The 113,187-nt window shown below is 72.7% G+C and carries 104 protein-coding genes, 1 pseudogene and 1 riboswitch; of the genes and pseudogenes, 70 read left to right on the top strand and 35 right to left on the bottom strand.

Annotated features, from left to right (window positions below; all coding sequences use genetic code 11):
- Positions 1-64 precede the first annotated feature (64 nt).
- The 3 genes and pseudogenes from ABT296_RS26830 to ABT296_RS26820 all read right to left on the bottom strand — a co-directional run bounded on the left by ABT296_RS26830 (position 65) and on the right by ABT296_RS26820 (position 3,312).
- Positions 65-1,819: pseudogene (locus tag ABT296_RS26830) on the bottom strand (DEAD/DEAH box helicase).
- 87 nt (positions 1,820-1,906) lie between these two features.
- Entirely contained in the window at positions 1,907-2,110 is a 204-nt protein-coding gene (locus ABT296_RS26825) for a cold-shock protein (protein ID WP_007502648.1), read from the bottom strand.
- A 272-nt stretch (positions 2,111-2,382) separates the two neighbouring features.
- The gene (locus ABT296_RS26820; protein ID WP_351931202.1) at positions 2,383-3,312 is read right to left on the bottom strand and encodes a hypothetical protein; all 930 of its coding nucleotides are present in this window, start codon (positions 3,310-3,312) and stop codon (positions 2,383-2,385) included.
- Positions 3,313-3,389: 77 nt separating this feature from the next.
- Between ABT296_RS26820 and ABT296_RS26815 the strand changes: the two genes are divergently transcribed.
- Positions 3,390-4,466, top strand: coding sequence for a helix-turn-helix domain-containing protein (locus tag ABT296_RS26815; protein ID WP_351931201.1), 1,077 nt, complete (start codon positions 3,390-3,392; stop codon positions 4,464-4,466).
- A gap of 75 nt (positions 4,467-4,541) precedes the next feature.
- Complete coding sequence (locus tag ABT296_RS26810; RefSeq protein ID WP_351931200.1) at positions 4,542-5,738, top strand: NAD(P)/FAD-dependent oxidoreductase; 1,197 nt, start codon at positions 4,542-4,544, stop codon at positions 5,736-5,738.
- Positions 5,739-5,814: 76 nt separating this feature from the next.
- Here the strand turns inward: ABT296_RS26810 and ABT296_RS38755 are convergent, their stop codons facing one another.
- Complete coding sequence (locus ABT296_RS38755; protein WP_466330927.1) at positions 5,815-5,892, bottom strand: hypothetical protein; 78 nt, start codon at positions 5,890-5,892, stop codon at positions 5,815-5,817.
- 39 nt (positions 5,893-5,931) lie between these two features.
- The gene (locus ABT296_RS26805; protein WP_351931199.1) at positions 5,932-8,250 is read right to left on the bottom strand and encodes an FdhF/YdeP family oxidoreductase; all 2,319 of its coding nucleotides are present in this window, start codon (positions 8,248-8,250) and stop codon (positions 5,932-5,934) included.
- Positions 8,251-8,424: 174 nt separating this feature from the next.
- Between ABT296_RS26805 and ABT296_RS26800 the strand changes: the two genes are divergently transcribed.
- A complete protein-coding gene (locus ABT296_RS26800) occupies positions 8,425-8,889 on the top strand; it encodes a GreA/GreB family elongation factor (protein ID WP_351931198.1) in 465 nt (154 codons plus the stop codon).
- A gap of 59 nt (positions 8,890-8,948) precedes the next feature.
- On the opposite strand, the gene ABT296_RS26795 is transcribed toward ABT296_RS26800, so the two are convergent.
- Together ABT296_RS26795 and ABT296_RS26790 are read right to left on the bottom strand one after the other, a co-directional pair.
- Positions 8,949-9,125 (bottom strand): hypothetical protein, encoded by a 177-nt coding sequence (locus tag ABT296_RS26795; protein ID WP_351931197.1) that lies wholly within the window; start codon positions 9,123-9,125, stop codon positions 8,949-8,951.
- A gap of 47 nt (positions 9,126-9,172) precedes the next feature.
- Entirely contained in the window at positions 9,173-11,692 is a 2,520-nt protein-coding gene (locus ABT296_RS26790) for an ATP-dependent Clp protease ATP-binding subunit (protein ID WP_351931209.1), read from the bottom strand.
- 876 nt (positions 11,693-12,568) lie between these two features.
- On the opposite strand from ABT296_RS26790, the gene ABT296_RS26785 reads away from it, so the two are divergent.
- The 9 genes from ABT296_RS26785 to ABT296_RS26745 all read left to right on the top strand — a co-directional run bounded on the left by ABT296_RS26785 (position 12,569) and on the right by ABT296_RS26745 (position 20,490).
- On the top strand, positions 12,569-13,777 hold the full coding sequence (locus ABT296_RS26785) for a glycoside hydrolase family 64 protein (protein WP_351931196.1): 1,209 nt from the start codon (positions 12,569-12,571) through the stop codon (positions 13,775-13,777).
- A 126-nt stretch (positions 13,778-13,903) separates the two neighbouring features.
- Positions 13,904-15,079, top strand: coding sequence for a DNA alkylation repair protein (locus ABT296_RS26780; RefSeq protein WP_351931195.1), 1,176 nt, complete (start codon positions 13,904-13,906; stop codon positions 15,077-15,079).
- Between the two features lie 171 nt (positions 15,080-15,250).
- Entirely contained in the window at positions 15,251-15,466 is a 216-nt protein-coding gene (locus ABT296_RS26775; protein WP_351931194.1) for a hypothetical protein, read from the top strand.
- A gap of 92 nt (positions 15,467-15,558) precedes the next feature.
- Positions 15,559-15,744, top strand: a riboswitch (cobalamin riboswitch).
- A gap of 30 nt (positions 15,745-15,774) precedes the next feature.
- Positions 15,775-16,488, top strand: a complete 714-nt coding sequence (locus tag ABT296_RS26770; RefSeq protein ID WP_351931193.1) for an energy-coupling factor ABC transporter permease — start codon at positions 15,775-15,777, stop codon at positions 16,486-16,488.
- The gene (locus ABT296_RS26765) at positions 16,485-16,859 is read left to right on the top strand and encodes an energy-coupling factor ABC transporter substrate-binding protein (protein ID WP_351931192.1); all 375 of its coding nucleotides are present in this window, start codon (positions 16,485-16,487) and stop codon (positions 16,857-16,859) included. The genes ABT296_RS26770 and ABT296_RS26765 overlap by 4 nt, the downstream gene beginning before the upstream one ends.
- Positions 16,860-16,865: 6 nt before the next feature.
- On the top strand, positions 16,866-17,615 hold the full coding sequence (gene cbiQ, locus ABT296_RS26760; RefSeq protein ID WP_351931191.1) for a cobalt ECF transporter T component CbiQ: 750 nt from the start codon (positions 16,866-16,868) through the stop codon (positions 17,613-17,615).
- The gene (locus ABT296_RS26755) at positions 17,612-18,484 is read left to right on the top strand and encodes an ATP-binding cassette domain-containing protein (RefSeq protein ID WP_351931190.1); all 873 of its coding nucleotides are present in this window, start codon (positions 17,612-17,614) and stop codon (positions 18,482-18,484) included. Before cbiQ ends, ABT296_RS26755 begins: the two co-directional genes overlap by 4 nt.
- A gap of 86 nt (positions 18,485-18,570) precedes the next feature.
- Positions 18,571-20,070, top strand: coding sequence for an APC family permease (locus tag ABT296_RS26750; protein ID WP_351931189.1), 1,500 nt, complete (start codon positions 18,571-18,573; stop codon positions 20,068-20,070).
- Between the two features lie 3 nt (positions 20,071-20,073).
- Entirely contained in the window at positions 20,074-20,490 is a 417-nt protein-coding gene (locus ABT296_RS26745; protein ID WP_351931188.1) for a universal stress protein, read from the top strand.
- 23 nt (positions 20,491-20,513) lie between these two features.
- Here the strand turns inward: ABT296_RS26745 and ABT296_RS26740 are convergent, their stop codons facing one another.
- Entirely contained in the window at positions 20,514-21,158 is a 645-nt protein-coding gene (locus ABT296_RS26740) for a dihydrofolate reductase family protein (protein WP_351931187.1), read from the bottom strand.
- Between the two features lie 161 nt (positions 21,159-21,319).
- Positions 21,320-22,345, bottom strand: coding sequence for an aldo/keto reductase (locus tag ABT296_RS26735; RefSeq protein WP_351931186.1), 1,026 nt, complete (start codon positions 22,343-22,345; stop codon positions 21,320-21,322).
- A 181-nt stretch (positions 22,346-22,526) separates the two neighbouring features.
- On the opposite strand from ABT296_RS26735, the gene ABT296_RS26730 reads away from it, so the two are divergent.
- Complete coding sequence (locus ABT296_RS26730; protein WP_351931185.1) at positions 22,527-23,108, top strand: TetR/AcrR family transcriptional regulator; 582 nt, start codon at positions 22,527-22,529, stop codon at positions 23,106-23,108.
- Between the two features lie 45 nt (positions 23,109-23,153).
- Here the strand turns inward: ABT296_RS26730 and ABT296_RS26725 are convergent, their stop codons facing one another.
- On the bottom strand, positions 23,154-23,771 hold the full coding sequence (locus ABT296_RS26725) for a TetR/AcrR family transcriptional regulator (RefSeq protein ID WP_351931184.1): 618 nt from the start codon (positions 23,769-23,771) through the stop codon (positions 23,154-23,156).
- 139 nt (positions 23,772-23,910) lie between these two features.
- Here ABT296_RS26725 and ABT296_RS26720 point away from each other — a divergent pair, with 139 nt between their 5' ends.
- Positions 23,911-25,386, top strand: coding sequence for an APC family permease (locus tag ABT296_RS26720; RefSeq protein WP_351931183.1), 1,476 nt, complete (start codon positions 23,911-23,913; stop codon positions 25,384-25,386).
- Positions 25,383-26,954, top strand: a complete 1,572-nt coding sequence (locus ABT296_RS26715; RefSeq protein ID WP_351931182.1) for an amidohydrolase — start codon at positions 25,383-25,385, stop codon at positions 26,952-26,954. Before ABT296_RS26720 ends, ABT296_RS26715 begins: the two co-directional genes overlap by 4 nt.
- Before the next feature lie 116 nt (positions 26,955-27,070).
- Here the strand turns inward: ABT296_RS26715 and lysA are convergent, their stop codons facing one another.
- From lysA to ABT296_RS26695, 4 genes are all read right to left on the bottom strand, one after another.
- The gene (lysA, locus tag ABT296_RS26710) at positions 27,071-28,408 is read right to left on the bottom strand and encodes a diaminopimelate decarboxylase (RefSeq protein WP_351931181.1); all 1,338 of its coding nucleotides are present in this window, start codon (positions 28,406-28,408) and stop codon (positions 27,071-27,073) included.
- Positions 28,405-28,788, bottom strand: coding sequence for an SAV_915 family protein (locus ABT296_RS26705; protein ID WP_351931180.1), 384 nt, complete (start codon positions 28,786-28,788; stop codon positions 28,405-28,407). Before ABT296_RS26705 ends, lysA begins: the two co-directional genes overlap by 4 nt.
- A gap of 174 nt (positions 28,789-28,962) precedes the next feature.
- Entirely contained in the window at positions 28,963-29,319 is a 357-nt protein-coding gene (locus tag ABT296_RS26700) for a hypothetical protein (protein WP_351931179.1), read from the bottom strand.
- On the bottom strand, positions 29,316-29,672 hold the full coding sequence (locus ABT296_RS26695; RefSeq protein WP_351931178.1) for a hypothetical protein: 357 nt from the start codon (positions 29,670-29,672) through the stop codon (positions 29,316-29,318). Before ABT296_RS26695 ends, ABT296_RS26700 begins: the two co-directional genes overlap by 4 nt.
- 184 nt (positions 29,673-29,856) lie before the next feature.
- Here ABT296_RS26695 and ABT296_RS26690 point away from each other — a divergent pair, with 184 nt between their 5' ends.
- From ABT296_RS26690 to ABT296_RS26665, 6 genes are all read left to right on the top strand, one after another.
- Positions 29,857-30,957 carry a hypothetical protein gene (locus tag ABT296_RS26690; protein ID WP_351931177.1) on the top strand — a complete coding sequence of 367 codons (1,101 nt, stop codon included), beginning with the start codon at positions 29,857-29,859 and terminating at the stop codon, positions 30,955-30,957.
- A 161-nt stretch (positions 30,958-31,118) separates the two neighbouring features.
- On the top strand, positions 31,119-31,853 hold the full coding sequence (locus ABT296_RS26685) for a D-Ala-D-Ala carboxypeptidase family metallohydrolase (protein ID WP_351931176.1): 735 nt from the start codon (positions 31,119-31,121) through the stop codon (positions 31,851-31,853).
- Between the two features lie 37 nt (positions 31,854-31,890).
- Entirely contained in the window at positions 31,891-32,412 is a 522-nt protein-coding gene (locus ABT296_RS26680; protein WP_502977332.1) for an SMI1/KNR4 family protein, read from the top strand.
- 91 nt (positions 32,413-32,503) lie between these two features.
- Positions 32,504-33,700 (top strand): MFS transporter, encoded by a 1,197-nt coding sequence (locus tag ABT296_RS26675; protein ID WP_351931175.1) that lies wholly within the window; start codon positions 32,504-32,506, stop codon positions 33,698-33,700.
- 91 nt (positions 33,701-33,791) lie between these two features.
- Entirely contained in the window at positions 33,792-34,373 is a 582-nt protein-coding gene (locus ABT296_RS26670; protein WP_351931174.1) for a sugar O-acetyltransferase, read from the top strand.
- A gap of 12 nt (positions 34,374-34,385) precedes the next feature.
- Entirely contained in the window at positions 34,386-34,961 is a 576-nt protein-coding gene (locus ABT296_RS26665; RefSeq protein WP_351931173.1) for a TetR/AcrR family transcriptional regulator, read from the top strand.
- On the opposite strand, the gene ABT296_RS26660 is transcribed toward ABT296_RS26665, so the two are convergent.
- Together ABT296_RS26660 and ABT296_RS26655 are read right to left on the bottom strand one after the other, a co-directional pair.
- The gene (locus tag ABT296_RS26660; RefSeq protein ID WP_351931172.1) at positions 34,945-36,615 is read right to left on the bottom strand and encodes an alpha/beta hydrolase; all 1,671 of its coding nucleotides are present in this window, start codon (positions 36,613-36,615) and stop codon (positions 34,945-34,947) included. The two genes, ABT296_RS26665 and ABT296_RS26660, sit on opposite strands and share 17 nt — an antisense overlap.
- Before the next feature lie 45 nt (positions 36,616-36,660).
- Positions 36,661-37,200, bottom strand: coding sequence for a DUF2269 family protein (locus ABT296_RS26655; RefSeq protein ID WP_351931171.1), 540 nt, complete (start codon positions 37,198-37,200; stop codon positions 36,661-36,663).
- 394 nt (positions 37,201-37,594) lie between these two features.
- Between ABT296_RS26655 and ABT296_RS26650 the strand changes: the two genes are divergently transcribed.
- A complete protein-coding gene (locus ABT296_RS26650; protein ID WP_351931170.1) occupies positions 37,595-38,251 on the top strand; it encodes an NADPH-dependent F420 reductase in 657 nt (218 codons plus the stop codon).
- Positions 38,252-38,296: 45 nt separating this feature from the next.
- Here ABT296_RS26650 and ABT296_RS26645 read toward each other — a convergent pair whose 3' ends face one another.
- Positions 38,297-39,148, bottom strand: a complete 852-nt coding sequence (locus ABT296_RS26645) for a hypothetical protein (RefSeq protein ID WP_351931169.1) — start codon at positions 39,146-39,148, stop codon at positions 38,297-38,299.
- Positions 39,149-39,439: 291 nt separating this feature from the next.
- On the opposite strand from ABT296_RS26645, the gene ABT296_RS26640 reads away from it, so the two are divergent.
- From ABT296_RS26640 to ABT296_RS26615, 6 genes are read left to right on the top strand one after another with little or no spacing between them, the layout of a single operon-like run.
- Entirely contained in the window at positions 39,440-40,228 is a 789-nt protein-coding gene (locus tag ABT296_RS26640; RefSeq protein WP_351931168.1) for a GntR family transcriptional regulator, read from the top strand.
- A gap of 39 nt (positions 40,229-40,267) precedes the next feature.
- Complete coding sequence (locus ABT296_RS26635) at positions 40,268-40,495, top strand: 4Fe-4S dicluster domain-containing protein (RefSeq protein WP_016437651.1); 228 nt, start codon at positions 40,268-40,270, stop codon at positions 40,493-40,495.
- A 14-nt stretch (positions 40,496-40,509) separates the two neighbouring features.
- Complete coding sequence (locus tag ABT296_RS26630) at positions 40,510-41,847, top strand: ABC transporter substrate-binding protein (RefSeq protein ID WP_351931167.1); 1,338 nt, start codon at positions 40,510-40,512, stop codon at positions 41,845-41,847.
- Positions 41,844-42,728 carry an ABC transporter permease gene (locus ABT296_RS26625; RefSeq protein ID WP_351931166.1) on the top strand — a complete coding sequence of 295 codons (885 nt, stop codon included), beginning with the start codon at positions 41,844-41,846 and terminating at the stop codon, positions 42,726-42,728. Before ABT296_RS26630 ends, ABT296_RS26625 begins: the two co-directional genes overlap by 4 nt.
- Positions 42,712-43,467: an ABC transporter ATP-binding protein gene (locus ABT296_RS26620; protein WP_351931165.1), complete on the top strand. Its 756-nt coding sequence runs from the start codon at positions 42,712-42,714 to the stop codon at positions 43,465-43,467. Before ABT296_RS26625 ends, ABT296_RS26620 begins: the two co-directional genes overlap by 17 nt.
- A gap of 11 nt (positions 43,468-43,478) precedes the next feature.
- Positions 43,479-46,247, top strand: a complete 2,769-nt coding sequence (locus tag ABT296_RS26615; protein WP_502977330.1) for a fumarate reductase/succinate dehydrogenase flavoprotein subunit — start codon at positions 43,479-43,481, stop codon at positions 46,245-46,247.
- An 83-nt stretch (positions 46,248-46,330) separates the two neighbouring features.
- Here ABT296_RS26615 and ABT296_RS26610 read toward each other — a convergent pair whose 3' ends face one another.
- The gene (locus ABT296_RS26610; protein ID WP_351931164.1) at positions 46,331-47,620 is read right to left on the bottom strand and encodes a sulfite oxidase; all 1,290 of its coding nucleotides are present in this window, start codon (positions 47,618-47,620) and stop codon (positions 46,331-46,333) included.
- Positions 47,621-48,180: 560 nt separating this feature from the next.
- Between ABT296_RS26610 and ABT296_RS26605 the strand changes: the two genes are divergently transcribed.
- From ABT296_RS26605 to ABT296_RS26570, 8 genes are all read left to right on the top strand, one after another.
- A complete protein-coding gene (locus tag ABT296_RS26605) occupies positions 48,181-48,744 on the top strand; it encodes a winged helix-turn-helix domain-containing protein (RefSeq protein WP_351931163.1) in 564 nt (187 codons plus the stop codon).
- Positions 48,745-48,765: 21 nt separating this feature from the next.
- A complete protein-coding gene (locus ABT296_RS26600; protein WP_351931162.1) occupies positions 48,766-49,917 on the top strand; it encodes an acyl-CoA dehydrogenase family protein in 1,152 nt (383 codons plus the stop codon).
- A 36-nt stretch (positions 49,918-49,953) separates the two neighbouring features.
- Positions 49,954-50,736, top strand: a complete 783-nt coding sequence (locus ABT296_RS26595; RefSeq protein WP_351931161.1) for a sulfite exporter TauE/SafE family protein — start codon at positions 49,954-49,956, stop codon at positions 50,734-50,736.
- Between the two features lie 380 nt (positions 50,737-51,116).
- Complete coding sequence (locus ABT296_RS26590; protein ID WP_351931160.1) at positions 51,117-52,190, top strand: ABC transporter substrate-binding protein; 1,074 nt, start codon at positions 51,117-51,119, stop codon at positions 52,188-52,190.
- 5 nt (positions 52,191-52,195) lie between these two features.
- Positions 52,196-53,044 carry an ABC transporter ATP-binding protein gene (locus ABT296_RS26585; protein ID WP_351931159.1) on the top strand — a complete coding sequence of 283 codons (849 nt, stop codon included), beginning with the start codon at positions 52,196-52,198 and terminating at the stop codon, positions 53,042-53,044.
- Entirely contained in the window at positions 53,041-53,943 is a 903-nt protein-coding gene (locus tag ABT296_RS26580) for an ABC transporter permease (protein WP_502977329.1), read from the top strand. Before ABT296_RS26585 ends, ABT296_RS26580 begins: the two co-directional genes overlap by 4 nt.
- 46 nt (positions 53,944-53,989) lie before the next feature.
- Positions 53,990-55,333 carry an LLM class flavin-dependent oxidoreductase gene (locus tag ABT296_RS26575; protein WP_351931158.1) on the top strand — a complete coding sequence of 448 codons (1,344 nt, stop codon included), beginning with the start codon at positions 53,990-53,992 and terminating at the stop codon, positions 55,331-55,333.
- Between the two features lie 80 nt (positions 55,334-55,413).
- Entirely contained in the window at positions 55,414-56,313 is a 900-nt protein-coding gene (locus ABT296_RS26570; protein ID WP_351931157.1) for a TauD/TfdA dioxygenase family protein, read from the top strand.
- Positions 56,314-56,362: 49 nt separating this feature from the next.
- On the opposite strand, the gene ABT296_RS26565 is transcribed toward ABT296_RS26570, so the two are convergent.
- Entirely contained in the window at positions 56,363-58,273 is a 1,911-nt protein-coding gene (locus ABT296_RS26565) for a DUF1996 domain-containing protein (protein WP_351931156.1), read from the bottom strand.
- A gap of 351 nt (positions 58,274-58,624) precedes the next feature.
- Here ABT296_RS26565 and ABT296_RS26560 point away from each other — a divergent pair, with 351 nt between their 5' ends.
- The 3 genes from ABT296_RS26560 (at position 58,625) to ABT296_RS26550 (ending at position 62,231) form a co-directional block, all read left to right on the top strand.
- On the top strand, positions 58,625-59,830 hold the full coding sequence (locus tag ABT296_RS26560) for an MFS transporter (protein ID WP_351931155.1): 1,206 nt from the start codon (positions 58,625-58,627) through the stop codon (positions 59,828-59,830).
- 55 nt (positions 59,831-59,885) lie between these two features.
- Complete coding sequence (locus tag ABT296_RS26555) at positions 59,886-60,710, top strand: aldo/keto reductase (protein WP_351931154.1); 825 nt, start codon at positions 59,886-59,888, stop codon at positions 60,708-60,710.
- A gap of 75 nt (positions 60,711-60,785) precedes the next feature.
- The gene (locus ABT296_RS26550; RefSeq protein WP_351931153.1) at positions 60,786-62,231 is read left to right on the top strand and encodes a glyceraldehyde-3-phosphate dehydrogenase; all 1,446 of its coding nucleotides are present in this window, start codon (positions 60,786-60,788) and stop codon (positions 62,229-62,231) included.
- 71 nt (positions 62,232-62,302) lie between these two features.
- Here ABT296_RS26550 and ABT296_RS26545 read toward each other — a convergent pair whose 3' ends face one another.
- Positions 62,303-62,755, bottom strand: a complete 453-nt coding sequence (locus ABT296_RS26545; protein WP_351931152.1) for a flavodoxin family protein — start codon at positions 62,753-62,755, stop codon at positions 62,303-62,305.
- Between the two features lie 403 nt (positions 62,756-63,158).
- On the opposite strand from ABT296_RS26545, the gene ABT296_RS26540 reads away from it, so the two are divergent.
- Both ABT296_RS26540 and ABT296_RS26535 read left to right on the top strand, forming a co-directional pair.
- Positions 63,159-64,262, top strand: coding sequence for an acyltransferase family protein (locus ABT296_RS26540; protein WP_351931205.1), 1,104 nt, complete (start codon positions 63,159-63,161; stop codon positions 64,260-64,262).
- A gap of 178 nt (positions 64,263-64,440) precedes the next feature.
- Positions 64,441-65,097 carry a lipoprotein gene (locus tag ABT296_RS26535; RefSeq protein ID WP_351931151.1) on the top strand — a complete coding sequence of 219 codons (657 nt, stop codon included), beginning with the start codon at positions 64,441-64,443 and terminating at the stop codon, positions 65,095-65,097.
- 72 nt (positions 65,098-65,169) lie between these two features.
- Here ABT296_RS26535 and ABT296_RS26530 read toward each other — a convergent pair whose 3' ends face one another.
- Genes ABT296_RS26530 through ABT296_RS26515 form a run of 4 tightly spaced genes read right to left on the bottom strand, consistent with a single transcriptional unit; the run spans position 65,170 to position 69,737 of the window.
- Positions 65,170-66,525 carry a GH1 family beta-glucosidase gene (locus tag ABT296_RS26530; protein ID WP_351931150.1) on the bottom strand — a complete coding sequence of 452 codons (1,356 nt, stop codon included), beginning with the start codon at positions 66,523-66,525 and terminating at the stop codon, positions 65,170-65,172.
- A 29-nt stretch (positions 66,526-66,554) separates the two neighbouring features.
- Positions 66,555-67,394 (bottom strand): carbohydrate ABC transporter permease, encoded by an 840-nt coding sequence (locus tag ABT296_RS26525; RefSeq protein WP_351931204.1) that lies wholly within the window; start codon positions 67,392-67,394, stop codon positions 66,555-66,557.
- Between the two features lie 13 nt (positions 67,395-67,407).
- Positions 67,408-68,406 (bottom strand): carbohydrate ABC transporter permease, encoded by a 999-nt coding sequence (locus ABT296_RS26520; protein WP_351931149.1) that lies wholly within the window; start codon positions 68,404-68,406, stop codon positions 67,408-67,410.
- A gap of 14 nt (positions 68,407-68,420) precedes the next feature.
- Complete coding sequence (locus tag ABT296_RS26515; protein ID WP_351931148.1) at positions 68,421-69,737, bottom strand: ABC transporter substrate-binding protein; 1,317 nt, start codon at positions 69,735-69,737, stop codon at positions 68,421-68,423.
- A 185-nt stretch (positions 69,738-69,922) separates the two neighbouring features.
- On the opposite strand from ABT296_RS26515, the gene ABT296_RS26510 reads away from it, so the two are divergent.
- A complete protein-coding gene (locus tag ABT296_RS26510; RefSeq protein WP_351931147.1) occupies positions 69,923-71,227 on the top strand; it encodes an ROK family protein in 1,305 nt (434 codons plus the stop codon).
- Positions 71,228-71,269: 42 nt separating this feature from the next.
- Here ABT296_RS26510 and ABT296_RS26505 read toward each other — a convergent pair whose 3' ends face one another.
- Entirely contained in the window at positions 71,270-73,462 is a 2,193-nt protein-coding gene (locus tag ABT296_RS26505; protein WP_351931146.1) for a pectate lyase-like domain-containing protein, read from the bottom strand.
- A 363-nt stretch (positions 73,463-73,825) separates the two neighbouring features.
- Here ABT296_RS26505 and ABT296_RS26500 point away from each other — a divergent pair, with 363 nt between their 5' ends.
- The 9 genes from ABT296_RS26500 (at position 73,826) to ABT296_RS26460 (ending at position 84,058) form a co-directional block, all read left to right on the top strand.
- Entirely contained in the window at positions 73,826-74,353 is a 528-nt protein-coding gene (locus ABT296_RS26500) for a hypothetical protein (RefSeq protein WP_351931145.1), read from the top strand.
- Between the two features lie 385 nt (positions 74,354-74,738).
- A complete protein-coding gene (locus ABT296_RS26495) occupies positions 74,739-76,853 on the top strand; it encodes a hypothetical protein (protein WP_351931144.1) in 2,115 nt (704 codons plus the stop codon).
- 85 nt (positions 76,854-76,938) lie between these two features.
- Complete coding sequence (gene pelF / locus ABT296_RS26490) at positions 76,939-78,441, top strand: GT4 family glycosyltransferase PelF (protein ID WP_351931143.1); 1,503 nt, start codon at positions 76,939-76,941, stop codon at positions 78,439-78,441.
- A complete protein-coding gene (locus ABT296_RS26485; RefSeq protein WP_351931142.1) occupies positions 78,438-79,796 on the top strand; it encodes a hypothetical protein in 1,359 nt (452 codons plus the stop codon). Before pelF ends, ABT296_RS26485 begins: the two co-directional genes overlap by 4 nt.
- 44 nt (positions 79,797-79,840) lie before the next feature.
- Complete coding sequence (locus ABT296_RS26480) at positions 79,841-80,842, top strand: GDP-mannose 4,6-dehydratase (protein WP_351931141.1); 1,002 nt, start codon at positions 79,841-79,843, stop codon at positions 80,840-80,842.
- A 31-nt stretch (positions 80,843-80,873) separates the two neighbouring features.
- Positions 80,874-81,587 (top strand): nucleotidyltransferase family protein, encoded by a 714-nt coding sequence (locus ABT296_RS26475; protein ID WP_351931140.1) that lies wholly within the window; start codon positions 80,874-80,876, stop codon positions 81,585-81,587.
- A 7-nt stretch (positions 81,588-81,594) separates the two neighbouring features.
- A complete protein-coding gene (locus ABT296_RS26470) occupies positions 81,595-82,488 on the top strand; it encodes an NAD-dependent epimerase/dehydratase family protein (RefSeq protein ID WP_351931139.1) in 894 nt (297 codons plus the stop codon).
- Positions 82,485-83,147 (top strand): spherulation-specific family 4 protein, encoded by a 663-nt coding sequence (locus tag ABT296_RS26465; protein ID WP_351931138.1) that lies wholly within the window; start codon positions 82,485-82,487, stop codon positions 83,145-83,147. Before ABT296_RS26470 ends, ABT296_RS26465 begins: the two co-directional genes overlap by 4 nt.
- Complete coding sequence (locus ABT296_RS26460) at positions 83,144-84,058, top strand: endo alpha-1,4 polygalactosaminidase (RefSeq protein ID WP_351931137.1); 915 nt, start codon at positions 83,144-83,146, stop codon at positions 84,056-84,058. The genes ABT296_RS26465 and ABT296_RS26460 overlap by 4 nt, the downstream gene beginning before the upstream one ends.
- A gap of 12 nt (positions 84,059-84,070) precedes the next feature.
- Here ABT296_RS26460 and ABT296_RS26455 read toward each other — a convergent pair whose 3' ends face one another.
- Positions 84,071-84,787 (bottom strand): GntR family transcriptional regulator, encoded by a 717-nt coding sequence (locus ABT296_RS26455; RefSeq protein WP_351931203.1) that lies wholly within the window; start codon positions 84,785-84,787, stop codon positions 84,071-84,073.
- A 168-nt stretch (positions 84,788-84,955) separates the two neighbouring features.
- Here ABT296_RS26455 and ABT296_RS26450 point away from each other — a divergent pair, with 168 nt between their 5' ends.
- The 6 genes from ABT296_RS26450 (at position 84,956) to ABT296_RS26425 (ending at position 91,240) form a co-directional block, all read left to right on the top strand.
- Positions 84,956-85,963 carry a BMP family protein gene (locus ABT296_RS26450; protein WP_351931136.1) on the top strand — a complete coding sequence of 336 codons (1,008 nt, stop codon included), beginning with the start codon at positions 84,956-84,958 and terminating at the stop codon, positions 85,961-85,963.
- Entirely contained in the window at positions 85,960-87,540 is a 1,581-nt protein-coding gene (locus ABT296_RS26445) for an ABC transporter ATP-binding protein (protein ID WP_351931135.1), read from the top strand. Before ABT296_RS26450 ends, ABT296_RS26445 begins: the two co-directional genes overlap by 4 nt.
- Before the next feature lie 52 nt (positions 87,541-87,592).
- On the top strand, positions 87,593-88,666 hold the full coding sequence (locus tag ABT296_RS26440; RefSeq protein ID WP_351931134.1) for an ABC transporter permease: 1,074 nt from the start codon (positions 87,593-87,595) through the stop codon (positions 88,664-88,666).
- Complete coding sequence (locus tag ABT296_RS26435) at positions 88,663-89,586, top strand: ABC transporter permease (RefSeq protein ID WP_351931133.1); 924 nt, start codon at positions 88,663-88,665, stop codon at positions 89,584-89,586. The genes ABT296_RS26440 and ABT296_RS26435 overlap by 4 nt, the downstream gene beginning before the upstream one ends.
- Positions 89,587-89,627: 41 nt before the next feature.
- Positions 89,628-90,623: an ornithine cyclodeaminase family protein gene (locus ABT296_RS26430; protein ID WP_351931132.1), complete on the top strand. Its 996-nt coding sequence runs from the start codon at positions 89,628-89,630 to the stop codon at positions 90,621-90,623.
- Between the two features lie 113 nt (positions 90,624-90,736).
- The gene (locus tag ABT296_RS26425) at positions 90,737-91,240 is read left to right on the top strand and encodes a molybdenum cofactor biosysynthesis protein (RefSeq protein WP_351931131.1); all 504 of its coding nucleotides are present in this window, start codon (positions 90,737-90,739) and stop codon (positions 91,238-91,240) included.
- A gap of 43 nt (positions 91,241-91,283) precedes the next feature.
- Here ABT296_RS26425 and ABT296_RS26420 read toward each other — a convergent pair whose 3' ends face one another.
- The 7 genes from ABT296_RS26420 to ABT296_RS26390 all read right to left on the bottom strand — a co-directional run bounded on the left by ABT296_RS26420 (position 91,284) and on the right by ABT296_RS26390 (position 96,905).
- Positions 91,284-92,666 (bottom strand): glycoside hydrolase family 10 protein, encoded by a 1,383-nt coding sequence (locus tag ABT296_RS26420; RefSeq protein ID WP_351931130.1) that lies wholly within the window; start codon positions 92,664-92,666, stop codon positions 91,284-91,286.
- Between the two features lie 215 nt (positions 92,667-92,881).
- Entirely contained in the window at positions 92,882-93,526 is a 645-nt protein-coding gene (locus ABT296_RS26415; RefSeq protein ID WP_351931129.1) for an SRPBCC family protein, read from the bottom strand.
- Positions 93,519-93,905 carry an ArsR/SmtB family transcription factor gene (locus tag ABT296_RS26410; protein ID WP_351931128.1) on the bottom strand — a complete coding sequence of 129 codons (387 nt, stop codon included), beginning with the start codon at positions 93,903-93,905 and terminating at the stop codon, positions 93,519-93,521. The genes ABT296_RS26415 and ABT296_RS26410 overlap by 8 nt, the downstream gene beginning before the upstream one ends.
- Before the next feature lie 53 nt (positions 93,906-93,958).
- On the bottom strand, positions 93,959-94,474 hold the full coding sequence (locus ABT296_RS26405) for a class I SAM-dependent methyltransferase (RefSeq protein WP_351931127.1): 516 nt from the start codon (positions 94,472-94,474) through the stop codon (positions 93,959-93,961).
- A gap of 11 nt (positions 94,475-94,485) precedes the next feature.
- Positions 94,486-95,271 (bottom strand): alpha/beta fold hydrolase, encoded by a 786-nt coding sequence (locus ABT296_RS26400; protein ID WP_351931126.1) that lies wholly within the window; start codon positions 95,269-95,271, stop codon positions 94,486-94,488.
- An 82-nt stretch (positions 95,272-95,353) separates the two neighbouring features.
- Complete coding sequence (locus tag ABT296_RS26395; RefSeq protein WP_351931125.1) at positions 95,354-96,499, bottom strand: RNA polymerase sigma factor; 1,146 nt, start codon at positions 96,497-96,499, stop codon at positions 95,354-95,356.
- A complete protein-coding gene (locus ABT296_RS26390; RefSeq protein WP_351931124.1) occupies positions 96,492-96,905 on the bottom strand; it encodes a YciI family protein in 414 nt (137 codons plus the stop codon). Before ABT296_RS26390 ends, ABT296_RS26395 begins: the two co-directional genes overlap by 8 nt.
- Before the next feature lie 195 nt (positions 96,906-97,100).
- Here ABT296_RS26390 and ABT296_RS26385 point away from each other — a divergent pair, with 195 nt between their 5' ends.
- The 9 genes from ABT296_RS26385 (at position 97,101) to ABT296_RS26345 (ending at position 105,150) form a co-directional block, all read left to right on the top strand.
- The gene (locus ABT296_RS26385; RefSeq protein ID WP_351931123.1) at positions 97,101-97,766 is read left to right on the top strand and encodes a TetR/AcrR family transcriptional regulator; all 666 of its coding nucleotides are present in this window, start codon (positions 97,101-97,103) and stop codon (positions 97,764-97,766) included.
- An 8-nt stretch (positions 97,767-97,774) separates the two neighbouring features.
- Positions 97,775-98,554: an SDR family NAD(P)-dependent oxidoreductase gene (locus ABT296_RS26380; protein WP_351931122.1), complete on the top strand. Its 780-nt coding sequence runs from the start codon at positions 97,775-97,777 to the stop codon at positions 98,552-98,554.
- 40 nt (positions 98,555-98,594) lie between these two features.
- The gene (locus ABT296_RS26375) at positions 98,595-99,635 is read left to right on the top strand and encodes an NAD(P)-dependent alcohol dehydrogenase (protein ID WP_351931121.1); all 1,041 of its coding nucleotides are present in this window, start codon (positions 98,595-98,597) and stop codon (positions 99,633-99,635) included.
- 193 nt (positions 99,636-99,828) lie between these two features.
- Positions 99,829-101,328 carry an ATP-binding protein gene (locus ABT296_RS26370; protein ID WP_351931120.1) on the top strand — a complete coding sequence of 500 codons (1,500 nt, stop codon included), beginning with the start codon at positions 99,829-99,831 and terminating at the stop codon, positions 101,326-101,328.
- On the top strand, positions 101,325-101,747 hold the full coding sequence (locus ABT296_RS26365) for a roadblock/LC7 domain-containing protein (RefSeq protein ID WP_351931119.1): 423 nt from the start codon (positions 101,325-101,327) through the stop codon (positions 101,745-101,747). Before ABT296_RS26370 ends, ABT296_RS26365 begins: the two co-directional genes overlap by 4 nt.
- Complete coding sequence (locus ABT296_RS26360) at positions 101,744-102,106, top strand: DUF742 domain-containing protein (RefSeq protein WP_351931118.1); 363 nt, start codon at positions 101,744-101,746, stop codon at positions 102,104-102,106. The genes ABT296_RS26365 and ABT296_RS26360 overlap by 4 nt, the downstream gene beginning before the upstream one ends.
- Positions 102,078-102,686, top strand: coding sequence for a GTP-binding protein (locus ABT296_RS26355; protein WP_351931117.1), 609 nt, complete (start codon positions 102,078-102,080; stop codon positions 102,684-102,686). Before ABT296_RS26360 ends, ABT296_RS26355 begins: the two co-directional genes overlap by 29 nt.
- Complete coding sequence (locus ABT296_RS26350; RefSeq protein WP_351931116.1) at positions 102,683-103,918, top strand: cytochrome P450 family protein; 1,236 nt, start codon at positions 102,683-102,685, stop codon at positions 103,916-103,918. The genes ABT296_RS26355 and ABT296_RS26350 overlap by 4 nt, the downstream gene beginning before the upstream one ends.
- Positions 103,915-105,150 (top strand): cytochrome P450 family protein, encoded by a 1,236-nt coding sequence (locus ABT296_RS26345; RefSeq protein WP_351931115.1) that lies wholly within the window; start codon positions 103,915-103,917, stop codon positions 105,148-105,150. The genes ABT296_RS26350 and ABT296_RS26345 overlap by 4 nt, the downstream gene beginning before the upstream one ends.
- Before the next feature lie 126 nt (positions 105,151-105,276).
- On the opposite strand, the gene ABT296_RS26340 is transcribed toward ABT296_RS26345, so the two are convergent.
- Complete coding sequence (locus ABT296_RS26340; RefSeq protein WP_502977325.1) at positions 105,277-106,812, bottom strand: helix-turn-helix domain-containing protein; 1,536 nt, start codon at positions 106,810-106,812, stop codon at positions 105,277-105,279.
- A gap of 147 nt (positions 106,813-106,959) precedes the next feature.
- Between ABT296_RS26340 and ABT296_RS26335 the strand changes: the two genes are divergently transcribed.
- From ABT296_RS26335 to ABT296_RS26325, 3 genes are all read left to right on the top strand, one after another.
- Positions 106,960-107,580: an L-threonylcarbamoyladenylate synthase gene (locus ABT296_RS26335; RefSeq protein WP_351931113.1), complete on the top strand. Its 621-nt coding sequence runs from the start codon at positions 106,960-106,962 to the stop codon at positions 107,578-107,580.
- 109 nt (positions 107,581-107,689) lie between these two features.
- Complete coding sequence (locus ABT296_RS26330) at positions 107,690-108,451, top strand: dienelactone hydrolase family protein (protein WP_351931112.1); 762 nt, start codon at positions 107,690-107,692, stop codon at positions 108,449-108,451.
- Between the two features lie 91 nt (positions 108,452-108,542).
- Entirely contained in the window at positions 108,543-109,322 is a 780-nt protein-coding gene (locus ABT296_RS26325; RefSeq protein ID WP_351931111.1) for an SDR family NAD(P)-dependent oxidoreductase, read from the top strand.
- A gap of 16 nt (positions 109,323-109,338) precedes the next feature.
- Here ABT296_RS26325 and ABT296_RS26320 read toward each other — a convergent pair whose 3' ends face one another.
- On the bottom strand, positions 109,339-111,732 hold the full coding sequence (locus ABT296_RS26320; protein WP_351931110.1) for an ATP-binding cassette domain-containing protein: 2,394 nt from the start codon (positions 111,730-111,732) through the stop codon (positions 109,339-109,341).
- Positions 111,733-112,143: 411 nt separating this feature from the next.
- Here ABT296_RS26320 and ABT296_RS26315 point away from each other — a divergent pair, with 411 nt between their 5' ends.
- On the top strand, positions 112,144-113,124 hold the full coding sequence (locus tag ABT296_RS26315; protein ID WP_351931109.1) for an alpha/beta hydrolase: 981 nt from the start codon (positions 112,144-112,146) through the stop codon (positions 113,122-113,124).
- Positions 113,125-113,187: the final 63 nt, after the last annotated feature.

Genomic DNA, 113,187 nt, shown 5'->3' with positions numbered 1-113,187 from the left:
CACGGCGGTTCTCCGCCGTGGCCACGCCTCTCTTCGTTATCGCTCTCCAGCGCTGCGAGCCGTCTCAGCGGTCCGCGGAGCGGGTCCCCGTGCCGGCCGAGCCACGCCTGGGGCGGCCGGACCCCGACCGCCGGGCGGCACCGCGGCCGGCGGCCGCCGACGCGCCACCGGAGTCCTTCGCCGGGGCCGCGGCACGGCGGTCCGAGCCCCGGTTCCCCGCCTTGGTGGCGGCAGCCGAGGCGGCCCTGCCCGTGCCGGCCGACGCCGACCGGCCCGCGGCACCGGCCGCGCCCCTGCCGGTGCCACCCGACGCGGTCGCCTTGCCGGCCGCACCCTGCGCCGTCCGGCCGCCCCAACCCCCCCCGCCGCCGGCCCGCCCGCCCCCGCCCCCGGCCCCGGCCTACGCCGCCTGGCCGCCCCCGCCCGTGCGGGGCCGACGGCCGCCACCGGGGCGGCCGCCGCCCTCGGTACCCGTGCCGGTGCGGCGCGCGGTGCGCGTCGCCGGCGGGGTCTCGGGCTGGGGAACCTCGATGGTGACGGCGACGCCGGAGGGCTCCCGGGCGCCGGTGATGGTGGCGAGTTCCGTGTCGCCGGACGTCAGCCGCGCCGTGCGCGGGCGGATGCCCGCGTCCGACATCAGCCTGGTGACCTCGCGCTTCTGCTCGGGCAGCACCAGGGTGACGACGCTGCCGGAGCCGCCGGCCCGCGCCGTGCGGCCGCCGCGGTGCAGATAGTCCTTGTGGTCGGCCGGAGGGTCGACGTTCACGACGAGGTCGAGGTCGTCGATGTGTATGCCGCGGGCCGCGACGTTCGTCGCCACCAGGGCGGTGACCTGGCCGTTCTTGAACTGGTCCAGGGTGCGGTTGCGCTGCGGCTGGGAGCGGCCGCCGTGCAGGGCGGCGGCGCGTACGCCGACGGCCAGCAGCCGCTTGGCGAGGCGGTCCGCGGACCGCTTGGTGTCGAGGAAGAGGATGACCCGCCCGTCACGGGCCGCGATACGCGTGGTGACGGCCTTCTTGTCGGTCTCGTCCATGACGTGGAAGACGTGGTGCTCCATCGTGGTCACCGCGCCGGCCGACGGGTCCACGGAGTGCACCACGGGGTCGGTCAGGAACTGCTGCACCAGGCGGTCGATGTTGCGGTCCAGGGTGGCCGAGAAGAGCAGGCGCTGCCCGTCGGGCCGTACCTGGCGGATCAGCTTGGTGATCTGCGGCAGGAAGCCCATGTCGGTCATCTGGTCGGCTTCGTCCAGCACGGTGATGCGGACGTCGTCGAGGACGCAGTCACCGCGTTCGACGAGGTCGTTGAGGCGGCCGGGGCTCGCCACCACGACCTCCACGCCGCGGCGGAGCGTGGCGGCCTGCTTGGTGATCGACAGCCCGCCCACGACGGTGGCCATGCGGAGGTTCACAGCGGTCGCGTACGGGGTGAGGGAGTCCGTCACCTGCTGCGCGAGTTCGCGGGTCGGCACCAGCACCAGGGCCAGCGGGGCCTTGGGCTCGGCGCGCAGCCCGGCGGTGCGGGCCAGGAGCGCGAGGCCGAACGCGAGGGTCTTGCCGGACCCGGTACGGCCCCGTCCGAGCACGTCACGGCCGGCCAGCGAGTTCGGCAGGGTGGCGGCCTGGATGGGGAAGGGAGTCGTCACGCCCTCGGCGGCGAGCGTCTTCAGCAGCCCCGCCGGCATGTCCAGACCGGCGAAGTCCTCGACGGCGGGAAGTGCGGGTGTCGTGCTTTCCGGCAACCGGAATTCCCTCGGCGCCGACGCGGACGGCGAGGGCGCGGAGGCCCGCCGGTTCGGCTTCTGGGGTCTGCGGGGCATGCGAATTTCTGCCTTCCTCAAAAACAGCACAAACCGGGGTCCGCGCCGAAACGGTGCGGACCCCGGTGAGCGAAATGCGTCCGGCGATCAGGCGGGAACGATGTTCTCCGCCTGCGGGCCCTTCTGGCCCTGCGTGACGTCGAACGAGACGCGCTGGCCTTCCTGGAGCTCACGGAAGCCCTGGGTGGCGATGTTCGAGTAGTGGGCGAAGACGTCAGGGCCGCCGCCGTCCTGCTCGATGAAGCCGAAACCCTTTTCAGAGTTGAACCACTTCACGGTTCCCTGTGCCATGTCTTTCTCCTTCTGTAGGCAGAGGCCCCATCCGGAGATGCCGGTAAAACTAATAATGCGCCCGAGGAGAAGCATTCCCGTCAGGCGCACATAGGTTCATGGGTACCACAACTGCAACACCGAAACCGTAGCACAGTCAGGCCGGGGAGGCGCGCCGAGCCGACACGCGCTTCACTCCGCGTCGTCACTGAGCGTCACCCGGGCGGCCGCTCCCCCGGGGCGGTGACCTGGCCTCGCAACCGGCACGGCTCCCGCCGCCCCCGTCGGCCCGCTCACAGCCAGCCCCGCTCCTTCGCGCGCAGGGCCGCCTGGAAGCGGGTGTTCGCTTGGAGGCGGCCCATCAGCTCGGCGACATGTCCGCGGAACTTCCGTACCGACACGCCGATCGCGCGGGCCGCCGCGTCGTCGGTGTCGTACCGGGTCAGCGCGTCCAGCACCCTTCGCTCCATGGACGACAGCCGGGTGTCGTCCAGGTCCTGGGCACGGTCCCACATCCCCTCGAACACGTCCGCCAGCACGGCGACGACACCGGGCTGCCGGATCTGGAGCGCGCCCGCCCACGGATCGTCGGGGTCGGCCTGCACGAACGCGACGGTGTTGTTGATCACGGCCAGGTGCCGGACGGGCTCGGCGGTGACCCGGTGCAGATCGCCCAGGGCGTGCCAGGAGCGGGCGTACGTCCGCTGTTCCGGGTCCTCCAGCGCGTGCAGGGAGAACAGGGTCCGGCTGCGCAGGCCGGCGGCCAGCAGGCGTTTGAAGGGGGACGGGTCGTAGGCGTCGTCGGGCTCGTTGGCGCGCGGCTTGAGGTGGACGAACCCACCGGGCTCCTGCACCAGCAGGGTGTGCATGCGCAGGGTCACGGTCTCGCCGTCCGGGATGTGTTCCACCATGCGCACGCTGCGGCCGCTGCGGTGCTCCTCGACCAGTTCGGCGAGGACGTCCCAGGCGCCGCCGACCTCGGTCAGCCGTTGCTGCGCCTCGGCCATGCGCCGCCGTACCAGCAGGTTGACGGCGGCGACCGGGGGGATCGCGGTGAGTTCGCCGTCGACCAGGCCCAGTGAGCGCAGTTCGGTCATCACCCGCGTGGCGTCCGGCAGCGCGAGTTCGGCAGCCGCGCGGCCGGGGTCGGCGTGGGCGTTGCGCAACAGGTGCCGGTACAGAAGTTCTTGATGGGACGTCAGTCCCAGTTCGCCGAGGCTCATGGCCGCTGCCCTGCATACCCTGTTCGGGCCGGGCCGCCCGAGGGGTGGTGGCCGCCCGGGGAACGGAGGGGGAGGCCGTGATCGGGACCGTGTTCCGCAGTCAGGACGTGCCCGCGCAGGACCGGTTCGACTGCTGGCGGGAGTTGGTCGCCCGGACCCGGGTGTGCGAGGCGACGAGCGCCCATGTCGCCGATTTCCGGGCGGAGTTGCACCGTATGGAGCTGGGCGAGGTGACGGTGTGGAAGACCTCGATACCGCCGTCGCGTTTCCTGCGCACCCCGCGGGCGGCGACGAGCGGGTCCGACCCCGAGCTGTACCACGTCACCCTCATGCTGAACGGGGGCCTGGCCGTGAGTCACGAGGGGGGCCGGGCCGTCATCGGCCCGCACGCGCTGACGGCCATCGACAGCGTGCGTTCCTACGACGTGCGGGCCTACCGGGCCGGACCGCAGCACGGCTTCGTCGAGGGCGTGGCCGTGGACCTGCCGAGGCGGATGCTGCCGCTGCCGGCCGACCGGGTCCGTGAGGTGCTCGGGCGCGGTCTGCCGGGACGGGAGGGCACGGGCGCGCTGCTCGCGGGGTTCCTGCTCGGTCTGGAGGCGCAGGCCGCTGCCCTGACGCCGGCCGAGGCGCCCCGGCTGGGCACGGTCGTGCTGGATCTGGTGTCGGCCTGGTTCGCGCAGCTCCTCGACGCCGAGGACCGCCTGCCGGAGCGGACCCGGCAGCAGGCGCTGACCGAGCAGGTCCGGGCCTTCGTCCAACGCAACCTGCACGAGCCTGAGTTGACTCCGTCGGCGATCGCGCGGGAGCACCACGTCTCGCTGAGTCACCTGCACCGCGTCTTCACCGGTCCGGACGGTGAGACGGTCGCCGCCTGGATCCGTGCGCAACGCCTGGAGAGGGCCCATCGCGACCTGGCGGATCCCGCGTTGCGCGGCACTCCGATCCAGACGGTCGCCGCGCGCTGGGGGATGCCCCGCGCTTCCGATTTCAGCCGTATGTTCCGCGCCATGTACGGACTCTCGCCCAGGGAGCACCGCGGCCGGTCCCTCGACGGGGCGACCGGAGACCCAGTGCCTGGAGAGGGGAGACGGAACGACAACAACGCGGTTTCGGGGCAGGGCGGTTCGCGCCCCGGGCGCCCATCGCGGTGACCCGCGTCACACCGTGTCACAGGTGACGGCCGGCCGGTGTCCCTAGGTCGAACCCCTGGACACGGAGGAGTGACCATGCCGAAGCAGACTCGCGTCGTCGTGATCGGTGGCGGCTACGCCGGTGTGATGGCGGCCAACCGCCTGACGCGGCGCGCCGACCTGACCGTGACCGTCTTCAACCCGCGCCCCACGTTCGTGCCGCGGCTGCGCCTGCACCAGCTCGCCGCCGGCACCCATGACGGGATCGTCGACTACGGCGAAGTCCTCACCGGGAGCGCCCGGTTGGTGGTCGAGGCCGTGGAACGGATCGACGCCGCCGAGCGCGTCGTGGTCGCGGCGAGCGGCGGCCGCACCGACTACGACTTCCTCGTCTACGCGGCCGGCAGCACCGGGGCCGGCGCCGAGGTCCCCGGAGTGGCGCGGTTCGCCCACTCGGTAGCCACGCTCGAAGCGGCGCAGCGGCTGCGGTCGGTGCTGGCGGACACGCCGACGACGGCCGCGGTGACGGTCGTCGGCGGAGGGCCCACCGGGATCGAGACGGCGGCCGAACTGGCCGGGCGGGGACGCCGGGTGACGTTGCTCTGCGGCGGCGTCCTCGGCCCGTACCTGCATCCGCGGGCCCGGCGCACGGCACTGGGATACCTCGGCCGGGCCGGGGTGACCGTCCTCGACGGCGCCGGCACCGAGGTCACGGCGGTGACCGGGGAGGCCGTACGGCTCGCCGACGGGCGCGAGCTGCCGAGCCGGGTCACCGTGTGGACGGCGGGGTTCGGGGTGCCGGATCTCGCCGCGCGCAGCGGGCTGAGCGTGGACGCGGCGGGCCGCCTGATCACCGACGAGACGCTGACCAGCGTCGACGACGAGCGCATCGTCGCCGCCGGGGACTCGGCGGCGCCCTCGGACCTGCCGTTCCGGATGAGCGCGTATGCCGCGGGCTGCCTGGGCGCGCATGCCGCCGACACGGTCCTGCACCGGCTGGCGGGCGAGGAGCCCACGCCGGTGGACCTGTCGTTCCCGGCGATGTGCCTCAGCTTCGGCCGCGGCGCCGGCATCTTCCAGATCGGCCGCAAGGACGACACGGCGACCCGGCTCTACGTGCCCGGCCGGGCGGGGGCTCTGCTGAAGGAGGTGTCGTGCCGGGCCAGTGTCCGGCATCTGGCCCATGAGGCGCGCAAGCCCGGTTCGCACTCCTGGCCCGGGGGCGCGCACCGTCGGCAGTTGCTGCGGGACGCGGACTCCAGGGCCCGTGACGTCGCGGAGCGGCGGGGCTGAGCGGAGGCGGCGGGCCTGGCCGGGGTGGGGGCGGGGCCGTCGGCCTGCGGCGCCCGGGTGGGCGCCGCAGGGGTGGTCAGCACTGCGGACGGCGTCCGTGGTTGGCGGCGTGCTTGCGGCGGGACTTCTTCTTGCGGCGTCGCTTCGAGGACATGCGTACCTCCCGGGGGGAATTGAGGGAATCCCTCGTGGGTCAAGTGGCCGCGGTGATGCGGACCTTGACGTGTTTCATGATCGGCTGGTCGCTCTGGGTGCTGTAGTCGGCGAGAGCGATCAGCACGTTCATCTCGGGCATGTAACCGGCGGCGCAGCCGCGGGGAACGGCGTACGGGACGGCGAGGAAACCGTTCAGGGACCGGTTGGTGCCGTCCTTGGCCGTGGCGACGATGTCGACCGGGTCGAACTCGTCGAGTCCGCGTTCGCGCATGTCGTCCTGGTTCATGAAGACCAGTTCGCGCAGGTTCCTGATGCCGCGGTAGCGGTCGTCGTCCGAGTAGATGGTGGTGTTCCACTGGTCGTGGGAGCGCATGGTGCCGAGCGCCAGCGTGCCCGGTTCGGGCACCACGTCGGGCAGCGGGGCGGTGGAGAACTCGGCGCGCCCCGAGGGGGTGAGGAAGACCAGTTCGCGGGCGGGCTGCTTGATGCGGAACCCGAGCGGCAGCCGGACCCGGCGGTTGAAGTCCTCGAACCCGTCGAGGGCGCGGGCCATGGTGTCGCGGATGCGGTCGTAGTCCTCGACGTACCAGTCCCAGGGGGTGGGGCTGTCGGGCAGTGCGGCCCGGGCCATCCCGGCGATGATCGCGGGCTCCGAGAGCAGGTGCTTGGAGGCGGGCCGCTTCATGCCGGTCGACAGGTGGACCATGGACATGGAGTCCTCGACGGAGGTGGCCTGGACGCCGCCGCGCTGATGGTCCTTCTCGGTACGCCCCAGGCAGGGCAGGATCAGGGCCTGCCTGCCGTGCACGAGGTGACTGCGGTTGAGCTTCGTGCTCACCTGGACGGTCAGGTCGCAGCGGCGCAGCGCCTCGTACGTGAACGGGGTGTCGGGGGCGGCGAGGGCGAAGTTGCCGCCCATGCCGATGAACACCTTGATGCCGCCCTCGTGCATGGCCTTGATGGTGCCCACCGTGTCCAGGCCGTGCCGGCGGGGCGGGTCGAACTCGCAGACTTCTCCCAGCCGGGCCAGGAACTCCTCGGTGGGCCGGTGATCGATGCCGCAGGTGCGGTTGCCCTGGACATTGCTGTGGCCGCGCACGGGGGACGGTCCGGCGCCCTCGCGGCCGAGATTGCCGCGCAGCAGCAGGAGGTTGACGATCTCCCGGACGGTGTCGACGCCGTGCTCGTGCTGGGTGACGCCCAGGCACCAGCTGACGATGCTGCGGTCGGCGTCGGTGTAGACACGGGCCGCCTTGAGGATGTCGGCGCGGGCGAGTCCGGACTGGCGTTCCAGTTCCTCCCACGGCGTGGCCTCGCAGAGCTTGCGGTAGTCCTCGAAGCCGGTGGTGTGCCGGTCGACGAACTCCCGGTCGAGCGCCTTGGGGTCGGTCCGCTCCTGTTCCAGCACGGCCTTGGCCATGCCGCGGAGCAGGGCCATGTCGCCGCCGACGCGCACCTGGAGGTTGAGCGTGCCGGTGCGGGTGGCGTGGAAGGTGGCCATGTCCTTGAAGTCGTGCGGGATGATCGCCTTTCGGGCGGCCGCCTCGATCAGCGGGTTGACGTGCACGATCTGGGCACCGCGGTGCTGCGCCTCGACCAGCGAGGTGAGCATCCTGGGCGCGTTGGAGGCGACGTTCACGCCGAGGATGAACAGGGCGTCCGTGGCCTCCCAGTCCTTGAGGTCGACCGTGCCCTTGCCGGTGCCGAGGGACGCCTGGAGCGCGCGGCCGCTGGCCTCGTGGCACATGTTGGAGCAGTCCGGCAGGTTGTTCGTGCCGAGTTCCCTGGCCATCAACTGGTAGAGGAACGTGGCCTCGTTGCCGAGCCGCCCGGAGGTGTAGTACGCCGCCCGGTCCGGGTCGTCGAGTTCGCGCAGCGTCCGCCCGACCAGTTCGAACGCGTCCCGCCAGGAGATCGGGACGTAGTGGTCGCTGTCGGCGTCGTAGACCATCGGCTCGGTCAGCCGGCCCTCGTTCTCCAGCTCGAAGTCGCTCCAGGTGGACAGCTCGCTCACCGAGTGGCGGGCGAAGAGGTCGCGGTCGGCACGCTTGCGCGTCATCTCCCAGGTGACGTGCTTGATGCCGTTCTCGCAGATGTCGAGCTTCAGCCCCTTGGTGTCGTCCGGCCAGGCGCATCCGGGACAGTCGAAACCGCCGTTCTCGTGGTTCATCTTCATGATCGCGCGCGGGCCGTCGAGCAGCGCGCGCTCGCGGAGCAGGAACCGCGTGACGCTGTCGGCGGCGCCCCACCCGGCGGCGGGGTGGTGGTAGGGCTTGAACTGCGGCTCTTCCCCGGGCTTGGGGCCCACGCGGGATTCGAGCCGCTCCGGCCCCTGGTCCTCGTGGGAGGCGTTCAAGGCAGTCACCTTCCGGCAGCCGAACGGAGCGATGCGCCGGGTTCGCGGCACTTTGACCCAGGCTATTCCGGTCCCTCGGACCTCGCCATGCGGCCCGGACGGAGCCCGCGTTGATATGCTCGAAAATTGCCCGAATCGCACATTTCAGGCCAGTGTCGGAGGAGAGGAGCGGTCATGACGAGCGGACCCGAACCGATCAGCGCCGAGGCCCGTCGCGCACTGGAGGAGGAACTCGCCGATGCTCGCGCCGAGCGGCAGACGGTCGCCGCGACGCTCCAGGACTCCTCGGACACGGTGGGCGACAGCGCCGACCAGGCCGACGAGTTGCAGCGTGCCGACGAACTCCGGCGCCTGGACGCCCGGATCGACGACCTCGCCCTGCGGCTGCGGCAGACGGGCACGGCCGGTCCGCCGCCCACCGGCGTGGTGGGTGTCGGCAGCACGGTGACCGTACGGTTCGAGGACGGCAGCCAACAGGTGCTCTCCATCGGCGAGGTGGCCGAGTCCCTCGACCAGAACCTGGTGACGGCCGACAGCCCTCTGGGCGGCGCCCTCCTCGGACACCACGTCGGTGACACCGTCGGCTACGACACTCCCGGCGGGCGGGAGAACGCGACGGTCGTGTCCCTGGGCGCCTGACCGTTCGGGCCGTCGAGCGCCGGACTGCCCGGCGCTCGACGGGAATTCGACGACAGGCCCTAGTACGGCCGGCCGTCCGCGGAGCCGCTGCCCTCCCTGGGCAGACCGAGGTGTTCCCGGTCCTGCGCGGTCATCTGCTCCAGCAGCTCGTCGTCCGGACGGCGGGGCAGCCCACGGCTGTGACCGGTGTCCGGATCGCCCTCGACCTCTTTGTTGGCCTTGTGATGACGGACCATTGCTGCCTCCTCGAAGGGGTGCGGCGCACCCGTGGCGCCGCCGGACGTCAGGGCTTGTCCGCGGCCGGTGTCCCGTCCTGTGCCTCGGGCTTGCGGACGGTGCAGTGCAGGGAGTCGTCCTTGATGTGGGCGACGATGGTGTCGCCCGGGTCCGCCTCGCCGGCGAGCAGCAACTCGGCGATGCGGTTGTCCAGTTCGGTCTGGATCGTGCGGCGCAGCGGACGGGCCCCGAACTCGGGCTGGTGACCGTGGGCGATGAGCAGCTTCTTCGCGTCCTCGGTGACCTCCAGCCCGACACCCTGGGCGCGCACCCGGTGCTCGCTGCGGTCCAGCAGGTGGTCCACGATCCGGGAGAGGTCGTCCGCGGTGAGGGCGTGGAAAACGATGATGTCGTCGATGCGGTTGAGGAACTCGGGCAGGAACCGCGCCTTGAGCTCGTCCATCAACTCGTCCTTGATCTCGGACGTGTCGCCCTTGTGGTCGAGGATGCGGTGGGCGCCGATGTTGGACGTCATGATGATGACCGTGTGCCGGAAGTCGACCGTGCGGCCCTGGCCGTCGGTGAGGCGGCCGTCGTCGAGGATCTGCAACAGGGTGTTGAAGACGTCCGGGTGCGCCTTCTCGACCTCGTCGAAGAGCACCACGCTGTACGGCTGGCGCCGGACCCTCTCGGTGAGCTGGCCGGCCTCCTCGTAGCCGACGTATCCGGGCGGCGCGCCGACCAGCCGGGCGACGGTGTGCTTCTCCTGGAACTCGCTCATGTCGAACCGGACCATGCGGTCCTCGTCGCCGAAGAGCAGCTCGGCCAGCGTCTTGGCCAGCTCGGTCTTGCCGACGCCGGTCGGGCCGAGGAAGAGGAAGGAGCCGACCGGGCGGTTCGGGTCGCCCATGCCCGCGCGGTTGCGGCGCACCGCCTGCGAGACCGCCACGACGGCCTCGTCCTGGCCGACGATCCGCGCGTGCATCTCCTCCTCAAGCTTCAGCAGGCGCTCCTTCTCGCTCTCCGTCAGCTGCGCCACGGGGATGCCGGTACGGCGTGAGACCACGTCGGCGATGTCGCGGGCGGTCACGGTGACGACGCCCTCGCGCCGTTCCTCGATCCCGGCGAGTTCGCCCTCCACCTCGGCGATGTCCCGCTTGAGCCCTGCGGCCCGCTCGAAGTCCTCGGCGGTGACGGCCTGTTCCTGCTCGCGACGGAGTTTGGCGATCCGGTCCTCGCGGCTGACGACCTCGGTGGACCGCCCGGCGCTGCGCAGCCGTACCCGCGCGCCCGCCTGGTCCATGACGTCGATCGCCTTGTCCGGCAGGAAGCGGTCGCTGACATAGCGGTCGGACAGCTCGGCGGACGCCGCCAGCGCCTCGTCGGTGAAGCGGACCTGGTGGTGCGCCTCGTAGGCGTCGCGCAGGCCCTCCAGGATCAGCACCGTCTCCTCGACCGTGGGCTCGGGCACCAGCACCGGCTGGAAGCGCCGTTCCAGCGCGGCGTCCTTCTCCACGTACTTGCGGTACTCGTCGATGGTCGTCGCGCCCACGACGTGCAGCTCACCGCGCGCCAGGGCGGGCTTGAGCATGTTGCCGGCGTCCATCGAACCCTCGCCGGTCGCGCCCGCGCCGACCACCGTGTGCAGTTCGTCGATGAAGAGGATGATCTCGCCCTCGGCCTTCTGGACGTCCTCGATGACCTTCTTCAGCCGCTCCTCGAACTGGCCGCGGTACTGGGCGCCCGCGACCATGCCGGACAGGTCGAGGGAGATCACCCGCTTGTCCTTGAGCGTTCCCGGCACCTCCCCGGCGACGATGCGCTGGGCGAGGCCCTCCACGATCGCCGTCTTGCCGACGCCGGGCTCGCCGATCAGGACGGGGTTGTTCTTGGAGCGACGCGAGAGGATCTCGACGGTCTGTTCGATCTGCTCGGCGCGTCCGACCACCGGGTCCAGCTTGCCCGCCTTCGCCTCCTCCGTGAGGTCCCGGCCGAACTCCTCCAGCGTCGTGGCCGGCTCGCGGCGGCCGGCGGGCGCGCCCTCGCCCCGGGCGGGCGCCGCCTGGTCCGCGACCGAGGCCAGCTTCTTCACGTCCTGCCCCTCGGAGCGGAGCATCCGGGCCGCGCCGGAGTTGTCGCCGTCCAGCAGGGCTTTGAGGATGTGCTCGGGGCCGATGTACGAGGCCCCGGCGGCCTGGGAACGGGCGTAGGCCGCGCCGAGGGTGCGCTTGGCGGCCGGGGTCAGTCCGGGCTCCGCCGACGGGGTGGCGGACTCGCCGGGAAGCACCTTGGCGATCTGGTCCGCGAGGGCGTCGGGATCCACTCCGGCCTGGGCCAGCAGCCCGCGGGATGGGTCGACCTTGGCCGCCGCCCACAGCAGGTGCTCGGTGTCGAGGTCGGACGTGCCGTCCTCGACGGCCTTGCGCGCGGCGAGGTTGAGCAGTTCCTGCGAGGACTCGGTCAGCAGCCGGCCGATCGGCACCCGCTGCACCGCAGGTGGTGAGGAGGCGGGCGACATCCCGAAGAAGCGGTTCAGCATGTCGCTGAAGGGATCCGACGAGCTGAAACCGAAGGGCGGCATCGACATGGAGTGCTCCTGGTCGGCGACATTCGCTTCCACGAAAACGCGCCACCCGGGTACTCGCAAGCGGAGCCGGTGGAAGACGGGGCGACGGCGACCGGGCACGGCCGGGTCGGCGGGGGGGCGACGGTGACGGGGTGCAGCCGGGTTGGCGGGGGGCGACGGTTACCGGGCGCAGCCGGGTTGGCGGGGGCGGACTCACGGTGACCCGACACGGTCGCGCCCACGAGAGGCGGACCCACGGCGAGCCGGCGGGAGGCGGGTCCGCGGTGACCAGGCCCCGCCGAGCCGGCGGGAGGCGGGCCCCCGGCACAGCCGAGCCGGCGAGGGAAGGCCGACCGTGACCGGACACAGCCGAGCCGCCGGGAAGCGGGCCTACGGCGAGCCAACGGGAGGCGGGTCCACAGCGAGCCAGCGACAGGCGAGCCCACGGTGACCAGGCCCCGCCGAGCCAGCGGGAGGCGGGCCCTCGGCACCGGGTACAGCCGAGCCGGCGACGGAAGCCCGACCGGGACCGGGCACAGCCGAGCCGCCGGGAGGCGGGCCTACGGCGAGCGAACGGGAGGCGGGTCCACGACCACCGCGCACAGTCGAGCCGGCGGGAGGCAGGTCCACGGCGAGCGAGCGGGAGACGGGGCCCACCAGCACCGGGCCCTTCCGAGCCAGCGGGCGGCGGGCCCCCGGCGCCTCCAACCGGTCCGGGTCGAGCCGGTTCGCCGGGGCGAGCCGTGTCGGGCTGGTGGACCTGCGCTCCCGGCGCCCGGGATTGCCGCTCCCCTCGCCACCCTCATTGACATGAACGCATCCTCGCGCAACGCTGAGAGCGCTCTCAGTGGTCCGGACCAACCCCCCACCCGTTCCCTCCGCACAGGGAGACCACGCATGCCCCCAAGCCTCCGCCGACGTCTGTCGGCGCTCTCCACCGCGGCCGTGCTGCTCCTGCTCGGCACCCTGCTGTCGCTCAGCGGCCCCTCGTCCGCGGCAGCGGCCGTGCCGGCGACCATCCCCCTCAAGATCACCAACAACTCGGGCCGTGGCGACGCCGTATACGTCTATGTCCTCGGCACCAGCCTGACCACCGGACGACTCGGCTGGGCCGACGCCGGCGGTACGTTCCACCCCTGGCCGGCCGGCGGCAACCCGCCGGTCCCGGCGCCCGACGCGTCCATAGCGGGCCCCGCCAACGGCCAGTCCAGGACGATCACGATCCCCAAGCTCGGGGGCGGCCGGGTCTACTTCTCCTACGGTCAGAAGCTCGTGTTCAAGCTGGCCACCGGCGGACTGGTGCAGCCGGCGGTGCAGAACCCGTCCGACCCGAACCGCAACATCCTCTTCAATTGGTCCGAGTTCACGCTCAACGACAGCGGACTGTGGATCAACAGCACCCAGGTGGACATGTTCTCCGCGCCCTACTCCGTCGGCGTGCAGCGGGCCGACGGCAGCGTCGCCAGCACCGGACGGCTCAAGTCCGGCGGTTACAACGGGGTGTTCAGCGCGCTGCGCGCCCAGTCGGGCGGCTGGGGCGGTCTGATCCAGACCCGCTCCGACGGCACCGTCCTGCGGGCCCTCTCCCCCACCTACGGTCTGGAGACCGGCGCGCTGCCCGCCGGCGTCCTGAACGACTACATCAACCGCGTCTGGCAGAAGTACGCCACGACCACCCTCACGGTGACCCCGTTCGCCGACCAGCCGAACACCAAGTACTACGGCAGGGTCTCCGGCGGTGTCATGAACTTCACCAACTCCTCCGGAGCGGTCGTCACCAGCTTCCAGAAGCCCGACGCACCGAGCGTCTTCGGCTGTCACCGGCTCCTGGACGCCCCCAACGACTTGGTGCGCGGCCCCATTTCGCGCACCCTGTGCGCCGGCTTCAACCGCTCCACCCTGCTCACCAACGCCAACCAGCCCGACACCAACGCCGCCAACTTCTACAAGGACGGGGTGACCAACCACTACTCCAGGATCATCCATGAGCGCATGGCGGACGGTAAGGCGTACGGCTTCGCCTTCGACGACGTCGGCCACCACGAGTCCCTGGTCCACGACGGCAGCCCGCGTCAGGCGTACGTGACGCTGGACCCGTTCTCCTGACCCTCCCCGAGCCCTGGTCCGGGCCGCCCGGCCGCCACGCACCATCGGTGCGTGGCGGCCCCGCAGGGGCGAACGGGCGGCGATACTGGCGGTGCCCCTGCCCCCAGCGCCGACCCGGGAGTGCCCGTGCCCACCGCCGATGAGCTGATCAGTGCCGACGAGATCCGTCGGCTCGCCGCCGTCCTGCGCAGGCGCTCGCCCGGGACCTCGTCATGGCGCTGCGTCGAGGACAGTGCTGCGGCGCTCGGGGAGCTGAGCGTCAGCGGGCGGGCCCGCGCCGTGGGCGAGGCACTGCTGGCCGACTGCGACCGGGACCACGCGCGCCTGGCGCAGGCCGTGCGCGCCGCCCTCGCCGACCCGGAACTGACGGGCTGGATGGTGTGGCCGGTGACCGAGGCCGTCGCCGCGGCGGCCACCGGAGCCGGCGGCGACCGGCCCTCCGACGACACGTCAGCCCCCGCGTCCATGTTCGTCGACCACGACGCCTTCGACGACGGGCTCGACCTGCTCGCCCGGCTCACGCCCCGGCTGACCGCCGAGTTCGCGCTGCGGACCTTCCTCGTCGCCGACCTCGACCGCACCCTGGCCGCCGCCCGCGCCTGGACGGCATCCCCCGACCCGGCCGTACGGCGGCTGGCGAGCGAAGGCACCCGCCCCCGGCTCCCCTGGGCCCGCCAGGTCCCCTCGATCAACCGTGACCCACGGGTCACCGTCCCGCTGCTGGACGCCCTGCACACCGACACGTCGGAGGACGTGCGCCGCTCGGTGGCCAACCACCTCAACGACATCTCCCGCCTCGACGTACACCTGGCGACCTCGGTCGCGGCCCGGTGGCTGCGCGGCCCGGACCCGACCACGCCCGCCCTGGTCCGGCACGCGATGCGCACGCTCGTCAAGGCCGGTGAACCGGCCGCCCTGGAACTCGTCGGGTTCCACGGCGGCCGGGACGATCTCAAGGTGGTCGGTCCGGTCGTGACGGAGACCCGGATCCCCATGGGCGGAACCCTGGCGTTCACCGCGCACATCACCAATGTCTCCGCCGGACCGGTCTCCCTCTCCGTCGACTACGTCGTCCACCACATGAAGGCGAACGGCCGGACGGCGCCCAAGGTCTTCAAACTCACCCGGCGCGACCTGGCACCCGGCGAGTCGGCGGAGCTGACCCGCACCCACTCCTTCCGCCCCATCACCACACGCGTCTACCACCCGGGCACACACGCCGTACAACTCCAGGTCAACGGGCACCGGTTCGACGAGGTGGAGTTCACCCTCGGGCCGGTCCCGGGAGACGGCGGGAGTTGAGACGAGGAGCGCGCCGTCGCTGTGACGGATCCCTCGGCCCGTGGCACACGGCCGGACCACCGGACCCGTACAGGTGAATCGCGCACCCGCGGTGACATCGCGGGCCCCGCGTGCGGTAGGTCGCGATCGGACCCCACGCCCGTGTGATTCCGATCTCGGAGGAGCGCCTTCATGCGCGCACGCGTCACCCTCGTCCCCGCCGCCCTGGCCGCCACGTTCGTCGCCGGGACCGGTGCCACGCAGGCCGCCGCCCACGACGGCCCCCAGCTCAACGTCACCAACAACGCGCCCGTGGTCTCCGTGGTCAGCGGCGTCGACGTCAACGACCCGCTGGAGGACGTCCTCGAACACACCCTCAACTTCGGCGACGGATACAGCTGGGACTGACGCCACGCTCCACGGGGGCGCGCCGGAGCGCGAGCTTGCGTGCGCCGCCCTTGCGCCCCCGAGGAGCGCTTGTCAGCCAACCTGATCAGGCACTACTGTCACCACGCCTTGGTGAACGGGAAATCCGGTGCGATACCGGTGCGGCCCTCGCCACTGTGATCGGGAAGTCCGGCTCCAGCCCTCACGGGCAGCCACTGGGTCCTTCGGGACCCGGGAAGGCGGAGTCACGGGCGGTGTCACCCGTCAGCCAGGAGACCGGCCAAGGCGCGTCAACCATCCACGAGGTGCTGGAGAGGGTCTGCTGAGCCATGCACATAGCCGAGGGATTTCTGCCTCCGGCGCACGCGGTCGCCTGGAGCGTCGCGTCCGCGCCCTTCGTCGTCCACGGAGTTCGGTCGCTCACCCGTGAAGTCAGGGAGAACCCGGAGAGCACGCTGCTCCTGGGCGCCTCCGGTGCCTTCACCTTCGTACTGTCCGCGCTCAAACTGCCCTCGGTGACCGGGAGTTGCTCCCATCCCACCGGCACGGGGCTGGGCGCCATCCTGTTCCGGCCGCCGATCATGGCGGTGCTGGGCACCATCACCCTGCTCTTCCAGGCGCTGCTGCTCGCGCACGGCGGCCTGACCACCCTCGGCGCGAACGTCTTCTCCATGGCGATCGTCGGACCCTGGGCCGGATACGCCGTCTACCGGCTCCTGCGCCGCTACGACGTGCCGCTGATGGTCGCCGTCTTCTTCGGCGCGTTCGTCGCCGACCTGTCCACCTACTGCGTCACCAGCGTCCAGCTGGCGCTCGCCTTCCCCGACCCGAGCAGTGGATTCCTCGGCGCGCTCGGCAAGTTCGGCTCCATCTTCGCCGTCACCCAGATCCCGCTCGCGGTCAGCGAGGGCCTGCTCACCGTGCTCGTGATGCGACTGCTGGTGCAGTCCAGCAAGGGCGAACTGACCCGGCTGGGTGTGCTCCTCACCCGGCGGCAGACCCGGACGAAGACCGAGACCGAGACCGAGGCGGTGGCGCGATGAAGAGGAACACCAGGATCAACCTCCTGCTGCTGCTGGTCGTGGCGGCGCTCGCGGTGCTGCCGCTCGCGCTGGGCCTCGGCGACCACAAGGAGGAACCGTTCGCGGGTGCCGACGGCGAGGCGGAGACGGCGATCACCGAGCTCCAGCCGGACTACGAGCCCTGGTTCTCGCCCCTGTACGAACCGCCGTCCGGTGAGATCGAGTCGGCCCTGTTCAGCTTCCAGGCCGCCCTCGGGGCCGGTGTCCTCGCCTACTACTTCGGCCTGCGCCGGGGGCGGCGGCAGGGCGAGCGGCGGGCGCTGGACCGGGTGGCGGACGGCGGGGACACGTCCGGCGGTGTCACCGTGACCTCGCGGGCCGACCAGGACTGATCCCGCGTGCTGCCGATCGACGCGGCGGCGCACAGCAGTCGCTGGCGCCGCCGTCATCCCGTGGACAAGGCCGTGCTCGGGCTCGGTCTGACCGTGCTCGCGATCTCGCTGCCGCCCTGGCCCGGTGCCGTACTGGTCCTGGTCACCGCCGTCGCGGTGCTGCTCGGCCCGGCGGGGGTGCCCGCGCGGCGCCTGTGGCGGGCCTACCGGGTGCCGCTGGGCTTCTCGGTGACGGGCGCGGCCACCCTGCTCGTGCAGGTCGGCGGGCCGGAGGGCTTCGTCTCGCTCGCCGACGACGGCGGGCTGCGCGCCGGGGAGCTGCTGCTGCGGACCTCGGCCGCCTCCCTCGGCGTGCTGCTGTTCGCGTTCACCACGCCGATGTCGGACCTGCTGCCCCGTCTGGTGCGGGCGGGGGTGCCGGCCCCGGTCGTGGACGTCGCCCTGGTGACGTACCGGATGAGCTTCCTGCTCCTCGACTCCGTACGGCGGATCCGGGAGGCGCAGGCCGCCCGGCTCGGGCACACCAGCCGGTCGGCGGAGTGGCGCTCGCTGGCCGGGCTCGGCGCGACCGCGTTCGTGCGCGCCTTCGACCGGGCGGCCCGCCTCCAGGCCGGGCTCGCCGGACGCGGCTACGACGGCACCCTGCATGTCCTCGTGCCCGAGGCGCGGGTCTCCGTCCGCTTCACGGCGGCGAGCTGCGCCCTCCTCGCGGCGCTGGCCGCCCTCACCCTCGTACTGGAGAAGTCCCTGTCATGAGCGAGCCCTCCGCCCTGGTCGCCCTGCGGGGTGCCGCCTACGCCTACGAGGACGGCCCCGACGTCCTCAGCGGTCTCGACTTCGATGTGCGCGAGGGGCGCGCACTGGCGCTGCTGGGCCGCAACGGCACCGGCAAGACCACGCTGATGCGGCTGCTCAGCGGCGGACTCAGGCCGCGGGAGGGGCGGCTGACGGTGGAGGGCACGGCGGTCACCTACGACCGCAAGGGGCTGACCCGGCTGCGGACGACGGTGCAGTTGGTGGTGCAGGACCCGGACGACCAGCTGTTCGCCGCCTCCGTCGCCCAGGACGTCTCCTTCGGCCCGCTCAACCTCGGCCTCGCCGACGGCGAGGTGCGGGCGCGGGTCGAGGAGGCGCTCGCCGCGCTGGACATCACGCCGCTCGCCGACCGTCCGACGCATCTGCTGTCGTACGGCCAGCGCAAGCGCACCGCGATCGCGGGCGCCGTCGCGATGCGCCCCCGGGTGCTGATCCTGGACGAGCCGACCGCCGGTCTGGACCCCGACGGCCAGGAACGTCTGCTCGCCACACTGGACGGGCTGCGCGCGTCCGGCACGACGGTGGTGATGGCCACCCACGACGTGGACCTGGCGCTGCGCTGGGCCGACGAGGCGGCGCTGCTGACCCCTTCCGGGGTGCACACCGGGCCCGCGCGGACCACTCTGGCCCGCACGGACCTGCTGCACCAGGCGGGGCTGCGGCTGCCCTGGGGAGTTGCGGCGGCCCAACTGCTGCGCGCGCACGGACTGCTGGACGAGGGGACACCCGGTCCGCGCGACGCCGCGGAACTGGCGGCCTTCGCCGCGGCGCCCGCCCTCACTCCCCCTCCGGATGGGCAGCGCGGGTGATACATGCCGTGGCCGGGCGGCGATGACACGGCAGTGGCACGCGCTCGCTGTTGGATGAGGGCACCCCACGACGGAAGCGAGGGAGCATGGCCTCCGACAGCGCCACGGACGCACATCCGCCCGAAGGGCTCAAGCCGAACGCGATCGGGTTCGTGGACGCCCTCGTCATCGGACTGAACGCCACTTCCCCCGCCTACTCGCTGGCCGCGGCCATCGGCCCGGTCGTGGCGCTCGTGGGTGTCTACGCACCCGGCGTCATGCTCGCCTCGTTCGTGCCGATGCTGCTGATCGCCTCGGCGTTCTTCTACCTCAACCGGGTCGACCAGGACTGCGGGACGACGTTCTCGTGGGTGACCCGCGCGATGGGGCCGTGGGCGGGATGGCTGGGCGGATGGGCCATCACGATGACCGGGGTCCTGGTCATCGGATCGCTGGCGGACGTCGCGGTGACGTTCGCCCTGCTGGCCTTCGGGCTCGACAGCTGGGCCGACAACGAGGTCGTGCGCCAGGTGCTCACGGTGCTGCTCATCCTGGTGATGACGGCGCTGTGCGTGATCGGTACCGAGGCGTCGGCCAGGGTGCAGAACGTCCTCATCCTGGCGCAGGTCGTCTGCCTGCTGGTCTTCGCCGTGGTCGCGCTGTACCGGGTGTACGCCGACACCGGCTCGCTCGACTCCGTGGAGCCGTCGCTGAGCTGGCTCGACCCGTTCGGCGCGGGCGGCGCGTCCCTGACCGGGGGTCTGCTGCTCGGGGTGTTCATCTACTGGGGCTGGGAATCGGCGGTCAACCTCACCGAGGAGGTCGAGGACTCCGCGACCGCGCCGGGCAAGGCGGGCGTGTGGTCCACGGTCATCCTGCTGGTGACGTACGTGTCGGTGGCCTTCGCGGTCGTCGCCTACGCGGGACCGGAGTTCCTGACCGACAACGCCGCCGAGGAGGAGTTCATCTTCGCCCTCCTCGCCGAGGAGGCGATGGGCGGCTGGGACTGGGTGGTGCTGCTCGCGGTCTCCACCTCCGCGCTGGCCTCGACCCAGACGACGATCATCCCGGCCTCCCGCACGGCTCTGTCCATGGCCCGCCGGCATGCGATCCCGGAGCACTTCAGCCACATCAGCCACCGGTTCCGCACCCCGGACGTGAGCACCTGGTGGGTGGCCGCCATCGCGATCGCCTGGTATCTGGTGGTCCGCCAGATCAGCGAGAACGCCCTGTTCGACTCCCTCACCGCGCTGTCCCTGCTGATCGCGTTCTACTACGCGCTCACCGGTGTCGCCTGCGCGGTGTACTACCGCCGCCATCTCACCGAGAGCGTGCACCACTTCGTCCTCATCGGCCTCGGGCCGCTGATCGGCGCGGCACTGCTGGCGTGGCTGCTGGTGGAGTCGATCGGCGACATGTCGGACCCGGCCAACTCCTACAGCGGCGTCTCGTGGTTCGGGGTCGGGCCCCCGCTGGTCATCGGCATCGGCATCGCCCTCGTGGGCGTGATCCTCATGATCGTGTGGCGTCTGGTGAACCCCGTCTTCTGGTCGGAACGCCCCGATGTGGCCGACCCCGCTCTCGTCCACCGCGACAAGGAGTCCTGACAGATGTCGGTCGTTCTCGGCTACGACGAGTCCCCGGGCGCCGTCCGTGCCCTCCAGGTCGCCATCGAGGTCGCCGCGGCGTTCGGGGAACCCCTTGTGCTGGTCTACGGCGCGGCGGCGCCGGGCTCCGTCGGTGAGGAGTACGGCGCCCACCGCGAGGCCGTGCAGGAGGCTGGGCGCACGGCGCTCGGTCATGCCGTCCAGGTGGCCGACGCGGCCGGGGTCCCCACCAGCGTGGAGGTCATCGACAAGAAGCCGGCCGAGGCCCTGATCAGCGCGGCGGAGCGGCACGGGGCCAAGGTCATCGTGGTCGGCAGCTGGGGCGAGAGCCCGCTGCGCGGGGCCCTGCTGGGCTCCACGCCCCACAAGCTGCTGCACCTGTCCCGCACTCCGGTGCTGTGCGTGCCGACCGAGAACTGAGCGCGCGGGAGCGGGTTCTCGGGTCACCTCCGCCAGAACAGGTGGTGGGTCACGCCGCTCGGGCTGGGCACGACGTCCAGGTGGAACCGGTCGAGCAATTCGTCGGGGGACTCCCACAGGCGCAGTCCCGAGCCCAGCTCGATCGGTGAGACGGCGATGTGCAGGGTGTCCACGAGGTCGGCGTCCAGGAACTCCCGGATGGTGGTGACGCCTCCGCCGAGCCGTACGTCCTTGCCGTCCGCCGCCTCCCGCGCCCGTGCGAGGACGGTGGCCGGGTCGTCGTCGACGAAGTGGAACGTGGTGTCGGAGAGCGTGAACGACGGACGTGTGTGGTGGGTGAGGACGAAGACCGGCGTGTGGAACGGGGGCTTCTCGCCCCACCAGCCGAGCCACTCGTGGTCCTGCCAGGGGCCGCGCTGCGGCCCGAACTTGTTGCGGCCCATGATCTCGGCGCCGATGTTGCGCGGGTAGTCCCGGGTGAAGTAGTCGTCGAGGCCGCGGCTGCCACCGGGGTCCGTGCGCATCGGCCAGCTGGCGGTGGCGCCGGCCCACGCGAACAGCTTCTCGTGGTGGTCGAAACCGAACGGCCGCTCCAGGGTCTGGTCCTCTCCGGCGGCGATCCCGTCGCTGGAGATGTTGAAGTTCATGACTTTCAGCAGCTGTTCCATGGTGTTCCTCGTCGGGTAGTGACGGCCGCGGCGGGGTGCCGCTCACCATGACGTCGATCGGGGCGCGGCCGGATCGACAGCGGTCCCCGAGAATTGTCCGCCGAGAAGCCCGGGGACGCTTCCGGGGCGGCGCGGGGCACCCGTGTCGTCGGTTCCCCCTCTCAGCGTCGGCGGCGGCGCAGGGCCGGGTCGAGCAGGGCGGGCGGGGTGTCGAACTTCTCGTGCGGGGCGAGGTCGGTGCCGGGGGCGACGATCTCGTCGACGGCGTCGAGCACGTCGTCGGGGAGCACGGTGTCGGCTGCGGCGAGCTGGGCGTGCAGGTGCTCCGTGGTGCGGGGGCCGATCAGGGCGCTGGTGACGGCGGGGTGCGCGGTGACGAAGCCGAGGGCCAGCTGGATCATCGTCAGGCCCGCCTGGTCGGCGAGCGCGGCGAGCCGCTCGACGGCGTCCATCCTGGCGCGGTTGGCGGGGAGCGTGAGGTCGAAGCGCTCCGGAAGGATCTTCGAGCGGCTGGTGGTGATCTCCCGGCCCTCGCGGACGGCGCCGGAGAGCCAGCCGGAGGCCAGCGGGCTCCAGGCGAGCACCCCGAGGCCGTACTGCTCGGTGACGGGCAGGACGTGGGACTCGATGCCGCGTTGCAGCACGGAGTAGCTGGGCTGCTCGGTGACGTAGCGGCCGAGGCGGTGTTCGCGGGCGGCCCACTGGGCCTGGACGATGCGGTGCGCGGGGAAGGTGGAGGAGCCGAAGTAGCGGATCTTTCCGGCGCGTTGGAGGTCGGTGAGGGCCGACAGGGTCTCCTCGTCGGCGGTTTCCGGGTCCCAGCGGTGGATCTGGTAGAGGTCGACGTGGTCGACACCGAGGCGGCGCAGGCTGTCGTCCAGCGCGGTGTACAGCCAACGGCGGGAGCTGCCCTGATGGTTGGGCTCCTCGCTCATCGGCATGTTCGCCTTGGTGGCGAGGACGACGTCGTCCCGGCGGCCGGCGAGGGCCTTGCCGAGCATCTCCTCCGAGCCGCCGAGCCCGTACCAGTCGGCGGTGTCGATGAGGTTGATCCCCGCTTCGAGGGCGGTGTCGACGAGGGCGGTGGCCTCGTCCTGGGTGGTGCGGCCGATCCGGCCGAAGTTCATGGCGCCGAGGGCGAGGGCGCTGACCTTCACTCCGGTGCGGCCGAGGGTGCGGTACTGCATGTCCGTGTCTCCTTCGTCTTCGGTGAGGCCTGGTGAGCGGGCGCGCTGGTGGCGCCGGGGCATGGCAGGGCTTGGTGACCGGGCCTCCGCTCTGGCATCATGGCCAAACGGAACCGCGTCCCGTTTGACGATACGGAACACTGTCCCGTTTAGCAAGGGTGGTCATGGAAGGAGCGGCGCGATGAGCGAGGGAACCCCGGGGACGGCCCGTCCGAGGCGGGCGGACGCCCGGCGCAACGAGCGGACGCTGCTGGAGGCGGCCGCCGCGGTCTTCGTCGCCGGCGGGGTCGAGGCCCCCGTGCGGGACATCGCCGCCGAGGCCGGGGTCGGCACCGCCACGATCTACCGGCACTTCCCCACCCGGGCCGATCTGATCGTCGCGGTCTACCGGCACCAGGTGGAGGCGTGCGCGCAGGCCGGTCCCGAGCTGCTGGCGGCGCGTCCGACGCCGTACGACGCGCTGGGCCGGTGGATCGATCTCTTCGTCGACTTCTTGGTGACCAAGCACGGGCTCGCCGCCGTGCTCCAGTCCGACGAGGCCGGCTTCGAGACGCTGCACACCCACTTCCTGGACCGGCTGGTGCCCGTGTGCACCGAACTCCTCGACGCCGCGACGGCCGCGGGCGAGGTGCGCCCCGACATCCGCGCCCTCGAACTCATGCGCGGCGTCGGGAACCTGTGCATCGGCGCGGAGAACAATCCCGACTACGACGCGCGCCGGCTGGTCGGCCTGCTCGTGGCGGGGCTGCGCCGGGAGGGCTGACCGGACCGGGCCCGCGCCCCGCGCCCCACCGGCGAAAGCGGGGGCTCACTCCCCCTCGGCCGCCTCCAGCGTGCGGCGGGCGTGGGCCAGGAAGCCCGTCAGGGCGAACTCGAAGGCGCGGTCCGCCCTGCCGCCGGCGGACGCCGCCAGGGCCTCGGCCAGCCGGGGCGTCGCGGTCTCGTCGGCCAGCTCCCACATCGCGTCCGGGGCGGCGAGGTCCAGGGCGGAGCCGAGGGCGATGTTCTCCAGGGCGACGATCACCGGCATGACGTCGGCCGGCGCGAACCCCGCGTCCAGGAGCAGGACGACGGCCCCCTCGTACTGGGAGAGGACCCGCGGCGCGCGGACCGGATTGGTCATGAGCAGCGGCACCGCCCGCGGATGTGCCGCGAACGCGGCGCGATAGGAACGCGCCCACGCCCCCAGCGCCTCGTCCCAGGGCCGCAGGTCGAGGGACGAGGAGTCGATGCCCTCCGCCACCCGCTCCCGGATCAGCTCGACGATGCCGTCCCGGCCGTCCACATGGTGATACACCGAGCCGGTCTGCACGCCGAGCCTGCGCGCGATCTGCGGGACGCTGAACTCGCCCTGGGCGTCGATCAGTTCGAGCGCCACGGTGGTGATGCGCGCCCGGTCGAGCAGCGGTGTGCGCGGCCGTCCCATGTCCCGTGTCCCCCTCAAGGGTCTTCTCAGCTGTCGAGGAGGAGGTTACATTGCGGAAACCGAAAGGCTTTAGGTTTACGCGCCGGGCTCCCCGCACGCCCGCGTCCCTCCGTCTCCGAACAGCCAGAAGGGCTCGCCCATGCCCATCGAAAGATCCGCCCCGGACAGCGCACCCGCCCTGCGCTCGGGGGCCCTCGGCACCGCCGACATCGCCTTCTTCGTGGTCTCCGCCGCCGCCCCGCTCACCGTGATGGCCGGGGTCGCCCCGCTGGCCATCCTGCTCGGCGGGATCGGCGCCCCGGTGGGCTATCTGCTCGCCGGGATCACGCTCGCCGTGTTCGCCGTCGGGTTCACCACCATGAGCCGCCACGTCCGCAGCGGCGGTGCCTTCTACGCGTACATCACCCGAGGTCTGGGCCCCGCCGCCGGAATGGGCGCCGCGCTGCTGGCGCTGATCGGCTACAACGGCATGGAGATCGGCGTCTACGGTCTCCTCGGCACCGCCACCCAGGACACCGCGCACGCCCTGCTCGGCGTCGACGTCCCCTGGCTGCCGGTCTCCCTCGCCGGGCTGCTGCTCATCTGGTACGGCGGCTTCCGGTCGATCCACTTCGGGGCCAAGCTGCTCGGCGTGCTGCTCATCGCCGAGACCGGCATCCTCGCGCTCCTCGCGGCGGGCGTGCTGTTCGAGGGCGGCGCGCACGGGCTGTCGCTCGCCTCCTTCACGCCCGGCCATGTGCTGGTGCCGGGCACCGCGGTGGTGCTGGCCTTCGCCTTCGCCGCGTTCACCGGCTTCGAGTCCACGGTCATCTACCGCCGCGAGGCACGCGACCCCGACCGCACGGTGCCCCGCGCCACCTACGCCGCCGTCGGATTCCTCGGCCTGTTCTACGCCTTCGTCGTCTGGATCGCGATCCAGTCCTTCGGTGACGCCGAGGTCGTCGCGGCGGCCGGCTCCGATCCCGCCGGGCTGTTCTTCACCGCCATCACCTCCTACGTGGGCGGCTGGGCGGCCGACACGATGCACGTCCTGATCGTCACCAGCGTGCTGGCCTCCCTGCTGGCCTTCCACAACGCGATCAACCGGTACGTGCTGGCGCTCGCCGAGGAAGGGGTGCTGCCCAAGGCCCTGGCACGGGTCCACCCGCGCCACGGCTCCCCCCACCTCGCGGGCGCCGCCCAGACCGTCCTCGGCGCCGCCGTCGTCCTGGCCTTCGCGGCGGCCGGCGCCGATCCGTACGCCCAGTTGCTGCTGTGGGTCAACACCCCGGGCATGCTCGGCCTGCTGGCCCTGCAACTGCTCGCCGCGCTCGCCATCCCCCTGTACTTCCGGCGGTTCGGCCACCAGGAGGGCGTCCTGCGCACGGTCGTGGCCCCCGTCGTGGCGGCCGTGCTGCTCGGCACCGCCATCGTCCTGGTCGTCACCCACCTCGATCTGTTCACCGGGGCCTCCCCGACCGTGAACACCGTGCTGACCGCGCTCGTCCCGGTCGTCTTCGTGACCGGCCTCGGACTCGCCCGCAGGCTGCGGCGACGGCGCCCGGAGATCTGCGCACGCTTCGGCACCGAGCCCGAACCCGAGACCGCCGTCCCCCCCGCCAAGGAGCCCGCATGACCGCCGCCGACCTCGTCCTGACCGGGGCCCGCGTCCGCACCCTCGACCCCGCCCGGCCCCGGGCCGGCGCGGTGGCCGTGCGGGACGGCCTGATCGCCGCCGTCGGCGACCCCGGTGACGCGCGGGACTGGACGGGCCCGGGAACCGAGGTGATCGACCTGGGCGGCGCCTGTCTGATGCCCGGCCTGGTGGACTCCCACAGCCATCCCGTGTGGGGCCTGTCCATGACGACCGGCACCGATCTGTCGGCCGTCCGCGACCTCGACGGGCTGCGCGCGGCGCTCGCCGCCGCCGAACGGATCGACGGCTGGGTCGTCGGCTACGGCCTGGACCACAACGCCTTCGGCGGCCGCCCCCTCGACCGCTCCCTGATCGAGGACGCGCTGCCCGGCACACCGGTCTTCCTGCGCCTCTACGACGGCCACTCGGCGATGGTCACCGGCGCCGCGCTCGCCGCCGCCGCCGTCACCGGCCCACGCGCCTTCGCCCAGCGCTCCCACCTCGCCACCGACGCGGACGGACGGCTCACCGGGCACCTGGTGGAACACGCGGCCATGGATCTGGTCGCCGAGGTCATGCCCCGCCCCTCCTACGCCGAACGACGGTCCCGTCTGATCGAGTTGCTGGCCGCCATGGCCGCCACCGGACTCACCGGCGCGCATGTGATGGACCTCGGCGACCCGGACCTCGTGGGCGCGGTGGCCGAGGAGACGGCCCTGCCGCTACGGCTCCGCTTCGCACCGTGGTGCATGCCGGGCGCCTGTGCCGAGGAGCTGGAGGAACTCGTCGCGTCGCAGCGCCGGGGCGGCCGGCACTGGCGGGTCGGCGGAGTGAAGTTCTTCATGGACGGCACGGTCGAGGGCGGCACCGCCTGGCTGGAGCACCCGGACTGCCACGGCCAGGGCACCGACGCGTTCTGGCCGGACCCCCGGGCGTACAGCGAGGCCGTACGGCATCTGCACCGCGCCGGGGTGCGGACCGCGACGCATGCCATCGGCGACGCCGCCGTACGCCATGTGCTGGACACGGTGGAGTCGCTCGGTCCGGACGGGCGCCTGGCGCACCGGATCGAGCACATCGAGTCGGTGCCCGACGACACCGTGCCCCGCTTCGCCGCACTCGGGGTCGTCGCCTCCATGCAGCCCCCGCACACCGCCTACACCCGCGCCGACCGCTCCGACGAGTGGTCGCTGCGGCTCGGCGAGGAACGCTCCGGGCGCGCCTGGCGGTTGCGGGACCTGCGCGACGCCGGGGCGGTCGTGGCGCTGGGCTCGGACTGGCCGATCGCCCACTTCGACGCGCGCGCCGTACTGGCCACCGCCCGCGCGCCCCGCGGAGCGGCCTCGGCGCGCGGCGGGCTGACCGGGCTTCAGGCCCTGGAGGGCTGTACCACGCACGCGGCGCTCGCGGCGGGCGAGGCCGAGGTCGCCGGACGGGTCGCGCCGGGCCTGCGGGCCGATCTGACCGCGCTCTCCCTCGACCCGGTCGAGGCACCGGCCGACGAGGTCGCCAAGGCACCGGTACGGCTGACCGTCACCGGGGGCCGGGTGATGCACCGCGGCGTCTGAGGACGCCGGAGTGCTTCGGGGCCCGGCCCGGCCCGTCGCGCCGGGCCGGGCCGGGCCGGGCCGGGCTGAAGAACCAGGTGCGGGTGCCCGCGAGTGGGCACCCGCACCGGCTCGGGTCAGATCCCCACGTCGCGGACGCGGATGTCGTCCAGGGACTCCCGCCGCACGAGCAGCCGGGCCCGGCCGTCGTGGACGGCGGCGACGGGTGGCCGGCCGACCAGGTTGTAGCCGGACGCCATGGACAGGTGGTAGGCGCCGGCCACGGGCACGGCGATCAGGTCTCCGGGGCGTACGTCGTCGGGGAGTTCCACGTCCGAGGCGACGATGTCACCCGCTTCGCAGTGTCTGCCCACCACCGTCACCCGGGCCGTCGCCGCACTCCCGCGGCGGCCGACGAGCCGGGGTGCGTAGCGCACCCCGTACAGGGCCGGTCGAGGATTGTCGCTCATGCCGCCGTCCACGGCGACGTAGGTGTGCTCGCCGCCGTGCTTGACCGCCAGCACGCGGTACAGCGCGACGCCCGCCGGTCCCACGACGGCCCGCCCCGGCTCGATGACCAGCCGGGGCACGGGCAGGCCGGCCGCCGTGCACGCCGTGCGCAGCTCCGACCGCACCTTCCGGGCCAGGGCGGTCACGTCCAGGGACGGTTCGCCGGGGCGGTAGGCGATGCCGTGGCCCCCTCCCAGGTCGAGTTCGGACAGCACCAGGCCGTGCTGCTCGTAGAGGCGGGCCATGAGACCGACCAGGCGCCGCACCGCCGCGAGATACGGCTTGACGCTGGTGATCTGCGAACCCAGATGGCAGTGCAGGCCGGTGAGTTCGAGCTGCGGCTGGTCCAGGATCCGGGCGATGGCGTGCTGGGCGTAGCCGTCGGAGATGGACAGGCCGAACTTCTGGTCGACGGTCCCGGTGCGGATCTTCTCGTGGCCCCCGGCGCTGATCCCGGGCACCACCCGGACCATCACCCGCTGATGTCCCTCGGGCCCCACGGCGGCCGCCAGCCGGGCGATCTCCGACGGGCTGTCGATCACGATGCGGCCCACGCCCAGGCGCAGCGCCGTCTCCAGGTCGTGCGGCGACTTGGCGTTGCCGTGCAGCACGATCCGGTCCGGCGGGAAGCCGGTGGTGACGGCGAGCTCCAGTTCCCCGGCGGAGCACACGTCGAGTCCCAGGCCCTCCTCGTCGACCCAGTGGACCAGGGCGCGGCACAGGAACGCCTTGGCCGCGTAGAGGACTTCGGCGTCGGGGAAGGCGGCCCGATAGGTACGGCACCGCTCGCGCACCTCGTCCTCGTCGAGGACGTACACCGGTGTGCCGAACCTGTCGGCGATCTCCGCCAGGGGCACTCCCGCCACCGCGACGGCACCGGGGTGGGGTTCCGTGGTGGAGGCGGGCCATACGCAGGCCCGCTCGGCGAGCGTCGCGGGGACGGTGGTCTCGTGTACCGCGGTCATCGTGCGTGACTCCCTCGGGCTGTCCGGTGCGCCGACGCCGGTACCGGCGTCGGCCTCGGTGCCGGTGCCGGCTCGACGCGCGTGGTCGTGCGGGGAGCCGGCGCCGAGAACGTGGGGTCGACGGTGACCGCGGTGACTCCGAGCGGGGCGGTGAGCGCCCTCAGCGCGGGTTCGGCGAGCCTGATCCACGGCTGCCCGGGGCCGAGGGTGACAGCCAGCCGCAGCTCGGAGGTGAAGCCGACGGCCGTACGGTGCCCGAGCGGGGTGCGGAAGAGACGCGCCGTCCATCCCGATGGTCCCGGCCGGACCGGAACGAGCAGTGGTCCGGCCGGGGGACGTTCGCAGGGTTCGGGGTCTTCGTCGTTCATCTGGGCTGTCATGGAGGTCCTCCGGCGAGTGACGCGAGGGTTCGGGTACGTCATGGACGCTATGTCCGCGCCCCGTGCGTCTCGGACCACCGTTGACACGTCCCTGATGCGGTGCTCGCGGGTTTTGACGCCTCGCAGACGCCGACGGCCGCGACGGCCGCCGTGGCGGTCCGCCGCGACGGTGCGTCAGGGGTAGACGGTGAAGCTCCCCACCTGCCCGAATTCGTAGGCGCCGGACGGAAGCGCGGCGTTGTACTGCACGAGATGGCACGGCAGATGCGACCAGCCGATGATCTGATCGGTCTCGTTGTGGATCTCGGATCCCGCGCCGGTTCCTTCGTAGCAGCCCGGACGCGGGTTCCGGTAGAGGTGCTCGCTCACCGGGCCCTTCACATACACATGCCCCAGGGCCGCGGCACCGGACCCGGCGGATGGGGCCGCGGTGGCCGTAGTGGTCGCCGTCGCCCTAGAGGCACAGGCGAGCAGCACGATCGCGGTGAGGACGGCGGTGACCGCGGCCGGGAGGCGGGACTTCGTGGTCACGGGCACAGCACATGCTCCTCGCGGTCGTTGCGGAACTGGGCGTAGACCGTGACGCAGCCTCCGCTCAGGGCACCGCGCTCCCATACCGCGGACTGCTGCTGCCCGGGGGCGAGCCGGACGAAGCCGCTGCGGTGGTCTGCGACGTTGTCCGCGTACCCCACCGCCACGTCGACGGCCGCCCCGGCTCTGCGGTGGTACGCGACACCGACGTGGGCGTCGGTCACCTGCGCCCCCAGCACGCCGTTGGGGGTCTGCCACCGGCCTTCCTCGGCGGGCACCGCGGTCGCGGGCCCGGTTCCGGCGGCGACGAGCGCGACGGCGCAGGCCACAGCGACGACGAACTTCCTCGGCATGAGCTTCCCTCCGACGACACCATGACGCCGACCCGGCGCCATCACTCACAGTAATCAAGGATGTGTCTCCGGTATATGCCCCTTACGAGTGACCGCCGGAGATCGTTCGGGCCTCGACTTCCCAGGTGGCGGCGCTTGTAGGATGCCCTTCGCATCGGGAGGGCCGGCACGGGGGGCGTGGGGCATGGACGGTGGCAGGCGGGGCGGGCCGATCCGGTTGTTCCGGCGTCGCCGCACGGAGCAACTCGCGGCGGTCGACGCGGAGATCACCGACTTCGGCGAGGCCCTCGCGCGGTTCGAGTTCGCCCCCACGGGCACCCCCGCCGACGACGCCGTCCTCGCCGACTACCGGCGCGCCCTGGACGCCTACGACCGGGCCAAGCGCGACTTCGTCGGCGACCGCGACCGCGAGGACGCCGCCGACGTACTGCGGGCCCTGGACGACGGACGCCGCGCACTGGCCCGCGCCGCGGCCCTGGCCTCGGGTCAGGAGCCGCCGGAGCAACGGCCCGCGTGCTTCTTCGACCCGCGGCACGGCCCGTCCACCACGGACATCGCCTGGGCCCCGGCGGGCGGCGCGGCGCGCACGATCGCGGTCTGCGCGGCGGACGCCGTACGTATCGAGGACGAACGCTCGCCCCGGACCGCCCCGGCCGGCACACAACTCCTCCGCCGAACGGGCTCCCCGGCGCCCCGCACCTCCTCCGATCCGCTGCCGAAGTGGCTGCTGTACAAGGAATGGCCGCCGGACACCCCCGTCACCCGGTGCGTGCGCGGCAGCGGCGACCGTGAGGTGGAGCTGCTGCGCGCCGACCCGGCCGAGCCGGTGCTCCTGATCGTGCGCGCCTTCCGCGACGGCGCGGGACAGGCGTACCTCGACGGGCCGGCGGGCCCGCGCGCACTGTTCGAACGGCGCGTTGAGCGGGTGGTGATCCCGGTGCCGCCCGACGGCGAGCGCCAGGTGCGGGTGCGGATGGAGTCGTCGGGGACCTGGCACATGTGGCTCCAGTCGCCGGAGCACGTCCGGACGGCCGGGCACACCCTGCAGGCCAGCGGCCCGTACGTGTTCCGCTACCCGGGGGCGCCCGGGGAGATCCGGTTCAGCCATGTCGGCGGCGGGCCCTTCGCCGTAGAGGCGCTGGACGGGCGGCTCGCCTCCACGGCAAGGCTGTTGAGCGGCAAGGGGACCTGCCAGGTGCAGGGGCTGCTGCCCGGACCCGGCCTGTACCGCGTGCTGTCGTACGCGCGGTGGGAGGCGGCTCTGATGCCGGGGAACCCGGCCTGACCCGGGCCGCCGCGCGCCGGGACGAGCGATACCTCCGACCTTCACCAGTCCGCCACCGGCGCGCCGTTGACGCGCGTAGCGCGGAGCCTCAGGCTTGGCCTGGACCGCCGTCGAGGCACGGCGGCCACACGTGTACAGCAGTCGACGGCCCGGAGGTCGGAATGCTCAGACGAATGGCACGTTCCCTGATTGCTTTTGTCATGATCACGTCGGGTGTGGTGGTCGGTGTGGGCGCCACCGCCGGCACCGCGCACGCCGACGAGTGCTACACCTGGAGCCGCACCCTGTCCCAGGGCTCCTCGGGCGGCGATGTGACACAGCTGCAGATCCGCGTCGCGGGCTGGGTCACCTCCGGCGAACGCCTCTCCTACGACGGGGAGTACGGCGCCCGGACCGCGGCCGCCGTCAAGAAGTTCCAGTCCGCGTACGGGCTCACCGCCGACGGCGTCGCCGGCTCCCAGACCTTCAGCAAGCTCTACGCGCTCCAGGACGCGGACTGCACCCCGGCCCACTTCAGCTACGCCGAGCTCAACCGCTGCAACTCCGACTGGTCCGGCGGCGCCGTCTCCGCGGCCACCGCCAAGGCGAACGCGCTGAAGACCATGTGGAAGCTGGAGGCCATGCGGCACGCGCTCGGCGACGTCCCGATCAGCGTCTCCAGCGGCTTCCGCTCCTACGCCTGCAACAGCGCGGTCGGCGGCTCGTCCACCAGCCGCCACCTGTACGGCGACGCGGCCGACCTCACCGGCTCCCCGAGCCTGTGCCGACTCGCCCAGCAGTCCCGCACACACGGCTTCTCGGAGATCCTCGGCCCGGGCTACCCCGGCCACAACGACCACACCCACGTCGCGTTCGACCCCTCCCCCTACTGGTCCGCCCCCACCTGCGGCATCTGAGCAACGTATTGTCGGAGCCGGCGGCTAGTCTGCGCGCGTGAACGAGATCAGCGCCCACGACCGCGCACTGCCGCCGGCCCTCGCCGAGATGGCGGCCACCGAGTTCGACTACGACGACGGCATCGACTTCGAGCCGTACGACGCCTTCGAATCCGCCGAGGAGACCGCCGACTGGCTGCGCAGTTGGACCGGTAACCAGACCGTCGACGGCTCGGCCTACCGGGTCTTCGGACAGGACGGCACCGGCGGTCTCGCCGCCCTGTGGTGCGTACGCCCCGGCCGGCCCCTCGTCGAACAGCCGGTGGTCTTCCTGGGCTCCGAGGGCGCCCGCGGCGTCGTCGCGGGGAGCCTCTCCGACTTCCTGTGGGTGCTCGCCGACGGCATCGGGCCGATGGAGGCCGTCGAGTACGACGACCACTCGGGCCGCCCGCACGCGGCCCTGACCGCACTGGCCGAGCGGCACGCGAGCACCCCGTGCCGCGCCGCCGAGGCGGTCGTCGCCGGGGCCCGCGCGGAGTTCCCGACGTACGCACGGGACATCGACGCCCTCTGCCGGTGACAACCCCCGCCCGACCGGCCCGACCGGCACTGCGGATCTTGCGAGCACCCTGGAGTGTACGTTCGTACGCTCAGGCTTTAGGCTGCCGGGCATGACTCTCGACGTAGTGCGCCGGCCCGCCCCGGCCGAGCGGCGGGCCAGAGTGGCCGTCGCCGTGCTGTTCTTCACCAACGGCGCCCTGTTCGCCAACCTGCTGCCGAGGTATCCGCAGATCAAGGCCGACCTCGGCATCGGCAACGCGGCCTACGGGCTCGCCGTCGCGGCCTTCCCGGCGGGCGCCATCGCCGCCGGGCTCGCCGCCGGAGTCCTCATCCGGCGGCTGGGCTCGGCGCGGGCCGCGGTGGGCGGGACCCTCGTCACCGGGGCCGGGATCCTGGTGGCGGGCCTCGCCGACTCGGTCGCCCTGTTCGCCGGGGCGCTCTTCATGGCCGGAGCGATGGACGCGATCACCGATGTCGCCCAGAACGCCCACGGTCTGCGGGTGCAGCGCCGCTACGGACGGTCGATCATCAACTCCCTGCACGCCGTCTGGTCCGTCGGCGCCGTGACCGGCGGCGCGATGGCCGCCGGGGCGATCGCGCTCGGCCTGTCCCGGGGACAGCATCTGGCCATATCGGCGCTGCTCTTCGCGGTCGCCGCGGTCGGCGCGCTGCGCTTCTGCCTGCCCGGGCCGGACACCGAGCCGGAACCCGAGGAGGGCACGGGAACGCGGGCGGGGGCCGGGACCCCGGCGCGCGGGACGGCGTACGTGCTGGCCGCCCTGGTGCTCATCGCCACCGCCGGGACGCTCGTCGAGGACGCGGGCAACTCCTGGGCCGCGCTGTATCTCTCCGACTCGCTGAACGCGTCGGTGACGGTGGCGGCCACGGGCTTCATCGCCCTGGTGGGCGCGCAGTTCGTCGGACGGCTCGTCGGCGACAGGCTGGTGGACCGGTTCGGCGAACGGTCCGTGGCGCGGGCGGGCGGCGTCATCGCCGCGGCCGGCATGGGGCTGGCGCTGGCCGTACCGACCGTGGGCGGCACCGTCCTCGGTTTCGCGGCGGCCGGCTTCGGTGTGGCGACCCTGGTACCGGCGGCGATGCACCAGGCCGACGAACTGCCGGGCCTCAAGCCCGGTTCGGGACTGGCCGTCGTCTCCTGGCTGATGCGCCTGGGATTCCTCTGCTCCCCGCCCGTGGTCGGCCTCATCGCAGACGCGACCAGTCTGCGCGTCGGCCTGCTGGTGGTCCCCGCGGCCGGAGTCCTGGTCCTGCTGCTGTCCGGAGTGCTCCCCACCCGGCGGAAATAGCCCGGCCGTCCGGCTCGACGCGGTCGGCGGCCGGGGCACCCGACCTCCGGAATCCGCGCCGGGACACACCTCGGAGTGTACGATCGTACACATGGCCACGGACTACTTCGCGGACGACCCCCGCACCCAGCTCGAACGCATGACGGCGGGCGACCTCTACATCGCCGACGACCCCGAGATCGCCCGCCGGCAGCAGCGCGCCGTGCGACTCGCGGGCCGCTACCAGGCCGCCTATGCCGAGGACGCGGAGGGCGCCAGGAGCCTGCTCGCCGAACTCCTGGGCGCGCTGGGCGACGAGGCCCATGTGCGGCCCCCGCTCTTCGTCGACTACGGCAGCAACATCACCGTCGGCGCGCGGACGTTCGTCAACTTCAACCTCACCGCGCTGGACGTCGCCGCGATCACCATCGGCGAGGACTGCCAGATCGGACCGAACGTCCAACTGCTCACCCCCACGCACCCGTTGGAGCCGGAGCCCCGGCGGGACAAGCTGGAGGCGGCGCGGCCGATCACCATCGGCAACAATGTGTGGCTGGGCGGGGGTGTCATCGTGCTGCCGGGCGTGAGCATCGGCGACGACTCCGTCATCGGTGCCGGGTCGGTGGTGACGAAGGACGTGCCCGCCGGGGTCGTCGCCGTCGGCAGCCCCGCCCGTGTCGTCCGCACTCTCTGAAAGCGTGTCGCCATGGCCACCGGACAGACCGATCCCCAGCGCCGCGAGCGGATTCTCGCCGCCACCCTGGACCTCGTCGCCGACGAGGGGGTGGCGGGTGTCTCCCACCGGAAGATCGCGGCGCGGGCCGGGGTGCCGCTGGGGTCGATGACGTACCACTTCAGCGGCATGGACGAGGTGCTGCGGGAGGCGTTCGGCCGGTTCGCCGATCACATCGTGGCCGTCTTCGACTCCTACCTCACCCCTCCGCAGGGCCCCGAGCAGGCCCGCGAGGCCGTCACCGACCTCGTCCACGCGCTGTCCGCGGGCGGTGGCCGCGACCTCGTCCTCACCCATGAGCTGTACACGCTCGCGGCGCGCAGGCCCGCGTACCGTGAGCTGACCGACGCGTGGATGCGGCGCAGCCGGGTCCACCTGGAGAAGCACTTCGACCCGGACACCGCCCGTCAGCTGGACGCGCTCATCGAGGGGCTGACCCTGCACCGGGCGCTCTCCCGCGAACCGCACGACCGGGCGCTGACCGCGGAGGCGGTCACCCGGATCACCACGCCGAGCGGCTCCTCCGCCAACGTCAGCCCTCCGCGATGACCTGACGCAGGCGGGCGAGGTCCTGTTCGGTGACGTCGGTCGGCTTCAGGACCGCGTTCCAGGCGTCGACGTACTCGGTCCGGTAGCGGTGGCCGTGGCCGGCCGGGACCTCGGTGGCGAAGGGCAGGTCGGCGGTGATCTGCCAGAACGTCACGAACGGCACCCAGAACATGTCCTCCAGGACGTCGTCGCCGGGTGCCTCGCCGATCCAGTCCGGCTCCTCCAGCACCAGGTGCGGGCCCCACCACACGATCGGGTCGGACGGGTGCAGCAGGTACAGGACCCGGTTGCCCTCCCAGGATTGACCGGTCGGAGGAATCGCCGCGCCCGGGTCCGTGGCGAAGCGCACCGTCCGGCCGTCCCGGAAGACGGGCCGCACCTCCGGGGTGCCGGGTTCGCGGTCGTCGGTGAACTCGCGGTACAGGGTGTTGAAGTTGGGCGGGCCGGTGAAGAGGGTGCCGGAGGTGCGGTTGCGCAGGTCGTACTCGCCGCTGAAGGCCGTCTCCCCGCCGAACGATCCGAGGGACTCGCCGGTGACGTACAGGCGGGGCCGGTCGTCCGCGGGGAGCCGGGACCAGGTGTCGTAGACGGCGTCGAAGAGTTCGCGGCCCGCCGCCCGGGCCTTGGACTGGTCGACCAGGTAGGACAGCCAGGACGGCAGGTAGGAGTACTGGAGCGCCACCGTGGCGGTGTCGCCGTGGTTGAGGTACTCGAAGGTGTCGACGCAGGCGGGGTCGATCCAGCCGCTGCCGGTGGAGGTCGCCACGAGGAGGTTGGCGCGCTCGAACCCGCCGGCCCGGCGCAGGTCGGCGACGGCGCGTGCGGCCCGTTCCTCGGTGTCGTCGGAGGTCTGGAGACCGGCGTAGGCGCGGATCGGTTCCCGGGCGGGACCGGATGTGACCGTGGTGATCTCGGCGGCCGAGGGGCCCTTGCCGATGAAGACGCGGCCCTCGCGGCCCAGCGAGTCCCACGGGACCAGGGACCCGGGACCGCCCGAGCGCAGCGCTGTCGTCGGTTGTTCGATGCCCGGCGGGGTCTCGTCGTCCCGCAGGGAGAACGCCTCGTTGACCGCGCCGACGAAGCCTTCGAGCAGGACTCCGCTGACGATCAGCCAGGACGTGCCCGCGACGAGGAGCCAGCCGGTGGCCTTCGCCGCCCGTTCGCCGATCCAGCGCCTCAGATGCCGGGAGACCCAGCGGTACAGGGCGCGCACGCCGCGGCCGGTCAGCAGCAGGAGGGCGAAGACCAGCAGGGCGATGAGGGGTGAGAGGACCGCCTGCGGGATGTTGTAGTCGGTCACGCCCATGAGGTCGCGGATCTCGTGCTGCCAGTACTGCCCGAACCCGAAGGCGACGGCGAAGAGCGCGCTCCCGCCGATCAGGAACACCGGCCAGGACCAGGGGCGGGCGGGGCGCGGACCGCGGTCGGCGAACGCCCGCCAGATCACCGCGGCGAGGACGCCCAGGCCGTAGCCGATCGCCGCGTTGATGCCGCAGATCAGGCCCTGGAGCACGCCGCCGCGCGGGAGGAGGGAGGGGGTGAAGGAGAAGCAGGCCAGCAGGAGGGCGCCCCAGCATCCGGGCAGTGTGACGCGCAACTGCCGCCGCCATCGGCCGGTTGGCGCGGGCTTCTTCTCCACCGGCTGCTCGGTCATGGTGCCTCCGCCGGAATCGTCTCCCGGGGCCGCGTCCGCCGCCAGTCAGGCCGTACGGCGCACCCGGCCGGGGTCGGCGGCCGGGGCGCGGGCCGCGCTCCGCAGGCGGCGGCCGCGCCGGGTCGGGCCCCAGGGCTTGAGGACGGACAGGGCCGTCATGAAGACATAGGCGGTCAGGGAGACGATCGGGCCGAACAGCACGTCACCGGGGTCGGGCAGGGGGCCGCCCGACGACACGGCGGCGACCGCGGTGTTCACGCCGGGGCGCAGGGCGAAGACGGTGGCCGTGGTGGTCGCCAGGGTCAGCCAGAACTTGGTGTACACCCACTTGTGGCGCGCCAGCCCCCACTGGGTGCCCAGGGACAGCAGCAGACCGCTGAGGAGGGTGAGGAGGGCGGCGGGGAGCAGGATCCAGTCCGCGAACAGCTTCATGGCCCGCACCGACGCCTCCACCGTCGCGGCGGAGCCGCTGCTCGCGGCGGTCGCACCGAGGGCGAGCAGGCCGAGGCTGAGGCCGAGCCAGGAGGCGGAGGCGACGACATGGACGACGAGGGTGGCCCTGCGTGCGGGGCGGCTGAGTTTCACACGGCCCAGGGTGCCGAGCGGTCGCGGGCCCGGCGTCCGCCGGCGGGAGCAACCTCGGATACTCGCCGGGGCGTACGCGGGCGGTGTGGGGGTGCTCCTCGGGTGGGGCCGGGGCGTCGTCGTCGGGGTGCGGGCTGCTGGACCGGTGCCGGGCTTCGGGCGGGTCCCCCGTGGAGCGCCTGGTGCGGGGCCACTCGGCCGGTGCCGCCGGAGCGTACGCGGTCATCGGGCGCCTCCCCCGTGAAGCCGGGCGTACGCCACCGATGCGGGCTGCTCGGCCGGTGCCGCCGGAGCGTACGCCGCCGTTGCCGGGTCGCTCCCCCGGTGGCGCGGCCCGCGTCCCGGGCCCATGGGACTACGACTTTCGTTGCGTCCGGGCCGGGACCCGAGCCCGATGGGCCGTGCGGCGGAGCGGGTTAGCGTGCGAAGCATGCGTATAGGAATCCTTGGCACCGGCAATGTCGCCCGAGCGCTGGCCCACGGCTGGAGCGCGGCGGGCCACGACGTACTCCTCGGCTCCCGCACGCCCGGCGAGCGCGGGCATCTCGGTCTGCCCGTGGCCGGACTGGACGAGACCGTCGCGCACGCGGACGTTCTCGTCAACGCGACCCCGGGCAACGTCTCCGTGGAACTGCTGCGCTCCGTGGGGGCGTCCGCGCTGGCGGGCACCGTGCTGATCGACGTCGGAGTGGGCCTCTCCGACGACTACACCGAGCTCTCGCACCCCAACAGCAGTCTGGCGGAGGAGATCCAGGCCGCGTTCCCCCGGACTCCCGTCGTCAAGACGCTGTGCACGATGGACTCGACCGCGATGGTCGCTCCGGCCGGACTCGACGGACCGAGCACGGTCTTCCTCTCCGGGGACGACGCGGAGGCCAAGCGGACGGCCGGGGCGCTGCTGGCCGACCTGGGCTGGCCGCCGTCGTCCCTGCTGGACATCGGGGGCATCACCAGCGCCCGCGGGCAGGAGCACTTCGCGCTGCTGTTCATGGGGATCGCGAACGGGCTGGGGTCCCACACCTTCAACATCAAGGTGGTCACCGCGCCCTGACACCGCGCCCTGAAGGGTCTCCCGTCGCGTCACCCGGCCGGGGCGTCACGAATCCTGCCGGGCCGCCGGCCGGGCGGCGGCTTCCTCCGCGCGGCGGGCGGCCTCGCGGACCCGGCGTTCGAGGGTCCGCAGCCGCTCCCGGGCCGCACGCTCGGCCTCGCGGGCCTGTCGGCGGTCCTCCCTGACGCGGCTCAGTTCCTCGGTCAACTCGCTGATACGGGACTGGAGTCGGGCGGTGCTCTCCTCGGTCGTCGCCGCTTCCCGCGCGGCCTGTGCCGCCTCCTCCTCCAGTGCGCGCAGTTCGCGGGCGGCCGTGTCGGCGGCCCGGCGGGCGCGGGCCAGCTCCTTGTCGTCGCGGTGCGCGGCCGGTCGGGGCTCGGGCCGGGGTGCCGGACGGGGGCGGTGCGGCACGGCGGGGCCCGCCTCGGGGAAGCCCACGACCGCCTCGAACGGTCTCACCAGCCGCCCCTCGGCCCATTCCCGGGCCGCCTCGGGGTCGGCCAGTACGGCATGCAGGATCGTCTCCACCTCGCGCCCGACGCCCGCCCCGACCGGATGCCCGGCCCGCGCGGCCAGCGCCCCGGCCTCCCGGGACACCGCGCGCACCAAGGTCCGCTGCCGGCCGGAGAGTTCCCGCAGCCGTGCCCCGTCCAGGTCGTGATGGGCCTGCCGCAGCCCCTCGCCGAGCCGGAGCAGGGCCGCCACCTCGTCGGGGCGCGCCCGGACCAGGAGGTTGCTGACCCATGCCGCCAGGCTGGGGCGGCGCAGCCGGCCGATCCGCTCGGCGAGCGCCCGGTCGCCCGCGGTGCGGGCCGCGGCCACACGCGCGGCGCGCGCCGCCGTGAACTCCTCCGGCCGCAGCGCGTACAGCTCGTCGGCGACGGTGTCGAGGTCCACCGGGCTCCTGTCGACGCGGGCGCGAGATCTCCCTTGGAGACCTCCCTCCGAGCGTAGGAGGGACACACACGGGGTGCGCGTCGGCGGGAGCGGGCGCCATGACCGCCGCGACCGGAGCCGGGGGCACCCGGGACCCCTGGGGCCGAACCGGGCCCGCACGGTCTCCCCGCGCTGGCAGATCTTGCCGGACGGCGAGAGAAAGGCCAGGTCAGGGCAGTAGCGGGCGGTGCGTCAGGTGGCGCAACAGTTCCGCAACACCACTATCCCTACCGGATGAGTATGGTTCAGGCCATGCCTCCCACCGACCGTATCCGCGAGCACGCCGGGCAGGGCGCGACCACCGTCGCCGCCCACCGCGCGCGACGCCGGCTGCGCGCGGACCGGGCTCGGCAGCTCGCGGATCTCGTACGCCACCAGATCCTGGGCGGCTGCTTCCCCTCGGGCGCCCTCCCTCACGAGTCGACCCTCGCCGAGGAGTACCGGGCGACCCGCAACACCGTCCGCGAGGCCCTGGACCTGCTGCGCGCCGAGGGCCTCGTGGAACGCCAGCCCGGGGTCGGCACGGTGGTCGTGGGGCGCAAGTACCCGCACGGCCTGGACCGGCTGATGGGCCTGGCGGAGACCCTCCACGAACACGGCAGGGTCACCAACGAGGTCCGCACCATGGGCCCCGCCCCGGCGCCCCACCCCGTCGCCGACCGGCTGGGCGTGCCGCCCGGCACCGAGGTCCTCTACTTCGAACGCCTGCGCAGGCTGGGCGGGCTGCCGCTCTCCCTCGACCTCACCTACATCCCCCTGGACATCGGCGCCGGCCTGCTCGGCGCGGACCTGGAGAACACCGACGTCTTCCGCTTGCTGGAAGCCGTCACCGGGCAGCGGCTCGGCCATGCCGAGATCACCCTGGAGGCGGTCAACGCGGACGCCCACTCCGCGGCCGTGCTCCAGGCGCCGCGCGGCTCGGCCGTGCTCATGCTGGAACGCCTCACCCACCTCGCCGACGGCCGCCCGGTCGACCTGGAGTTCATCCGGTTCCGCGGCGACCGCATCGCGATGAGCGGTCTGCTGCACCGCTCCCTCTGACCCGCCCTCCCCAAGAGTCCGACCTCCCTGGAGACAGCCATGCCCTTGGCGCCCCAGCGGGCCGACGTGCCCGTGACCATCGACGAGTCGAAGTGCATCGACGGCTGCACCCTCTGCGTGGACATGTGCCCGCTGGACTCCCTGGCCATCGACGACAGCAGCGGCAAGGCGTACATGCACGTCGACGAGTGCTGGTACTGCGGCCCGTGCGCGGCCCGCTGCCCCACCGGGGCCGTCACGGTCAACATGCCCTACCTGCTCCGGTGAAAGGCCCCGCCACCATGAAGCGCACCGCAGTTGCGGTCTCCACGGCCGCCCTCCTGCTCCCGCTCGGCGCCTGCGCCACCGGGGCGGGCGCCGGCTCCACCGTCACGGTCACCGTCGGCTACCAGTCCAAGACCATCAACACGGTCACCGCCGGCACCCTTCTGCGCTCCCTCGGCTACTTCGAGGAGGAGCTCAACTCCCTGGGGGACGGCCTCACCTACAAGGTCGTCTGGCAGGACTACGCCACCGGCGCCCCCATCACGGCGCAGATGACCGCCGGGAAGATCGACATCGGTTCGATGGGTGACTTCCCGCTGCTCATCAACGCGGCCCGGGGCCAACAGCTGGGCCGCCCGACCCACTTGGTGTCCGTCACCGGCTACAACCTGCGCGGCGGACTCAACACCGTGGTGACGGCGCCCGGTTCGGGCCTCGACGAGCTGAAGGACCTCAAGGGCAGGCGGGTCTCCACGAGCGTCGGCTCGGCCGCCGACGGCACGCTGGTGCGGGCCCTGCAACGGGCCGGGATCGACCCGGACCAGGACATCGAGAAGCTCAACCAGCAGCCTGCGGTGGGCGCTTCGGCCCTGGCCGCGGGGAGCGCGGACGCGCTGTCGCAGTTCGTGGCCTGGCCGGGGCTGCTCGTCCACCAGGGCAAGGCGAAGGCCCTGTACGACGGGGCGGCGCTGAACCTGCCCACCTTCCACGGGGTCACCGCGCGCGAGGACTTCGCCGAGGAGCGGCCCGAGGTGCTCCAGGCGTTCCTCGAGGCACAGGCCCGGGCCACCGACTACCTCGACGACCGCCCGGTGGCCGCGGCGGAGAAGGTCGCCGAGGCCACCGGTCTGCCCGCGGAGGTGGTGTACCTCTACAACGGAGCCCACGGCATCGCCACCTTCGACCCGGTCATCAGACCGCGGCTGGTCTCCGCGCTGAAGAAGGACGTCGCGGTCCTGAAGTCGGCGGAACTGACCGGCGACGTGGACGTGGACGCGTTCGTGGACGACCGGTACGTCAAGCGGGCGCTCGGCGCCTCCTACGCCGAGCGGCTCGCGGCACCGGCCCCGGCGCCCGCGAGCGAGGTGTGGCCGAAGGGCTCCGCGAAGACCCGTACGTTCGACTCGCCCGGCGAGCTGCTGACGTACGTGGCGGCCCACCCCGACGGGGTCCGGGCCGCGTACGTCCCCGACACCACCACCGGCACGCAGTGGTTCGCCGACCGGGCCGTATGGGTGGCCGACGGGGACCGGCTGCTGCCCTTCGTCGCCCCGGCGGCCGCCCGCTCCTACACCGAGGCCCACGACGGAGCGCGGGTCGTCACCTACGCCGAGGCCCTGGAGCGTGCCGCGTGAGCCGGCCCGCGCCGCGCCCCGTGCGGTACGCGCTGCGGGTGTCCTCGGTCGCGGCCGCGCTCGGCCTGTGGCAGCTGCTGACCGCCCTGGACGTCGACCTGTGGCTGCGGTTCTCGCAGTTCCCCACGGTCACCGACGTGGCCCACGCCTTCGCCGGCCGGCTCTCCGGCCCCGACTACTGGACGGACCTGACCGACAGCCTCACCCGGATCCTCGCCGGCTTCCTGCTCGCCGCGGTCCTCGGGGTGGCCGCGGGTGTGCTCGTGGCGCGCTCCCCGCTGGCCGAGGACCTGCTCGGCCCGCTGCTGGAGGTGGTCCGCCCGATCCCGGCCATCGCCCTGGTGCCGGTGGCGATCCTGCTGTTCCCCTCCAACGAACAGGGCATCGTCTTCATCACCTTCACCGCCGCGTTCTTCCCCGTCCTGGTCTCCACCCGGCACGCGGTGCGCGCGCTGGCCCCGGTGTGGGAGGAGGCGGTGCGCACCATGGGCGGCGGCCGGTGGCGGATCCTCGGCTCGGTGGTGCTGCCGGGCGCGCTGCCCGGCATCTTCGGCGGGCTCTCCGTCGGCATCGGCGTCTCGTGGATCTGTGTGATCTCCGCCGAGATGATCTCCGGCCAGTACGGGGTCGGCTACCGCACCTGGCAGGACTACACGGTCGTCGACTACCCCGCCGTGTTCGTCGGCATGGTCACGATCGGCGTGCTGGGCTGGCTCACCTCGACCGCCGTGGAGCTGCTGGGCCGCCGGCTGACGCACTGGCTGCCGCGGACGTCGTACGTCCCCGTCGGGCGGGCTCCGCGCCGGACGCGAACCGCCGCCCCGACCGGCACCGCCGGACCCAAGGCCGAGGAGAACGTGCCCCATGACCAGCTCGTCTGACGTCCGCGCCGGAACCCGGCTCACCCTGCACGGCGCCGTCCTCGGACGCCCCGGCGCGCCGGTCCTCGAAGGCGTCGACCTCGACGCGGTGCCGGGCGGGATCCTCACCGTGGTCGGGCCCTCGGGCTGCGGCAAGTCGACGCTGCTGCGCACGCTGGCCGGGCTGCTGGCGCCCCTGGGCGGTGAAGTGACCCAGGACGGCGGCCCGTTGACCGGGCCCGCCGCCGACCGGGCGCTGGTCTTCCAGGAGGACGCCCTGCTGCCCTGGCGCACCCTGCGCGCCAACGTCGAACTGCCCCTCGCCATCGCGGGGTTGCCGCGCGCCGAGCGCCGGGAGCGGGCCGAGGGATGGCTGGCCCGCGTCGGTCTGAGCGCTCACTCCCGCCACCTGCCGCACCGTGTCTCCGGCGGGCAGCGCCAACGCGCCCAGCTGGCCCGCGCCCTGGCCGCGACGCCCCGGGCCGTCCTGATGGACGAGCCGTTCGGCGCGCTGGACGCGCAGACCCGCGCCGGGATGCAGGACCTGCTGGTGGAGGTGTTGCGCGGGACGGGCGCCACCGTCGTCTTCGTCACCCACGACGTGGACGAGGCCCTGTTCCTCGGCGACCGGGTGGCGCTGCTCGGCGCGGGCCGACTCGTCGCCGTACGGGACGTGCCGCGGCCGCGGGAGCGGGCGGCCCGTGACGATCCGGCGCGGGCCGCCCTGCGGCGCGAAGTCCTCACCTCACTCGGCTCCTGAAAGGCACCCTGGTGGACACCCCCCTGAAGATCCCGGCCCTGTCCGACGCCGAGGAACTGACCTGCGACGTCCTGGTCATCGGCGGCGGGACCGCCGGCACGATGGCGGCGCTGACCGCCGCCGAGCGGGGCGCCGACGTCCTGCTGCTGGAGAAGGCGCATGTCCGTCACTCCGGCGCCCTCGCGATGGGCATGGACGGCGTCAACAACGCGGTCGTGCCGGGCCGCGCCGAACCCGACGACTACGTCGCGGAGATCACCCGCGCCAACGACGGCATCGTCGACCAGTCCACGGTCCGGCAGACCGCCACCCTCGGCTTCGCGATGGTGCGGCGCCTGGAGGCGTACGGCGTGAAGTTCGAGAAGGACGAGCACGGCGAGTACGCGGTGCGCCAGGTCCACCGCTCCGGCTCGTACGTGCTGCCGATGCCCGAGGGCAAGGACGTCAAGAAGGTCCTGTACCGGCAGCTGCGGCGGCGGGAGATGCGGGAGCGGATCCGGATCGAGAACCGGGTGATGCCCGTGCGGGTGCTGACGTCGGGCGGGAAGGCGGTGGGGGCGGCGGGATTCCACACCCGCACGGGTGCCTTCGTCACCGTCCGGGCGGGCGCCGTGATCCTCGCGACGGGAGCCTGCGGCCGCCTCGGCCTGCCGGCATCGGGCTATCTGTACGGCACGTACGAGAACCCGACGAACGCGGGCGACGGCTACGCGATGGCGTACCACGCGGGCGCCGAGCTGACCGGCATCGAGTGCTTCCAGATCAACCCGCTCATCAAGGACTACAACGGTCCGGCCTGCGCGTACGTCGCCAATCCCTTCGGCGGCTACCAGGTCAACCGGCACGGGGACCGGTTCGTCGACTCCGACTACTGGTCGGGGCAGATGATGGCGGAGTTCGCCGCGGAGGTGGCCGGTGACCGGGGCCCGGTGTACCTGAAGCTGAGCCATCTGCCGGAGGAGTCCGTGGCGGCCCTGGAGTCGATCCTGCACTCCACCGAGCGCCCCACCCGCGGCACCTTCCACGCGGGCCGGGGCCACGACTACCGCACCCACGACGTGGAGATGCACATCTCCGAGATCGGGCTGTGCGGCGGCCACTCGGCCTCGGGGGTACGGGTCGACGACCATGCCCGGACGACCGTGCCACGGCTGTACGCGGCCGGGGACCTGGCCTGCGTGCCGCACAACTACATGATCGGGGCGTTCGTCTTCGGGGACCTCGCCGGTGCGGACGCCGCCCGGTACCGGGCCGGCACGGGCCCGCTCCCCGACGACCAGCTGCGCGAGGCGCACGAGCTGATCTACCGTCCGCTGCGCAACCCCGACGGTCCGCCGCAGCCCCAGGTCGAGTACAAGCTGCGGCGCTTCGTGAACGACTACGTCGCCCCGCCGAAGTCCGGCGCCCGGCTGTCGCTGGCGCTGGAGGCGTTCGAGCGGATGCGGGCCGATGTCGCGGACATGGGCGCCCGCACCGCGCACGAGCTGATGCGCTGCGCCGAGGTCACGTTCATCCGGGACTGCGCGGAGATGGCCGCCCGGGCCTCCCTGGCCCGCACCGAGTCCCGCTGGGGCCTCTACCACGAGCGTCTCGACCATCCGCGCCGGGACGACGCGTCCTGGTTCCACCACCTGGACCTGCGCAAGTCCGCGACGGGGGCGATGGAGTTCACGGCCCGCCCGGTGGCGCCCTATCTGGTCCCGGTCGAGGAGTACAGCCCGGTCGGCGGCCCGTCCCGGCACCTCGGCGAGGTCCGTCCGGAGCAGGTCGCGACCGCGGGCGCCCGGGAGGCGGCACCGGTGGCGATCGGCGCGAGGCCCGCTGCGGGCGCCGTCGGGGGCGGCACCGGCGCTCCGGCGGACGGGCCCGCCACCCCGCGTCTGCTGGGGCTCCTCTCCCTCGCGGAGGACGAACCCGGGTTGCGGGAACTCGCTCCCTACCTGTCCGACCCGGACCCGACCGTACGGCGCACCGCGGTGACCGTGCTGACGGAGACCGCGCCGCGGGGTGCCGGCCCCGCGCTGGCCGCCGCGCTCGACGACGCCGACGCGGGGGTCCGCTCGGCGGCGGCCGCCTCCCTGCGGGAGCTGGTGGAGACGCTCGATCCCGAACCGGCCCTGCGGGACGGGCTCGCCGCCGCCCTGTCCGGGGCGGACCCGGTGGCCCGCGCGACCGCGCTGGACGCCCTGCGCGTCCTCGGTCTCGGGGGGACCGGGCTGTTCGTGAACGCCCTGTCCGACGCCGACATCGCCGTCCGTGTCGCGGCGGTGCGTGCGCTGGTGTCGGTCGACGCCGGCGCGGAGCTGGCCCGCGCGGCCGCCGACCCCGCCCGCGAGGTCCGCGTCGCCGTCGCCAGGGCGCTGGCCACGGTGAGCGGGCGGTGGTCCGGCGAGGGTCCGCCGGAGGGCGGTCCGCCGGCGGTCCTCGCCGCACTGACCGCGCTGCTCGACGACCCCGACGCACTGGTGCGTGGCGCCGCCTACGAGGCGCTCGGCACGACCGGCTGCCCGGACGGGCTCGCCGTGCGCGCGGTGGCCGCGCTGTCCGAACCGGCCTGGCAGGTGCGGGCCGGAGCGGCCGTCGCGCTGTCCCTGGCGGAGCGGGGGACCGCGGTGCCGGCCCTGGCGAAGGCGCTCGCCGACCCGAACGCCGACGTGCGCAAGGCGGCCGTCGCGGCGCTGACCCGGCACCGCTCGGGCGAGGACGCCCGGGCCGCCCTGGCCACGGCGACGACGGACCCGGACCCGGACGTCCGGGCGTACGCGGCCCGGGCGCTGTGAGCGCCGAGGGCTGCGAGCGCCGGGGCTGGGAGGACCGGGCCCCGTGAGCACCGGGCGCTGTGAACGCCACCCGGTGACCGCCGTCAGACGACGGTCACCGGATGCCGTACCACCGCGTCGAACAGATAGCCCTGCGTGTTGTGCACGGCGGTCACGGGCTGGGTGCGGCCGGCCGTGTCGGTGGCGCGGGCCAGCAGGTGTGTGGCACCCGGCGTGTCGGGTTTCCAGGCGACGGACCAGCGGGTCCAGGTGTCCGGGCGGGGCCGGTCGTGCAGCCGTGCCCTGCGCCAGCTCGCGCCGCCGTCGGTGCTGACGTCGACGCGGGCGACGCCTCCGGCGCCCGACCACGAACGGCCGTGCAGGACCTGCCCCTGTCCCGCCGGGAAGGTGGCGCCGCTCGCCAGCTCGAAGGCGGACTTGATCGTCTGCCGGGTCAGCGGCGCGCTGCCCTCCACGGGGTGGGCGGCGCCGAACAGCCGGTAGAAGGTGGTGTTCCACGGGGAGAACAGCGGCTGCGCGGACACCTCGATGTCCCCGACCCACTTGATGGAGGAGATCCCCACCCACGAGGGCACCAGCACCCGCACCGGATACCCGTGGTCGTGCGGCAGCGGTTCGCCGTTCATCTCGTACGCGAGGACCACGTCGTCCAGCGCCTTGGCCAGCGGCAGCGGACGGCGCACCCGGCCGAGGCTCTCCCCGCCGCTGATGAACTCGGCGTCCAGGCCGCGCGGTTGGACGTCGACGGCGCGCGGGGACAGGCCCGCCCGGCGCAGCACGTCGGCGAGCCGGACCCCGCGCCAGCGGGCGACGCCGATCGCGCCCAGCGTCCACGCGGTGCCGCTGACCGTCTCGCCCTGCTGACTCGTGTAGAAGGAGCGGCCGTTGCCGGCGCACTCGACGAACGCGGTGCGGGTGACGGCGGGCAGTGCGCGCAGGTCGTCGTAGCCGAACTCCACCGGCCGGTCCTCGGCGGGTGTGCCGCGCAGGCCGCTGCCCCACAGGCGCAGCCGCCACTCGTCGGCGTCGAGGACGGGGGTGGTGGTGTGGTTGCGGACGAAGAAGAGTTCGTTGGGGGTGTGGTGGCCGGTGCCGCGCAGGGCCTCCCAGCGGGTCTCGGCGTTGGTGCCGCGCTGGACGAACGACTCCGGCGGCAGCGGTTTGACGATCGGGGTGGTGGCGGCCCGGGCCGGGGGCGGAGCGGGCAGTGCGGTGACGGCGGCCGTGGCGGCGAGCAGGGTGAGCAGCCGGCGGCGGCTCACCCCGTCCGCCCGTGCCTCCCCGGCGAGCCACTGGCGCAGTCTGCGCCGGTCGTAGGCGGTTTCGTCGTGGCGCGATACGGGCGGGGGCGACGGCACGGCGGGCGTGGGCATGGTGGGTCCTCTGCGTCGGTGGGAGTACCAAGTGCGCGGGCGGCCGTGGGGAGGCGGGGGCGACCGGACGCCTTCGCGGGCACGCCCGTCGGGCCTGACAGGAGGGCGGAGCGGGTCAGCCGGGGAACGGACAGAGCGCGGCGGCGACGCGGACGAGGTCCACGGTGCGGCGGCGCGTCAGGGGTTCCGGCTGCGGCATGGCGGGATGCAAGCACGCGTCGTGTGAACGTGTCAACGCGGCCGAACCGCAGTGGTGTTGTGTTCGTCCGGCGCTCGGCCGGTCGCGCGTGAGACCTTCCCCACTTTCCCTATCGAGTTACTAGGGAAGGCTTGACGGAGTGCCGCCGAAAGCGCAGCATGATGCCCATGTCCCGTAAGCAGCAGCGACTCGTTCGTCGTCGGCATGTCGACTTTGGTCACGTCGTCAGTGCCGCCTGCTGTCTGGCGTAAGGCACCCGGCCCACCCGCGGGCCCGTGCCGCTCCGCCACCTTTCCCCGGTGATCCCAGGCGCATCCCGCCGTCATGCCCGGGGCCCACACACTCCAGAGGGACTACCGCCATGACCACGGCACTTCCGGCCCAGCCCGCTCCGCTCGACCCGCTGCTCTTTGACCCGCTGCGCCGCCTTCGCCTGGTGGGCGGCCCCACGCACGTCACGGACGGCCACGCCTCCCCGCCGCTCGTCGGCTACCTCGTCCTCGTGCCCGAGGGCACCGACCCCGCCGAACTCTTCGCCAAGGACGGGCCCCGTCCGGAGATCCGGCCCGTCGCGACGCCGGCCGCGTCCCCTGTCCACCGGTCGCCCGACGGTGTCGTGCGGATCGACCCCGCCCGCCGTGTCGCGGAGGTCGACGGACGCGAACTCGACCTCACCTACCTGGAGTTCCAACTGCTGGCGCATCTCGTGCTGCGGCCGCAGCAGGTGCACACGCGCGACCGGCTGGTGGCCGCCGTGTGGGGCTACGACCACGTCGGCGACGGCCGCACCGTGGACGTCCACATCGCCCGGCTGCGCCGCAAGCTGGGCGCGGCGCACCGGGACCGCATCGTGACCGTCCGGCGGGTGGGCTACAAGTACGTGCCCGCCCTGGCCGAGGACGCCGACTCCGCCCCGCGCGGCTGAAGTTCAGGAGCAACCGTTCCCATGGGTCCCGCCGCCGTGCCGCCCCGCGCAGTCCCCTCCCCCGACGGCCCCGGCCACGCGCACCGGCTGCGGGCGGCCGAGGAGACGGCGCGGTCCCTGGCCGTCGACGCCGCGGCCAGGGAGCGGGACGGCCGGGCGCCCCTGCGTGAGGTGTCCGCGCTGCGCGAGGCCGGGCTCCTGACGCTGCCGCTCCCGGCCGGCCCGCAGGACGGCGCCGCCGGCTGGGCCACCGCGTACGCCGTCGTGCGGGAGATCGCCGCCGCCGACGGCCCGGTCGGGCAACTGCTCGCCCGCCACTGCTTCCTGTCGTGGAGCGCCGGGCACCTGGCCGGTCCCGGCGCCGCCCGCCGCACCGCCGAGCGGTCGGCCTCCGAGCGGTGGTGCTGGGGTGGCGGTTACGCCCCGCAGGAGCCGCCGCTGTTGCTGGCCCGCACCTCCGGCGGCCTGGTGCTGGACGGCCGTCAGAGCTTCTCCACGGGGGTCCTGGTCGCCGACCGGCTCGCCGTGCGCGCCGTCCGCGAGGACACGGGCGAACCCCTCGCGGTCGTGGTGGATCCCGGCCATCGGGGCGTGACCGTCGCCGGTGACGCCCTCGGCCGACGGCTCGCCGGCGGGGGAAGCGTGGAGTGCTGCGACGTCCCCGTCGCCGCCAACGACGTGCTCGGCTCCCTGTCCACGCACGAGGACCGCCTCTCACCCCGGGCCGCCCTGCTCTCACCGGTCGGACAACTCCTGTCCGTCCAGGTCCTGTTGGGCACGGCGGATCGGCTGCTCACCAGCGGGAGCGGAAGCTCCCCGCACGGCCTCGGCGCCTCGGCCGCGTACGGGGAACCCGCAGCCCTCGCCCGCTCCGCGGCCGCACTCGCCGATCGGGCGGTCGACGCCGTACGGGCCGCGCTGGACCTCGGCGACGGGATCGGCCGGGACGGGTACGAGCGGACCGCCGCCCTGGTGACGGCGGCCGGTGCCGCCGCCTCACGGGCGGCGCGCGAGACCGCCGTCCGTGCCCTCGGCGTCGCAGGCGCCCGAGCCGCCTCCGCCCGGCTGGGCCTCGACGGCGACTGGCGCGAGACCCGGGCCCACACCTGGTACGAACCGTTCGGCGACCCCCTCGCCGACGGAGCCCGCCCGCCGTTCGCCCTGCCCGCCTGACCCGGCGGCCGGGAACGGAACCGGGCGGGGCGCGGGATGTCCTGGGCGACGCTGTCGGGCGGGCTGGCGCTGGGCCTGCTGTGCGCGGTGCTGACCGCGCCGGTCGGGGTCTCCGGCGCGGTGTTCCTGCTGCCCGCGCAGATGACGGTGCTGGGGGTGCCCAGTCCCGCGGTCACCCCCACCAACCTGCTGTTCAACGTGGTGGCCGGGCCAGGCGCCCTGCTGCGCTACCGGCGTACGGGCCACCTGTTCACACCGCTGACACGGCGGCTGCTGGCCGGCACCCTGCCCGGAGTGGTCGTCGGCGCCGTGATCCGGGTCTTCGCCGTCCCCGACGCCGTCGTCTTCCGCCTCCTGGTCGGCGCGCTCCTGATCCCGCTCGGCCTGTGGCTCGTCGGGCGCACCCTCCGGCCCGGCCGACGGCCGCCCGCCCCGGAACCCTCCCCGCGCACGATCAGCCGGCTGGCGCTGGCCGTCGGTGTCGTCGGCGGGGTCTACGGCATCGGCGGGGGTTCGATCCTCGGGCCCGTCCTGGTCGGCCGGGGCATGTCCGTCGCCCGGGTCGCCCCGGCCGCCCTCGCCTCCACCTTCGCCACCTCGGTCGTCGGCGCCGCGACCTTCGCCCTGCTGTCCCTGGCCGGTTCCGGGGACATCGCCCCCGACTGGTACCTGGGGCTGGCCTGCGGTCTCGGCGGGCTCGTCGGCGGCTACCTCGGGGCACTTCTCCAACCGCGCCTGCCCGAACGGACGTTGCGGCTGCTCCTCGGCACACTCGCGGCCGTCCTCGGCAGCGGTTACCTGGTGCAGTCACTGGTCTGACCAGCCCCACCGCGGTCTCGCGCGCGGGATTGTGAACGGCCCACTGCGCCCGTATGTCCGCGCGTTGAGAACATGATGCGCGGGACCGATTCGCATTGACCCGGCCGGAATCCGCTGCGACGCTCATTCCGTGAGCAAGTCCGAGAACGAATCCGCGCAGCCGAACGTCGATCAGCGACGTCAGGCCGGCGCCCCGTGTGCCGCCGGTTGTCACAACCGCTGACCCGGCCGCACAGTTCCCCTTCGCTCCCTTTTCCGCAGTAGGCCCGCCCGGCGAGCCACTGCTTTCACGAACGCCGAACGTGCGTAAAGGCGCTGCATTTGACGGCGTTTCGTCGGCGTTTCCCATTCCCGCCCGGTTTTCCGAACAGGACTCTTCCATGGCTGTCACGACCGCATCGACCCGACGTCAGTTCCTCACCCTGCTCGGTCTCTCGACGGTGGTGGTGAGTTGCGGCACGGCCGTCACCGGAACCTCCGCCGGGAAGGGGCAGACCAAGACCCTGCGGTACCAGGGCTGGGCCGGCCAGGTGACCCTGCCCGAACTGGCCGAGGACCTCGGCTATCTGGGGGACGTGAAGCTGGAGTGGGTCGGCAACACGATCAGCGGCCCGCAGGACATCCAGTCCGCCGCCACCGGCCAGACCGACTTCGGCGGCGCCTTCAACGGCGCGGTCGTCAAACTGGCCGCGAACAAGGCCCCCGTCAAGGCGGTCATCAGCTACTACGGCTCCGACAAGTACGCCTACAGCGGCTACTACGTCCTCGAGGACAGCCCGATCCGCTCCCCACGGGACCTGATCGGCAAGAAGGTCGGCATGAACACCCTGGGCGCCCACGCCGAGGCGATGCTCGACATCTACCTCCAGCGGGGCGGCCTCTCCCAGGCCGACATCGACAAGGTCGAGCCGCTGGTCGTGCCGCCGGTCAACGTCGAGCAGTCGCTGCGCCAGAAGCAGATCGACGTGGCCGTGCTCAGCGGCGTCCTGCGCGACAAGGCGCTCGCCACCGGCGGCATCCGCCCGCTCTTCACCGACTTCGAACTGCTGGGCGCCTTCAGCGCCGGCACCTTCGTGATGACGGACCGGTTCCTCGCGCAGAACCCCGACACCACGCGGACGTTCGTCACCGGCGTCGGCAAGGCCATCGAGTGGGCCCGGACCACTCCGCGGGAGAAGGTCATCGCCCGGATGACGGACATCGTGGAGAAGCGGGGCCGCAACGAGGACGCCGAACCCCTCAAGTACTGGAACTCTTTCGGCGTCGCGGAGACCGCGGGCCGGATCACCGGAAAGGAACTCCAGCTCTGGATCGACTGGTTGAGCGAACGCGGTGACATCAAGAAGGGCCAGGTGTCGCTCTCCGACCTCTACACCAACGAATTCAACACCGGCGGTTCGGACGGCGCCCAGAAGTCCGCACCGGCCGCCACCGCCTCGAAGAGCGGGAGCTGAATTCCATGCCGGAATCGACCGGGCCTCTCACACAGCCCAAAATCGTCTTCGAGAACGTACGGAAGGACTTCGTCGTCCGCGGCCGGGCGGGAGACCGTCAGAGCTCCGGTTTCACCGCGCTCGACGGAATCGACCTGGACATAGCGGCGGGTGAGTTCGTCGTCCTGGTCGGCCCCAGCGGCTGCGGGAAGTCGACGCTGCTGGATCTGCTCGGCGGCCTCGCCCGGCCTTCCGGCGGACGCATCCTGCTGGACGGCGTGCCCGTCACCGGCCCGGGCCTGGACCGGGGCATCGTCTTCCAGCAGTACGCGCTGCTGCCGTGGCGCACGGCCCAGGGCAACGTCGAGTTCAGCCTGGAGGCCACCGGCGTACCCCGCCGTCAACGCGCGGCCCGGGCAAGGGAGTTCCTGGACCTGGTCGGTCTCACCGGTTTCGAGAACCGCCATCCGCACGAGCTGTCGGGCGGGATGCGGCAACGCGTGGCCATCGCGCGCAGCCTCGCCTACGACCCCGATGTACTCCTGATGGACGAGCCGTTCGCCGCGCTCGACGCCCAGACCCGGGAGTCGCTCCAGGACGAACTGCTGCGCATCTGGCAGCGCACCGGCAAGACCGTCGTCTTCATCACCCACGGCATCGACGAGGCCGTCTACCTGGGACAGCGCGTCGCCGTCATGACGTCGCGGCCGGGCCGTATCAAGCAGATCGTGCCGGTCTCCTTCGACAACCGCACGGGCACCGACGATCTGCGCTCCAGCCCGGAGTTCGCCCGGTTCCGGCACGAGATCTGGTCGCTGCTCCACGACGAGGTGGCGCGGGCCCAGCAGTTGGAGAAGGAGGAGGCATCCCTGTGAGCGCGACCACCGGCACAGCCGCCCGGCAGGACCGGAAACCGAAGAAGGTCACCGCCCCGGCCTCCGAAGCCGCGACGCCGAGAGCAGCCGAGGCCGACCGACGGCCGACGGCCCCGTCCTGGGCCCGCCGGCCGGCCCGTCTGCTGCTGGCAGCGGTGACGAAGTCCGTGGCCGTCGTGGCACTGCTGCTGCTCTGGGAGGCCGCGCCCCGGCTCGCGCTGGTCGACCGGACCTTCCTGCCGCCCTTCAGCGAGGTCGCCCAGGCCTGGTGGGGGCTGGCGGTCGACGGGCAGCTCGCCGAGAACACGCAGGCCAGCCTGGTGCGTTCGCTCAGCGGGTTCGGTCTCGCCGTCGCCGTGGCGGTCCCCCTCGGCCTGCTGATCGGCTGGTACCGGCCGGTCGCCGACCTCCTCGGACCGCTGCTGGAGGTGTTCCGCAACACGGCGGCGCTGGCCCTGCTGCCGGTGTTCGTCCTGCTGCTCGGCATCGGCGAGACCTCGAAGATCTCCATCGTGGTGTACGCCTGCACCTGGCCGATCCTGCTCAACACCATCAGCGCGGTCCGCAACGTCGACCCGACCCTGCTGAAGCTGGCCAGGTCGATGGACCTGTCCGCGCCCCGGCTGTTCCAGAAGGTGATCCTCCCGGCCTCGGTGCCGGTGATGTTCACCGGCATCCGGCTGGCCGGCGCGGTCTCGATCCTGGTGCTGGTCGCCGCCGAGATGATCGGCGCCAAGGCGGGGCTCGGCTATCTGATCAACGCCTCCCAGTACAACTTCGCGATCCCGCAGATGTACGCGGGGATCGTCACGATCTCCGCCATCGGCGTCGCCTTCAACCAGCTGCTGGTGACCGTGGAACGGCGGCTGAGCGCGTGGCGCGTGCCGGCCGGCGCGTGAAAGCCCCCTTGTCACCCTCCCCGCCCGCCCCGATCCGAGGTACCTCATGACCACGACCAGCCCGCGCCGGCTCCATCTCAACGCCTTCCTGATGAACGCCGGCCACCACGACGCCGCCTGGCGCCACCCCCGCACCCAGCCCGAGCGCATCACCGACCTGCGCTACTTCCAGCAGCTGGCGCGGACGGCCGAACGCGGCCTGCTCGACTCCGTGTTCCTCGCCGACGGCCTCGCCCTGTGGGGCAAGGTCCGCCACAACGCGCTCGGCGGCTTCGAACCGCTGACCCTGCTCTCCGCGCTCGCAGCGGTCACCGAGCACGTCGGCCTGATCGCCACAGTCTCCACCACCTTCAACGAGCCCTTCCACACCGCCCGCAAGTTCGCCTCCCTCGACCACCTCAGCGGGGGCCGGGCGGGCTGGAACATCGTCACCTCCGGCACGGTCGACGAGGCCCGCAACTTCGGTCAGGACGAGCACCTCGAACACCGGCTGCGCTACGAGCGGGCCCGGGAGTTCGTGGAGGTCGCCACCGGGCTGTGGGACAGCTGGGAGGACGACGCGATCCTGCTCGACCGGGAGCGGGGCGTCTACGCCGACACCGACAAGGTGCACCCGGTCGAGCACCGCGGCCGGTACTTCGGGGTGCGCGGCCCCCTGAACGTCCCGCGCTCCCCCCAGGGTCACCCGCTGCTCGTGCAGGCGGGCTCCTCGGAGGACGGCAAGGAGTTCGCCGCCCAGTACGCCGAGGCCGTCTTCACCGCGCAGCAGACCCTCGGCGACGCCCAGTCCTTCTACAAGGACCTCAAGTCCCGGCTGGCCCGGCACGGGCGCACCGAGGACCAGTTGCTGATCCTGCCCGGCATCGCGCCGGTCATCGGCTCCACCGAGGCCGAAGCCCGGGCACTGGAACAGGAGTTGACGGACCTTCAGGTCCCCGAGTACGGGCTCGCCCAGCTGTCCGGGATGCTCGGCACCGATCTGACCGGGCTGCCGCTGGACGGGCCGCTGCCCGAACTGCCCGAGGAGAGGGACATCAACGGCAACAAGAGCCGCTTCACGCTGGTCGCCGAACTCGCCCGCCGTGACGGACTCACCCTGCGCGAGCTCATCGCCCGGCTCGGCGCGGGCCGCGGCCACCGTGTCTTCGCCGGCACCCCCGAGCAGGTCGCCGACCAGTTGCAGGAGTGGTTCGAACACGGCGCCGCCGACGGCTTCAACATCATGCCGCCGTATCTCCCGGGCGGCCTGGAGGACTTCGTCGACCACGTCGTGCCGATCCTCCAGCGGCGGGGCCTGTTCCGCACGGCGTACGAGGGCCGCACCCTGCGCGAGAACTACGGCCTGGCCCGCCCGGCCAACCGGCACGCCGCCGAGGCACAGCCGGCCTGAGCCCAGGGCCCGGCGCGCCGGGCCCTGTCCCCACCGCACCACTCCCCCGCACGGATCACCCACCGGAAGGAACCCGCACCATGACCACCAGTACCGACTTCGACATCCGCCGGATCGGCGGCCGGATCGGCGCCGAGATCCTCGGCGTGGACCTCTCCTCCGACCTGGCGCCCGCGCTGGTCGGCGAGATCAACTCGGCGCTCCTGGAGCACAAGGCGCTGGTCTTCAGGGGCCAGCACCTGGACGACGAGGGACAGCTCCGCTTCGCCTCGCTCTTCGGTGAACTCACCACGGCGCACCCGACGGTGCCCTCCGTGGAGGGCCGCCCGAACATCCTGCCCGTGGACGGCGACGAGGGCATCCGCGCCAACCAGTGGCACACGGACGTCACGTTCGTCCGGACCCCGCCGAAGGCGTCCACCCTGCGCGGCATCGTGATCCCGCCCTACGGCGGCAACACGCTCATCGCCAACTCGGCTGCCGCGTACCGGGATCTGCCCGAGCCGCTGCGGGAGCTGGCGGACAAACTGTGGGCGGTGCACACCAACGCCTACGACTACGCGGCCCCCAAGAGCGAGAGGGCCGCCGAGCACCGCAGGCAGTTCGTCTCCCGGACGTACCGCACCGCCCACCCGGTGGTCCGGGTCCACCCGGAGACCGGGGAGCGGGGGCTGTTCATCGGGGGCTTCGCGCAGAGCCTCGTCGGATTCGGCCCGTCCGACTCGCGGGACCTGCTGCGGCTGCTCCAGTCGTACGTCACCCGCCCGGAGAACATCGTGCGGGTGGTCTGGGCGCCGGGCGACGTGGTGCTGTTCGACAACCGCATCACGCAGCACTACGCGCCCGACGACTACGGCGACCTGCCGCGTCTGCTGCACCGGGTGACCGTCGCCGGCGATGTCCCGGCCGGGGTCGACGGCACGCTCAGCCATGTCGTCGAGGGCGACGACGCCTCGCACTACACGCCCGCCACGGCGTGAGGCCCGGTCGTGGGGCGGGGACCCGGGGTCCCCGCCCCACGACCGTCACTCAGGCGCGGCTCGTGAACCGGCGCAGCAGCACGAATCCGGCGATGACCAGGATCGAACCCGCGGCGGCCGGCCACAGCTTGGCGCCGGTGTCGGCGAGGCTGCCGCCGGCCGTCTGCGGCGCGGTGCCGTACACGGGCTGGTCGTTGCCCACGGCGACCGAGGACTCGGTGGGCGAGGCGGTCGGCGAGCCGATGGCCTCCGCGGGGTCCTCCTCGGTGCCGCCCTGCGTGGGCGTGGCGGAGATCTTCGGCCGGTCGGCGGTGGCGGTGGCCTCGGGGGCGTCGTCCGCCGGGGGCTCGTTGCTCTGCGTGGCGGCCGGGGGCTCCTCGGTGGCGGGCTCCTCGGTCGGCTCGTCGTCGCCGGTCGGCGCCGGGTTCTGGGGCTCCTCGGAGGGCTCCTCAGTGGGCTCGGGCTGCTGCGGCTCCTCCGAAGGCTCCTCGGAGGGCTCTTCCGACGGCTCCTCGGACGGCTCCTCGGACGGCTCCGGCTGCTGCGGCTCCTCGGGGGCGCCCGCGCCGTCGCACTCACGGCCCTCGTTGATGCAGTCGACCATCTCCCGCATCAGGCCCTCTTCGAAGACGTTGATGAAGTCGCCGTGGTCCGTGACCGGCTTGTGCAGCTGCTCGGGGAAGGAGTCGACGGCGAACAGCGGCGTCGTGTCACCGCCGTCGTCGAGGCTCGGCGCGTCGACGTCGTAGACGATGCGCTGGACCAGCTGCGGGATGGCCTGGAAGCCGGCCGCGCAGGAGCCGTCGGCCGCGGCGAACGCCACATGCGTACGGTGGTTGGCGCTGTCGATGTTGCGGCCGTCCCAGCAGCTCTGGAACTTGAACGTGCGCACCACGTCGCTGCCCTCGGGGCACAGCGGGTACTTGTCCTTCAGCTGCCGGTCCTCGAACCCGGTGCAGCTCCAGGAGGCGTTGGCGTTGGCCGTGCCGTTGACATGGGCCTTGGCGTCACCGGTGATGATGCGCAGCAGGCGGGGCATGGCCGTCACGTCGCCGGTGGGGCTGCCCTGGAAGGTCATGGTGACCTCCTTGGGCGTGAGGATCTCACCGGCGTTGCCCTCGATACCGCCGCCGGGCGCCTGGGCGTCCTGCTCCTGGTTGCCGTTCTGCAGGCGCAGGACGGGCCAGAAGTAGGAGGACTTGTCGCCCTGGTTCTCGCAGCTGGTGTCGGCGGCGGCCAGGTCGGCGTCGCTGCTGAAGGCGTCGTTGTCCTGGTTGCCGACGTAGTCGTGGAAGTGGTGGGCGCCGTTGGAGACGCCCGGCGCGACGATCACGTTGTCGGAGTTGAACAGCCCGTTCTCGTTGACGCCGCAGCGGGTGACGAAGGTGCCGCGGGAGGCGTTCTGTCCGGCCGGGGCCTGCGCGCTCGGCTGCACGCTGTTGATGTCGGCGAAGTCGGCCGCGACGGGGCCGTTGCCGGCCTGGCCGCCCTGCTCGTTCTCCGCCTGCTCCTCCTCGGGGGGCAGCAGTTCGCAGCCCGCCAGCGCCTCCAGGCCCTCGGGGCGCTGGCCCGCGTTGCCGATGGCGACGGCGATCCGCTCCAGCGTCCCGGCCCGCTTCTCCTCCAGCGGCTTCATGACCGAGGCGTCGGTGAAGGCGGCGTCCAGCTGCTGCTCCGGTGTGGCCGACCGCAGTTGCTTGTACGCCTCGGCTATCTGGCCGTCCAGGGACGCGAGTTCGGTGTCGACCTCCGAGCGGGCGGCGTCCGGTACCGCGGTCAGTTCGCTGCCGACGTCGGGGCAGTCGATGGTGGCGCCGCCCGGCTGGGCCGTACCGTCCGCCTCGGTCGCCGAGGCGTAGACATTGACCGCCACCATGCCACCACCGCCCAGAATCAGGGCGACTGCGGCGAAGGTCGCGCGCCGTGGGCCGGTCGGGCGCCTGCGCGAATTGCGTCTCAAGGCACTACTCCTACGTTCTGGACGAGCGAGCGGACATAGAGATCCCTCGCCCCCATACGGACCCCGGGCCCTACGTGTTCAACGGCTCCCCGGATTCATACGGATTTCTCAGCGGCCCCCTCTGGACACGGGCCCACCAAAGGCACCTCCGCGCACGCGCCGGAACCCTCCCCCGCACACCGAAGGCCCGCTGTCACACACACCGAGGACCACGCGACGCACACCATGCCCCACCCCTTGCGCGCGAGGGCATTCACCTCCCACACACACCCCCGCTTGCATTTAACCCGCGCATGCAACTATTGTCTTCGCCTGTAAGCGCCTCACGCAATTCCCGGAAGGTTCGTCCTCATGCCTCTCGCGCTCCTGGCCCTGGCCATCGGGGCCTTCGGGATCGGCACCACCGAGTTCGTGATCATGGGTGTGCTCCCCCAGGTCGCCGACGACTTCGGTGTGACCATCCCCACCGCCGGCTGGCTGGTGTCCGGCTACGCACTCGGTGTAGTCCTCGGCGCCCCGCTGCTGACCGTGCTCGGCACCAAGGTGTCCCGCAAGAAGATGCTCATGTCCCTGATGGGCCTGTTCATCGTGGGCAACACCCTGTCGGCGCTCGCACCCGGCTTCGGCACGATGCTGGCCGGCCGGATCATCGCCTCCCTCGCCCACGGAGCCTTCTTCGGCATCGGCTCGGTCGTCGCAGCCGACCTGGTCGCGCCGCGGAAGAAGGCGTCGGCGATCTCCCTGATGTTCATGGGCCTGACCGTGGCGAACATCGTCGGCGTGCCCGGCGGCACCTACGTCGGGCAGGCGTTCGGCTGGCGTGTCACCTTCGCCCTCGTCGCCGCCCTGGGCGTGATCGGCCTGCTCGGCGTGGCCCGGCTGGTGCCCGAGGCGGGGCGGCCCGCGCGCGCGGACGTGCGCTCGGAGTTCGCCGCGTTCCGCAATGTCCAGGTGTGGCTCGCGATGGCCATGACCGTCCTCGGCTACGGCGGGGTGTTCGCCGCCATCACCTACATCACCCCGATGATGACCGAGGTCACCGGCTACACCGAGGCCGCCGTCACCTGGCTGCTGGTCCTGTTCGGCATCGGCATGTTCCTGGGCAACCTGCTCGGCGGCCGGCTCGCCGACCGCGCCCTGATGCCCCTGCTCCTCTCCTCGCTCGGCGCGCTGAGCCTGACCCTGCTGCTCTTCACCGCGACGGCGCACCACAAGGTGCTCGCGGCGATCACCCTGACCCTGATCGGCGCCCTGGGCTTCGCCACCGTGCCCCCGCTGCAGAAGTGGGTGCTCGACCAGGCCACCGCCGCGCCCACCCTGGCCTCGGCCGCCAACATCGGCGCCTTCAACCTGGGCAACGCCCTCGCGGCCTGGCTGGGCGGCGTCGTCATCGCCGCCGGGCTCGGCTACACCGCGCCGAACTGGGTCGGCGCCCTGCTCTCCGGCGGCGCGCTGCTGCTGGCCCTCGTCGCCGCCCGCCTCGACCGCCGCACCCGCCGCACCGGCGGCCGGGTCGTCGCCTCGGGCACCGCCCAGGCCGTACCCGCCGCGCACTGACCCCGGTCACCCACAGCCGCATCCCCCGCTCCCCCACCCCCGAGGAACCACCACCATGACCGCCATCCCCACCGTCACCCTGAACAACGGCGTCGAGATCCCGCAGCTCGGCTTCGGCGTCTTCCAGGTCCCCGACGCCGAGACCGCCACCGCCGTCACCACCGCCCTCGACGCCGGCTACCGCGCCATCGACACCGCCGCGGTCTACGGCAACGAGGCCGGCGTCGGCAAGGCCCTCGCGGCCTCCGGGATCGCCCGCGAGGAACTGTTCGTGACCACCAAGCTGTGGAACGCCGACCAGGGCTACGACGCCACTCTGAGGGCCTTCGACGCCGGCCTCGACGCGCTCGGCCTGACCCATGTCGACCTGTACCTCATCCACTGGCCCACCCCCGCCCGCGATCTGTACCGGGAGTCCTGGAAGGCGATCGAGCGACTGGTCGCCGACGGCAGGGTCCGCGCCGCCGGAGTCTCCAACTTCCAGCCCGCCCATCTGCGGCGACTGCTCGACGGCGCCTCGATCGTGCCCGCCGTCAACCAGATCGAGCTGCACCCCGGCCTCCAGCAGGCCGAGCTGCGGGCCCTCCACGCCGAGCTGGGCATCGCCACCGAGGCGTGGAGCCCGCTCGCCCAGGGGGCGGTACTCGGGGACGAGGCGATCGTGGCCCTGGCCGAGCGGCACGGGAGGACACCCGCCCAGATCGTGCTGCGCTGGCACCTCCAGCTGGGGAACGTCGTGATCCCCAAGTCCGTCACCCCGCACCGCGTCCGGGAGAACCTCGACGTCTTCGACTTCACGCTCTCCGACGCGGAGATGACGGACCTGGCCGCCCTGGACCGCGGGCTGCGCACCGGCCCGCACCCGGACAGCCTCAACTGACGGCGACCCCCGGACCGAGCCCGTTCGAGCGGGCGGGTTAGCATATGAGCACCGCCTAGCTCGAAAGAGACTTACGTGACTGTCAACGACGACTCGTTCACCAACTGGAAGAACCGCGAGGAGATCGCGGAGTCGATGATCCCGATCATCGGGAAGCTGCACCGGGAGCGGGACGTGACGGTCCTGCTGCACAGCCGCTCCCTGGTGAACAAGTCGGTGGTCAGCATCCTCAAGACGCACCGGTTCGCGCGGCAGATCGCGGGCGAGGAGCTGTCGGTCACCGAGACGCTGCCCTTCCTGCAGGCGCTCACCACGCTCGACCTCGGCCCGTCGCAGATCGACATAGGCATGCTCGCCGCGACCTACCGGTCCGACGACCGCGGCCTGTCGGTGGCGGAGTTCACGGCCGAGGCCGTCGCCGGCGCCACCGGCGCCAACAAGCTGGAGGGCGGCGTCGGCCGTGACGTCGTCCTCTACGGCTTCGGGCGGATCGGCCGGTTGGTCGCCCGGCTGCTGATCGAGAAGGCCGGTTCCGGCAACGGTCTGCGGCTGCGGGCCATCGTCGTCCGCGGCGGCGGCGAGCAGGACCTCGTCAAGCGGGCCTCGCTGCTGCGCCGGGACTCCATCCACGGCCAGTTCCAGGGCACGATCACGGTGGACGAGGAGTCCTCCACGATCTTCGCCAACGGCAACGCGATCAAGGTCATCTACGCGAACGACCCGTCCGAGGTCGACTACACGGCGTACGGCATCAAGGACGCCATCCTCATCGACAACACGGGCAAGTGGCGGGACCGGGCGGGCCTCGCTCAGCACCTGCGCCCGGGCATCGACAAGGTGGTCCTGACCGCGCCCGGCAAGGGCGACGTCCCGAACATCGTGCACGGCGTCAACCACGACACGATCAAGCCGGACGAGCGGGTCCTGTCCTGCGCCTCCTGCACCACCAACGCCATCGTGCCGCCGCTGAAGGCCATGGCCGACGAGTACGGCGTGGTCCGCGGCCACGTCGAGACCGTCCACTCGTTCACCAACGACCAGAACCTGCTGGACAACTACCACAAGGCCGACCGCCGGGGCCGGTCCGCGCCGCTGAACATGGTGATCACCGAGACCGGTGCCGCCTCGGCCGTCGCCAAGGCGCTGCCCGACCTGAAGGCGCCCATCACCGGCAGCTCCATCCGCGTCCCGGTGCCGGACGTCTCCATCGCGATCCTCAGCCTGCGCCTGGGCCGGGAGACCACCCGCGAGGAGGTCCTGGAGTACCTGCGCGACGTGTCCCTGAACTCGCCGCTCAAGCGCCAGATCGACTTCACCACCGCCCCCGACGCCGTCTCCATGGACTTCGTCGGCTCGCGGCACGCCTCGATCGTGGACGCCGGCGCCACCAAGGTCGACGGCGACAACGCCATCCTCTACCTCTGGTACGACAACGAGTTCGGCTACTCCTGCCAGGTCATCCGGGTCGTCCAGCACGTCTCCGGCGTGGAGTACCCGACGTACCCCTCACCGGCGGTCTGATCCCCGTACCCGGCCGAGCGTCACGGTGGTGCCCGGCACCGCCGTGACGCTCCCGGCGTTCGCGCGCCCTCTCAGTCCATCAGTCCGGCGGCGAGCGTCGCGCCCAGCTCCCAGCACGCCTCGATGTCCCGCTTGGACGGTTCACCGGTCACCGTCACCGCGTCCGCCGCGCGCCGCCAGCCGAGCCCGGTGGTGACCGACTCCACGGACCGCACCGCGCCCGTGACGTCGTTGCCGCCGTGCACCCAGTAGCCGAAGGGGCGGCCGCGGGTGGCGTCCAGGCACGGGTAGTAGACCTGGTCGAAGAAGTGCTTCAGGGCGCCGGACATGTAGCCGAGGTTGGCCGGAGTGCCGAGCAGGTAGGCGTCGGCGGCCAGTACGTCGGAGGCGGTCGCGGCGAGCGCGGCCCGGCGGACCACCGTGACGCCCTCGATCCCGGGCGCGCCCGCCCCGGAGATCACGGCCTCCAGCATCGCCTGGCAGTTGGGCGAGGGCGTGTGGTGCACGATCAGCAGAGTTGCCACACCACCGAACCCTGCCGCGCCGGCGGGCGCCCCCGCAACTTCGGACTCCGTACGTCCGGTTATGCCCCGCCACGCTCCTTTCGTCGCCCCGCGCCGCGAAGAAGGACGCGCCGCGGCACGTATACGTCACGAGGCCGGTGGTACCCGGTATATCGAGGTGTCCGCCCTCGGCCGGAAAAGCCACGAAGAGTCCGCTTCCGCCGTTATCGGACGCCTTGTCACACATGACTGACGCCACGGGAGATACCGCGGTCACATCAGGACCGTCCGGGTTTACGCGGCTGAGGTTGCGTGACTAGGTTGTTCCGGGTGTCGGCACAAGGGCCACACAGCTAACTCTTGTAAGAGGTGTTCTGCTCTGTCTGGGTTCCGTCAGGATGGGATCACGCAGCAAACGCTGCCCCTGCGCAGTCTCGGACAGGCACAGGCGCCGCCCGCACCGGGCGACGCCACCGCCGCGGGAGCGGCACGGACTGCACGGTCGGTCAAGCAGCGGGACGCGTTCTTCGACAACGCCAAGTACCTCGCCATCGTGCTGGTGGCGATGGGGCACGCCTGGGAGCCCCTGCGCGACGGAAGCCGCACGGTCACCGCGCTGTACATGGTCGTCTACGCGTTCCACATGCCGGCGTTCATCATCATCTCCGGCTACTTCTCGCGGAGCTTCGACGCGGCTCCGGGGCGCATCAAGCGGCTGGTGACCGGTGTCGCCGTGCCGTACATCGTCTTCGAGGTGGCGTACACCTTCTTCACCCGGTGGACGGACAACGAGCCCGGCCGTGACATCAGCCTGCTGGATCCGCTGTATCTGACCTGGTTCCTCGCCGCGCTGTTCATCTGGCGGCTGACCACTCCGATCTGGCGCGTCGTGCGGTGGCCGCTGCCGCTGGCGCTCGCCATCGCGGCCCTGGCCACGATGACGCCGACCATCGGCAAGGACCTGGACCTCCAGCGCGCCCTGCAGTTCCTGCCGTACTTCGTGCTCGGCCTCTGTCTCAAGCCCGAGCACTTCGCGCTGGTGCGCCGGCGCGAGGTGCGGCTGCTGGCGGGGCCGGTGTTCCTCTGCGCGGTCGTCGTGGCGTGGTGGGCGGTGCCGCGGATGAACTACGCGTGGTTCTTCCACCGCACCAGCGCCGAGCAGCTGGCGGCACCCGTCTGGTACGGGCCGGTCATGACGCTGGCGCTGTTCGCCTGCTCGACCGTCCTGGCCGCGTGCTTCCTCTCGCTGGTGCCGGGCCGCGGCATGTGGTTCACCGCGCTGGGCGCGGGCACGCTGTACGGCTACCTGCTGCACGGGTTCGTCATCCAGGCCGCCAACAAGTACCACTGGTCCCACCTGGACTGGGTGCAGGAGCCCCTAGGGAAGATCGTGGTGACGCTGGTCGCCGGCGCCGTGGTGACCGCCCTGTGCACGCCGCCGGTGCAGCGGATGTTCCGCTTCGTGATGGAGCCGAAGATGGACTGGGCCTTCCGGCGCGATCCGGTGGCCGACGCCAAGTCCCGCTGAGCTTTGCCACACCGGCCCGACGCCGGTCCGGACCCACCGAAAGGCCGCCCGTGGTCACCGCGACCGGGGCGGCCTTTCGCATGTCCCCGCCGCCGTGCAGGGGGGACCCGGGCCCGGGTGCGGGGAGCCGCTCGGGCTCGGTTAGCCTGTGCCGCCGGGTTCGTGAGGGGAGAGCGAAGTGACGGGGCGTCGTGCGGCTGTGGCCGCGGTGCTGATCGCGCTGGTGTCGGGGTGTTCGGGCGGGTCGGACGGCGGGGACGCGAAGGCGTCGGCCGGTGCCGGCACACGGGAGAAGGAGTCGTCCGTCGCCCGCAGCGGGGGTTCCGTCGGCGCGAAGGGCTCCGCCTGCGAGCTGCCGGTCACCTTCGACTTCGCCGAGGACTGGGAGGCGGAGGCCGTCGACGCCGCGGTGGACGGCGAGAGCGAGCGGGCCCAGGAGGTCGCCGAGGCCCTGCTGTACCAGGGGCCGGTCGCCATGGCCTGCGAGCTGGACGCCAAGCCCGCGGGCAACATCGGCTTCCTGCGGGTGTGGACCGGGAAGCCGGGCGACACCGACGCCCGCGGCGTGCTGGAGGCGTTCCTCGCCGCGGAGGACGGGGTCGGCAAGGAGAAGTACGGCACCTTCGACGCGGACGGACTCACGGGCGCGGAGGTGACCTACCTCGTCACCAGCGAGCTGCTGGAGGAGACGAAGGAGGAGCGCGCGGTGGCCGTGGTGGCCCCGGGCGGTCCGGTCGTCCTGCACCTCGGCGGGCTGGACACCACCGAGCACCGCGGCATGGTCCCGGCGCTGGAGCTGGCGAAGAAGACGCTGCGCGCCGCGCCGGAGAAGTAGCCGCGCGTCCCGTGCGCGACAGGCGGCCGTGCCCCCGCCGGGGCACGGCCGCCTGTGTGCGGGGCGGGCGCGTCAGCGTTGCTGCTGCCGGTGGACGCGGATGATGTCCGCGTAGCGCTGCCCGCTCGACTTCAGGGTGCGCCGCTGGGTGGCGTAGTCGACGTGGACCAGGCCGAAGCGCTTGTCGTAGCCGTAGGCCCACTCGAAGTTGTCGAGCAGGGACCAGGCGTAGTAGCCCGCCAGCGGGGCGCCCTTGCGCACGGCGCGGGCGCAGGCGGCGATGTGCTGCTCCAGGTAGAGCGTGCGCTCGGGGTCGTGGACCTCCCCGTCGGGGCCGACGGTGTCGGGGAAGGCGGAGCCGTTCTCGGTGACGTACAGCTCGCGCACGCCGTAGTCGTCGGTCAGACGCAGCAGCAGCGCCTCCAGTCCCCCGGCGTCGATCTGCCAGTCCATGCCGGTGCGCGGCACGTCGGGCAGGCGGATCTCGCGGGCGTACGGGACGGGGCCCTCGGGGTCGTCGGTGACGGTCGCCGGGAAGTAGTAGTTCAGGCCGTGCCAGTCGAGGGGCGCGGCGATCGTCTCCATGTCGCCCGGGCGCTCGGGGAGTTCGACGCCGTACAGCTCGCGCATGTCGGCGGGGAAGCCGCGGCCGTAGACCGGGTCGAGCCACCAGCGGTTGGTGTGGCCGTCCATGCGGGTGGCGGCCGCGATGTCGGCGGGGCGGGTCGAGGCGGCCTCGACGGTGGAGTGGTTGGTGACCAGGCCGATACGGGCGCCGGGCACCGCGGCCCGGATCGCCTGAGTGGCCAGGCCGTGGCCGAGCAGCAGGTGGTAGGAGGCGCGCACGGCCGCGGTGAGGTCGGTCAGGCCGGGGGCCATCCTGCCCTCCAGGTGGCCGATCCACGCCGAGCACAGCGGCTCGTTGAGGGTGCCCCACATCGAGACGCGGTCGCCGAGCCGGCCGGCGACGGCGGAGGCGTAGGCGGCGAGGTGCTCGGCCGTGTCGCGTACGGTCCAGCCGCCGCGGTCCTGGAGGACCTGGGGCAGATCCCAGTGGTAGAGGGTGATGTTGGGCGTGATGCCGGCCGCGAGGAGGGCGTCGACGAGCCGGTCGTAGAAGTCGAGGCCGGCCTCGTTGACCGGGCCGTCGCCGCCGGGGACCACGCGGGGCCAGGCGATGGACATGCGGTAGGTGTCGACGCCCAGGCGCCGCATCAGCGCCACGTCCTCGGGCCAGCGGTGGTAGTGGTCGCAGGCCTCGTCGCCGTGGTCGTCGTTGTCGACCTTGCCGGGGGTGTGGGAGAAGGTGTCCCAGATGGAGGGTGTCCGGCCGTCCTCGGCTGCGGCGCCCTCGATCTGGTAGGCGGATGTCGCCGTTCCCCAGCGGAAGCCGTCGGGGAAGGCTGCGAGGTCAATCGGTTCGGGCACAGCAAACCTCTCTGGGTCTGGGCAGGTGGTCACTTGACGGCTCCGGCCGTCAGACCGGTGACGAGATAGCGCTGAAGGAGCAGGAAGCCCGCGACGACGGGCAGGCTGACGACGAGTGAGGCGGCCATGATCTGGTTCCAGTACACGTCGTTCTGGGTGGAGTAGCCCTGGAGTCCGACCGCGAGGGTGCGGGTGGTCTCGTTGGTCATGACGGAGGCGAAGAGGACCTCGCCCCAGGCGGTCATGAAGGCGTACACGGCGACGGCGACGATGCCGGGGATCGCGGCGGGCACGACGACCCGGAACAGTGCCCCGAGGGGGCCGCAGCCGTCGACCTTCGCCGCCTCGTCCAGGTCCTTGGGCACCGAGTCGAAGTACCCGATCAGCATCCAGATGGAGAACGGCAGCGAGAAGGTCAGATAGGTGAGGATCAGGCCGCCGCGGGAGCCGAACAGGGCGATGCCGGTGGCGTTGCCGATGTTGACGTAGATGAGGAACAGCGGCAGCAGGAAGAGGATGCCCGGGAACATCTGGGTGGACAGGACCGTCACCGTGAAGACGCGCTTGCCGCGGAAGCTGTAGCGGCTGACCGCGTAGGCGGCGAAGACGGCGATAGTGACGGAGCAGACGGTCGCCGCGCCCGCCACGATCAGCGAGTTGGTGAAGTAGTCGGCGAGCGGGACGGTCTCCCAGATGTCGAAGTACGGGCGGATCGTGAGACCGGAGGGTATCCACTGGAACTTCCCCGAGACGTCTTCGAGGGGTTTCAGGGAGCTGGAGACCATCACGTAGACCGGCAGCAGCACGAAGCCCACGAGCAGGGTGAGGAAGATCCGGCGGCTCCACAGGAAGGACTGCGGCGCGGCCATCGGGGAACGGGGTTCACGCATCGGAGCCCTTCCTTCCGCGAGAGGTGAACCAGAGGTAGGCGCCGGTCACCATGAGCAGGAACAGCAGCAGCAGGACGGACATCGCCGAGCCGGTGCCGAAGTTCCAGGTCTGGAACGAGGACTGGTAGATGTGCAGCGAGATCAGGTCCGCCGACTCCGGTGCCGCCCGCCCGAACAGGACGAAGGGCGTGTTGAAGTCGTTGAACGTCCACAGGAACAGCACCAGGACGAGCACCTGGTTGACCGGGCGCAGGGACGGCATGGTGATGCGGCGGATCTGCTGCCACATGCCGGCCCCGTCGAGGGCGGCGGCCTCGTACATCTCGCGGGGGATGTTCTGGAGGCCGGCCATGATGATGAGGAAGGCGAACGGCCAGCCCTTCCACACCGACACCACCAGCAGGGTGACGAAGGCGTTGTCGCCGATGAGCCAGAAGGGCGGTGAGTCGGTGAGCCCCAACTGGTCGTGGATCACGTGGTTCACCAGGCCGTTGTCCCGCTGGAACATGAACGCCCAGGTGATGACGGCGGCGTAGACGGGCAGCGCGTACGGGACGAGGAAGATCGTGCGCAGCAGGCCGCGGCCGCGGAAGTGCTCCTGGAGGTAGATCGCCGCGGTGGCGCCCAGCAGCCAGCACAGGCCGACCGAGAGCACGGTGAACAGACAGGTCGTGACGAACGACTTGAGCAGGGCCTCGCCGACGGGTGCGTCGAAGTCGACGGCGATCTTGTAGTTGTCCAGGGCCGCCCAGGGGGCGGTGCCCCAGTCGCGGATGTAGAACTGGGTGAGCTGCTTGAAGCTGACCACGATGCCGATGACCATCGGCACCAGGTGGACCAGGATTTCGAGGAGGAGCGCGGGCAGGAGGAGCAGGTACGGCAGGGAGACCTGGCGCAGCCGCCCGGAGCGGCGCTTGCGGGGCGCCGCTCCGGGCTTGTGGTGCCGGTCCGCCGTCCGCTCGCCCGTGCCGGGGGAGGCGGTGGTGGTCATGGAGACTTCCGTGGTCACGCGGCGGGCATCTGCTGCTGGGCCTTTTCGAGCTTGGCCCGCACCGACTCGGTGGTGACCTCCCGTCCGGCGGCGGCGTCGGCGAAGAGCTCCTTCACCGCGGTGCCGACGACGGTCTCGAACTGCGACTCCTCGGGGACCTGCGGCAGCGCGGTGGCGCTGGTGGCGAGGGTGTCGCGCAGGACGGCCAGGGCCGGGGAGTTGAAGGCGGGGTCCTCCTGGGCCGCCTTGACCGGCGGGATGGAGCCGTAGGCGGTGTTGAGGATCTTCTGCTCCTCGTCGCTGGTCATGAACTTCACGAACTTCTTGGCGCCGTCGATGTTCTTGGTGTTCTTGAACACGGCCATGTTGATGCCGGCGACCATGGAGTTGGTGCTGGTGCCCGTGCCGGGGGTGCCGGACTGGACGGGGGCGGGGGCGACGCCCCACTCGTCGTCCTTCATGCCCTGGGACTTGAAGGTGGCCGAGGCGGTCTGCCACAGCACCATCGCCGTCTTGTCCTTGGCGAAGTCGCTCAGCGACTGGTTCTGCGCGTACTCGGCGTTGCCGGGCGCGATGATCTTGTCCTTGGCCATCAGGTCGACGTACTGCTTGACCGCGGCGACGGCGCCGTCGGAGGTGAAGTCGGCCTTGCCGTCGGGGGTGAAGAAGTCGGCGCCGTGCTGCTTGCCGAGGACGAAGACCTGGTGGATGTTGTTGGACAGGTTCGAACCCTCGGCGCCGAGCGCCCACTTCCCGTCCTTGGAGAGCTTCTTGCCGATCTCGGCCATCTCGTCCCAGGTGGCCGGGGGCTTCTCGATGCCGGCGTCGGCGAACATCTTCTTGTTGTAGTAGAGGGCGTAGGCCATCGAGTACAGCGGCACCGCGGCGGGGTCCTGGCCCTGGACGCCGGTGGAGCCGAGCGCCGAGTCGACGAAGCGGTCCTTGCCGCCGATGGCGTCGAGGTTCTTGGCGTCCCACGGCAGCAGGGCGCCGGTGGCCTGGAGGGAGGCGCTCCAGGTGTTGCCTATGTTGAGGATGTCGGGGCCCTGCCCGGAGGTGGTGGCGGTGAGGATCCGGTTCAGCAGGTCCGACCAGGGCACCACCTCCAGCTTGACCTTGATGCCGGTCTCCTTCTCGAACTTGTCCAGCTCGGGCTGGAGGACCTTCTTGTCCACCTCCAGGCTGGCGCCCTGGTTGGAGGCCCAGTAGGTCAGGGTCTTCGGCTTCTCGTTGGAGCCCTCCGAGCCGGACGACCCGCCACCGCAGGCAGCCGACGTGAGGACGAGCGAGAGGGTGACGGCTCCGATGGCTGCGACTCTGCTTCTGCGCATGACTTCAGTTGGCCTTCCGGGAAGGAGCGACTGTCGCCTGCGGAGGGTCCGGGGCAGCGCCCCGTGTGCGGACCCGCACCCCCCACGGCTTAATTTAGGACGTGAGTTAAGCGTCAAGCTAAGATCGCGTCAAGGGCCCCGGCGCAGGTAGATTGCGGCGATGGCATCGACACGAGGGGGCAGGGGTGGCAGCACGCAGCGGTCGTACCGTACGTGACCTGCGGCGGGAGAATCGCACCGCCGTATTGCAACGGTTGTACTTCGACGGCCCGCTGAGCCGGTTCGCGCTCGGACCCGCCACCGGACTCAGCTCCGGCTCGGTGAGCAACGTGGTGTCCGAGCTGATGACCGACGGTCTGGTCGAGGAGGCCGGAAGCGTCGATTCCGTCGGCGGGCGTCCGCGCACCCTGCTGCGCGTCAGCCCGGGCAGCGGCCACATGATCGGCATAGACGTGGGCGAGACCCGGGTCCGCGTCGAGCTGTTCGACCTCGCCCTGACCGAGCTGGCCCGGGTCGAGAAGCCCCTGGCCACCGAGGGTGCGCGCCGCGTCGACCGGTACGACGTCGACGTCGTCGTCCAGCACCTGCGCGACGGGATCGCCGAGGTGCTCCAGCGCGGCGGGAGCGCTCCCGAGCTGCTGCTGGGCGTCGGCATAGGCGTGCCCGGCATCGTGGCGCACACGCCCGAGGACGGCGCCATCGTGCACGGGCAGACGATCGGCTGGGACGCCGTACCGCTGGAGCGGTATCTGCGGGAGTCGGCGCTCCTGCCCGAGTCGGTGCCCTTCTACGTCGACAACGGCGCCAAGACGCTCGGCCAGGCGGAGATGTGGTTCGGCGCCGGCCGGGGCGCGCGGAGCGCCGCGGTGGTCCTGTTCGGCTCCGGCGTCGGGGCGTGCGTGGTCTCCGCCGACATGGGTCCGGGCCGCGCCGTGGAGTGGGGGCACCTGACCGTACGGGTGCGGGGGCGGCGGTGCCGCTGCGGCGCCCAGGGCTGCCTGGAGGCGTACGCGGGCGCCGAGGCGCTGCTGGAGCGGTGGGCGGAGGCGGGAGGGCGCCCGCCCGCGGGCGTGGACGAGGAGACCGCGCTGACGGCGATGCTGGCCGCGGCGTATCCGGCCGAGGGCGCCGCCGACGAGTCGGCGCTGGCCGTGCTGGAGGAGACGGCCGAGTACCTGGGCGCGGGCTTCTCCGACCTGATCAACCTCTTCCAGCCGGAGCGGATCCTGGTCGGCGGGTGGGCGGGGCTCCAGCTCGGCCGACGGTTCCTGGAGTCGGTGAAGGCGCACGCGACCGCCTACTCGCTGCGCTACCCGGCCTCGCACGTACGGATCGACCTCGGCACGCTCGGACCGGACGCGGTCACGGTGGGCGCGGCGATCCTGCCGCTCGCGGACTTCTTCGCCCGCGGCGGGCGGCCGGTGGAGAGCGAACCGAAGGAGCCGCATCCGGCCTGGCGGACGAACCTCCGGGACCGTGCGGCTCAGTGAGGGGCCCTCCGGGCCGGGACGGACCCGGCCCGGAGGAACCGGTCAGGGGAAGGAGACGACGGTCGAGGGCACGGTGGACGTGCCGGCGGGGATGGTGGACGCGCCGGTGTCGTTGATGACGTGGTTGTAGTGGCCCATGCCGCCCAGGGAGACCACCAGGAGGCTGTGGAACTTCACCCCCGGCTTGACGGGCGCCTTGAAACCGTGGTCCTGGACGATGGTCGGGTCGACGTTGTAGTTGCAGTAGCTGCCCAGACCCCACGCCTCGTGCGTGTTCACCGAGTCGTCGACACGGTAGGCGGCGTAGCCCTTGGTCGAACCGTTCTGGATGGCGGCCTGGTTGGGCGCGTCGTAGGCCTTCTCGTTCTGGTAGAAGATCGTGCGGCCGCGCTCGCCGTACCACTCGACGTCGTACTTGTTGAAGTGCTCCACGAACAGGCCGGTGGCCAGCACGTCGTCGCCGTTGACCCGCACCCCGTAGTCCGCGCGGTTGGTCTCCCAGCCCCAGCCCTCGCCGTGGTCGGCGCGCCACACCCAGGTGTGGTCGATGATGACGTCGTCGCTGTGGACGACCATGCTGGTGGTGGCCTTGCCGACGTGGGCGCCGCCGATACGGATGTACACGTCCTGCACGGTGGTGGGGTTGGCGGCGTGGTCGGCGGAGTCGCCCTGCCGGCCGATCTCCAGCAGGGTCGGGGAGTTGACCGGGCCGGCGTCGATGAGGAATCCGGCGAGGCGGACGCCGTCGACGTCGGCGACCTTCATCGCGGTGACGCCGTTGTCCGGGACGATGGTGGCCAGGCCCAGGCCGAGCACGATGGTGTTGGCGCGGTCCACGTTGATGGTCCGGTCGACGTGGTAGACGCCCGGGGTGAACAGCAGGTGCAGGCCCTGGGCGAGCGCCTGGTTGATGGTGGCGGCGCTCGCGCCCGGCTTGACGACGTAGAACTGGTTCAGCGGGATCGACTGCCCCTGCGGGGTCCCGTTCGCCCAGCTGGTGCCGCGCGCGTTGGTCCGCCTGGCCGGCGCGAACACCTTGTACTCGCCGCCGTCGAGGTAGAGGTAGGGCTTCTCGCGGGAGATGGGCGTGGTGTCGAGCGTGGTGTAGCGCGGCTCGGGGAACGAGGTGGCCGGGGCGCCCTCGACACCGGAGAAGGTCTGGTTCCAGACGCTGTTGGACCAGCCGCCGATCGAGCTCTCACGGGTGTACCACTGCTGCTGCGAGTAGTTGCCGACCTGGCCGTCGATCCTGGAGTCGGCGATGTAGCCGCCCGAGGCCCAGCCGTAGCCGTTCGGCGCGAGGTTGAGACCGCCCTTGACGTGCATCCGGCGGAACGCGGAGGCCTGCGAGACCGCCCACCGGTTCGTCCCGTTGACCGGGTTGAGCGTCAGGCCCTCCGCACCGCGCCAGAAGTTCTGGGTGGCATTGCCGTTGAACCAGCCCGCATCCACGGTGACATCACCGTTGATGGTCGTGTCCCCCGGACGCAGACCCAGGCCGGCGATCTGCGTGTAGAAACCGATCTGCGCGTTCAGGTTGTTGTAGGTGCCGGGCTTGAAGAGGAACGCGTGCCGGCCGTTGCCGAACTGCGCCGACTCCTGCTGCTGGAAGACCTGGTCCAGCTTGGCCTGGATGCCGGGCGTGGACGGGTCGAAGATGTGGACGTTCGGGCCGAGGTCACCGCCGCCGGGGATGACCGGCCCGCCGTCCTGGGTGCCGTAGACCTTGAACTCCCAGAGTGAGTAGCCGTATCCGGTCGCGCGGGTGGTGCCGAGGACGCGGACGTAGCGGGCGGTGCCGGAGACGTTCAGGGTCTCGGTGCCGCCGGTGCCGGTGGTGGTCGAGTAGGCCGTGGACCAGTCGGTGCCGTTCTGCGAGGTCTCGATGCGGTAGGCCGTCCCGTAGGCGGTCTCCCAGCGCAGTTCGACCTGGCTGAGCTCGGCGGGGGCGCCGAGGTCGACGCGGATCCACTGGGGGTCGGAGAAGGCGCTGGACCAGCGGGTTCCGTTGTCGCCGTCGACCGCGGCGGAGGCGGGTGTGCCGCCGTTCTCGGTGCTGGAGGCGGTCACGGGCTTGCCCTGGGACAGCAGGGTCGGTGCGGCGGTGGCCCGGGGCGCGGGAAGGACCGCGAGCAGGGCCGCGGCGAGGGCGAGGACGACGGCGGCCACGACACCGCGTCGAACTGGTCTGTGGGGCTGGACTGTTGAAGGTGGTAGCAGGCCGACTGCGGGCATGGAAAAGCTCCTCGAAACATGAGGGAAACGGGAGAGCGCTCTCGGGAACCCTGCCCGCCGCCACAGGTGGGGTCAAGGACTCCGTCACGACTTTTCTTTCACCTTTCATTAAGTGAGGAGTGATCAGCCGTGCACATCGAGGATCGACTCATACGCGCCAATGGCCCTTGAAACGGACGGGAGTTGACCGAGAAGCCGTCATCCTGACCCGGTCACCCCCGGCGCCGCCCGTGCGGTGCGCGTATACGGCGGAAGGGCTGCTTCACATCGCCATCACAGCTTCACCACGGGGGGCACACTTCCGGTCGATCCGCCTCCAGCGGTGCAGACGGGGCGGACGGCGCGCACCTAGCCTCCCGGGCCATGCGATCACCCCTGATGAGACGCCTCGGCCTGACGGCCGTCCTCGGTCTCCTGCTCACCGTCTTCCAGCTGGCCCCCGCCGCGGGCGCGGCCGAACCCGCCCCGGCCACCCTGTCGTTCACGACCGACAGCGCGACCACCACGCCCGGCGGCACGGTGAACCTGTCGATGACGCTCACCAACAACGCCACGTACGACATCTGGTTCGTGTACCAGACGATCGACCCGACCTGGCTGACCACCCAGCGCCCCGACCTGAAGTACGGCTTCACGTCCTGCGCCCTGACCACCGCCGCGGGCGCGAGCCCCTGTACGGGCACCGGGCCGGCCAACCTCGGCGCGAACTACGGCGCCACCGTGCCGCCCGGCCAGAGCCGCACCGTCACCCTCACGCTCCAGGTCGCCGCCGACTCCGGCTGCAACGGCAACATCGGCTTCTACTCCTACTTCTACGCCGAGTTCAGCGACAGCACGAGCGTCAGCGGTGGACCGGTGTACACCCCCGAGACTCGGGTCCTGTGCGCCTGAAAGGGCCGCGGTTGACCTGAAATCGGTCTGGGACCGACGTCCCCGCGTGGTCCAGACCTCCGGAAGAAGCGACGGCGGGCCCTGGGGGCCCGCCGTCGCCCCGTTCAGGCCCCCGGCCAGCACTCCAGGCACTTCGCGCGCACCCCGCACCACCCTCGCGAACCGGTCCCAGATGACATCTCCCGCCCGGATCGGACCAGTTGGACACCTGCGCTTTTCCGTCATGTTTCGCAAGATGACCACGAAAGCTACACACAGACACCACCATGTGACGCGACGGATGCGTGGACGACCGGCTACTGAGGGGGGCTCGGCGTCGCGCAAGGGGGTGCGTCCGCTCGTTGCGAGCAGTACTCACCCCTGCCCGGGGAGGGGACTTCACCGCATGAAGCGGATGTCAAGCACCATCGCACTGACGGTGGGCGCGCTCATCGCCGCGCTCGGCCTGCCGGTCGGCGCGGCCCACGCCGACACCGCACCCCGCATCGACCTGCGGGTGCTGGTCGTCAGCGACGGCGGCCCGTCGACGGACGCGATAGCCGCCGAACTGGACGTGTCGGGCACGCCGTACACCGAGATCGACCTCACCCGGGCGGACCGGCCGGTGATCGACGCGGAGCTGCTCGCGGACACCGTGGACGGGCGGCCGCGCGCCAAGTACCAGGCCGTGGTGCTGCCCAACGACAATCCCTTCGCGGCCGGCTCCGCCGAGATGGCGGCCCTGGTCTCCTACGAGCAGACCTACGGCATCCCGCAGGTCGACGCCTACACCTACGCCCGGCCCGAGACCGGGCTGAACTACGCCGTCCTGAGCGGCTACGCCGGAAGCCTCGACGGGGCGCGGGCCGAGGTCACCCCGGCCGGACTGGCGGGACCCTTCGGCTACCTCGACGGTGCGGTGCCCTTCGAGGACAACTCCCCGACCGTCGGCGAGAGTTACGCCTATCTCTCGACGCCCGTGGCGGGCGCCGACTTCACTCCCCTGGTCGAGGCGCAGATCCCCGGCACCGCGCGGCGCGGCTCGCTGGTGGGCGAGTACCGGCACGACGGGCGGCGCGAACTGGTCGTCACGTTCGTCTACAACCAGTACCAGCAGCAGTTCCGGCTGCTGGCCCGCGGCATCGTGGAGTGGATGACCGGCGGGGTGCACCTGGGCGCGTCACGGAACTACTTCGCCGTGCACGTCGACGACGTCTTCGCCGCCGACGACCGCTGGAACTCCGCGCTCAACTGCACGCCCGGCGACGTGGACTGCCCCGAGGGCGCGGGTACGCCCGACCCGATCCGGATGACGCCCGAGGACGTCACGTACGCCGCCGACTGGCAGGACGGCCACGACTTCACCCTCGACATGGCCTACAACGGCGCCGGCAGCGTCGACCACCGCGAGGACAACGGCGGCGCCGACCCGCTCGCCGACCGGTTCGTCGCCGACCGGGCCCGCTTCCGCTGGATCAACCACACCTACACGCACGCCTTCCTGGGCTGCGAGCAGGACACCGCGGTCGTGCCCTGGCGCTGCGCCACCGAGGCCGACGGCAGCGTCCGCTGGGTGAGCCGGGCCGCGATCGCCGACGAGATCGCCACCAACCGGGTCTGGGGCGAGAACGCCGGACTCCCGCTCGACAACACCGAGTTGGTCACCGGGGAGCACTCGGGCATGAGGGTGCTGCCGCAGCAGACGAGCGACAACCCCAACCTGGCGCCCGCCCTCGCCGACACCGGCGTCACCTGGCTCGCCTCCGACAACTCCCGGGAGCCGGGGCAGCGGCAGGTCGGCGCCGCCACCACCGTGCCGCGCCACCCGATGAACGTCTTCTACAACGCGGGCCGGGCGGCCGAGCAGGTCGACGAGTACAACTGGATCTACACCGGCCGCGCCCAGGGCGGCAGCGGCATCTGCGAGGACAACCCGGCCACCTCGACCTGTCTGACCGAGCCGCTGGACACCGCCACCGGCTACGCGCAGTACATCGTGCCGCTGGAGACGCGCACCGCGCTCGGCCATGTCCTCGCCGGCGACCCCCGGCCGCACTTCATCCACCAGTCGAACCTCGCCGAGGACCGCATCGCCTACCCGGTGCTCGACGGCGTCCTGGACGGCTACGCCGAACTCTTCGCGGCCGGCGCCCCCGTGGTGAACCTGCCGATGAAGGACATCGGCGTCGAGCTCCAGCGGCGCTCCGCCTGGCGGGCGGCACTGGACGAGGGCCTGGTCACCGCCTACCGCGTCGGCGACGCGGTGACGATCCAGGCGCCGGACGGGGTGGCGGTCACCGCGACCCTGCCCGAGGGCACCACGCTGGCCGGCGCCGCCTACGGCACCGCCTACGCGGGCGCGCGCTCCGGCTGGACCCCGTCCACCGGCGCTCCCCTCGCCCTCGCCCTGCCGTCGGCGGCGGCGCTCCCGGCCGCCGGCGGCGAACAGTCCGCGACGGTCACGGACCCGGCGCCCGACACCCATGTCCCGGCGGGCACGACCGCCTCCCCGGAGTCCTGAACGGCGCACCGACCGACGGTCCCGGCCACCGATGGGCGGCCGGGACCGGCACGACGACCCCACACCTCGGCCGTGGAGCACATCGATGCCCGTTCCCCACGGCGCGCGACGCCTCGACGCGACGCGCGTCACCCTGCTCACCGAAGGCACCTATCCGCACAGTCACGGCGGCGTGAGCGTCTGGTGCGACCAGCTCGTCCGTGGCATGCCCGACCTGGAGTTCGACGTCGTCGCCGTCACCGGCACCGGTCACGAACCCGTCGTGTGGGAGCTGCCCGCCCATGTCTCCCGGGTCTGGTCCGTCCCCATGTGGGGCGCGCCGCCCCCGGGCGAGCAGCCCCGGGGCCGCGCCCGGCGGCGACTGGTCCAGGCCTATGAGCGGTTCCTGGCCGCGCTGCTGGACCCCTGCGCCGAGGACGGGTTCGGGCCCGCGCTGTACACGCTGGCGCGCGCCGCGGCGGACGGCACGCTGAGCCCCTTCCTCCGCGGCGACCGGGCGGTCTCGGTGCTGGCCGCCGTGTGGAACCGGCCCGGCCTGGTGGTGCGCGAGGCCCGGCCCTCGCTGCACGACGCGCTGACCGCGACCTCGCTGCTGGAGCACGCCCTGCGCCCGCTCACCGCGCCGGTGCCGAGCGAGGGGGTCACCCACGCCGTGAGCGGCGGGGTCGCGGTGCTCCCCGGACTGGCCGCGCTGGAACGTTACGGCACCCCGCTGCTCCTCACCGAGCACGGCGTCTACCTGCGCGAACGCTATCTCGGCTACCGGACGGCGCCGTACCGCTGGCCGGTGAAGGCCGTGGTGCTCGGCTTCTTCCGGCTGCTGGCGGAGGAGACCTACCGCCGGGCGGCGCTGATCACCCCGGGCAACCGCTACAACCGGCTCTGGGAGGAACAGGGCGGGGCCGCGCCGGAGTCGATCCGCACCGTCTACAACGGCGTGGACCCGGCGGCCTTCCCGCCGGCCGGCCCCGAACCCGGGGGGCCGACGCTCAGCTGGGCCGGCCGGGTCGACCCGATCAAGGACCTGGAGACCCTGATCCGCGCCTTCTCGCTGGTGCGCGAGGAACTCCCCGAGGCGCGGCTGCGGTTGTTCGGCGGCACCCCGCGCGGCGGGGAGGCGTACCGGGAGCGGTGCGAGGCGCTCGCCGCCGAACTCGGGCACGCCGACGCGGTCACCTTCGAGGGCCGGGTGGACGACATCAAGGACGCGTACGCGGCGGGCACCGTCGTGATGCTCTCCAGCATCAGCGAGGGCTTCCCGTTCACCCTGATCGAGGCGATGTCCTGCGGCCGCGTCACCGTCTCCACGGACGTGGGCGGGGTGCGCGAGGCCGTCGGCGACACCGGTCTGGTGGTACCGCCGAGGGACCCCGCCGCCATGGCCGCGGCCGCCCTGGAACTGCTCGGCGCGCCCGGGCGGCGGGCGGCGATGGGCGAGGCGGCCCGGCTGCGGGTGATCGAACAGTTCACCCTGCGCCGGACCATCGACACCTTCCGCGCCATCTACCACGAACTCCCCTATATGGGAAAGGAGTTGACGCCGGTGCCCGACCTGCCGCCGGCCGCGGACCGGAGCCTGGCCCGGTGAGCGGGCCCATGGCGCTCGAACCGGACGGCATCGAGCGGGACACACTCGCGCTGCGCCTCGCCGACGCCGCCACCCTGGCCATCCGGCTGCCCGGGGGCGGCACTCAGCGCGCCGAGGTCGACCTGCTCGCCGCCGGACTGGCCGACCGTGTCGGGCCGGCCGTGCACCCCTACGAGGTGGCGGCGCTGCTGGAGTCCGAGGGCCTGACCGCCGACGTGGTCAGGGAGCGGTACGGGCACCGCGACATCTTCTCGCTGGCCTCCGCCCTCTACGAGCGGGTCCCCCGGGTCTTCCCCGAGCCCGCGTCCGCGCCCGACCCCTGGCGCCCGGACCATGTGCGCTGTCTGCTGCGCGGGGCGCTGTTCGCGCTGCCGGGCCTCGCCTATCTGCTCGCCGCTCCCCTGTGGCACGCCTCCGCCCACGCCACCGCGCTGGTGGTGGCCGGCCTCGTCTCCTGGGCGTGGGGACAGGCCCTGGGCCACCGGGCCCATCTGCGGATGGCGGCGGGCCGTTCGGCCGCGGCCCGCACCCTGCTGGCCGGCGCCCCGCTGGGCGCGGCCCTGGCCACCGCCTGCGCGGCGGTGCCCGCGCGGGGCGGCCCGGTCACCCTGGTCGCGGCGGCGCAGTCGGTGTACCTGGCCGCCGCGGGAGTACTGCTGGTGCTGGGCGCGGAGTGGGCGCTGCTGGCCGCGCTCAGCCCACTGGCCGCCGGCGCGGTGGTGCTGCCCTGGTGGGAGCCCGGCTCCGTGGCGCGCGCCGGGCTGCCCCTGCTGGCACTGCTCGCCACACTCGCCGTCACCGCCCGCGCCCTGCGCACCGCGCTCACCGCGCCGTCCGGCCCCGCCGCCCCCGCACCGCCGGCCCACCGGTCCCTGCCGTACGGGCTGTTCGGGCTCGCGGCCGGGGTCCTGGTACTGCTGGAGGGACGGCAGCACCCCTACGCGGTGATCGCGCTGACGGTGTCCATGGGACCCGCCGAATGGCTGCTGTACCGCTACCGCGGACTGTCCGTCGGCGCCCTGCGCGCCTCCGCCACGCCCACCGGCTTCCTGTGGCGCTCGGCGGGCGTCCTGGGCCTGTGCCTGTGCGCCTACCTCCTGCCGCTGCTGCCGGCCGCGCTGCTGACCGGCAGCGATCCGGCGGCGCTGCTGCCGCTCGCGGCCACCCTGTGGACCGCCCTGCTGCTCCAGGCGTTCGGCACGGCCTGGCCGCCCGCCGCGATCTGTCTGACCGCCGCGGCCACCGCGGCCCTGCTCGTGCCTCCGGGCGAACTCGCCCTGCCCTACGGGGCGGCGGCCCTGGCGCTGACGGTCTGCGTGCTGCGGACCCTGGGCCGACCCGCCCCGCATGTGTGAGCCCACCCGGCCGCACTCCCCAACCGATCGGAAGGACACCCGAGTTGACCTCCGCACCGCTCGCCGCCGTCACCGGAGCCGAAGGCTTCATCGGCTCGCACCTGACCGAGGCGCTGGTCGCCTCCGGACACCGGGTCAGGGCGATGGCCCAGTACAACTCCTTCTCCTCCTACGGGTGGTTGGAGACCCTGTCGCCGGACGTCATGGACCAGGTCGAGATCGTCCTGGGCGACGTCCGCGACCCCGGCTCGGTCCGCGGGCTCCTCGACGGCGCCGACTGCGCGTACCACCTGGCCGCGCTCATCGCGATCCCGTACTCCTACCAGGCGCCGCACAGTTACGTGGACACCAACGTGACCGGCACCCTCAACGTGCTGGAGGCGGTGCGCTCCCTGGGCACGCCCCGGCTGGTGCACACCTCCACCAGCGAGACCTACGGCACCGCGCGGACGGTGCCGATCACCGAGGACCACCCGATCAACACGCAGTCGCCGTACGCCGCTTCGAAGGCGGGCGGCGACCGGCTGGCCGACAGCTACCACGCGAGCTTCGGCACACCGGTGGTGACCCTGCGGCCGTTCAACACCTTCGGGCCGCGGCAGTCGATGCGCGCGGTGATCCCCACCGTGATCGGGCAGGTGGCCGCCGGGGAGCGCACCATCACCCTCGGCGACCTGCGGCCCACCCGGGACTTCACCTTCGTCAAGGACACCGCGCAGGCGTTCCTCGCGGTCGGCACCGCGCCCGCCGAGCAGGTCGTGGGCCGCACCTTCAACGCCGGTACCGGCGGCGAGATCTCGGTCGGCGACCTCGTCGCGCTGATCGGCAAGGTGATGGACACCGCCCTCGACGTCCGCGAGGACGCCGAGCGGCTGCGGCCGGCCGCCTCGGAGGTGATGCGCCTGGTGGCGGACGCCTCCCGGCTCGCCGCCGCCACCGGCTGGCAGCCGGCCCACAGCCTGGAGGAGGGCCTGGCGGGCACCGTCGCCTTCTTCCGCGACCCGGCCAACCTGGCCCGCTACAAGACCGGCATCTACAACATCTGAACCCCCCACCCCGTTCACGAAGGAGCAGTCCATGCACGCTGTGATCCTGGCGGGCGGCAAGGGCGTCCGGCTGCGGCCGTACACCACGGCCCTGCCCAAGCCGCTCGTGCCCATCGGCGACCAGCACGCCATCCTGGAGATCGTGCTGCGCCAGCTCTCCACGGCCGGCTTCACCCACTGCACCCTCGCCATCGGCCACCTCGGGGAGATCATCCGCGCCTACGTCGGCGACGGTTCGCGCTGGGGCCTGGACATCGCCTACGCCACCGAGGACAGCCCCCTGGGCACCATGGGCCCGCTGCTGAAGCTGCGGGACCGGCTGCCGGAGACCTTCCTGGTGATGAACGGCGACGTCCTCACCGACCTGGACTTCGCCGACGTGCTGCGCCGGCACCGCGAGTCGACGGCGCCGCTGACCATCGCCACCTACGCGCGCAAGGTCCACATCGACTTCGGGGTGCTGACCACCGACGCCAGCAAGGTGGTGGCGTTCACCGAGAAGCCGAGCATGGACTACCGGGTCTCCATGGGCGTCTACGGCGTCTCCCGGGACACCCTCGACTCCTACACCCCCGGGCTGCCGCTCGGCTTCGACGAACTGGTGCTGGACCTGCTCGCCGCCGGACAGCCGCCGCACGCCTACGAGTTCGACGGGTACTGGCTGGACATCGGCCGCCCCGACGACTACGACCGGGCGAACGCGGAGTTCACCAGCCGCAAGTCGCTCCTGCTCAAGGGAGCCTGAGCACAGCATGCGCATTCTCGTCCTGGGCCACACCGGTTATCTGGGCGGTCACGTCGTCGAGCGGCTGCGTGCCCTGCCGGGCACGCGGGTGCTCGGCGGGGGCCGCTCCCCCGGCGCCGACCACCACGTCGACCTCGCCACGGCCGACCCCGAACGGCTGGCCAAGACCCTGGCCTCGGCGGCGCCCGACGCCGTCGTCAACTGCACGGGCGCCGTGTCGGGCGACGCCCTGACCCTCGCCGAGGTCAACACCCGCGGCCCGGCCGTGCTGTGCGCGGCGCTGCGGGCCGCGGCCCCGGCGGCCCGTCTGGTCCAGCTGGGCTCGGCGGCCGAGTACGGGCCCGGCACCCCCGGTGTCCCGGTCACCGAGTCGGCGCCGACCTGCCCGGTCGGCCCGTACGGGGCGACCAAGCTCGCGGGCACGGCCGTGGTGACCGCGTCCGGTCTGGACGCGGTGGTGCTGCGGGTGGGGAACCCGGTCGGGCCGGGCGCCCCGGCGGTGGGGCTGCCCGGCCGGGTCGCCGCCCTGCTGCGGGAGGCCGGCGGCGATGCGGAGGCGGTGCTGCGGCTCGGCGACCTGTCCGCCTACCGCGACTTCGTCGACGTTCGCGATCTGGCGCGGGCCGTGGAACTGGCGGTGTCCGCGGGCGGTCCGCTGCCGCCGGTGCTGAACATCGGGGGCGGCGCGGCCGTCCAGGTGCGCGAACTGGTGCGCGGCCTGGCCGACGTGGCCGGGTTCCACGGCCGGATCGAGGAGTCCGTCGCCGGTTCGGCCCGTTCGGCGCAGGTGTCCTGGCAGTGCTCGGACATCACCGCGGCGCGCGAGGCGCTCGGCTGGCGGCCCGCCCGGTCGCTCGCCGAGTCGCTGGGCGCGCTGTGGGCGGGCGGCGGGGCACCGTGAGCCTGCTGATCCCGCTGTACGTCCATCCCGCCGAGGATCCGGGCGCCTGGGCCCGGCTGATCTCGGGCGCCGACCGCACCTACGGGGTCGTCCTCAACCCCGCGAGCGGTCCGGGCGAGCGGCCCGATCCCGCGTTCACGGCGGCGGCCGGCGCGCTGCGGGACGCGGGGGCCCGGCTGCTCGGGTACGTGGACACGGCGTACGGGCGGCGCGATCCGGCGCAGGTGGTGGCGGAGGTGCGCCGGCACCGGGAGTGGTACGCGACCGAGGGCTGCTTCCTGGACCGGGTGCCGGCCGAGCGGGCCGGGCTGCCCGAGTGCCGGCGGCTGGTCCGCTCGGTGCGGCGGGCCGGCGCGGCGACGGTGGTGCTCAACCCGGGGGTCCATCCGGCGCCCGGGTACGCCCGGCTCGCCGATCTGACGGTCACCTTCGAGGGGCACTGGTCGACGTACGTCTCGGCGTTCAGCCGTCCGGCGTGGACCGCTCGGCAGCCGGCCGAGCGGTTCTGCCATCTGGTGTACGGGGTGCCCGAGGCACTGGTGCCGCTGGCGGTGCGGACCGCGCACGAGCGGGGGGCGGCCGTCTCGGGGCCGGTCACGGGCGAACAGCCCAACCCGTGGGCCGTGTTGACGCCCGCCCTCGCGGGCGGGGAGCGGTGAGGGGTGTCGCGCCGGCCGCGGCGCTGCTGGTGCTGGGCGCGCTGACCGGGTGCTCGGGGGTCGGCGGGGACGACACCGTGTCGGGGCCGCGGCCCTCCGCGGCGGGGACCACGTCGGGGAACACTCCAGGGGGCTCGTCCTCCGCACCCCCCTCGCGCGCACCGTCCACCGCGTCGGCGGGGCCCAGCACGTCCCCGCGCCCCTCCTCCGAGGGCCGCTGGCGGCCGCGTCCGGGGCTCGCCTGGCAGTGGCAGCTCGACGGCCGGGTCGACCCCTCGGTCGACGTGGCCGTCTACGACATCGACGGCTTCGAGAACTCGGCGGCGGACGTGGCCCGCCTCCACCGCGCGGGCCGCAAGGTGATCTGTTACGTCAACGTCGGCGCCCGGGAGGACTTCCGGCCCGACCGGGACGCGTTCCCCGCCTCGGTCCTCGGCCACCCGAACGGCTGGGAGGGCGAACGCTGGCTGGACATCCGCCGGTTGGCCGTGCTCCGGCCGATCATGGCGCGCCGTTTCGACATGTGCCGGGAGAAGGGCTTCGACGCGGTCGAGCCCGATCTGGTGGAGGGGTACGCCGACGACACCGGCTTCCCGCTCACCGGTGCGGACCAGCTCCGCTACAACCGCATGATCGCCGGCCTGGCGCACGAGCGGGGCCTCGCCGTGGGGTTGAAGAACGACCTCGCCCAGATCCCGCACCTGGTGGGGGACTTCGACTTCGCGGTCAACGAGGAGTGCGCCCAGTACGACGAGTGCGAGGCGCTGAAGCCGTTCGTCGAGGCGGGCAAGGCGGTCTTCCACGTGGAGTACGCCGAGCCCGACTCCGCCTTCTGCGCGGACTCCCGGCGCCTCGGGCTGTCCTCCATGCGCAAGAAGCTCGCACTCGGGACCTGGCGCGCGCCCTGCTGACGGACCGTCGGCTCAGCGTCTGCGCCTGCGGCGCATGGCGACGGCCTCCGGGTCGATCTCCGGCAGCGACCACTCGGCCGCGAGGGCGACGCTGACCGCCCGCCCCGCCGCGATGTGGTCGTGGGCGAGGGCGGCGGCGCGCCCGGTGTCCCGGGCCGCGATGGCCTCGTACAACTCCTCGTGCTCGGTGCACTGCTGGGCAGGGTCCCGCTGGGCGGTGAGCCGGAACAACCAGTGGGTGCGCGCCTCCAGCGGGCGCAGCATGCCGGTGAGCAGCGGGTTGTCGGCGAGGTCGACGATGTCGGTGTGGAAGCCCGCGTTGGCGGCGGCGATGGCGTCGCGGTCCGCGGCGCGGGTCGCGGTGCGGGCGCTGTCCAGCCGTGCCGCGAGCCGGTCCAGGCCCGGCCGGTCGGCGCGCTCCGCGGCGAGCCGCGCGGCCAGCGACTCCAGCGACTCCCGTACGTCGAACAGGTCGCGCACGTCGGCCGGGGTGAACGGGGCGACCAGCGCGCCCTTGTGCGGGACGAGGAGGACCAGGCCGTCGGCCTCCAGCAGGCGCAGGGCCTCGCGCAGCGGGATGCGGGAGACCTCCAGCCCGGCCGCGAGGTCCCGCTCCACCAGCCGCTGCCCCGGCTGGAGTTCGCCCTCCACGATCCGCCGGCGCAGGGAGTCGTAGGCACGCTGGCGCAGCGAGCCGCGCGGCTCGGCGGACGGCGGGACTGCCTTCACCAAGGGTTTCCTCCACTTCCCGGGGCTGTCCACTCTAGGCGGCCTCCGCCAACGCGCCGCGAGTGCTAACCGCGCGCTAACACCGGTGAAACACAGGGCTCCGAAACTGATGCCACTTAACGGTATACCAGTAACCGGCTCACGGGCCCTGTCCCCCGGAGGCTCCCAGTGGCGTACTCCCCCATCCACCGAACCCTGGCCTGCGCGACCGCCGTCGGCGCGCTGCTCACCCTGTCCGGCTGCGGCGACGGCGACTCCTCGTCGGGCGCCGCCGACTCCGGCGGTCTGAAGGTGGGCGTGCTCTTCCCCGGCTCCCTGTCCGACGACGGCTTCATGGAGTCGGCCTACCGCGGCTACCAGCGGGCCGCGAAGGAGCACAGCGGCACGATCACCTTCAGCAAGGTCGAGCAGGTCGCCCCGGCCGACTACGAGCAGGCGCTGGTCCGCTTCGCCACCGGCTCCGACCTCGTCATCTCGCTGGGCGGCCAGACCGACGCGGCGGTGCGCAAGGTCGCGGCCCGCTTCCCGAACGTCAAGTTCGCCGAGATCGGCGGCCCGGCCGACGCCGAGCCGCTGGCCAACCTCGCCCTCTACGACCCCCAGCAGGCCGAGGGCGCCTTCCTCTCGGGGGCCGCCGCCGCGCTGCTCTCCAAGACCGGGAAGGTCGCCTTCGTCGGCGGCGCCGAACTGCCGGCCATCGTCAACGCGGCCGAGGAGTTCGCAGCCGGCGCCCGCGCCGCCGACCCGAAGGTCGAGGTCCTCACCCCGCAGTACGTGGGCGACTTCAACGACGCGGCCAAGGCCAAGCAGTCGGCGCTGGCCGACTACGGCGCCGGCGCCGACGTCCTCGGGCAGATCCTCAACCTCGGCCACCGGGGCCTGGCGCAGGCCGCGTCGCAGAGCGGCACCACGCTCATCGGCGGCCCCCTGCCCAGCGGCTGCGACGAGGGCTCCGCCTACGCGGGCTACGTCGAGACGGACATCGGCGCCGAGATCGAGTACGCCGCCGACCACCTCGCGGCCGGCACCTGGCAGGCCGAGGCGGTCCACTTCGGGCTGACCTTCGAGGAGCCGCACAACGACATCGTGCTCTGCGGCGAGCCGGACCCGGCGACCGGGAAGAAGCTCGACGACCTGAAGGCGAAGATCGCGGCCGGGGAGATCAAGACCCGATGAACGCTCCCGCACTGGAGGTGCGCGGCCTCGCCAGATCCTTCGGCGCGGTCCGCGCCCTGGACGGCGTCGACCTCGTCGTCGCACCCGGCACCGTGCACTGCGTGCTGGGCGAGAACGGCGCGGGGAAGTCGACCCTGTGCCATCTGATCGGCGGCGGCCTCGCCCCGAGCGCGGGCACGATGCACCTGTACGGCCGCCCGTACGCGCCGCGCCGTCCCGCCGACGCGCTCGGCGCCGGGATCGCCATGGTCCACCAGCACTTCAGCCTCGTCCCCACCCTGACCGTGGGCGAGAACCTGCGGCTGCTGCGGCTGCCGGACCTGGCGGCCCGGCTGGAACGGGTGGACCGGGAGTACGGACTGTCCCTGGAGCCGGAGGCCAGGGTCGACCGGCTGCCGGTGGGGCTGCGGCAGCGCGTGGAGATCGTCAAGGCGCTGCTGCGCGAACCGCGGCTGCTGGTCCTCGACGAGCCGACCGGCGTCCTCGACCCGGCCGGTGTCGAGGCCCTGCTGACCACCTGCCGGCGGATCGCCGACGCGGGCGGCGCGGTGGTCCTGGTCACACACAAGCTCGGCGAGGTCGCCCGCGCCGGTGACGAGGCGACCGTCCTGCGCGGCGGCCGGGTCGCCGGCGGCGGACCGCTCGCGGAACTGCCGGCGGAGCGGCTGGTGCCGCTGATGATCGGTCGGCCCGCGGACGGGCTGGACCCGGCCCTGTCCGGCACCCTCGGGCTGGCTCCCACCCCGCCGGACACGGCACGGTCCGCCGGGGCCGACGCCGGGAGCCGCGCTCCGGCGCTGCGGCTGCGCGGCGTCACCGTCCGCCGCGCCGACGGCACGCCCGCGCTGGACGACGTCACCGTCGACGTGGCGGCGGGCGACATCGTGGGCGTCGCCGGTGTCGAGGGCAACGGGCAGAGCGAGCTGATGGCGGTGCTCGGCGGTTCCCTCGCCGCGCACTCGGGCACCGTCACGGTCGGCGGGACCGAACTGACCGCGGCGACCCCGCGCGAGCGGACCCGCGCCGGGCTGGGCGTGGTGCCCGAGGACCGGCACCACGAGGGGTGCGTCACCGCGCTGTCCGTGGCCGAGAACCTCTTCCTCGGCCGGCTCGACGGGTTCCGCCGCGGCCGGGTGTTCCTGGACCGGGGCGCGCTGCGCCGGGCCGCCGAGCGGGTGATCGAGGAGCACGGCATCCGCGCCGACGGGCCGGGCGCCCCGATGTCGTCCCTGTCCGGCGGCAACCAGCAGAAGGTCGTCCTCGCCCGGGAGCTGGCCCTGGACCCGCTGCGCTGCCTGGCCGCAGCGCAGCCCACCCGGGGACTGGACGTGGGGGCGGTCGCCGCCGTGCACGGCCGGATCCGCGAGGCCGCGGCCGACGGCGCCGGCGTGCTGGTCGTCTCCTCCGAGCTGGACGAACTCCTCGCCCTGTGCGACCGGGTCGTCGTGGCCTACCGCGGCCGGCTCTCCGAACCGGTGGCCACGAACGCGCCGGACGCCCGGGAGCGGATCGGGCGCCTGATGCTCGGCGCCCACGACACGGCCGAGCCGGAGCGGACCGAGGCCCGCACCGCCTGACCCGGCCGCATCCCCCCACCCCTTCACCCCAGTCTCTCGTGCAAGGAACCCCATGACCGCATCCCTGGCGCCCCCGCGCCCCCGCCTACGGCATCCGCTGTCCCTGGCGCTCCTGGCGGCGGTGGCCGCCGCCGGAGTCGGCGTCCTGCTCGTCGTCGCGGCCGGTGCCGCGCCCGGCGCGGCCTGGGCGGCCCTCGACGAGGGCATGTTCGGCTCGTCGTACTCGGTGGGCAGTTCCCTCAACTCGGCCGCCGTCCTCGCCCTGATCGCCACCGGGTTCACCGTCGCCCACCGGGCGGGCCTGGTGAACGTGGGCGGCGAGGGCCAGCTGTGCGCGGGCGGCGTGTCCGCCGCCGCGACCGGACTGGCGCTGCCCGCCCAGGTCCCCGCCGCCCTGGGCGTGCCGCTGATCCTGCTGGCGGGTTTCGCCGGCGGCGCCGCCTGGGCGTCGATCGCCGGGGTGCTCAAGACCCGGCGCGGCACCAGCGAGGTCATCACCACCCTGCTGCTGAACTTCGTCGGCGCGGGCCTGGTGTCGGTGGCCGTGCACGAGGAGGCGCTGCTGCGCCAGCCGGTGACGTCGTCGGAGACGCTCCCACAGTCCGAGGCGCTGCCGCAGGGTGCCCAGCTGCCGCTCATCGCCGGGGTGGAGTCGCCCGCGACGGCGATCGTCGTCCTCGCCGCGGTCGCCGTGGTGGTCACCGCGGTGGTGCTGCGGGGAACGGCGGTGGGGCTGAAGCTGAAGTCCGTCGGCCACTCCCCGGCCGCCTCCGCCCGGCTCGGGCTGCCCGTGGCCCGGCTCCAGGAGGGCGGCCTCGCGGTCGCCGGCGGCCTCGCGGGCCTCGCGGGCGCCTGTCTCGTCGCGACGGCGCCGTACGTCCTCGCCGAGCACTTCTCCTCCGGATACGGCTTCTCGGGGCTGGTCGTCGGGCTGCTGGCGCGCGGTTCGCTGGTGGCGGTCGCGGCCGTCTCGCTGGGCCTGGGCTTCCTCACCAGCGGCGGCATCAACCTCCAGTTGGCGGCGGGGGTGCCCGCCTCCTCCGTACAGATCGTGCAGAGCGTCCTGGTGCTGCTCATCGCGGCCGTGATGCTGTGGAGCAACCGCCCCGACGGGAGCCGCTCATGAGCGCCGTACTCGACGAACTCGCCGCGGGCGGTGTGCGCCTGGCGATCCCGCTGCTGCTGGCCTCGGCCGGTGAAGTGCTCAGCGAGCGGGCGGGCGTACTGAACCTGTCGGTCGAGGGGATGATGCTCACCGGCGCGTTCGCCGGCGCGGCCGGGGCGCTGGCCTCGGGCAGCGCCCTGGTCGGGGTGGGTACCGCGCTCGTCGCGGGGCTGCTGGTCGCCGTGGTCCAGGCGGTGCTCAGCGTCACCCTGCGCGCCGACCAGATCGTCACGGGCATCACCCTCAACGCGCTCGCGCTCGGCGCGACGACCTACGCGGCCCGGCTGATGTTCGGCGACGGCGACGTCGGCTCGGTCCCCGGCTTCGACCCGCTGCCCGTGCCGGTCCTGCACGAGATACCGGTCGTGGGCCCGGCCCTGTTCGAGATGACCGCCCTCGGCTACACGGCCTGCGCGCTCACCGTCGCCCTCGCCGTGGGCTGCGCCCGGCGGACCACCTGGGGCCTCGCCGTCGACGCCGTGGGCGAGGACGCGCGGACCGCCGACCGCTGCGGTCTGCCGGTACGGGCGATCCGGTACGCGACGGTCCTGGTCACCGGGGCGGCCGCGGGGCTCGCGGGCGCCCAGCTCGCCCTCTCCGAGGTGCACGCCTTCAGCGACAACATCACCGCCGGGATCGGCTATCTCGCGGTCGTCGCGGTGATCGCGGGGCGCTGGCGGGCCTGGCCGACGGTCGTCGCCTGTCTCTTCTTCGGTGTCGCCCAGGCCCTGCAGTTCGCGGCGCCCGCCCTCGGACTGCACATCTCCGCCCCGCTGCTGACCACGCTGCCGTACCTGTTCGCGCTGCTCGCCGTGAGCGGCCTGGTCGGGCGCAGCCGGGCCCCGGCCGGGCTCACCCTGCCGTTCGCGCGCAGCAGCTGACCCCGCCGCACTCGCCCCCCACGTACTGGAGACCCACCCCGATGACCCTGATCCTGACCCGTTCCGACATCCACGGTCTGCTCGCCGACGCCACCGCCGAGGTGGAGGCGGCCGTGGCCGACGCCCACCGGGATCTCGCCCTCGGCCGGGCCGACCTGCCGGCGCCCCCGGTGATGGGCGTGCCCGGCTCGGACGGCGCGTTCCTCGCCATGGCCGCCGCCTCCGGGCCGGCGGGGCTGGCGGCCGTGAAGCTCCTCGCCGACCTGCCCGGCAACGCCGGGCACGGGCTGCCCGTGCAGCGCTCGGCGGTGCTGGCGGTGTCGGCGCAGACGGGCGGCGTGGCGGCGGTCCTGGACGGCGCGGTGCTGACCCGGGTGCGTACGGCGGCGGCGACCGCGGTCGCCACCCGGGTCCTGGCGCGGCCCGCGGCCCGGGTGCTGGGCCTGCTCGGCACCGGCCCGCTGGCCCGCGCCCATGCTCTGGCGCTGCGCTCGGCCAGGGACTGGGACCGGGTGCTGGTGTGGGGCCGCAGGCCCGAGCGGGCCGTGGAACTGGCCGCCTGGATCAGGGACGAACTCGGCCTGGACGCGGCCGCCGGAGCCGACCCGAGGAGCGTGACCGAGGCGGCGGACGTCCTGTGCACGCTCACCCCGTCCCGTGAACCGCTGGTCAGGGGCGCCTGGCTGACGCCGGGTCAGCATGTGAACGCGGTCGGCGCGCCGCCGCGTCCGGACCATCGCGAGATCGACAGCGAGGGCGTGCTGCGCTCACGGATCGTCGTCGACTCCTTCGCCACGGCCCGCCGCAAGTCCGGCGAGGTACTGATCCCGCTCGCCGAGGGCACCCTCACCGAGGACGACTTCCGCACCGAGCTGGGGCACGTGCTCACCGGCGCCGCCCCGGGCCGCTCCTCTGAGGAGGAGATCACCCTGTTCGACTCGGTCGGGGTGGGGCTCCAGGACCTGGCGGTGGCGCGGCTGCTGATCGACCGGGCGGGCAAGGAGGGGGTGGGGACCCGGATCGACCTCACGGCCTGACCGGATCGGCCCCACGGCCCGACGGGTCCACCTCACGGCCCGACCGGCCCAACCGGCCCGACCGGGTCGACCGGGTCGACCGGGCGCCGAGCCCGGTTCGTACAGTGGTGGGCATGGCAAGGGTCCGTATCCAGGTGGTGCAACTGCTGGTCTCCCCCGCCCACCGGCTGGCCGGGCGCCCCGCCGACGGTCCCGGGCCCGAGGGTCCGGGGGAAGCGGTCCGGCGGGCGGAGGTGCGCGAGGGGCTCGGGCTGGTCGGCGACCGGTACTTCGGGCAGCGGGCGCACCGCGACGCCTCGGTGACGCTGATGGCCGAGGAGAACCTCCCCGTGGACATCGACCCGGCCGTGGACCTGCGCGGCACCCGCCGCAACGTGCTGCTGCGGGGCGTCGACATCGACGCCCTGGTCGGTTCCGTCGTCGGCATCGACTGCGGGACGGGACCGGTCACCTTCGCCCTGAACCGTCCGGCCCGGCCGTGTGCCTGGATGGACGTGACGATCGGCCCGGGGGCACAGCGCGCGCTGCGCGGCGGGGGCGGGGTGCGGTGCACTCCGCTGACGGACGGGGTGCTGGAGGTCGGCGAGGCGTCCTTCGAGATCGTGAGCGGACCCTGAGCCGCCCGGCGCGGGGAATGCCGCGCCGGGCGGGTTGTCGCTGTCAGGACGCCGTGCAGGAACCGAGCACGGGTGCCGCGCTGTTGCCGTTCTTCATGACGGTGAAGCCGAAGCTGGTGGAGGCGCCGGCGGCCAGCGTGCCGTTGCCGTTGGGGCGCATGGTCATCACGTTGCCCGAACCGTCCCAGGTCGGCGTGCCGTTCCAGGTCGCGGAGACCTTCTGCGGCGAGGTGACCGTGACGGTCGTCGTCCAGCCGGTGATCGCCGAACTCCCGGCGGTGACGGTCACCTTGCCGTTGAAGCGGTCGCTCCACTCCTCCTGCTTGCTGTACGTCACGGAACAGGCCGCGCTCCCGCCGCCTCCTCCGCCGCCCGATCCGCCGAGCGCGGTGAGTACGGCCGTGTAGGCGGGCTTCCTGGCGTAGTTGCCGTCGAACAGCAGGGGGGTGCCGGAGGCGCGCCACGAGTACTTGTCGGTGACGCCCCAGACGGTGATGCCGGTGCACCGGCTGACCGCGAGACAGGCCCGGACGACGTTGCCGTAGCTGGTGGCCTGGGCGGTGCCGGAGCCCTCGATGTCGAGTTCGGTGATCTGCACGTCGACGCCGAGGTCGGCGAAGCGCTGGAGGTTGGCCTGGTAGTCGGAGGGCACCGGCGAGGCGCTGTTGAAGTGGGACTGGAACCCGACGCAGTCGATCGGCACTCCGCGCGCCTTGAAGTCCCGGACCATGGCGTAGACGGCATTGCTCTTCGCGTTGACGCCGTCGGTGTTGTAGTCGTTGTAGCAGAGCTTGGCCGCGGGGTCGGCCGCCCGAGCGGTGCGGAACGCCTCCTCGATGAAGCCGTTGCCGAGCCTGTCCTGGAAGGGCGAGCTGCGGCGGGCCCCGCTGGAGCCGTCCTGGAAGGCCTCGTTGACGACGTCCCAGGAGTGGATTTTGCCCTTCCAGTGGGTCATCACCTGGGTGATGTGATGGTTCATCGCCGCTCTGAGGTCGGAGGCGGCCAACGAGCCGACCCAGCCGGGCAGTTGGGAGTGCCAGACCAGGGTGTGGCCGCGCACCTTCATGCCCCGGCTCTGCGCGTGGTTGACGATCTGGTCGGCGGCGCCGTAGCTGAAGGAGCCCCGGGAGGGCTCCACGGCGTCCCACTTCATCTCGTTCTCGGGGGTGACCGAGTTGAACTCGGTGTTGAGCGTGGTGGCGTACGCGGCCTCGCCGAGGTGGTTGGCCGCGACGGCGGTGCCGAAGTAGCGGCCCTTCTCGGCGGCGGCCGCGCCGAGCGTGCTCGCCGCCCGCGCGGTGCCGGACAGGGCGGTCACGCCGGTGGCGGCGAGCAGGCCCGCGAGGCCCAGGGCGAGGGCGGTGCGGGTGGGGGTGCGGCGGTGCGGATGTTCGGGGGCCTTGCGGATGGACGTGCGGGTAACCATCTCGTCCCCTTCTTCCGTTGACGGTTCGGGGTCCGGCCGGAGCACATCGGAGCTCCGAATGTTTCGGACCAATTTCCGATTGGCGTCGCAGACCATACGAGGGCCCTGACACAGCGTCAACGGTTCACGCGACCACCTTTCACAGTTGGCTCAAGACAGACAGCCGCACCACTCCCGCACCATCCGGCAAAGAGAGTTCCGAAAGTTTCGGACGCTCAGGAGGCGGGTTCCGCGCCCGTGTAGAAGGCGATCGTCGCCGCCGTGGTGGCCTGCGCGGTCGCTGTGTCGGCGCCCGAGGCGGCGTACGCGGCGCCCCACAGCTCGCCGGACCGCCGCATACAGGCCCGGCCCTCGTCGGACATGGACCACTCCTCCGCCTGCTCGGGGCTGAAACCGCCGCCCGCGAGATGCATCCCGAGCCCGAGCATGGCCAGGTCCCAGCCGACACCGGTGGCGCCGGGCCCGTACTGCCCCCAGAACTCCTCCGGCACGACCGCCACATGCTCCAGCTCCAGCACCGTGGCCTCCTCGCCCTGCGCGGTGAGGCGTACGGCGACCTCGCTGAAGCCGGGGTCCGGGCCGAACAGCCAGCTCACCCGGAGCAGGTCCGGCTCGTCGCACTGGAGGATCTCGCCCCCGGCGTTGCCTTCGAGCTGGTACTTCCCGCCGACCTCGAAGTCGCCGGTGACCGGCAGGAACCAGCGGGCGATCCGCTCGGGGGACGTCACCGCGTCCCACACGTCGGCGATCCCGGCGTCGTAGGACCTCCGCAGCAGCACCGTACGGGCCTCGCCCGCGTCCACCCGGCGGGTGCCGACCGCGCGGTGCAGCCGGTTGATCTCGTCGACGAAGTCAGTCATGGCGTTCCGCTTCCTCTTGGTCCTGTCGGTCCTGTCGGTCCTGCTGCTCTTGTCGTCTGCGCTCGCGCCTGCCACGCGCGAGTTCCGTCCCGAGCGCGTCGAGCCGCTGCTCCCAGAAGCCCCGGAACCGCTCCAGCCAGTCGTCCACCTGGCGCAGGGGCTCGGTGTCCACGGCGTACAGCCGCCGCGTCCCCTCCGCCCGCACGGCGGCGAAGCCGTTCTCCCGCAGCACTTTCAGGTGCTGGGACACGGCCGGCTGCGAGATCCCGAACTCCTCGCGGATCACGGCGCCGATCTCGCCCGATGCCCGCTCGCCCGTGGCGAGCAGCTCCAATATCCGGCGCCTGACCGGATCACCCAGTACGTCGAAAGCGTGCACGCGGGCGACTATGCCACTCCACGCTTATATAAGGCAACTCTTAAATAGACTGTTCAGGGGTGGCCCACGATGCCGACGAAGGGGGCGGCACGGACCAGTTCGGGGGTGAATCCGGCCCGTTCGAAAGCGGCCGTCACCCTGGCCGCGATCTCCTCCAGGCGCTGCCCGGGCGGTTCGTAGCAGGCGTACAGGGCGCCGCCGGGGGCCAACAGGGAGCGGACCAGGGCGAGTTCGGCGTCGGCGGGGCCGGTCCAGAAGAGGTTGACGTCGATCGAGAAGATCTTGTCGTAGCGCTCGCCGGACAGGCCGGCGGCGTCGAGGTCCGCCGCCGTGAACGCGGCTCGGACGACCGCCGCCCTGCCCCGCCGCACCGGGCCGGCGTTGCGGCCCAGGGCCCGCGCCACGGCCGTCGGCGAGCGGTCGAGGGCCGTGACGGTGCCGGTGTCCAGCAGCGGGCAGAGGAGTTCGACGGCGGCCCCGCCGCCGCAGCCGATCTCCAGCAGCCGGTCCGCCGGGTCCACTCCGAGCAGGGCGACCGTCTGTCGGACGCGTTCCGGGACCGCTGCCATGGGCGTGCCTCTCAGTGGGGCGACGGCCCCGTCACGAAGGAGTCGATCGCCTCGGTGAGTTCCTCCGGCTTCTCCACCGGAAGTTCGTGACCCGCGTCGATGATGCGCACCAGGGCGCCGGGACACGCCTTGGCCATGCGGAGCATCTGGGTGACGGGCAGCTGGATGTCGTGGTATCCGTGCACCAGCAGGGTGGGTACGCGGATCTCGCCGAGGCGGTCGAGGACGTCGAACGCGCGCATCGCGCCGTACAGGGTCATGACCACCTCGCGCGGGGTGTCCGCCGAGGCCCGCACGTACTCCCGGATCTGGGCGCGCGGATATCCGGGAGCGAAGGCGCGCTGGATGTTGGCGGCCACGAAGAGCCTGAACGGCGCGAGGGTCGAGGCGGCCATCAGCAGACCCCGGGCGCGGCTGTACGTCATCCGGCCGATGGAGTTCACCAGCACCAGGCGCTCGACCCGCTCGGGGTGGGCGAGGGTGATGGTCTGGGCGATCATGCCGCCCATCGAGTGGCCGACCAGCACGCACCGCTCGATCCCCAGGTGGTCCAGGAGGGCGAGCACGTCGGCGGCGAGTTCCGCGATGGTGCGCACGCCCGCGCCGCCGCTCTCCCCGTGGCCGCGCAGATCGAGCCGGACCACCCGGCGCCGCTCGGCGAAGTGGGCGATCTGGTGGTCCCAGCGGTGCCGGTTCGCGGTCCAGCCGTGGACGAACACCAGCGGCACGTCCGTGCCGTCGCGGGGCCCCTCGTCGTCGTACGTCAGAGCTGCGCCGTCGACAGCGAGCTGCGGCATGGGGACCTCCTGCGTGCGTCCGGTTACTGGCCGGTACGGTAGCCGGTCGCGGGCCCCGCGTCACCAGGCCCGGGGCCGTCGCTCAGGACCGCAGGCGGGCGTTGAGCCGGGCGGCCTGCCGGGTGAGGTGGTCGCGCTCGGCGAGGTCGGGCGCGTGGTGCGCCGCCTCGGCGTACAGCCGTGCCGCCCGGGCCAGGTCTCCGTCCCGTTCGTGCAGGTGGGCCGCGACCGCGGTGTAGCGGGGCAGTGATTCGTCCAGCTCCGCGAGTGCGGCGAGGCCGGCCCGCGGCCCGTCGGCCTCGCCCACGGCGACCGCGCGGTTGAGGCGCACGACGGGGCTGCCGGTCAGCCGGACCAGTTCGTCGTACCACTCGACGATCTGCACCCAGTCGGTCTCGGCGGCGGTCGGCGCGTCGGCGTGCAGGGCGGCGACGGCGGCCTGGGCCTGGAACTCGCCCAGCCGGTCGCGGGCGAGGGCCGCCTGGAGGACGGCGACGCCCTCGGTGATGAGCCGGGTGTCCCACTGTCCGCGGTCCTGTTCGGCGAGCGGCACCAGGCTGCCGTCGGGCGCGGTCCGGGCGGCGCGCCGGGCGTGGTGGAGGAGCATCAGGGCGAGCAGGCCGGCCACCTCGGGGTGGTCGATCGCGGCCGCGAGCCGCCGGGTGAGCCGGATGGCCTCGGCGGCGAGGTCGACGTCGCCGGAGTAGCCCTCGTTGAAGACCAGGTAGAGCACGCGCAGCACGGTGGCGACGTCGCCGGGCCGGTCGAACCGCACGTCGGCGACGGTGCGCTTGGCCCGGCTGATGCGCTGCGCCATGGTCGCCTCGGGCACCAGGTAGGCGCGGGCGATCTGCCGGGTGGTGAGTCCGCCGACGGCGCGCAGGGTGAGGGCGACGGCGGAGGCGGGGGTCAGGGCGGGGTGGGCGCACAGGAAGTACAGCTGGAGCGTGTCGTCGGTGCCGGGGGCCGGTCCTGCCGCCGGCTGTTCGTCGAGGAGGTCCTCGCGGCGACGCCGGGCGGCGTCCGCCCGGGTCGCGTCGAGGAACTTGCGCCAGGCCGCCGTGACCAGCCAGCCCCTGGGGTCGCGCGGCGGATCCGCGGGCCACACCCGCAGCGCCTCGATCAGCGCTTCCTGCACGGCGTCCTCGGCCGCCGCGAAGTCTGCTCCGCGGCGGACGAGGACGCCGATCACGCCGGGCGTGAGGCTCCTCAGCAGGGCCTCATCCATGGCAGTCCAGGGTGGGGTGCGCGGCGAGGAAGGGGCGCACCTCCAGCCACTCGTGGATCGGCCGGCCGCCGGCGCCGGGGGCGGCGGACAGCTGTCCGGCGAGTTCGAGGGCCCGCTCGTAGGTGTCGACGTCGATGACCATCCAGCCGGCGATGAGGTCCTTGGTCTCGGCGAAGGGTCCGTCGGTGACCGGCGGGCGGCCCTCGCCGTCGTAGCGGACCCAGGCCCCCTCGGGGGCGAGCGCCTGGCCGTCGACGTACTCGCCGCTCTTCTCCAGCCGCTCGGCGAAGTCCCGCATGTACTGGACGTGCGCGGAGATCTCCTCGGGGGTCCACTGGTCCATGGGGACGTCGTTGGCGGGGGCCGGGGCGCCGCGGTAGTGCTTCAGCAGCAGGTACTTGGCCATGATCGCTCCTCGGTGCGCGTGCGACCCATTGTGGTCGCGTTCACCCCGGGGACGGAGCCGGTCGGGGGTTCTCGACATCGCCGTACGGGAATTTCCGCGCGGTTTTCCGAGAGGTTCCCGGTCACGTCCCCATGGGACTCATGTCTCACTGGGCCTCATGTCCCATTGGGACACGACAGGTGTACCGTGGAGGACATGAAGGCAACGGAGCCCCCCGCACCGGAGGACCGTCGGCAGCGCAAGGCGCGCCGGACGCGTGACGCGCTCGCCGAGGCGGCCCTGGACCTGATCCTGGAACGCGGCGCGGCGGCCACCACGGTCGAGGAGATCGCCGAACGCGCGGACGTCACCCGCCGCACCTTCAGCCGGCACTTCGCCGGCAAGGAGGAGGCGGCCCTGGACTTCGTCCGCGGCGACGGCGACCGGATCAACGACCTGCTGCGGGACCGCCCCGCCGGGGAGCCGCCCCTGCTGGCCTACCGGCTCGCGGTGCGCGCCTGGCTCGCCGACCGGGAGAACCCGGCCTGGCATCTGCGCCCGCGGATGCGCCGGCTGCTGGCCCTGGTGGACCGCGACCCCGCTCTGTTCGCCGCCTATGAACGCATCCGGGTCGACGCCCAGGAGGAGTCGATCCGGATCATCGCCGACCGGCTCGGCACCGACGACGTACGGGACCTGCGCCCGGCCGTCGTGGTCGACGCCGCCGCCGGCGTCCTCACCGCCGCCCTGCGCAACTGGGCGCGTCGCGGCGGTGACCCGGAATCGGGAGCCGCAGACCTCGCCGCGCTGGTGGAGCAGGCCTACGACGCCCTCGTCTCGGAGGCCGCGACCGCGGCCCCGCACAGCACCACCGAAAAGTGAGCACCACCATGAGCACCATCGACCTCTCCGACTACTCCACCGAGTTCGCCGGGCGGACCGCCCTGGTCACCGGCGCCGCCTCGGGCATCGGCCTGGCCACCGCCCGCCGGCTGGGCGCGGGCGGCGCGCACGTCGTCATCGCCGACTTCAACGAGGAGGGCGCCAAGAAGGCCGCCGCCGAACTGGTCGCCGACGGCCTGTCGGCCGCGGCCGTGGGCCTGGACGTCACCCGGCCGGAGTCGGTCGAGGCGACCGTGATGTTCGCCGTCGACACCTTCGGCGGCCTGGACCTGGCCGTGAACAACGCCGGCATCGGCGGCCCGAGCGCCCCGACCGGCGCGTACGACATCGCCGCCTACGACCGGGTGGTCCGCACCAACCTCGACGGCGTCTTCTACTCGATGCGCTACGAGCTGCCCGCCATCGAGGCCGGCGGCCGGGGCGGCGCCGTCGTCAACGTCGCCTCCATCCTCGGCTCGGTCGGCTTCGCCGGCTCCGCCGCGTACGTCGCCGCCAAGCACGGTGTGGTGGGCCTGACCAAGGCCTCCGCCGCCGAGTACGCCGCCAAGGGCATCCGCATCAACGCCGTGGGCCCCGGCTTCATCGAGACCCCGCTGCTCCAGGGCATGGAACGGGCCGCCTACGACGGTCTCGTCGCCCTGCACCCGGCCGGCCGCCTCGGCCGCCCCGAGGAGGTCGCCGAGCTGATCGTCTTCCTGCTGTCCGGGCGCGCCTCCTTCGTCCACGGCGGCTACCACCTCGTCGACGGCGCCTACACGGCCGTCTGAGTCTCCCCCCACGTTCCCCATCGGACGAAGGAGTCCGGCCATGAAGGCACTTCAGTACCGCACCATCGGCGCACCGCCCGAGGTGGTCACCGTCCCCGACCCCGAACCCGGCCCGGGCCAGGTCCTGTTGAAGGTCACCGCTGCGGGGGTGTGCCACTCCGACATCGCCGTGATGAGCTGGCCCGCCGAGGGCTTCCCCTACGCGCTGCCGCTCACCCTGGGCCACGAGGGCGTCGGCACGGTCGCCGCGCTCGGCGCGGGGGTGACCGAGGTGAGCGAGGGCGACTCGGTCGCGGTGTACGGACCCTGGGGCTGCGGCACCTGCGCCAAGTGCGCGGAGGGCAAGGAGAACTACTGCCTGCGCGCCCAGGAGCTGGGCATCAGCCCGCCGGGGCTGGGCTCGCCCGGCTCGATGGCCGAGTACATGATCGTCGACGATCCGCGTCATCTGGTGCCGCTGGACGGGCTCGACCCGGTCGCCGCGGTCCCGCTGACCGACGCCGGCCTGACGCCGTACCACGCGATCAAGCGCTCGCTGCCGAAGCTGGTGCCGGGGTCGACCGCGGTCGTCATCGGCACCGGCGGACTGGGGCATGTGGCGATCCAGTTGCTGCGCGCGCTGACGCCGGCCCGGGTGATCGCCCTGGACGTCAGCGAGGACAAGCTGCGCCTGGCGCGCGAGGTCGGCGCCCATGAGGCGGTGCTCTCCGACGAGCGGGCCGCGGGCGTGGTGCGGGAGCTGACCGGCTCGGTGGGCGCGCAGGCCGTGTTCGACTTCGTCGGCGCGCAGCCCACGGTCACCACGGCGGGGGCCGTGGCGGCCGTCGAGAGCGACGTGACGATCGTCGGCATCGGCGGCGGCACGCTCCCGGTCGGCTTCGGGCACCTGCCGTTCGAGGTGTCGGTGACCGCGCCGTACTGGGGCAGCCGGGGCGAACTGGTGGAGGTGCTGGCGCTCGCCCGGTCCGGGGCGGTGTCGGTCCACACGGAGACGTTCTCCCTGGACGACGCCCCGCTCGCCTACGAGCGGCTGCACTCCGGCAAGGTCAACGGCCGCGCGGTGATCCTGCCGAACGGCTGAGCTGGACGTCAACTGGCCGCATCCGTAAGGCAATTCAGACAGTTGACGCAGAAGTGCACAGAGCGTGGGCGGATTCGGAGCGAAGTCGCCGTCGACCGTGCGAGATCGGTCGATGACGGTGTGTACTGTGCTGCGAGCGCCTCCTGAGGGGTCCTCGCGCCCACCCCTGCCCACTTCTCTGGATATTGATTCGATGATCGAATTACCGGACCTTGCCGCCGGCGGACTGGCCTTCGGCACACTGTCCGCGCTCGCCCTCGGCGGCGGGCTGCTCCGGTCGCGACGACAACGGGCCGCGCAGCGCGACGAGATAGCCGCGCTGCGCGCCCATCTCGACGGTGTGGTGCAGTCGTTCGCCGCCGAGATCGAGCACCTGGCGGCCCAGCGCCTCCCGGCCGCCGCCCGCCAGCTCACCCACCCGCACGTAGTGGTGCCGGGCCCCCTCCAGCTCCGTACCGCCGGGTCCTCGCCCGGTGTGGCGATGGAGAACGTGCTCAGCCGGCTGCGCCTCGAACTCACCGCGCAGCACCAGCGGGTCGACGCCGCCGCCCAGGCCGGGATGCGCGGCGCCACCCGGGAGATCCAGGCCGCGCTCTACCGGCTCCAGGACGCCCTGCGGGGACTGCAACAGCAGTACGACGACCCCGAGTTGGCGCAGACCCTGTACGAACTGGACCACGAGAACGAGCAGTCGCTGCGGCGCGCCCAGGTCGCCGCCGTGGTGTGCGGGGCCTGGGTGGGGCTGGCCCGCGAGGAGTCCCACCTGGTGGACGCGGTGACCGGCGGCCAGGCCAGGCTCGCGGGCTACCACCGGGTCCAGGTCAACAACCATCTGCGGCCGGGCACCGCCCTGGTCTCGCACGCCGTCGAACCCGTCGCGATCATCGTCGCCGAGCTGCTCGACAACGCGCTCCGGCACTCCGCGCCGGACACCGACGTCGTGGTCAACCTGGAACACGTCCACCACGGTGTCTGTGTCACCGTGGACGACGCGGGCCTGGGCATGACCCGGGACGAACGCGAGCGCGCCCAGCGGCTGGTCGCCGGTTCGGAGCCGATCCTGCTCACCGACCTCGGCGACCCCCCGCGCATGGGCCTCGCCGCGATCGGCCAGCTGACCCGGCAGTTCGACCTCTCCGTCGACCTCTCCTCGCCCTCGCCCTACGGCGGGGTCCGGGCGGTCCTGCGGGTCGACAGCCACCTGCTCACCAGCATCGACCCCGAGGCCCGCCCGCCGGCCGCCAGCGCCCCGCGCAGCACACGCCGGGCGACCGCGACCGCAGGCCCTACCGCAGCCCCGGCACCGGCGACCGAACCAGCGCCCGCCCCGGCAGCCCCGGCCACGCACGCCTATGTGGCCGAACCCGACGACACGACCGCGTCGGCCTCGGGCCACCACGGCTCGCAGCCCGGCACGGACTCTGGCACCCGGCCCGGCACCGACCCCGGCAGCCGACCCGGCGTCGCACCCGGCGTCGACGGCCTTCCGCAGCGCCGGCGCCGCGCCCGGACCGCCGCCGCCTCGGCCGTACCCGAACAGCGCACGCCCGCCCGGCGGCCCGAGGAGTCCGCGGCCGCGCTCGGCGCGCTCCAGGCCGCCACCGCCGCCGCGCGCTCCGCGGCCGGCGAGGAGCAACCGGACGCCGACCACCACGGCGAACGAGACGACCACGAAGGGGGAACGGCCCGATGACCGGCCGCGAAGCAGGAGACACGGCGTGGGTACTGGACCCGATTCTCGAGGTGCCCCATGTGGTGGCCGCCGTGCTGCTCACCCGGGACGGGCTCGTCACCGGCTACACGGACGCGCTCAGCCGCCCCTCCGCCGAGCGGGTCGCCGCGATCACCAGCACCGTGCAGGGGGCCTGCCGGACCGCGGCGGCCGCGTTCGCCGACCGGGACCGGGCCGAGGTCCGGCAGGTCGTCATCGAGTCCGACCACGGGTACGTCCTGATCGTGCCGACCGACCACGGCACCTGTGTGGCCGCGTACGGGGACGGTGAGACCCGCCTGGACCTGCTGGCCCACCGGGTGCACTCACAGGTCGCCCGGCTCGGTGAGAAGGCGATGGCCGCCGCACCCCGGGGAGGCGACTCAGGCGCTCCGGCATGACCGCCCGCCCGGGCGGCCGCCCGCTGGTCCCCGCGTATCTGTCGACCGGCGGCGTCGCCCGGTCCAGCCGGCCCCATCTGGAACGGCTCTCGGTGCTCTCCGGCAGCGGCGAACCCGTGCCGGCCGGACTGCCGGCCGCCGAACTCGCGCTGCTGGAGGCCCTGGAGGGCGGCTGCCTGACGGTGGTGGAGGCCGCGGCTCATCTGCGGCTGCCGGTCTCCGCCGTACGGGTCCTGGCCGGCACCCTGCTCGACCGGCGTCTGGTGCTGACCCGGGCCCCGATCCCGGCCGCCGACCGCTTCGACCCCGACCTGCTGAAGAGAGTGGCCGATGGCCTTCGCGCCCTCAAGCACGACTGACGGCATCCACCTGCCCGAGACCGCACGCGAACTGGTGAAGATCCTGGTCGCGGGCCCGTTCGGGGTCGGCAAGACCACCCTGATCGACTCCGTCTCCGAGATCCGGCCGCTGCACACCGAGGAGACCCTCAGCGAGGCGTCCGCCCCGGTGGACGACCTCGCCGGGATCCGGGAGAAGGCGACGACCACGGTCGCCATCGACTTCGGCCGGATCAGCCTCGCCGGCGGGATCGTGCTGTACCTGTTCGGCACCCCGGGCCAGGAGCGGTTCCGCTCCCTGTGGGACGACATCGCCCACGGGGCGCTCGGCGCGCTGGTCCTGGTGGACAGCCGCCGCATCGACGCCTCCTTCGACGTGCTCGGCCTGGTGGAGGAGAGCAGGCTGCCGTACGCCGTCGCCTTCAACGCCTTCCCGGACGCGCCGGCCCACCACACCGAGGCCCAACTGCGCGCCGCGCTCGACCTGGACGCGGACACACCCATGGTGACCTGCGACGCGCGGGACGCGAACTCCTCCGTCGACGCGCTGCTCGCCCTGGTCCAGCACCTGATCGACCGCCACCCCCCGGAGAACCGGTGACCACCTACCCCACCGCCCAAGAGACCTTCTCCCGCTCGGCCCCCGTACGGCTGTGGGAGGACGGCTTCGCCCAGGACCCCTATCGCTACTACGCGGACCTGCGCGAGCAGGGCCCGGTCGGCTGGGCCGAACTGGCGCCGGGCGTACCGGCGTACGTCGTCACCGACCGGCGGGCCGCGCTGGACCTGCTGCACGACACGGAGACGTTCTCGCACGACCCGCGGCCCTGGGAGTCGACCGTCGCCGACGACTCGCCGGTGCTCGGCATGATGCGCTGGCGGCCCAACACCCTGTTCGCCGACGGTGCCGCGCACGTCCGCTACCGGACCACGCTGATCGACACCTTCGACCGGGTCGAGCCGCACGACCTGCGGGCCCGGGTGCACCGCGCGGTGCGGCTGCTGGCCAGCCGGTTCGGGCCGCGCGGCGAGGCGGACCTGGTGGGCGACTTCGCCCGGCCGCTGATGGCGCTGGTCTTCAACGACCTGTTCGGGCTGCCCGACAGCGCGAGCGAACGGCTGGACGCGGCCCTCGGCGCGATGATGGAGGGCGGCGCGGAAGCCGCCCGCGGCGAGGCGGAGTTCGGCGGGTACGTGCTGGAGCTGATCGCCGCGAAGGCCGAGCGGCGCGGCGAGGACCTGCCGAGCTGGCTGCTGGACCACCCGGCCGGGCTCACCCCGGAGGAGGTCACCTGGCAGGTGTTCCTCACCCTCGGCGCGGGCCACGAGCCGACGGCGAACCTGGTCTCCAACGCGCTCTCCCGCATCCTCGGCAACCCGTCGTACTACTCCACGCTGACCAGCGGGGCGCGGCCGGTGATGGACGCGGTGGTGGAGGTGCTGCACCACGAGACCCCGCTGGCCAACTACGGCATCCACTACGCGCGTCGGCCGGTGACCTTCCACGGGGCGTGGATCAGGGCGGCGGTGCCGGTGGTGATCTCCTACGGGGCCCTCGCGCACGCCGCGGAGGAGGACGGCGGCCGTCGGCTTCCCGGTGACGCCTCCCATCTGTCCTGGTCGGCGGGCCCGCACGCCTGTCCGGTCAAGCAGCACACGCTGCTCATCGCCACGGAGGCGATCGAGCGGCTCACCCAGTGGCTGCCCGACCTCGAACCCGTGCTGCCGCGCGAGCGCCTGACCTGGCGGCCGGGTCCGTTCCACCGTTCGCTGACCTCCCTGCCCGTGCGGTTCAGCCCCCGCTCCCCCGATCTGCCTGGAGGCCCTTCGTGACCGTGACCGACCGCACCGAACGCTTCGCCCTCGACCCGTTCGGATCCGACATCGCCGCCGAGTCGGCGCGGCTGCGGGCCCTCGGCCCGGTCGTCCCCGTCGACCTGCCCGGCGGGATCCCGGCGTGGGCGCCCACCGGGCACGCCGTCCTCAGAGAGCTGATCCTCGACCCGCGGGTCAGCAAGGATCCCCGCAGGCACTGGCGGCTGTGGCCCGAGATCGGCGAACACCCCTCCTGGGGCTGGATCCTCGGCTGGGTCGGCGTGGTCAACATGCTCTCCACCTACGGCCCCGACCACACCCGGCTGCGCAAGCTGGTCGCGCCCAGCTTCACCCAGCGGCGCACCGAGGCGATGCGCCCGCGGGTGGAGGCCATCACCGAGGAGCTGCTGGACACGCTGGCGAAGTCCGGGGAGGGGCCGGTGGACGTCAAGGCCGCGCTCGCCCATCCGCTGCCGCTGCGGTTCGTGTGCGAACTGTTCGGGGTGCCCGACGAACTGGTCGCCGACACCACCGAGATGATCGCCGCCATCATGGACACCTCGGACCCCTCCCCCGAGCACGGCGCCCTCGTCCAGCGACGGATCGGCACCGTGCTGCCCGCGCTGATCGCCCATCGCACCGAGCATCCCGGCGACGACCTGACCACCGAGCTGATCCGGGTGCGCGACGAGGACGGCGACCGGCTCAGCGACGAGGAGCTGCTCTACACGCTGCTGCTGGTGATCGGCGCCGGGTTCGAGACGACGGTGAACCTGATCGGCAACGCGGTGGTGGCCCTGCTGCGCCGCCCCGAGCAGCTCGCCGCGGTGCGGTCCGGGGAGATCTCCTGGGACGCGGTCGTCGACGAGACGCTGCGCGCCCACCCGTCCATCGCCTCGCTGCCGCTGCGGTTCGCGGTCACCGACATCGAGATCGGGGGCGTGACGATCCCGGCCGGCGACGCGATCATCACCACGTACGCCGCGGCGAACCTGGACCCGGCGCACTACGGCCCGGACGCGGACACCTTCGACGCCACGCGCGGCGCGGACGACCATCTGGCGTTCGGGATCGGCGTGCACCGCTGCATCGGCGCCCCGCTGGCCCGGGTGGAGGCGCTGACCGCCCTGCCCGCGCTGTTCGAGAGGTTCCCGGGGCTGCGGCTCGCCGTCGACGCGGACGAGCTGCGTCAGGTGCCGTCGTTCATCGCGTTCGGCTGGCGGGAGATCCCGGTGCTGCTCGCCGACTGACGCGGACCCGCGGCACGAGGGCCGACCGGTCCCCCGTTCCGGTCGCGCCCTCGCCGCTCGTCGAACCTACGCGGCGGGCGAGCGGCTTGTGAACCGTGTCGGTGCCCGCTGCCGGGGTGATGCCACTCACCTGTGCACAAGTGAGTCCGGTTCGCCCCGTTCCGCCCCGTGCAGGGCGGGTGGGTCCAGGGCTCCGGCCGCCAGATGGGCGAGCACGACCTCGTACAGGTCGCCGCCGCCGGCGAGGAGCTGCCGTTCCAGCACCGGTTCCGCCGCCCGGACGTGGTCGCGCACGGTCTGGGCGTGGACGCCCAGGGTGTGGGCGGCGCGCTCGGCGTTGCCGCCCGCGGTGATCCAGGTGCGCAGGGTGCGGCGCAGGTCCCGGGTGTCGGTGTCCAGCCGGTCCAGCAGGTCGTGCGCCCAGGAGCCCATGGCGGGGCCGGTGAGCAGGTCGCCGAGCCCGGCGGGTGCGCCGGTGCGGGCGGCGGGCAGGCGCTCCAGGCCCTCCTGCGCGTTGAGCGCGAGGTGGACGACGGCGCGGGCGGCGAGGTCGGAGAAGTCCGCGCCCAGCAGGCTCTCCACCCGGTCCATCCGGGCCCGGACGGTGTTGCGGCTCACGCCGAGCACCTTCGCCGCGCTGACCGCGGTGAACTCCAGGCCCAGCCGGGTGGTGGCGAGGAGTTCGCCGCGGACGTGGTGGGGCAGCCGGTCCAGCGGGCGCAGCAGTCCGGCCGTCCAGCCGTGCAGCGCCACCGGGTCGATCAGCCGTTCGGGGTGGGTCCGCTCGGCGTAGACGGCCGCGCGGTCGGCACGGAAGTGCGCGACGGCCAGGGCGCTGACGGCCTGCGCGTAGGCGGTGGCGGTGCGGGCCAGGCTCTGGCGGGCGCTGCCTCCGAGGTAGACCCGCGGGCGCGGGCCGACCAGGGAGCGCAGGGCGCCGGCCACCGCCTCCCGGGGCGTCACGACGATCACGTGTTCGTCCTTGGCCGGGCAGCGGACCACCAGCGCCTGCTCCCTGGTGGCGTCCCGGCACTCCTCGGCGAGCCCGTCGCGCTCCTCGGGCCGGCTCTCGACGACGTAGACGCAGGCGGTGTCGGTGTCCAGCAGTCCGGGCCACAGGCCGGCGGCGACCCGGCGGGCGGAGACGGTGTCCTCGACCATCAGCAGTTGCAGGATGGCGAGCCGCAGATCGGCGGTGGCCCGTTCGAGGCGGCGTCCGGCGGTGGTGGACTCATCGGCCCTGAGCAGCAGTTCGAGGATCTGGACGGTCCGGGCGACGACGTCGGAGGTGCGCCGGTCGAAGGGCCCGGAGCGCGACACGGTCAGCACGCCCGCGGGCGCCGCGACCCGGACCAGCCGCAGATGGCGGCCCTGTCCCTCCCACGCGGCCGAGGCGATCCGGCCGGCCACGACGTCCCCGAGCAGGTTCTCGAACGGCCCGTGGTCCAGGGCGGTTCCGGCGAGGACGGTGCCGGTGGCGTCGTGCAGGCACACGACGGCGTCCACCGTCCGGGCGAGCCAGGACACGACCCGCCGCACGCTCTGTCCGCCGGGCCGCAGCAGGTCCAGCAACTCCCTTTCCCACGCCGCCCCTTCGGCGTTCAGCTGCTCTCGGCCAGCCACGATCGGCCTTCCCTCGTCCTTCGTCCCACTTGTCGACATATCGTTCGGGACGTTACCGCACGCGGCCGGAACCGTCCGCCCGCGCGCACCACCCGGCCGGGCGCCCGGTGGGCAGACGTTCAGTCGGCGGGGGGACGGCGGCCCGCCGCGCGCATGCCCGGTGGGCGCAGGGCATACGCTCGGTGAATGGCGAAGTACTTCGATGTGCACCCCGACAACCCGCAGCCCCGTGTCATCTCCCAGGTCGCCGACAGCGTCCGGGCCGACGCGCTCATCGCGTATCCGACCGACTCCTGCTACGCGCTCGGCTGCCGGCTGGGCAGCCGTGACGGCACGGACCGGATCCGGTCCATCCGGCGGCTGGACGACCGGCACCACTTCACCCTGGTGTGCCAGGACTTCGCGCAGCTCGGTCAGTTCGTACGGATCGACAACGACGTGTTCCGCGCCATCAAGGCGTCCACGCCGGGCAGTTACACCTTCATCCTGCCCGCGACGAGGGAGGTGCCGCGCATGCTCCAGCACCCGAAGAAGAAGACGGTGGGGGTGCGCATCCCCGACCATGTCGTGACCCAGGCCCTCCTGGCCGAGCTGGGCGAACCGCTGCTGTCCAGCACGCTGCTGCTGCCGGACGAGGACGAACCCATGACCCAGGGCTGGGAGATCAAGGACCGCCTCGACCATGTGCTGGACGGCGTGGTCGACTCCGGGGAGTGCGGCACCGAGCCCACGACGGTCATCGACTTCTCCGGCGGCGAGGCCGAGATCATCCGGCGCGGCGCGGGTGACGTGACCCGCTTCGAGTGAGCCCCGGGGCGCGCGAAGGGCGCCGGACGGCACCTGGCACCATGGCCGTGACCTGGCCCTTCCCAGGGCCGGGCCGGCGCCTCCCGCACGCAGAAGGGCATCTCTCCGTATGACCGTCGTCCAGGGAACCTCCGTCGACCTCGTCACCGGGGACGGCATCGTCGACGCCTATCTGGCCAGCCCCGACGACGGGGCTCCCCACCCCGCCGTGCTGGTCTTCATGGACGCCTTCGGACTGCGGCCCCGGCTGCGGGACCTGGCGGACCGGATCGCCGGGGCCGGGTACACGGTCCTGGTCCCGAACCTCTTCCACCGGCACGGCCGCGCGCCGGTGGTGGAGCTGCCCGAGTTCATCGATCCCTCGGCCCGGCCGGAGATCTTCGAGCGGCTCGGGCCCGTCATGCGCTCCCTCACCCCCGAACTGGCGATGCGGGACACCGGCGCGTATCTGCGGTGGCTGGCCGACAGCCCGTACACCACCGACGGCCCGGTGGGGCTGACCGGCTACTGCATGGGCGCCAGAATCGCGCTGCTCGCCGCCGGTACCCACCCGGAGCGGGTGGCCGCGGCGGCCGGTTTCCACGGCGGCCGGCTGGCCACCGAGGACCCCGACTCCCCGCACCTGGTCGCCGGGAGCATCACGGCCGAGCTGTACTTCGGCCACGCCGACCGGGACCCCGGCCTGCCGGTGGAGCAGATCGACCGCCTGGAGAAGGCGCTCACCGAGGCAGGCGTCCGCCACCGCTGCGAGGTCTACCCGGGCGCCCACCACGGCTTCACCCAGCCCGACACGGCCGCCTACGACCCCAAGGCGGACAACCGCCACTGGACATCCCTACTGGACCTGCTCTCCCGCAACCTCCCAGCCTGACCCCAGCGCCCCCAAAGGGGCGCGGGGAACTGCGCGACCGGCCACGACGGCGCCGCACCCGCACGAGGACCCACCGCCTATCGTTCGGATCATGACTTCCCAGGACTACCTCTCCGAACTGTTCTCCCTCGACGGACGCGTCGCCCTGGTCACCGGCGGCAGCTCCGGCATCGGCCGCGCCATCGCCACCGCACTCGCCGGCGCCGGCGCAAACGTGGTGATCGTCGCCCGCCGAGAGGCGGAACTCGCCTCGACGGTCGAGGAGTTGAAGGCCACCGGCGCCAAGGCCGCCTGGGTGAGCGCCGACCTCGGCACCCGCGAAGGAGTACGGGAGGCGGCCGAGGCGGCAGCCGCGGTGTTCGGCGAACCCGACATCCTCGTCAACTCCGCCGGCGTCAACCTGCGTCCGCACATGTCCGAACTGGACGACGACGTCTGGGACACGACGATGGCCGTGAACCTGGACGCGCCCTACCTGCTGGGCCGCCGGTTCGGTCCGGGCATGGCCGAGCGCGGCTTCGGACGGATCATCCACATCACCTCCCAGCAGGCGCACCGGGCGCTGTTCCAGAGCGGCGCCTACGGCGTCTCCAAGGGCGGGCTGGAGTCGCTGGCCCGGTCGCAGGCGGAGGCCTGGTCGCCGTACGGCGTCACCTGCAACACCCTGGTGCCCGGGTTCGTGATGACCCCGCTGAACGTGCGGCTGTCGTCCGACCCGGAGAGGGTGGCGGCGCTGGCCGCGCGCACGATGGTCGGGCGCAACGGCCTGGCCGAGGACTTCGCGGGGGCGGCGGTGTTCCTCGCGAGCCGCGCCTCCGCGTACGTGACCGGCCAGGCCCTCTTCGTGGACGGCGGGTTCTCCGTCCGCTGAGGCCCGGGAAGGGCCGTCAGGCGCCGACGTACCGCGCGAGGTGCTCGCCGGTGAGCGTCGAGCGGGCCGCGATCAGGTCGGCGGGGGTGCCTTCGAAGACCACCTTGCCGCCGTCGTGACCGGCACCGGGACCGAGGTCGATGATCCAGTCCGCGTGGGCCATGACGGCCTGGTGGTGTTCGATGACGATGACCGACTTGCCGGCGTCGACGAGCCGGTCGAGCAGGCCGAGCAACTGCTCGACGTCGGCGAGGTGGAGGCCGGTGGTCGGCTCGTCGAGGACGTAGACGCCACCCTTGTCGGCCATGTGCGTGGCCAGCTTCAGCCGCTGCCGTTCACCGCCGGAGAGGGTGGTGAGCGGCTGGCCGAGGGTGAGGTAGCCGAGGCCGACGTCGGCGAGCCGGCCGAGGATGGTGTGCGCGGCCGGGGTGCGGGCGTCGCCCGAGCCGAAGAACTCCTCCGCCTCGGCCACCGACATCGCCAGGACCTCGCTGATGTCGCGCCCGCCGAGGTGGTAGTCGAGCACCGCGGCCTGGAACCGCTTGCCCTCGCAGTCCTCGCAGGGGGTGGCGACGCTCTGCATGATGGCCAGGTCGGTGTAGATGACACCGGCGCCGTTGCAGGTGGGGCAGGCGCCCTCGGAGTTGGCGCTGAACAGGGCGGGCTTGACGCCGTTGGCCTTGGCGAAGGCCTTGCGGATCGGGTCGAGCAGACCGGTGTACGTCGCCGGGTTGCTGCGCCGGGAGCCGCGGATCGGGGTCTGGTCGACCGATACGACGCCCTCGGCGGCGGGGATCGAGCCGTGCACCAGCGAGGATTTGCCGGAGCCGGCGACGCCGGTGACGACGGTCAGGACGCCGAGCGGGATGTCGACGTCGACACCCTGGAGGTTGTTCGCCTTCGCGCCGCGGATCTCCAGGGCGCCGGTGGACTTGCGCACCGTCTCCTTCAGCGCGGCCCGGTCGTCGAGGTGGCGGCCGGTGACGGTGTCGGAGGAGCGCAGTCCGTCGAGGGGGCCCTGGAAGCAGACGGTGCCGCCGCCCGATCCGGCGCCGGGACCGAGGTCGACGACGTGGTCGGCGATGGCGATGGTCTCCGGCTTGTGCTCCACGACGAGCACGGTGTTGCCCTTGTCCCGCAGCCTCAGCAGCAGGTTGTTCATCCGCTGGATGTCGTGGGGGTGCAGTCCGACGGTCGGCTCGTCGAAGACGTAGGTGACGTCGGTCAGGGACGAGCCGAGGTGGCGGATCATCTTGACGCGCTGCGCCTCGCCGCCGGACAGGGTGCCCGAGGGCCGGTCGAGAGAGAGGTAGCCGAGGCCGATCTCCACGAACGAGTCGAGGGTCTGCTGGAGCGCGGTGAGCAGCGGCGCGACCGACGGCTCCTTGAGGTCGCGGACCCAGGTGGCGAGGTCGCGGATCTCCATCCGGCAGGCGTCGGCGATGGAGATCTTCTTGATCTTCGAGGAGCGGGCGCCCTCGCTGAGCCGGGTGCCGTCGCACTCGGGGCAGGTGGTGAAGGTGACGGCACGCTCCACGAAGGCCCGGATGTGCGGCTGCATCGCCTCCTTGTCCTTGGACAGGAAGGACTTCTGGATCTTGGGGATGAGCCCTTCGTAGGTGAGGTTGACGCCGTTGACCTTCACCTTGGTCGGCTCGCCGTAGAGGAAGTCCTGCATCTCCTGCTTGGTGAACCGGCGGATCGGCTTGTTCGGGTCGAGGAAGCCGGACTGGGCGTAGATGCCGACGGTCCAGACGTTGTCGGACTTCCAGCCGGGGATGGTGAAGGCGCCCTCGGCGATCGACTTGGTGTCGTCGTAGAGCTGGCCGAGGTCGATGTCGGAGACCTTGCCGCGGCCCTCGCAGTGCGTGCACATGCCGCCGGTGCGTTCGAAGGTCGCCTTCTCCGCCTTGGTCTGGTTGCCGCGCTGGACGGTGATGGCGCCGCTCGCCTTCACCGAGGCCGTGTTGAAGGAGTACGCGGTGGGCGGGCCGATGTGCGGCTGGCCGAGGCGGCTGAAGAGGATGCGCAGCATGGCGTTGGCGTCGGTGGCGGTGCCCACGGTGGAGCGCGGGTCGGAGCCCATGCGCTGCTGGTCGACGCTGATCACGGTGGTCAGACCGTCGAGCACGTCGACCTCGGGGCGGGCCAGGTTGGCCATGAAGCCCTGGACGAAAGCGGGGTAGGTCTCGTTGATCAGCCGCTGCGACTCGGCGGCGATGGTGTCGAAGACCAGGGAGCTCTTGCCCGAGCCGGAGACTCCGGTGAACACGGTCAGCCGGCGCTTGGGGATCTCGATGCTGACGTCCTTGAGATTGTTCTCGCGGGCGCCGTGCACTCGGATCATGTCGTGGCTGTCGGCGACGTGTGCCACCGGCGCCTTCGTGTCCGTCCTGGTGGCCCTGCTCATCGTGTCTCCGTCTCGTCGGTGCCGCCTGGCCGGCCTGGCCGGCCTCGAACAGTACGTGAGGTTGTACTTGATCACCGCCGGAGGGGCAATTTCCGCTTTTCGCCCCGCTCGGCCGCCGGATCCGCGGCGGCGGGAGGGCGCGGAGGCCAGAGTAGGCACCCGGCCGCCGGCACCGCTTCTTCGATCCTGACCGGTGCGACGGGGTGGGTTCCGTCCGGCACGGGGCCATGCCTTCGATCCGCGGCTGTGCGTGCACGAAACCGGGTCCGTGCACGCCGCGAACCGGGCCCGTGCACGCCAAGGCCGGTCTCCGTGCGCGCAGGGACAACCGCCCGCGTCCGGCCGTCCCTAGCGTGACGGGGACGTCTGCCGCAGAGGCGGGCGTATTCGAGCGAGACCCGGGAGTCACACATGTCCGACGCCGTCGAGCCGGCCCAGTCTGTCCAGCCGGTCCTGGAACCGGCCGCCGCCGCCTTCGCCGAGGCGACCGCCAACCCGCCCTACCTGTTCGAACTGCCCCCGGCGGAGGGCCGCAAGGCGGTCGACGAGGTCCAGTCCGGCCCGACCGACAAGCCGGCGGTCGACGAGGAGTGGGTCACCGTCGACGGCGGACCCACCGGCAGCGTGCGGGCCCGGATCGTCCGGCCCGCGGGCGCCGAGGGCGTCCTGCCGGTGATCTTCTACATCCACGGCGCGGGGTGGGTGTTCGGCAACGCGCACACCCATGACCGTCTGGTGCGGGAGCTGGCGGTCGGCGCCGGGGCGGCCGTGGTCTTCCCGGAGTACGACCTCTCCCCCGAGCACCGGTACCCGGTGGCCATCGAGCAGAACTACACGGTGGCCCGCTGGGTGGTGACCGAGGGCGCGTCCAAGGACCTGGACGGGTCCCGGATGGCGGTGGCCGGTGACTCGGTCGGCGGCAACATGACGGCCGCGCTGACGCTGATGGCGAAGGAGCGGGGGGACCTGCCGCTGGTGCAGCAGGTGCTGTTCTACCCGGTGACCGACGCGAACTTCGACACGCCGTCCTACCGGCAGTTCGCCACCGGGTACTTCCTGCGCCGGGACGGCATGCAGTGGTTCTGGGACCAGTACACGACCGACGAGGCCGAGCGCGCCCGGATCACCGCCTCCCCGCTGCGCGCCACCACCGAGCAGCTCACCGGGCTGCCGCCGGCGCTGGTCGTCACCGGCGAGGCCGACGTCCTGCGCGACGAGGGCGAGGCGTACGCCGACAAGCTCCGCGAGGCCGGGGTCGCCGTGACCGCCGTCCGCTTCCAGGGCATCATCCACGACTTCGTGATGCTCGACGCCCTGCGCCAAACGCACGCCGCCGAGGCCGCGATCACCCTCGCCGTCTCCACCCTGCGCTCGGCCCTGCACCCCGCCTGACCGGGGCCGCGGTGCGCGGACGAACGGACGGGGGCGGGTGCCCGAACCGCGGTTCGGGCACCC

The sequence above is a fragment of the Streptomyces sp. NPDC000983 genome, from assembly GCF_040299205.1.
Taxonomy (GTDB): domain Bacteria; phylum Actinomycetota; class Actinomycetes; order Streptomycetales; family Streptomycetaceae; genus Streptomyces.
The sequence above is the reverse complement of the archived record's forward strand: the minus strand, read 5'-3'. Positions and strand labels throughout refer to the sequence as shown.

Coding starts and splice junctions, on each gene's coding strand:
- ABT296_RS26325 (WP_351931111.1), top strand. CDS start 108,543: ATGACTTCCCAGGACTACCTCTCCGAACTGTTCTCCCTCGACGGACGC.
- ABT296_RS26605 (WP_351931163.1), top strand. CDS start 48,181: ATGACCACGGCACTTCCGGCCCAGCCCGCTCCGCTCGACCCGCTGCTC.
- ABT296_RS26650 (WP_351931170.1), top strand. CDS start 37,595: ATGGGCCGTGCGGCGGAGCGGGTTAGCGTGCGAAGCATGCGTATAGGA.
- ABT296_RS26425 (WP_351931131.1), top strand. CDS start 90,737: ATGGCAAGGGTCCGTATCCAGGTGGTGCAACTGCTGGTCTCCCCCGCC.
- ABT296_RS26590 (WP_351931160.1), top strand. CDS start 51,117: ATGGCTGTCACGACCGCATCGACCCGACGTCAGTTCCTCACCCTGCTC.
- ABT296_RS26620 (WP_351931165.1), top strand. CDS start 42,712: ATGACCAGCTCGTCTGACGTCCGCGCCGGAACCCGGCTCACCCTGCAC.
- ABT296_RS26390 (WP_351931124.1), bottom strand. CDS start 96,905: ATGGCCAAGTACCTGCTGCTGAAGCACTACCGCGGCGCCCCGGCCCCC.
- ABT296_RS26415 (WP_351931129.1), bottom strand. CDS start 93,526: ATGACTGACTTCGTCGACGAGATCAACCGGCTGCACCGCGCGGTCGGC.
- ABT296_RS26330 (WP_351931112.1), top strand. CDS start 107,690: ATGACCGTCGTCCAGGGAACCTCCGTCGACCTCGTCACCGGGGACGGC.
- ABT296_RS26435 (WP_351931133.1), top strand. CDS start 88,663: ATGAGCGCCGTACTCGACGAACTCGCCGCGGGCGGTGTGCGCCTGGCG.
- ABT296_RS26595 (WP_351931161.1), top strand. CDS start 49,954: ATGTCCTGGGCGACGCTGTCGGGCGGGCTGGCGCTGGGCCTGCTGTGC.
- ABT296_RS26820 (WP_351931202.1), bottom strand. CDS start 3,312: ATGAGCCTCGGCGAACTGGGACTGACGTCCCATCAAGAACTTCTGTAC.
- ABT296_RS26600 (WP_351931162.1), top strand. CDS start 48,766: ATGGGTCCCGCCGCCGTGCCGCCCCGCGCAGTCCCCTCCCCCGACGGC.
- ABT296_RS26630 (WP_351931167.1), top strand. CDS start 40,510: ATGAAGCGCACCGCAGTTGCGGTCTCCACGGCCGCCCTCCTGCTCCCG.
- ABT296_RS26770 (WP_351931193.1), top strand. CDS start 15,775: ATGCACATAGCCGAGGGATTTCTGCCTCCGGCGCACGCGGTCGCCTGG.
- ABT296_RS26745 (WP_351931188.1), top strand. CDS start 20,074: ATGTCGGTCGTTCTCGGCTACGACGAGTCCCCGGGCGCCGTCCGTGCC.
- ABT296_RS26720 (WP_351931183.1), top strand. CDS start 23,911: ATGCCCATCGAAAGATCCGCCCCGGACAGCGCACCCGCCCTGCGCTCG.
- ABT296_RS26585 (WP_351931159.1), top strand. CDS start 52,196: ATGCCGGAATCGACCGGGCCTCTCACACAGCCCAAAATCGTCTTCGAG.
- ABT296_RS26660 (WP_351931172.1), bottom strand. CDS start 36,615: ATGACCGAGCAGCCGGTGGAGAAGAAGCCCGCGCCAACCGGCCGATGG.
- ABT296_RS26740 (WP_351931187.1), bottom strand. CDS start 21,158: ATGGAACAGCTGCTGAAAGTCATGAACTTCAACATCTCCAGCGACGGG.
- ABT296_RS26520 (WP_351931149.1), bottom strand. CDS start 68,406: ATGACCACCACCGCCTCCCCCGGCACGGGCGAGCGGACGGCGGACCGG.
- ABT296_RS26755 (WP_351931190.1), top strand. CDS start 17,612: ATGAGCGAGCCCTCCGCCCTGGTCGCCCTGCGGGGTGCCGCCTACGCC.
- pelF (WP_351931143.1), top strand. CDS start 76,939: ATGCCCGTTCCCCACGGCGCGCGACGCCTCGACGCGACGCGCGTCACC.
- ABT296_RS26355 (WP_351931117.1), top strand. CDS start 102,078: ATGGCCTTCGCGCCCTCAAGCACGACTGACGGCATCCACCTGCCCGAG.
- ABT296_RS26765 (WP_351931192.1), top strand. CDS start 16,485: ATGAAGAGGAACACCAGGATCAACCTCCTGCTGCTGCTGGTCGTGGCG.
- ABT296_RS26475 (WP_351931140.1), top strand. CDS start 80,874: ATGCACGCTGTGATCCTGGCGGGCGGCAAGGGCGTCCGGCTGCGGCCG.
- ABT296_RS26420 (WP_351931130.1), bottom strand. CDS start 92,666: ATGGTTACCCGCACGTCCATCCGCAAGGCCCCCGAACATCCGCACCGC.
- ABT296_RS26640 (WP_351931168.1), top strand. CDS start 39,440: ATGCCTCCCACCGACCGTATCCGCGAGCACGCCGGGCAGGGCGCGACC.
- ABT296_RS26405 (WP_351931127.1), bottom strand. CDS start 94,474: ATGGCAGCGGTCCCGGAACGCGTCCGACAGACGGTCGCCCTGCTCGGA.
- ABT296_RS26560 (WP_351931155.1), top strand. CDS start 58,625: ATGCCTCTCGCGCTCCTGGCCCTGGCCATCGGGGCCTTCGGGATCGGC.
- ABT296_RS26315 (WP_351931109.1), top strand. CDS start 112,144: ATGTCCGACGCCGTCGAGCCGGCCCAGTCTGTCCAGCCGGTCCTGGAA.
- ABT296_RS26445 (WP_351931135.1), top strand. CDS start 85,960: ATGAACGCTCCCGCACTGGAGGTGCGCGGCCTCGCCAGATCCTTCGGC.
- ABT296_RS26385 (WP_351931123.1), top strand. CDS start 97,101: ATGAAGGCAACGGAGCCCCCCGCACCGGAGGACCGTCGGCAGCGCAAG.
- ABT296_RS26690 (WP_351931177.1), top strand. CDS start 29,857: ATGGACGGTGGCAGGCGGGGCGGGCCGATCCGGTTGTTCCGGCGTCGC.
- ABT296_RS26375 (WP_351931121.1), top strand. CDS start 98,595: ATGAAGGCACTTCAGTACCGCACCATCGGCGCACCGCCCGAGGTGGTC.
- ABT296_RS26730 (WP_351931185.1), top strand. CDS start 22,527: ATGAGCGAGGGAACCCCGGGGACGGCCCGTCCGAGGCGGGCGGACGCC.
- ABT296_RS26750 (WP_351931189.1), top strand. CDS start 18,571: ATGGCCTCCGACAGCGCCACGGACGCACATCCGCCCGAAGGGCTCAAG.
- ABT296_RS26515 (WP_351931148.1), bottom strand. CDS start 69,737: ATGCGCAGAAGCAGAGTCGCAGCCATCGGAGCCGTCACCCTCTCGCTC.
- ABT296_RS38755 (WP_466330927.1), bottom strand. CDS start 5,892: ATGTCCTCGAAGCGACGCCGCAAGAAGAAGTCCCGCCGCAAGCACGCC.
- ABT296_RS26380 (WP_351931122.1), top strand. CDS start 97,775: ATGAGCACCATCGACCTCTCCGACTACTCCACCGAGTTCGCCGGGCGG.
- ABT296_RS26525 (WP_351931204.1), bottom strand. CDS start 67,394: ATGGCCGCGCCGCAGTCCTTCCTGTGGAGCCGCCGGATCTTCCTCACC.
- ABT296_RS26825 (WP_007502648.1), bottom strand. CDS start 2,110: ATGGCACAGGGAACCGTGAAGTGGTTCAACTCTGAAAAGGGTTTCGGC.
- ABT296_RS26695 (WP_351931178.1), bottom strand. CDS start 29,672: ATGCCGAGGAAGTTCGTCGTCGCTGTGGCCTGCGCCGTCGCGCTCGTC.
- ABT296_RS26800 (WP_351931198.1), top strand. CDS start 8,425: ATGACGAGCGGACCCGAACCGATCAGCGCCGAGGCCCGTCGCGCACTG.
- ABT296_RS26725 (WP_351931184.1), bottom strand. CDS start 23,771: ATGGGACGGCCGCGCACACCGCTGCTCGACCGGGCGCGCATCACCACC.
- ABT296_RS26555 (WP_351931154.1), top strand. CDS start 59,886: ATGACCGCCATCCCCACCGTCACCCTGAACAACGGCGTCGAGATCCCG.
- ABT296_RS26395 (WP_351931125.1), bottom strand. CDS start 96,499: ATGGATGAGGCCCTGCTGAGGAGCCTCACGCCCGGCGTGATCGGCGTC.
- ABT296_RS26785 (WP_351931196.1), top strand. CDS start 12,569: ATGCCCCCAAGCCTCCGCCGACGTCTGTCGGCGCTCTCCACCGCGGCC.
- ABT296_RS26500 (WP_351931145.1), top strand. CDS start 73,826: ATGCGATCACCCCTGATGAGACGCCTCGGCCTGACGGCCGTCCTCGGT.
- ABT296_RS26610 (WP_351931164.1), bottom strand. CDS start 47,620: ATGCCCACGCCCGCCGTGCCGTCGCCCCCGCCCGTATCGCGCCACGAC.
- ABT296_RS26685 (WP_351931176.1), top strand. CDS start 31,119: ATGCTCAGACGAATGGCACGTTCCCTGATTGCTTTTGTCATGATCACG.
- ABT296_RS26795 (WP_351931197.1), bottom strand. CDS start 9,125: ATGGTCCGTCATCACAAGGCCAACAAAGAGGTCGAGGGCGATCCGGAC.
- ABT296_RS26335 (WP_351931113.1), top strand. CDS start 106,960: ATGGCGAAGTACTTCGATGTGCACCCCGACAACCCGCAGCCCCGTGTC.
- ABT296_RS26470 (WP_351931139.1), top strand. CDS start 81,595: ATGCGCATTCTCGTCCTGGGCCACACCGGTTATCTGGGCGGTCACGTC.
- ABT296_RS26575 (WP_351931158.1), top strand. CDS start 53,990: ATGACCACGACCAGCCCGCGCCGGCTCCATCTCAACGCCTTCCTGATG.
- ABT296_RS26775 (WP_351931194.1), top strand. CDS start 15,251: ATGCGCGCACGCGTCACCCTCGTCCCCGCCGCCCTGGCCGCCACGTTC.
- ABT296_RS26705 (WP_351931180.1), bottom strand. CDS start 28,788: ATGACAGCCCAGATGAACGACGAAGACCCCGAACCCTGCGAACGTCCC.
- ABT296_RS26570 (WP_351931157.1), top strand. CDS start 55,414: ATGACCACCAGTACCGACTTCGACATCCGCCGGATCGGCGGCCGGATC.
- ABT296_RS26320 (WP_351931110.1), bottom strand. CDS start 111,732: ATGAGCAGGGCCACCAGGACGGACACGAAGGCGCCGGTGGCACACGTC.
- ABT296_RS26370 (WP_351931120.1), top strand. CDS start 99,829: ATGATCGAATTACCGGACCTTGCCGCCGGCGGACTGGCCTTCGGCACA.
- ABT296_RS26365 (WP_351931119.1), top strand. CDS start 101,325: ATGACCGGCCGCGAAGCAGGAGACACGGCGTGGGTACTGGACCCGATT.
- lysA (WP_351931181.1), bottom strand. CDS start 28,408: ATGACCGCGGTACACGAGACCACCGTCCCCGCGACGCTCGCCGAGCGG.
- ABT296_RS26360 (WP_351931118.1), top strand. CDS start 101,744: ATGACCGCCCGCCCGGGCGGCCGCCCGCTGGTCCCCGCGTATCTGTCG.
- ABT296_RS26495 (WP_351931144.1), top strand. CDS start 74,739: ATGAAGCGGATGTCAAGCACCATCGCACTGACGGTGGGCGCGCTCATC.
- ABT296_RS26635 (WP_016437651.1), top strand. CDS start 40,268: ATGCCCTTGGCGCCCCAGCGGGCCGACGTGCCCGTGACCATCGACGAG.
- ABT296_RS26430 (WP_351931132.1), top strand. CDS start 89,628: ATGACCCTGATCCTGACCCGTTCCGACATCCACGGTCTGCTCGCCGAC.
- ABT296_RS26440 (WP_351931134.1), top strand. CDS start 87,593: ATGACCGCATCCCTGGCGCCCCCGCGCCCCCGCCTACGGCATCCGCTG.
- ABT296_RS26810 (WP_351931200.1), top strand. CDS start 4,542: ATGCCGAAGCAGACTCGCGTCGTCGTGATCGGTGGCGGCTACGCCGGT.
- ABT296_RS26400 (WP_351931126.1), bottom strand. CDS start 95,271: ATGCCGCAGCTCGCTGTCGACGGCGCAGCTCTGACGTACGACGACGAG.
- ABT296_RS26790 (WP_351931209.1), bottom strand. CDS start 11,692: ATGTCGATGCCGCCCTTCGGTTTCAGCTCGTCGGATCCCTTCAGCGAC.
- ABT296_RS26675 (WP_351931175.1), top strand. CDS start 32,504: ATGACTCTCGACGTAGTGCGCCGGCCCGCCCCGGCCGAGCGGCGGGCC.
- ABT296_RS26670 (WP_351931174.1), top strand. CDS start 33,792: ATGGCCACGGACTACTTCGCGGACGACCCCCGCACCCAGCTCGAACGC.
- ABT296_RS26505 (WP_351931146.1), bottom strand. CDS start 73,462: ATGCCCGCAGTCGGCCTGCTACCACCTTCAACAGTCCAGCCCCACAGA.
- ABT296_RS26665 (WP_351931173.1), top strand. CDS start 34,386: ATGGCCACCGGACAGACCGATCCCCAGCGCCGCGAGCGGATTCTCGCC.
- ABT296_RS26715 (WP_351931182.1), top strand. CDS start 25,383: ATGACCGCCGCCGACCTCGTCCTGACCGGGGCCCGCGTCCGCACCCTC.
- ABT296_RS26340 (WP_502977325.1), bottom strand. CDS start 106,812: ATGTCGACAAGTGGGACGAAGGACGAGGGAAGGCCGATCGTGGCTGGC.
- ABT296_RS26735 (WP_351931186.1), bottom strand. CDS start 22,345: ATGCAGTACCGCACCCTCGGCCGCACCGGAGTGAAGGTCAGCGCCCTC.